This window comes from Alcanivorax sp. 1008 (assembly GCF_020667895.1).
In the GTDB taxonomy this organism is placed as follows: domain Bacteria; phylum Pseudomonadota; class Gammaproteobacteria; order Pseudomonadales; family Alcanivoracaceae; genus PGZG01.
In genome coordinates this window covers 1-114,564 of record NZ_JAFMPS010000001.1, presented here as the reverse complement: position 1 = coordinate 114,564, position 114,564 = coordinate 1, and the positions used below count along the sequence as shown (strand labels likewise).

Annotated in this window: 115 protein-coding genes, 1 rRNA gene and 1 other RNA gene (1 of these 117 only partly in view); 44 read left to right on the top strand and 73 right to left on the bottom strand. The window is 55.9% G+C overall.

What is annotated here, in order from left to right; all coding sequences use genetic code 11:
- Positions 1-1,008 carry the 5' end (the start) of a DUF1631 domain-containing protein gene (locus J1C54_RS00595; protein WP_229143884.1) on the bottom strand. It extends 1,278 nt beyond the left edge of the window, so the window shows 1,008 of its 2,286 coding nt (coding positions 1-1,008); its start codon is at positions 1,006-1,008; its stop codon lies beyond the left edge, outside the window.
- Positions 1,009-1,286: 278 nt separating this feature from the next.
- Here J1C54_RS00595 and J1C54_RS00590 point away from each other — a divergent pair, with 278 nt between their 5' ends.
- Positions 1,287-2,567 carry a sodium:alanine symporter family protein gene (locus J1C54_RS00590; protein ID WP_229143883.1) on the top strand — a complete coding sequence of 427 codons (1,281 nt, stop codon included), beginning with the start codon at positions 1,287-1,289 and terminating at the stop codon, positions 2,565-2,567.
- The gene (gene nadC / locus J1C54_RS00585) at positions 2,554-3,417 is read left to right on the top strand and encodes a carboxylating nicotinate-nucleotide diphosphorylase (protein ID WP_229143882.1); all 864 of its coding nucleotides are present in this window, start codon (positions 2,554-2,556) and stop codon (positions 3,415-3,417) included. Before J1C54_RS00590 ends, nadC begins: the two co-directional genes overlap by 14 nt.
- Here the strand turns inward: nadC and J1C54_RS00580 are convergent.
- The 6 genes from J1C54_RS00580 to rfbF are packed head-to-tail and all read right to left on the bottom strand — an operon-like array spanning position 3,401 to position 8,661.
- On the bottom strand, positions 3,401-4,171 hold the full coding sequence (locus J1C54_RS00580; protein WP_229143881.1) for a cephalosporin hydroxylase family protein: 771 nt from the start codon (positions 4,169-4,171) through the stop codon (positions 3,401-3,403). The genes nadC and J1C54_RS00580 overlap by 17 nt on opposite strands.
- Before the next feature lie 24 nt (positions 4,172-4,195).
- The gene (locus tag J1C54_RS00575; RefSeq protein ID WP_229143880.1) at positions 4,196-5,023 is read right to left on the bottom strand and encodes an NAD(P)-dependent oxidoreductase; all 828 of its coding nucleotides are present in this window, start codon (positions 5,021-5,023) and stop codon (positions 4,196-4,198) included.
- Complete coding sequence (locus tag J1C54_RS00570) at positions 5,020-6,243, bottom strand: class I SAM-dependent methyltransferase (RefSeq protein WP_229143879.1); 1,224 nt, start codon at positions 6,241-6,243, stop codon at positions 5,020-5,022. The genes J1C54_RS00575 and J1C54_RS00570 overlap by 4 nt, the downstream gene beginning before the upstream one ends.
- Complete coding sequence (locus tag J1C54_RS00565) at positions 6,240-6,800, bottom strand: dTDP-4-dehydrorhamnose 3,5-epimerase family protein (RefSeq protein WP_370635595.1); 561 nt, start codon at positions 6,798-6,800, stop codon at positions 6,240-6,242. The genes J1C54_RS00570 and J1C54_RS00565 overlap by 4 nt, the downstream gene beginning before the upstream one ends.
- A complete protein-coding gene (rfbG, locus tag J1C54_RS00560) occupies positions 6,797-7,927 on the bottom strand; it encodes a CDP-glucose 4,6-dehydratase (protein ID WP_229143877.1) in 1,131 nt (376 codons plus the stop codon). The genes J1C54_RS00565 and rfbG overlap by 4 nt, the downstream gene beginning before the upstream one ends.
- Positions 7,891-8,661, bottom strand: coding sequence for a glucose-1-phosphate cytidylyltransferase (rfbF, locus tag J1C54_RS00555; protein WP_229143876.1), 771 nt, complete (start codon positions 8,659-8,661; stop codon positions 7,891-7,893). Before rfbF ends, rfbG begins: the two co-directional genes overlap by 37 nt.
- Before the next feature lie 349 nt (positions 8,662-9,010).
- Between rfbF and J1C54_RS00550 the strand changes: the two genes are divergently transcribed.
- Together J1C54_RS00550 and J1C54_RS00545 are read left to right on the top strand one after the other, a co-directional pair.
- Positions 9,011-9,841, top strand: coding sequence for a glycosyltransferase family A protein (locus J1C54_RS00550; RefSeq protein WP_229143875.1), 831 nt, complete (start codon positions 9,011-9,013; stop codon positions 9,839-9,841).
- Positions 9,842-9,873: 32 nt separating this feature from the next.
- The gene (locus J1C54_RS00545; protein WP_229143874.1) at positions 9,874-10,773 is read left to right on the top strand and encodes a hypothetical protein; all 900 of its coding nucleotides are present in this window, start codon (positions 9,874-9,876) and stop codon (positions 10,771-10,773) included.
- A gap of 6 nt (positions 10,774-10,779) precedes the next feature.
- Here the strand turns inward: J1C54_RS00545 and J1C54_RS00540 are convergent, their stop codons facing one another.
- From J1C54_RS00540 to J1C54_RS00515, 5 genes are all read right to left on the bottom strand, one after another.
- A complete protein-coding gene (locus J1C54_RS00540; protein ID WP_229143873.1) occupies positions 10,780-11,865 on the bottom strand; it encodes a class I SAM-dependent methyltransferase in 1,086 nt (361 codons plus the stop codon).
- A 16-nt stretch (positions 11,866-11,881) separates the two neighbouring features.
- Positions 11,882-12,739 (bottom strand): glycosyltransferase family 2 protein, encoded by an 858-nt coding sequence (locus J1C54_RS00535; protein ID WP_229143872.1) that lies wholly within the window; start codon positions 12,737-12,739, stop codon positions 11,882-11,884.
- Between the two features lie 32 nt (positions 12,740-12,771).
- The gene (locus tag J1C54_RS00530; RefSeq protein WP_304504395.1) at positions 12,772-13,200 is read right to left on the bottom strand and encodes a pilin; all 429 of its coding nucleotides are present in this window, start codon (positions 13,198-13,200) and stop codon (positions 12,772-12,774) included.
- Between the two features lie 178 nt (positions 13,201-13,378).
- Positions 13,379-15,346, bottom strand: a complete 1,968-nt coding sequence (locus J1C54_RS00520) for a hypothetical protein (protein WP_229143871.1) — start codon at positions 15,344-15,346, stop codon at positions 13,379-13,381.
- Positions 15,347-15,416: 70 nt separating this feature from the next.
- A complete protein-coding gene (locus J1C54_RS00515) occupies positions 15,417-15,845 on the bottom strand; it encodes a pilin (RefSeq protein WP_304504394.1) in 429 nt (142 codons plus the stop codon).
- A gap of 427 nt (positions 15,846-16,272) precedes the next feature.
- Here J1C54_RS00515 and pilB point away from each other — a divergent pair, with 427 nt between their 5' ends.
- The 5 genes from pilB to yacG are packed head-to-tail and all read left to right on the top strand — an operon-like array spanning position 16,273 to position 20,897.
- Positions 16,273-17,991, top strand: coding sequence for a type IV-A pilus assembly ATPase PilB (gene pilB / locus J1C54_RS00505; protein WP_229143870.1), 1,719 nt, complete (start codon positions 16,273-16,275; stop codon positions 17,989-17,991).
- A 2-nt stretch (positions 17,992-17,993) separates the two neighbouring features.
- Positions 17,994-19,235, top strand: a complete 1,242-nt coding sequence (locus J1C54_RS00500; protein ID WP_229143869.1) for a type II secretion system F family protein — start codon at positions 17,994-17,996, stop codon at positions 19,233-19,235.
- A 6-nt stretch (positions 19,236-19,241) separates the two neighbouring features.
- Positions 19,242-20,114: an A24 family peptidase gene (locus J1C54_RS00495; RefSeq protein WP_229143868.1), complete on the top strand. Its 873-nt coding sequence runs from the start codon at positions 19,242-19,244 to the stop codon at positions 20,112-20,114.
- Entirely contained in the window at positions 20,114-20,716 is a 603-nt protein-coding gene (gene coaE / locus J1C54_RS00490; protein WP_370635594.1) for a dephospho-CoA kinase, read from the top strand. The genes J1C54_RS00495 and coaE overlap by 1 nt, the downstream gene beginning before the upstream one ends.
- Positions 20,709-20,897 carry a DNA gyrase inhibitor YacG gene (yacG, locus tag J1C54_RS00485; RefSeq protein WP_229143867.1) on the top strand — a complete coding sequence of 63 codons (189 nt, stop codon included), beginning with the start codon at positions 20,709-20,711 and terminating at the stop codon, positions 20,895-20,897. The genes coaE and yacG overlap by 8 nt, the downstream gene beginning before the upstream one ends.
- A 4-nt stretch (positions 20,898-20,901) precedes the next feature.
- Here yacG and J1C54_RS00480 read toward each other — a convergent pair whose 3' ends face one another.
- The 4 genes from J1C54_RS00480 to J1C54_RS00465 form a co-directional block, all read right to left on the bottom strand.
- Positions 20,902-21,825 carry a Nudix family hydrolase gene (locus J1C54_RS00480; protein WP_229143866.1) on the bottom strand — a complete coding sequence of 308 codons (924 nt, stop codon included), beginning with the start codon at positions 21,823-21,825 and terminating at the stop codon, positions 20,902-20,904.
- A gap of 5 nt (positions 21,826-21,830) precedes the next feature.
- Entirely contained in the window at positions 21,831-23,036 is a 1,206-nt protein-coding gene (gene argJ / locus J1C54_RS00475) for a bifunctional glutamate N-acetyltransferase/amino-acid acetyltransferase ArgJ (RefSeq protein ID WP_229143865.1), read from the bottom strand.
- A gap of 3 nt (positions 23,037-23,039) precedes the next feature.
- A complete protein-coding gene (secA, locus tag J1C54_RS00470) occupies positions 23,040-25,781 on the bottom strand; it encodes a preprotein translocase subunit SecA (RefSeq protein WP_229143864.1) in 2,742 nt (913 codons plus the stop codon).
- 126 nt (positions 25,782-25,907) lie between these two features.
- Entirely contained in the window at positions 25,908-26,840 is a 933-nt protein-coding gene (locus J1C54_RS00465) for a M23 family metallopeptidase (RefSeq protein WP_229143863.1), read from the bottom strand.
- A 93-nt stretch (positions 26,841-26,933) separates the two neighbouring features.
- Between J1C54_RS00465 and J1C54_RS00460 the strand changes: the two genes are divergently transcribed.
- Complete coding sequence (locus J1C54_RS00460; protein ID WP_229143862.1) at positions 26,934-27,386, top strand: hypothetical protein; 453 nt, start codon at positions 26,934-26,936, stop codon at positions 27,384-27,386.
- A gap of 95 nt (positions 27,387-27,481) precedes the next feature.
- On the opposite strand, the gene lpxC is transcribed toward J1C54_RS00460, so the two are convergent.
- The 17 genes from lpxC to rnpB all read right to left on the bottom strand — a co-directional run bounded on the left by lpxC (position 27,482) and on the right by rnpB (position 45,648).
- Positions 27,482-28,396: a UDP-3-O-acyl-N-acetylglucosamine deacetylase gene (lpxC, locus tag J1C54_RS00455; protein ID WP_229143861.1), complete on the bottom strand. Its 915-nt coding sequence runs from the start codon at positions 28,394-28,396 to the stop codon at positions 27,482-27,484.
- Between the two features lie 105 nt (positions 28,397-28,501).
- Positions 28,502-29,662, bottom strand: coding sequence for a cell division protein FtsZ (gene ftsZ / locus J1C54_RS00450; protein ID WP_229144321.1), 1,161 nt, complete (start codon positions 29,660-29,662; stop codon positions 28,502-28,504).
- 76 nt (positions 29,663-29,738) lie between these two features.
- Positions 29,739-30,974 carry a cell division protein FtsA gene (gene ftsA, locus J1C54_RS00445; RefSeq protein ID WP_229143860.1) on the bottom strand — a complete coding sequence of 412 codons (1,236 nt, stop codon included), beginning with the start codon at positions 30,972-30,974 and terminating at the stop codon, positions 29,739-29,741.
- 4 nt (positions 30,975-30,978) lie between these two features.
- Positions 30,979-31,773: a cell division protein FtsQ/DivIB gene (locus J1C54_RS00440; protein WP_229143859.1), complete on the bottom strand. Its 795-nt coding sequence runs from the start codon at positions 31,771-31,773 to the stop codon at positions 30,979-30,981.
- A complete protein-coding gene (locus tag J1C54_RS00435) occupies positions 31,770-32,696 on the bottom strand; it encodes a D-alanine--D-alanine ligase (RefSeq protein ID WP_229143858.1) in 927 nt (308 codons plus the stop codon). Before J1C54_RS00435 ends, J1C54_RS00440 begins: the two co-directional genes overlap by 4 nt.
- On the bottom strand, positions 32,689-34,110 hold the full coding sequence (gene murC, locus J1C54_RS00430; protein ID WP_229143857.1) for a UDP-N-acetylmuramate--L-alanine ligase: 1,422 nt from the start codon (positions 34,108-34,110) through the stop codon (positions 32,689-32,691). The genes J1C54_RS00435 and murC overlap by 8 nt, the downstream gene beginning before the upstream one ends.
- Positions 34,103-35,170, bottom strand: coding sequence for an undecaprenyldiphospho-muramoylpentapeptide beta-N-acetylglucosaminyltransferase (murG, locus tag J1C54_RS00425; protein WP_229143856.1), 1,068 nt, complete (start codon positions 35,168-35,170; stop codon positions 34,103-34,105). Before murG ends, murC begins: the two co-directional genes overlap by 8 nt.
- On the bottom strand, positions 35,167-36,321 hold the full coding sequence (ftsW, locus tag J1C54_RS00420; protein ID WP_229143855.1) for a putative lipid II flippase FtsW: 1,155 nt from the start codon (positions 36,319-36,321) through the stop codon (positions 35,167-35,169). The genes murG and ftsW overlap by 4 nt, the downstream gene beginning before the upstream one ends.
- The gene (murD, locus tag J1C54_RS00415; protein WP_229143854.1) at positions 36,311-37,633 is read right to left on the bottom strand and encodes a UDP-N-acetylmuramoyl-L-alanine--D-glutamate ligase; all 1,323 of its coding nucleotides are present in this window, start codon (positions 37,631-37,633) and stop codon (positions 36,311-36,313) included. Before murD ends, ftsW begins: the two co-directional genes overlap by 11 nt.
- Before the next feature lie 10 nt (positions 37,634-37,643).
- Positions 37,644-38,726 (bottom strand): phospho-N-acetylmuramoyl-pentapeptide-transferase, encoded by a 1,083-nt coding sequence (gene mraY / locus J1C54_RS00410; RefSeq protein WP_229143853.1) that lies wholly within the window; start codon positions 38,724-38,726, stop codon positions 37,644-37,646.
- Positions 38,726-40,081 carry a UDP-N-acetylmuramoyl-tripeptide--D-alanyl-D-alanine ligase gene (murF, locus tag J1C54_RS00405; protein WP_229143852.1) on the bottom strand — a complete coding sequence of 452 codons (1,356 nt, stop codon included), beginning with the start codon at positions 40,079-40,081 and terminating at the stop codon, positions 38,726-38,728. The genes mraY and murF overlap by 1 nt, the downstream gene beginning before the upstream one ends.
- Complete coding sequence (locus J1C54_RS00400; RefSeq protein ID WP_229143851.1) at positions 40,078-41,550, bottom strand: UDP-N-acetylmuramoyl-L-alanyl-D-glutamate--2,6-diaminopimelate ligase; 1,473 nt, start codon at positions 41,548-41,550, stop codon at positions 40,078-40,080. The genes murF and J1C54_RS00400 overlap by 4 nt, the downstream gene beginning before the upstream one ends.
- Positions 41,547-43,265 (bottom strand): penicillin-binding protein 2, encoded by a 1,719-nt coding sequence (locus tag J1C54_RS00395; RefSeq protein WP_229143850.1) that lies wholly within the window; start codon positions 43,263-43,265, stop codon positions 41,547-41,549. The genes J1C54_RS00400 and J1C54_RS00395 overlap by 4 nt, the downstream gene beginning before the upstream one ends.
- Positions 43,262-43,531 carry a cell division protein FtsL gene (gene ftsL, locus J1C54_RS00390; RefSeq protein ID WP_229143849.1) on the bottom strand — a complete coding sequence of 90 codons (270 nt, stop codon included), beginning with the start codon at positions 43,529-43,531 and terminating at the stop codon, positions 43,262-43,264. The genes J1C54_RS00395 and ftsL overlap by 4 nt, the downstream gene beginning before the upstream one ends.
- Positions 43,528-44,460 (bottom strand): 16S rRNA (cytosine(1402)-N(4))-methyltransferase RsmH, encoded by a 933-nt coding sequence (rsmH, locus tag J1C54_RS00385; RefSeq protein WP_229143848.1) that lies wholly within the window; start codon positions 44,458-44,460, stop codon positions 43,528-43,530. Before rsmH ends, ftsL begins: the two co-directional genes overlap by 4 nt.
- Positions 44,461-44,468: 8 nt before the next feature.
- The gene (gene mraZ / locus J1C54_RS00380) at positions 44,469-44,912 is read right to left on the bottom strand and encodes a division/cell wall cluster transcriptional repressor MraZ (protein ID WP_229143847.1); all 444 of its coding nucleotides are present in this window, start codon (positions 44,910-44,912) and stop codon (positions 44,469-44,471) included.
- A 362-nt stretch (positions 44,913-45,274) separates the two neighbouring features.
- Positions 45,275-45,648, bottom strand: an RNA gene (gene rnpB, locus J1C54_RS00375) — RNase P RNA component class A.
- A 127-nt stretch (positions 45,649-45,775) separates the two neighbouring features.
- Here rnpB and J1C54_RS00370 point away from each other — a divergent pair.
- Positions 45,776-46,720 carry a DUF808 domain-containing protein gene (locus J1C54_RS00370; RefSeq protein WP_229143846.1) on the top strand — a complete coding sequence of 315 codons (945 nt, stop codon included), beginning with the start codon at positions 45,776-45,778 and terminating at the stop codon, positions 46,718-46,720.
- A 21-nt stretch (positions 46,721-46,741) separates the two neighbouring features.
- On the opposite strand, the gene rsmI is transcribed toward J1C54_RS00370, so the two are convergent.
- Entirely contained in the window at positions 46,742-47,572 is an 831-nt protein-coding gene (gene rsmI, locus J1C54_RS00365) for a 16S rRNA (cytidine(1402)-2'-O)-methyltransferase (RefSeq protein ID WP_229143845.1), read from the bottom strand.
- A 66-nt stretch (positions 47,573-47,638) separates the two neighbouring features.
- Between rsmI and J1C54_RS00360 the strand changes: the two genes are divergently transcribed.
- Genes J1C54_RS00360 through J1C54_RS00345 form a run of 4 tightly spaced genes read left to right on the top strand, consistent with a single transcriptional unit; the run spans position 47,639 to position 51,029 of the window.
- The gene (locus tag J1C54_RS00360) at positions 47,639-49,537 is read left to right on the top strand and encodes a penicillin-binding protein activator (protein WP_229143844.1); all 1,899 of its coding nucleotides are present in this window, start codon (positions 47,639-47,641) and stop codon (positions 49,535-49,537) included.
- Entirely contained in the window at positions 49,497-49,880 is a 384-nt protein-coding gene (locus J1C54_RS00355; RefSeq protein WP_229143843.1) for a YraN family protein, read from the top strand. The genes J1C54_RS00360 and J1C54_RS00355 overlap by 41 nt, the downstream gene beginning before the upstream one ends.
- Positions 49,881-49,896: 16 nt before the next feature.
- On the top strand, positions 49,897-50,457 hold the full coding sequence (locus J1C54_RS00350; protein WP_229143842.1) for a hypothetical protein: 561 nt from the start codon (positions 49,897-49,899) through the stop codon (positions 50,455-50,457).
- Positions 50,457-51,029, top strand: a complete 573-nt coding sequence (locus J1C54_RS00345; RefSeq protein WP_229143841.1) for a BON domain-containing protein — start codon at positions 50,457-50,459, stop codon at positions 51,027-51,029. The genes J1C54_RS00350 and J1C54_RS00345 overlap by 1 nt, the downstream gene beginning before the upstream one ends.
- A 4-nt stretch (positions 51,030-51,033) precedes the next feature.
- Here J1C54_RS00345 and J1C54_RS00340 read toward each other — a convergent pair whose 3' ends face one another.
- The 8 genes from J1C54_RS00340 to J1C54_RS00305 all read right to left on the bottom strand — a co-directional run bounded on the left by J1C54_RS00340 (position 51,034) and on the right by J1C54_RS00305 (position 57,164).
- Positions 51,034-51,420 carry a ClpXP protease specificity-enhancing factor gene (locus tag J1C54_RS00340; RefSeq protein ID WP_370635593.1) on the bottom strand — a complete coding sequence of 129 codons (387 nt, stop codon included), beginning with the start codon at positions 51,418-51,420 and terminating at the stop codon, positions 51,034-51,036.
- A complete protein-coding gene (locus J1C54_RS00335) occupies positions 51,420-52,058 on the bottom strand; it encodes a glutathione S-transferase N-terminal domain-containing protein (RefSeq protein WP_229143839.1) in 639 nt (212 codons plus the stop codon). Before J1C54_RS00335 ends, J1C54_RS00340 begins: the two co-directional genes overlap by 1 nt.
- A gap of 97 nt (positions 52,059-52,155) precedes the next feature.
- Positions 52,156-52,806: a cytochrome c1 gene (locus tag J1C54_RS00330; RefSeq protein ID WP_229143838.1), complete on the bottom strand. Its 651-nt coding sequence runs from the start codon at positions 52,804-52,806 to the stop codon at positions 52,156-52,158.
- Positions 52,806-54,083 carry a cytochrome bc complex cytochrome b subunit gene (locus tag J1C54_RS00325; RefSeq protein ID WP_229144320.1) on the bottom strand — a complete coding sequence of 426 codons (1,278 nt, stop codon included), beginning with the start codon at positions 54,081-54,083 and terminating at the stop codon, positions 52,806-52,808. Before J1C54_RS00325 ends, J1C54_RS00330 begins: the two co-directional genes overlap by 1 nt.
- 5 nt (positions 54,084-54,088) lie before the next feature.
- Positions 54,089-54,679 (bottom strand): ubiquinol-cytochrome c reductase iron-sulfur subunit, encoded by a 591-nt coding sequence (gene petA, locus J1C54_RS00320; RefSeq protein ID WP_229143837.1) that lies wholly within the window; start codon positions 54,677-54,679, stop codon positions 54,089-54,091.
- Between the two features lie 258 nt (positions 54,680-54,937).
- A complete protein-coding gene (gene rpsI, locus J1C54_RS00315; RefSeq protein WP_229143836.1) occupies positions 54,938-55,333 on the bottom strand; it encodes a 30S ribosomal protein S9 in 396 nt (131 codons plus the stop codon).
- Positions 55,334-55,346: 13 nt separating this feature from the next.
- Positions 55,347-55,775, bottom strand: coding sequence for a 50S ribosomal protein L13 (gene rplM, locus J1C54_RS00310; RefSeq protein WP_229143835.1), 429 nt, complete (start codon positions 55,773-55,775; stop codon positions 55,347-55,349).
- A gap of 117 nt (positions 55,776-55,892) precedes the next feature.
- Complete coding sequence (locus J1C54_RS00305; protein WP_229144319.1) at positions 55,893-57,164, bottom strand: carotenoid oxygenase family protein; 1,272 nt, start codon at positions 57,162-57,164, stop codon at positions 55,893-55,895.
- Here J1C54_RS00305 and J1C54_RS00300 point away from each other — a divergent pair.
- Together J1C54_RS00300 and J1C54_RS00295 are read left to right on the top strand one after the other, a co-directional pair.
- Positions 57,126-57,263: a hypothetical protein gene (locus J1C54_RS00300; RefSeq protein ID WP_229143834.1), complete on the top strand. Its 138-nt coding sequence runs from the start codon at positions 57,126-57,128 to the stop codon at positions 57,261-57,263. The two genes, J1C54_RS00305 and J1C54_RS00300, sit on opposite strands and share 39 nt — an antisense overlap.
- Positions 57,264-57,519: 256 nt before the next feature.
- Positions 57,520-58,557: an aldo/keto reductase gene (locus tag J1C54_RS00295; RefSeq protein ID WP_229143833.1), complete on the top strand. Its 1,038-nt coding sequence runs from the start codon at positions 57,520-57,522 to the stop codon at positions 58,555-58,557.
- A 34-nt stretch (positions 58,558-58,591) separates the two neighbouring features.
- Here J1C54_RS00295 and J1C54_RS00290 read toward each other — a convergent pair whose 3' ends face one another.
- Genes J1C54_RS00290 through J1C54_RS00280 form a run of 3 tightly spaced genes read right to left on the bottom strand, consistent with a single transcriptional unit; the run spans position 58,592 to position 61,061 of the window.
- Positions 58,592-59,566 (bottom strand): NAD-dependent epimerase/dehydratase family protein, encoded by a 975-nt coding sequence (locus J1C54_RS00290; RefSeq protein WP_229143832.1) that lies wholly within the window; start codon positions 59,564-59,566, stop codon positions 58,592-58,594.
- Positions 59,563-60,270 (bottom strand): CPBP family intramembrane glutamic endopeptidase, encoded by a 708-nt coding sequence (locus J1C54_RS00285; RefSeq protein ID WP_229143831.1) that lies wholly within the window; start codon positions 60,268-60,270, stop codon positions 59,563-59,565. Before J1C54_RS00285 ends, J1C54_RS00290 begins: the two co-directional genes overlap by 4 nt.
- On the bottom strand, positions 60,267-61,061 hold the full coding sequence (locus J1C54_RS00280) for an SDR family oxidoreductase (RefSeq protein ID WP_229143830.1): 795 nt from the start codon (positions 61,059-61,061) through the stop codon (positions 60,267-60,269). The genes J1C54_RS00285 and J1C54_RS00280 overlap by 4 nt, the downstream gene beginning before the upstream one ends.
- 203 nt (positions 61,062-61,264) lie before the next feature.
- Here J1C54_RS00280 and J1C54_RS00275 point away from each other — a divergent pair, with 203 nt between their 5' ends.
- The gene (locus J1C54_RS00275) at positions 61,265-61,693 is read left to right on the top strand and encodes a host attachment protein (RefSeq protein ID WP_229143829.1); all 429 of its coding nucleotides are present in this window, start codon (positions 61,265-61,267) and stop codon (positions 61,691-61,693) included.
- Positions 61,694-61,763: 70 nt separating this feature from the next.
- On the opposite strand, the gene J1C54_RS00270 is transcribed toward J1C54_RS00275, so the two are convergent.
- The 3 genes from J1C54_RS00270 to J1C54_RS00260 all read right to left on the bottom strand — a co-directional run bounded on the left by J1C54_RS00270 (position 61,764) and on the right by J1C54_RS00260 (position 64,791).
- Positions 61,764-62,909: an acyl-CoA dehydrogenase family protein gene (locus J1C54_RS00270; RefSeq protein WP_229143828.1), complete on the bottom strand. Its 1,146-nt coding sequence runs from the start codon at positions 62,907-62,909 to the stop codon at positions 61,764-61,766.
- 120 nt (positions 62,910-63,029) lie between these two features.
- Positions 63,030-64,115: a cell division protein ZapE gene (zapE, locus tag J1C54_RS00265; RefSeq protein ID WP_229143827.1), complete on the bottom strand. Its 1,086-nt coding sequence runs from the start codon at positions 64,113-64,115 to the stop codon at positions 63,030-63,032.
- Between the two features lie 40 nt (positions 64,116-64,155).
- Positions 64,156-64,791, bottom strand: coding sequence for an alpha/beta hydrolase (locus J1C54_RS00260; RefSeq protein ID WP_229143826.1), 636 nt, complete (start codon positions 64,789-64,791; stop codon positions 64,156-64,158).
- Between the two features lie 121 nt (positions 64,792-64,912).
- On the opposite strand from J1C54_RS00260, the gene J1C54_RS00255 reads away from it, so the two are divergent.
- On the top strand, positions 64,913-65,461 hold the full coding sequence (locus J1C54_RS00255) for a YhcB family protein (protein WP_229143825.1): 549 nt from the start codon (positions 64,913-64,915) through the stop codon (positions 65,459-65,461).
- A 66-nt stretch (positions 65,462-65,527) separates the two neighbouring features.
- Here J1C54_RS00255 and sat read toward each other — a convergent pair whose 3' ends face one another.
- Both sat and J1C54_RS00245 read right to left on the bottom strand, forming a co-directional pair.
- Positions 65,528-66,742 (bottom strand): sulfate adenylyltransferase, encoded by a 1,215-nt coding sequence (gene sat / locus J1C54_RS00250; RefSeq protein ID WP_229143824.1) that lies wholly within the window; start codon positions 66,740-66,742, stop codon positions 65,528-65,530.
- A 134-nt stretch (positions 66,743-66,876) separates the two neighbouring features.
- Complete coding sequence (locus J1C54_RS00245) at positions 66,877-67,635, bottom strand: Nif3-like dinuclear metal center hexameric protein (RefSeq protein WP_304504393.1); 759 nt, start codon at positions 67,633-67,635, stop codon at positions 66,877-66,879.
- A gap of 127 nt (positions 67,636-67,762) precedes the next feature.
- On the opposite strand from J1C54_RS00245, the gene J1C54_RS00240 reads away from it, so the two are divergent.
- Both J1C54_RS00240 and J1C54_RS00235 read left to right on the top strand, forming a co-directional pair.
- Positions 67,763-68,860, top strand: a complete 1,098-nt coding sequence (locus J1C54_RS00240; protein WP_255612441.1) for a S1C family serine protease — start codon at positions 67,763-67,765, stop codon at positions 68,858-68,860.
- A 43-nt stretch (positions 68,861-68,903) separates the two neighbouring features.
- Complete coding sequence (locus tag J1C54_RS00235; protein WP_229143823.1) at positions 68,904-69,809, top strand: NAD(P)-dependent oxidoreductase; 906 nt, start codon at positions 68,904-68,906, stop codon at positions 69,807-69,809.
- A 163-nt stretch (positions 69,810-69,972) separates the two neighbouring features.
- Here the strand turns inward: J1C54_RS00235 and J1C54_RS00230 are convergent, their stop codons facing one another.
- Positions 69,973-70,581: a TetR/AcrR family transcriptional regulator gene (locus J1C54_RS00230; protein WP_229143822.1), complete on the bottom strand. Its 609-nt coding sequence runs from the start codon at positions 70,579-70,581 to the stop codon at positions 69,973-69,975.
- A 61-nt stretch (positions 70,582-70,642) separates the two neighbouring features.
- On the bottom strand, positions 70,643-72,163 hold the full coding sequence (locus J1C54_RS00225) for an amidohydrolase family protein (protein WP_229144316.1): 1,521 nt from the start codon (positions 72,161-72,163) through the stop codon (positions 70,643-70,645).
- A 217-nt stretch (positions 72,164-72,380) separates the two neighbouring features.
- Here J1C54_RS00225 and J1C54_RS00220 point away from each other — a divergent pair, with 217 nt between their 5' ends.
- The 3 genes from J1C54_RS00220 to J1C54_RS00210 all read left to right on the top strand — a co-directional run bounded on the left by J1C54_RS00220 (position 72,381) and on the right by J1C54_RS00210 (position 75,798).
- A complete protein-coding gene (locus tag J1C54_RS00220; protein WP_229143821.1) occupies positions 72,381-73,772 on the top strand; it encodes an FAD-binding oxidoreductase in 1,392 nt (463 codons plus the stop codon).
- A 70-nt stretch (positions 73,773-73,842) separates the two neighbouring features.
- Positions 73,843-74,670, top strand: coding sequence for a hypothetical protein (locus tag J1C54_RS00215; protein ID WP_229143820.1), 828 nt, complete (start codon positions 73,843-73,845; stop codon positions 74,668-74,670).
- Positions 74,671-74,829: 159 nt separating this feature from the next.
- Positions 74,830-75,798, top strand: a complete 969-nt coding sequence (locus J1C54_RS00210) for an MOSC domain-containing protein (RefSeq protein WP_229143819.1) — start codon at positions 74,830-74,832, stop codon at positions 75,796-75,798.
- A 71-nt stretch (positions 75,799-75,869) separates the two neighbouring features.
- On the opposite strand, the gene hisC is transcribed toward J1C54_RS00210, so the two are convergent.
- The 6 genes from hisC to J1C54_RS00180 all read right to left on the bottom strand — a co-directional run bounded on the left by hisC (position 75,870) and on the right by J1C54_RS00180 (position 81,152).
- A complete protein-coding gene (hisC, locus tag J1C54_RS00205; protein WP_229143818.1) occupies positions 75,870-76,928 on the bottom strand; it encodes a histidinol-phosphate transaminase in 1,059 nt (352 codons plus the stop codon).
- 6 nt (positions 76,929-76,934) lie between these two features.
- Complete coding sequence (hisD, locus tag J1C54_RS00200) at positions 76,935-78,239, bottom strand: histidinol dehydrogenase (protein ID WP_229143817.1); 1,305 nt, start codon at positions 78,237-78,239, stop codon at positions 76,935-76,937.
- Positions 78,236-78,886, bottom strand: a complete 651-nt coding sequence (gene hisG, locus J1C54_RS00195; RefSeq protein WP_229143816.1) for an ATP phosphoribosyltransferase — start codon at positions 78,884-78,886, stop codon at positions 78,236-78,238. Before hisG ends, hisD begins: the two co-directional genes overlap by 4 nt.
- Positions 78,887-78,889: 3 nt before the next feature.
- Entirely contained in the window at positions 78,890-80,152 is a 1,263-nt protein-coding gene (murA, locus tag J1C54_RS00190; protein ID WP_229143815.1) for a UDP-N-acetylglucosamine 1-carboxyvinyltransferase, read from the bottom strand.
- A gap of 21 nt (positions 80,153-80,173) precedes the next feature.
- Positions 80,174-80,431 carry a BolA family protein gene (locus J1C54_RS00185; protein ID WP_229143814.1) on the bottom strand — a complete coding sequence of 86 codons (258 nt, stop codon included), beginning with the start codon at positions 80,429-80,431 and terminating at the stop codon, positions 80,174-80,176.
- A 70-nt stretch (positions 80,432-80,501) separates the two neighbouring features.
- Positions 80,502-81,152 (bottom strand): phospholipid-binding protein MlaC, encoded by a 651-nt coding sequence (locus tag J1C54_RS00180; RefSeq protein WP_229143813.1) that lies wholly within the window; start codon positions 81,150-81,152, stop codon positions 80,502-80,504.
- Positions 81,153-81,282: 130 nt separating this feature from the next.
- Here J1C54_RS00180 and J1C54_RS00175 point away from each other — a divergent pair, with 130 nt between their 5' ends.
- The 10 genes from J1C54_RS00175 (at position 81,283) to J1C54_RS00130 (ending at position 88,123) form a co-directional block, all read left to right on the top strand.
- On the top strand, positions 81,283-82,251 hold the full coding sequence (locus J1C54_RS00175) for a KpsF/GutQ family sugar-phosphate isomerase (protein ID WP_229143812.1): 969 nt from the start codon (positions 81,283-81,285) through the stop codon (positions 82,249-82,251).
- Positions 82,251-82,781 (top strand): HAD family hydrolase, encoded by a 531-nt coding sequence (locus tag J1C54_RS00170; protein ID WP_229143811.1) that lies wholly within the window; start codon positions 82,251-82,253, stop codon positions 82,779-82,781. The genes J1C54_RS00175 and J1C54_RS00170 overlap by 1 nt, the downstream gene beginning before the upstream one ends.
- Positions 82,781-83,332: an LPS export ABC transporter periplasmic protein LptC gene (gene lptC, locus J1C54_RS00165; protein WP_229144315.1), complete on the top strand. Its 552-nt coding sequence runs from the start codon at positions 82,781-82,783 to the stop codon at positions 83,330-83,332. The genes J1C54_RS00170 and lptC overlap by 1 nt, the downstream gene beginning before the upstream one ends.
- Positions 83,316-83,846: a lipopolysaccharide transport periplasmic protein LptA gene (gene lptA, locus J1C54_RS00160; protein ID WP_229143810.1), complete on the top strand. Its 531-nt coding sequence runs from the start codon at positions 83,316-83,318 to the stop codon at positions 83,844-83,846. The genes lptC and lptA overlap by 17 nt, the downstream gene beginning before the upstream one ends.
- On the top strand, positions 83,843-84,568 hold the full coding sequence (gene lptB, locus J1C54_RS00155) for an LPS export ABC transporter ATP-binding protein (RefSeq protein WP_229143809.1): 726 nt from the start codon (positions 83,843-83,845) through the stop codon (positions 84,566-84,568). Before lptA ends, lptB begins: the two co-directional genes overlap by 4 nt.
- Before the next feature lie 138 nt (positions 84,569-84,706).
- Positions 84,707-86,182 carry an RNA polymerase factor sigma-54 gene (locus J1C54_RS00150; RefSeq protein WP_229143808.1) on the top strand — a complete coding sequence of 492 codons (1,476 nt, stop codon included), beginning with the start codon at positions 84,707-84,709 and terminating at the stop codon, positions 86,180-86,182.
- Positions 86,183-86,221: 39 nt separating this feature from the next.
- A complete protein-coding gene (gene hpf / locus J1C54_RS00145; RefSeq protein WP_229143807.1) occupies positions 86,222-86,521 on the top strand; it encodes a ribosome hibernation-promoting factor, HPF/YfiA family in 300 nt (99 codons plus the stop codon).
- 8 nt (positions 86,522-86,529) lie between these two features.
- On the top strand, positions 86,530-87,003 hold the full coding sequence (gene ptsN, locus J1C54_RS00140; protein WP_229143806.1) for a PTS IIA-like nitrogen regulatory protein PtsN: 474 nt from the start codon (positions 86,530-86,532) through the stop codon (positions 87,001-87,003).
- Positions 87,000-87,854: an RNase adapter RapZ gene (rapZ, locus tag J1C54_RS00135; protein ID WP_229143805.1), complete on the top strand. Its 855-nt coding sequence runs from the start codon at positions 87,000-87,002 to the stop codon at positions 87,852-87,854. Before ptsN ends, rapZ begins: the two co-directional genes overlap by 4 nt.
- Positions 87,854-88,123 carry an HPr family phosphocarrier protein gene (locus tag J1C54_RS00130; protein ID WP_229143804.1) on the top strand — a complete coding sequence of 90 codons (270 nt, stop codon included), beginning with the start codon at positions 87,854-87,856 and terminating at the stop codon, positions 88,121-88,123. Before rapZ ends, J1C54_RS00130 begins: the two co-directional genes overlap by 1 nt.
- Positions 88,124-88,140: 17 nt before the next feature.
- Here the strand turns inward: J1C54_RS00130 and pmbA are convergent, their stop codons facing one another.
- Complete coding sequence (pmbA, locus tag J1C54_RS00125; protein ID WP_229143803.1) at positions 88,141-89,502, bottom strand: metalloprotease PmbA; 1,362 nt, start codon at positions 89,500-89,502, stop codon at positions 88,141-88,143.
- A 27-nt stretch (positions 89,503-89,529) separates the two neighbouring features.
- Here pmbA and yjgA point away from each other — a divergent pair, with 27 nt between their 5' ends.
- Positions 89,530-90,060 carry a ribosome biogenesis factor YjgA gene (gene yjgA / locus J1C54_RS00120; protein WP_229143802.1) on the top strand — a complete coding sequence of 177 codons (531 nt, stop codon included), beginning with the start codon at positions 89,530-89,532 and terminating at the stop codon, positions 90,058-90,060.
- Between the two features lie 28 nt (positions 90,061-90,088).
- Here the strand turns inward: yjgA and tldD are convergent, their stop codons facing one another.
- The 7 genes from tldD to J1C54_RS00085 all read right to left on the bottom strand — a co-directional run bounded on the left by tldD (position 90,089) and on the right by J1C54_RS00085 (position 99,214).
- Positions 90,089-91,573 (bottom strand): metalloprotease TldD, encoded by a 1,485-nt coding sequence (gene tldD, locus J1C54_RS00115; RefSeq protein WP_229143801.1) that lies wholly within the window; start codon positions 91,571-91,573, stop codon positions 90,089-90,091.
- Entirely contained in the window at positions 91,521-92,366 is an 846-nt protein-coding gene (locus J1C54_RS00110; RefSeq protein WP_229143800.1) for a carbon-nitrogen hydrolase family protein, read from the bottom strand. Before J1C54_RS00110 ends, tldD begins: the two co-directional genes overlap by 53 nt.
- The gene (locus J1C54_RS00105; protein WP_229143799.1) at positions 92,363-96,181 is read right to left on the bottom strand and encodes a YhdP family protein; all 3,819 of its coding nucleotides are present in this window, start codon (positions 96,179-96,181) and stop codon (positions 92,363-92,365) included. Before J1C54_RS00105 ends, J1C54_RS00110 begins: the two co-directional genes overlap by 4 nt.
- Complete coding sequence (locus J1C54_RS00100) at positions 96,181-96,786, bottom strand: nucleoside triphosphate pyrophosphatase (RefSeq protein ID WP_229143798.1); 606 nt, start codon at positions 96,784-96,786, stop codon at positions 96,181-96,183. Before J1C54_RS00100 ends, J1C54_RS00105 begins: the two co-directional genes overlap by 1 nt.
- Entirely contained in the window at positions 96,786-97,280 is a 495-nt protein-coding gene (gene mreD, locus J1C54_RS00095) for a rod shape-determining protein MreD (protein ID WP_229143797.1), read from the bottom strand. The genes J1C54_RS00100 and mreD overlap by 1 nt, the downstream gene beginning before the upstream one ends.
- The gene (mreC, locus tag J1C54_RS00090) at positions 97,270-98,088 is read right to left on the bottom strand and encodes a rod shape-determining protein MreC (RefSeq protein WP_255612450.1); all 819 of its coding nucleotides are present in this window, start codon (positions 98,086-98,088) and stop codon (positions 97,270-97,272) included. The genes mreD and mreC overlap by 11 nt, the downstream gene beginning before the upstream one ends.
- Before the next feature lie 82 nt (positions 98,089-98,170).
- Positions 98,171-99,214 (bottom strand): rod shape-determining protein, encoded by a 1,044-nt coding sequence (locus tag J1C54_RS00085; RefSeq protein WP_229143795.1) that lies wholly within the window; start codon positions 99,212-99,214, stop codon positions 98,171-98,173.
- 168 nt (positions 99,215-99,382) lie between these two features.
- On the opposite strand from J1C54_RS00085, the gene gatC reads away from it, so the two are divergent.
- The 5 genes from gatC (at position 99,383) to J1C54_RS00060 (ending at position 104,368) form a co-directional block, all read left to right on the top strand.
- A complete protein-coding gene (gene gatC / locus J1C54_RS00080) occupies positions 99,383-99,670 on the top strand; it encodes an Asp-tRNA(Asn)/Glu-tRNA(Gln) amidotransferase subunit GatC (protein WP_229143794.1) in 288 nt (95 codons plus the stop codon).
- A gap of 2 nt (positions 99,671-99,672) precedes the next feature.
- Positions 99,673-101,133, top strand: a complete 1,461-nt coding sequence (gene gatA, locus J1C54_RS00075; protein WP_229144314.1) for an Asp-tRNA(Asn)/Glu-tRNA(Gln) amidotransferase subunit GatA — start codon at positions 99,673-99,675, stop codon at positions 101,131-101,133.
- Complete coding sequence (gene gatB, locus J1C54_RS00070) at positions 101,130-102,578, top strand: Asp-tRNA(Asn)/Glu-tRNA(Gln) amidotransferase subunit GatB (RefSeq protein WP_229143793.1); 1,449 nt, start codon at positions 101,130-101,132, stop codon at positions 102,576-102,578. Before gatA ends, gatB begins: the two co-directional genes overlap by 4 nt.
- Positions 102,579-102,622: 44 nt before the next feature.
- A complete protein-coding gene (locus J1C54_RS00065; protein ID WP_229143792.1) occupies positions 102,623-103,420 on the top strand; it encodes a crotonase/enoyl-CoA hydratase family protein in 798 nt (265 codons plus the stop codon).
- Between the two features lie 144 nt (positions 103,421-103,564).
- A complete protein-coding gene (locus J1C54_RS00060; RefSeq protein WP_229143791.1) occupies positions 103,565-104,368 on the top strand; it encodes a cyclic nucleotide-binding domain-containing protein in 804 nt (267 codons plus the stop codon).
- A gap of 14 nt (positions 104,369-104,382) precedes the next feature.
- On the opposite strand, the gene J1C54_RS00055 is transcribed toward J1C54_RS00060, so the two are convergent.
- The 4 genes from J1C54_RS00055 to lptF all read right to left on the bottom strand — a co-directional run bounded on the left by J1C54_RS00055 (position 104,383) and on the right by lptF (position 107,744).
- Positions 104,383-104,757, bottom strand: a complete 375-nt coding sequence (locus tag J1C54_RS00055) for a hypothetical protein (RefSeq protein ID WP_229143790.1) — start codon at positions 104,755-104,757, stop codon at positions 104,383-104,385.
- Positions 104,754-105,476, bottom strand: coding sequence for a protein phosphatase 2C domain-containing protein (locus J1C54_RS00050; protein WP_229143789.1), 723 nt, complete (start codon positions 105,474-105,476; stop codon positions 104,754-104,756). Before J1C54_RS00050 ends, J1C54_RS00055 begins: the two co-directional genes overlap by 4 nt.
- Before the next feature lie 91 nt (positions 105,477-105,567).
- Entirely contained in the window at positions 105,568-106,629 is a 1,062-nt protein-coding gene (gene lptG / locus J1C54_RS00045; RefSeq protein ID WP_229143788.1) for an LPS export ABC transporter permease LptG, read from the bottom strand.
- Positions 106,626-107,744, bottom strand: coding sequence for an LPS export ABC transporter permease LptF (gene lptF / locus J1C54_RS00040; RefSeq protein ID WP_229143787.1), 1,119 nt, complete (start codon positions 107,742-107,744; stop codon positions 106,626-106,628). The genes lptG and lptF overlap by 4 nt, the downstream gene beginning before the upstream one ends.
- A gap of 50 nt (positions 107,745-107,794) precedes the next feature.
- Between lptF and J1C54_RS00035 the strand changes: the two genes are divergently transcribed.
- From J1C54_RS00035 to J1C54_RS00020, 4 genes are all read left to right on the top strand, one after another.
- Positions 107,795-109,270: a leucyl aminopeptidase gene (locus J1C54_RS00035; protein ID WP_229143786.1), complete on the top strand. Its 1,476-nt coding sequence runs from the start codon at positions 107,795-107,797 to the stop codon at positions 109,268-109,270.
- Positions 109,271-109,365: 95 nt separating this feature from the next.
- The gene (locus J1C54_RS00030) at positions 109,366-109,806 is read left to right on the top strand and encodes a hypothetical protein (protein WP_229143785.1); all 441 of its coding nucleotides are present in this window, start codon (positions 109,366-109,368) and stop codon (positions 109,804-109,806) included.
- A 72-nt stretch (positions 109,807-109,878) separates the two neighbouring features.
- The gene (locus J1C54_RS00025) at positions 109,879-112,644 is read left to right on the top strand and encodes a valine--tRNA ligase (RefSeq protein ID WP_229143784.1); all 2,766 of its coding nucleotides are present in this window, start codon (positions 109,879-109,881) and stop codon (positions 112,642-112,644) included.
- A 34-nt stretch (positions 112,645-112,678) separates the two neighbouring features.
- On the top strand, positions 112,679-113,260 hold the full coding sequence (locus J1C54_RS00020; protein ID WP_229143783.1) for a TetR/AcrR family transcriptional regulator: 582 nt from the start codon (positions 112,679-112,681) through the stop codon (positions 113,258-113,260).
- A 7-nt stretch (positions 113,261-113,267) separates the two neighbouring features.
- On the opposite strand, the gene J1C54_RS00015 is transcribed toward J1C54_RS00020, so the two are convergent.
- The 3 genes from J1C54_RS00015 to rrf all read right to left on the bottom strand — a co-directional run.
- Positions 113,268-113,960, bottom strand: coding sequence for a TetR/AcrR family transcriptional regulator (locus tag J1C54_RS00015; RefSeq protein WP_229143782.1), 693 nt, complete (start codon positions 113,958-113,960; stop codon positions 113,268-113,270).
- An 88-nt stretch (positions 113,961-114,048) separates the two neighbouring features.
- On the bottom strand, positions 114,049-114,249 hold the full coding sequence (locus J1C54_RS00010; RefSeq protein WP_229143781.1) for a DUF2061 domain-containing protein: 201 nt from the start codon (positions 114,247-114,249) through the stop codon (positions 114,049-114,051).
- A gap of 226 nt (positions 114,250-114,475) precedes the next feature.
- Positions 114,476-114,564: ribosomal RNA gene (rrf, locus tag J1C54_RS00005) — 5S ribosomal RNA — on the bottom strand; the annotation flags it as partial.

The following is a 114,564-nucleotide window of genomic DNA, read 5'->3' as shown; positions in this document are numbered from 1 at the left end:
CTCCAGTGAAGTTTCCACTCTCTGCAGACGATTAAGCATGCCTACCAGATCATTCGAGGAAACCTGACGAACATGGCCCGGGTCGGTAACTGGCGCGCCATTCACATAGGCCACGCCGCCTTGCATGACTGCCATATTGGAAGGCGCCGGCCCGCCCCCCGGACGCGCCGAGATCAGCCGCACCGCATCCAGCAATTCGCCAAACATGGCGTAAAGGGCGGCCGGGTCTGCCGCCGCCCCAGCGCCACCTGCCGATCCCAGCAATGACTCAATCGGATTAACCTGCGATGCACTATCTTTAGCTTTAGGTACGCTCTGACCAGGCTGGCGGCTGGCGCGAATCGGTGGCGCCGTCATGTCTGGCAGCACACCGCTGTCGATCAGCGTCTGGTTGGCTTCGGTAATAACGAAGCCCAGCTCACTAAGCACCAGCCGCTCAAATAGCTTGTACATGATCAGCCGGGTCTTGATATCCACATCCAGCTTTTCCGTCTCGACGCGGAAAGCGGCAACAATCTGTGCCGGGTCCAGCGGGCTATTACGCTCACTGAACTCCCTCTTGCCCTCACTAAGATATTCAAGCCGGTGATTAAAGGCCCGCAACTGGGTTTCGCTGACCATGCGCACCCGGCGCGACATGGTATTAATGGCCAGATCCACTTCCATCTGGTCTTCCTGCACCAGGGACAGACTGTCCAGATCGAGTTTGCCCAGCACCGAGGAGCCATCTTCACCGAGGTAAGCGCTGCGAAACTGATTTTCCAGCGCCTGACGGAAACCGGACTCAACTCCGGCACGCTTCAGGCGCAGCTCACGCATGGCATCCAGAGCGCCACTTTGCTGACCCTCAGACAGATCGAACAGCTTGTCATCGGCGCTATCGAGCATATCGCACAGGTAGCCCACCAGAAGCTCACAGGCGCGCACGCTGGCCTTTTCTACAGGCCGCGGCAGAGGCTTGGGCGGGCGGCCCGGGCTCACAGTTTTCAGCGGCGTCACTTTGTCCACGAGGGCACCTGGGCGGTTATATTGTGATCACACTATCACCGGCCAGAAGTAAGCATTATGAGGTAGTTCTCAAATAATTATTTATTCTTACTATTTCTCGAACTCCCTCATTCCTGCGCTAACAAGCGGGCCACAGCGCCTAAGCCCTTTGCCGGCCAGCCCCCATGCTCTAAGCTAATCCGCTTCACTGCCGCCGACACGGAACGCCAATGAGCTTTGATCAGCAAGCACTCGCAAACCTTGTATCCCAGATATCATCATTAGTTTGGGGCCCCGCAATGCTGCTGCTTATCGGTGGCACCGGGCTCTGGCTAACCCTGCGACTGGGCTTTCTACCTATTCGCCGGCTCGGGTTTGGCTTCCGCCAGCTATTTGGCCGCTCCCAGGGGGATGGCACCATTGCCGGCTATGCCGCGCTGGCCACCGCCATGGCTGCCACCGTGGGCACCGGCAACATTGCCGGTGTAGCAACTGCTATCGCTCTGGGCGGACCGGGGGCTCTGGTGTGGATGTGGCTGATTGCACTGGTCGGCATCGCCACCAAATACAGTGAAGCGGTACTGGCGGTGCACTTTCGCCAGCAGGACAGCCATGGCCAGTATATAGGCGGGCCGATGTACTACATTCGCAACGGCCTGGGCCCCAAATTCGGCTGGCTGGCCTTCCTGTTCGCCCTGTTCGGCATGTTTGCAGGGTTCGGTATCGGCAACGGGGTTCAAGCGCATTCAGTAGCTGACGGCCTGCATAGCACCTTTGGCTTTGATACCACCTATACCGGTCTGGTGATGGCGGTGCTGGTGGCCATGGTGATTCTGGGTGGCATCAAGCGTATCGCCCATGTCGCCACCGCGCTGGTCCCGCTGATGGCATTGGCCTACCTACTGTGTGGCATGGCGGTATTAATTGATCACGCCGAACAACTGCCAGCCGCACTGGCCCGCTGCCTTTCCGATGCCTTTACCGGCAGCGCCGCCGGTGGTGGCTTTGCCGGCGCCACCGTTTGGGCTGCCATTCGTTTTGGCATCGCCCGGGGTATTTTCTCCAATGAAGCCGGCCTCGGCAGTACACCTATTGCCCATGCCTCGGCCACCACCGATCACCCGGCCCGGCAGGGCTCCATTGCCATGCTGGGTAGCTTTATCGACACCATCATTATCTGCTCCATCACGGGCCTGGCCATCGTCGTCACCGGCGCCTTCGAATCCGGCCAGAGCGGCGCACCACTGTCAGCGCTGGCGTTCAGTGCCACCTTCGGCCCAATGGGGGAAACCATTGTTGTAATAGGGCTGGCAGTATTTGCCTTTACCACCCTGCTCGGCTGGAGTCTTTATGGTGAACGCTGCGCCCAATACCTGTTTGGCGAGCGCGCCGTACTTCCCTTCCGCCTGTTCTGGATTGCCATGGTGCCGGTGGGTGCAGCCAGCAGTCTGACGCTGATCTGGGATGTGGCCGATGTTCTCAACGCACTAATGGCACTGCCCAACCTGATTGCTCTGTTACTGCTCAGTCCACTTGTAGTGAAATTAACCAAAGAGTTTTTTAATCGTGAAAAAGCCTGAACTGCCTGATTACGTTGTTAACGATATTCCGCCACAGGTTCGCGCCGCGCTGCTGGAAGATATTGGTAGCGGTGATATCACTGCCCAACTTATTCCGGCGGATGACCGTGCCAGCGCCACCATTATCAGCCGCGAAGACGCAGTGCTCTGTGGCCGCGCCTGGGTGGATGAAGTATTTCGACAGGTGGGCAATGACGTTACCTTGAATTGGCACTTTGCCGATGGCGACCAGGTCAAAGCTAACGACATTCTCTGCACTCTGAGTGGCAACAGCCGGCAGATCCTCAGTGGCGAACGTCCTGCTCTTAACTTTCTCCAGACCCTGTCGGGCACCGCCACCAGCGCACGACACTATGCCAGCGCCGTTTCCAGTCGGCCGATCACCATTCTGGACACCCGCAAGACTCTGCCAGGCCTGCGTACCGCACAAAAATACGCCGTGCTCTGCGGCGGCTGCCAGAACCACCGTATGGGTCTCTATGATGCTTTTCTGATTAAGGAAAACCACATTGCTGCATGCGGCTCAATCACGGCCGCCATTCAACGGGCTCGCGCTTTGGCGCCAGACAAAAAAGTCATTGTCGAAGTAGAAACCGTGGCCGAACTTGAAGAAGCGATCGCTGCTCGACCCGATCAAATCATGCTTGATGAGTTCGACATCAACGACCGCCACAAAGCATTGGCCGCTTACGAAGCAGGCATTACCGTAGAAATTTCCGGATCAGTAACGCCCTCCACCCTGGAGCACATGCCGTCGCTGGAATTCCCGATCTGCGTATCATCGGGAGCGATTACCAAGCATGTCAGGGCGGTGGATTTGTCGTTACGGCTGATCAACCAATCTTCTTGAGGAATCCATCCGGAGCAACCGTCACCATCAGCTTCTGATGTATATGGGCGTCAATTTCATACTCCGGATGCCCTTTCAAATACTCCCAGACTGCCGTCTTCGGATTGTTGCCCGGCCCCCAGGGGCGGTCCGGGTAGGCGTCCTCAGGCATATCTTCGATAAGGGTATCAAACACTACACAGTAACTTCCCTTGGTCACCAGTGGAGCATAGGCCTCCAGCTCGGCGAGAACATGCTCATGGGTGTGGTTGCTGTCCAGGCAAACAAGAACGCGGGAGTAGCCTGCTGCCAGTGCTTTAACCTGTTCCACCACATCTGTGGCCACGCTGGACCCCTGAATCATGGTGATTCTTGACGCCATGGGGTGCTGCTCCACGGCGACCCGGTTATGCGCGCGAATATCAATGTCCACGCCAATCACTTTTCTGGACGACTTGGATGGATCCAGCACTTGCCCGGACTCTATAGCGTCATACATGTCCAGCAGAGCCAGCATGGAGGCACTGAAAATAAGTGAGCCACCATGCGCAATACCTGTTTCGATAATCAGATCTGGCCGAACAGACCATATCAACTCCTGCATAGCCACGATATCCTGCGGATACTGGATGATTGGCCGCCCCTGCCAGAAAAAGTTGTAGGAGTACTTGGGGCCAACTGAATCACGAAGAAACTGAGCCGCTGAATCAACCAATGCCTTTTCCTGTGGATATGTGGCAACGCGGTCAATCGCTTCCTGACTAAAATCGGTCATACCTATTCCCCTATTCGAATTATTTTATTTCACACCGACAATGCACGGCGGATCGTATTCATTGTCCGGTCTGGCGCCAAAACGAAGCAGATCGACACGACCATATTCCTCCCCTATCTGCAGGGCAAGCTGCCTGATCGTGACAGGCACACCGGAGCAGATATTCACTGCGCCTTGCTGACCAGCAAGAACCTGCTCTGCAATCATTTGCCCGGCCACCACAACATCAAGGTAATCCCTGATCTGGTTACCCGAGGTCAAATCCGCCGGTTGCCCGGACTCCAGCCTGCCCCGCAGATAAGGAACAAAACGACGGGAATCCTCGCCCTCACCATACAGATAAAACAATCTGCACCAGAGAAACTCTACCCCCATCAGGGCAAACCAGCTGGATAGCGACAGATAACTCGCCGCCTTACAGGAGGCATAGGGCGTACGCGGCAGAAGAGGGGTGTCCACGGACAGGTAACCGGGAGCGGTATCGTACTCGAAACAAGTGCCGACCCCGACAAACCGCCTGACGCCAGCGCGAATAGCACCTTTAGCCATGCGCAATGTTCCACTCAAGCAATGGAAATTCAGCTCGGATGACAGGTACTTACCTGGCTCCGCATACCATGCCAGATGAACAACCGTATCGATATCACGAAAAACCTCCGCCCACCAATCCTCTGACTCGGCAAATAAGTCATCTGAAAACCGGACTGACTCGATCCCGCAGCCAGCGCCAAGCCCATCAGAACCATTCGGCCTGACCAGCATCCTCACCTGTGCTCCGGAATCCAACAGCGAACGGACTACCTGCGAGCCCACAAAGCCTGTTCCGCCGGTGACCAGCACTAATCCCGTCATCGAATATCCATCTCTGGAATAAAGGTGACAAAACGAGTGCCGCGCTCAGCCAGAAACTGATTCTGAGCGATAATCTCCGCAGCAATATTCCATGGGAATATGATCAGATAATCCGGCGCCAAATCGACCAAAGCCTGCGGCGAAACGATTGGAATATGACATCCTGGAATAAACTTGCCCTGCTTCGACGGCGCGGCATCAGCCACCATCGGCAAAAGATCTTTCTTTACTCCAGAAAAGTTAAGCAACGTACAGCCTTTGGCCGCTGCACCATAAGCCAGCACCGACTTACCCTGTTGCTTCGCATCTATAAGAAACGCCACGAAGCGGTCCTTGACTGTCTCCACCCGCTGCTGAAAACCTTGATAGACAGCAATGTCCAACAAACCAAACTCTTTCTCTGCCTGCAAAACGGCATGGACTGAGTCCCTGTTTTGACGGGGATCATCCTTATGGCAGCCATAGACTCGCAGACTACCTCCATGGGTAGGCATCCGCTCAACGTTCCATATACGCAAGCCCGCCGCTTCGAATATGGCACTAACAGAATGCAGCGAAAGGTAGGAGAAATGCTCGTGATAAACCGTATCGAACTGGACTTTTTCAATAAGGTTCTGCAAATGAGGAAATTCCAGAGTAATGGTGCCTGTTGATTTCAGTGCAACCGACAGGCCACGGGTAAAATCATTGATATCAGGAACATGGGCATACACATTATTGCCAATAATCAAATCCGCTTTACCATTTTTCTCAACCATTTCTACAGCGAATTTCTCTCCAAAAAACTCACGCGCAACCGGCACTCCAATACTCTCAGCATAATCCGCCGTACTGGCCGTTGGCTCCACACCAAGACAGGGAATGCCATGGCCAACAAAGTTCTTCAGCAGATAGCCGTCGTTGGATGCAACTTCCACAACAAAACTATCCTGATCCAGACAAAGAGCTGGAATGATTTCTTCAACATAATTCCGCGCATGATCCAGCCAGCTTGTTGAGGTACTGGAGAAGTACGCATAGTCAGAGTCGAATAGCTGATCCGCTGAGGCAAAGTCATCCGTCTGCACTAGCCAGCACTGCTCACATACCTTCAGCCTTAGGGGGTAATAAAGCTCGGGCCTCGACAGATCAGCGACCAACCGATAAGCATTGGATGGCGGCGCAAAGCCAAGATCCAGAAATACATGCTGCAAAACAGCGCCACAGTGCCGGCACTTCATGGCGTAATTCCCGTAAAAGATTGATCTACAAAGGCCCTGCTATGGTCCTTCTCAGAAATATCAGTCATCTCAACAGGCCAGTTAATAGCCAGAGCAGGATCAAAGGGGTTAATGCCATCTTCGGCGTCAGGCTGATAGCAGGAGGAGTGGAGATAGAGAATCTCGCAGTCGCCTTCAAGCGCCTGAAAACCATGGGCCACTCCTTGCGGAATCAACATGGCCAGTCGATTGCTGGCTGATAGCTCCTGAGCAAACCATTGCATAAAGGTGGCGGAACCAGCACGCAGGTCCACCGCAACATCCCAGATCCTTCCGCGCACGCAACTTACCAGCTTCATTTCCGCATGGGGAGCATGCTGAAAATGCATCCCCCGTATGGCACCCGAGCTTTTGGTATGGGCATGGTTTATCTGCATCACCGGCTTGTCCCAGCCAGCCGCTGCCAGTTCCTCGGCACAAAATAGCCGGCTTAATCCACCCCGGTGATCACTGATCAGGGTACGCTCAACCACTTTAACTCCAGCTATGGGAGTGTCCGATACGATAAAACGAGTCACCCTGATGATCCCGCCATGGCGTTTTCGTAATCGACAATATCCTCTGCGCACAAGGTGGCCGCCTCAATGCCCTCACCCAGCCGTCGATACCAGTTCATTGTTCTGCTGACTGACTCCTCCAGAGTCCACTGGGAGGTCACAGCCAGATCATAGCGTGCCTTTGAAACATCCAGAGTCAGTAGCCCGGCTTCATGTGGGCCGGCGTCCTCTGTTCCCCAGCTGACCTCGCCAACACCGAAGGCAGCGCGGGCAAGCTCCACCACATTACGCACTGTGGCAGCTGAATCTGTTGGAGGGCCAAAGTTATAGGCCCCGGCAAGCGAAGGCTGACTCCACATGCTTTCCGCCAGACGCAAATATCCGGCCAGTGGCTCGAGCACATGCTGCCATGGTCGAACCGAGTCAGGCCGGCGAATTAGCAGAGGTTCTGCTTTACCCCAGGCCCGCACGGCATCGGGCAACAGACGATCCGCCGCCCAGTCACCTCCGCCGATTACGTTACCCGCTCTGGCGGACGCAAGCGCCACACCTTTCGCCGACAGAAATGATTCACGGTAACAACTGATCACCAGCTCAGAAGCCGCCTTGCTGGCACTGTAGGGGTCATGTCCGCCGAGCGGGTCCGACTCGCGATAGGGATAGAAAGTCTCGATATTTCTGTAGACCTTATCCGTAGTCACCGCCACGCAGACTTTCACACTGTCCACTTTTCTCAATGCTTCGAGGACATTGGCAGTACCCTGAACATTGGTAGAGAAAGTGGTCAATGGATCTGCGTAACTGGCACGAACCAGCGGCTGGGCAGCCAGATGAAACACCACCTCCGGGTTTGCCTGACGGATCAAGGTCTCAAGCGTGGCATAATCGCGGATATCGCAAAAATGGCTGTCGTGCAGCCGCCCGGCAATGGCGGCCAGATCATATAACGCCGGCGAAGTATCAGGCGCCAGAGCAATGCCAGTTACCTGAGCCCCAAGACGGCTCAGCCAAAGTGCGAGCCAACCACCCTTGAAGCCGGTGTGCCCGGTTAGCAAAACCCTCCGGCCACGCCAGAAGTCCGACGAAGGATTTACCTCACCCGCCGGATTCATTACCACTTCTTCCACGGCGCTTTGCCGGACTTCCAAAGATCTTCCAGAACATTCTTGTCGCGCAGAGTGTCCATCGCCTGCCAAAAGCCATGGTGCTCAAAGGCCATCAACTCCCCCATGGCAGCCAGCTTGGTAAGTGGCTCCGACTCCCAACTGGTGTGGTCACCTTCGATCAAGTCGATGCAGGCTGGAGACAAAACAAAGAAACCCCCATTGATCATCCCTCCGTCACCCCGCGGCTTCTCGGTGAAGCCGGTGACCTGATCGCCCTGCATGGCCAAGGCGCCATAACGGCCTGGCGGCAGCACAGCAGTGACGGTGGCCTGCTTGCCATGCTTGCGGTGAAAATCGATGGAGCCGCGAATATCCACATCGCTTAGACCGTCCCCATAGGTAAAGCAGAAGGCATCGTCATCGCTGATATAGTCCCGCACCCGTCTCAGCCGCCCGCCGGTCATTGAGTGCTCCCCGGTACCAACCAGAGTCACTCTCCAGGGCTCAACCTCCTTGTGATGTACCTCCATCTGATTGTCGGTCATATCGAAGGTGACATCTGACATATGCAGGAAGTAATTAGCAAAGTACTCCTTGATGACATAGCCCTTGTAGCCGCAACAAATGACAAATTCTGTCACTCCATGGGCCGAATAGGATTTCATGATGTGCCAGAGAATTGGCTTTCCACCGATTTCAATCATCGGCTTGGGCTTGAGATGGGTTTCCTCTGATATTCGTGTACCCAAACCGCCTGCCAGAATCACGGCTTTCATGTGTTTGCTCCCCGCTTCGTTATTATCTTGTCTGCCGCTACCCTGCCTGCAATATTCAGGCCCACAAGGTTGACACCTCACACAGCGAGCCCTAGCTTATCCCAGAGAACATTTCGGGGCCATCCGCCGGGCAATGCTATCCACCGGGGGAAACCTCAGAGACCATTCACCAAAGCCATCTGATTAATTTTCCGCCCGGAGAATTTCCGGCTTTATAGCGATAGATACCATGACAAGCCCCTCCTCACCTGCAGATCAGCCAGCTCATGACGCTTCGTCCGGCCACTCTGCTTCCGAACACTCTGCTTCCGGACACGGTGCGAGCGCCCTACCTCTGGTGTCCATTGGCATGCCAATTTTCAACGAAGCCCGTTTTATTGCCGAAGCACTTGATGCCATAACGGCTCAAAGCTATCCAAACGTCGAGATACTTATCTCTGACAATTGCTCAACTGACGATACCCAGCGCATATGTGAGGAGTATTGCCGTAAATTCCCGCACATCACATATCATCGCTTTGCGCATAATCAGGGCGCTGCAGCAAACTTCCGATACACTCTGGAAAACTCCCACGGCAAGTATTTTATGTGGGCAGCCGGCCATGATCGCTGGTCCACTGACTATCTTGAAAAAAGCGTCGCCGCTCTGGAACTACATCCGCATGCCTCCCTGTCATTCGCCAGCACAACGTGGATTGACGGTGCCGGCAACAGCCATGCGAAAAGTACTGGCTGGAGCGATACCCGCGGGCTTGACCCTGTGGCACGATTTTTCACTGTTTTCTGGGGCAATATGAACCCTGTTCTGGGGCTTATTCGCAGAGAGTATCTACAGCCAGAAAATCTTAAGGATATTGTTGGCACAGATTTGATTCTACTTGTCGGGCTGGCCCTGAGGGGTGATTTTATTCATGCGGAGGGTCCATCCTGGAATCGCCGGGAATTCAGATCAGAAACCTCATACAAGCAGAAACTGCAGCGCTATAACAATAATGACTACAAACTGACCCACTCCTTTTTTGACAAACTAATGCCACTGGCCAGACTGCCCCTGTCCCTTATTGGAGCGGTAACCCATTCACAGCAACCCAGATCAGTTAAAACACTGATCCTGCTTGCCCTGATTCCATGTCTTGCCGTGAAGTACTTTTGCGGAAAGTACCTGACGCCGCGAACCTGACAGTGGACCACTCCAACACCACTCAGCCAACAATGGCCATCAGCCGCAAAGCCATTGGCCTGGCCAAGGCGCTGTTCACACCAGCCGCATTGCTGGCAATTTTCTACGCCGCATGGAGCAGCCGAGAGCATCTTATTGCATCATTTAGCTCAGCAAACCTGTTCTATCTTCTGCCCAGCATCTGCGTATGGATTTTGCTCCATGCTGTCGCTCCGGCTTTTTCTCAAGCAGGCCTTGCCACCTTTGGATACGCAGCATCATTCCGCGATGCCTTCTATATCCATAACCTGCGTCTGCCAGCAAAGTATCTACCGGGTGGCATCTGGCATACCGTAGCAAAGGGGGCAGATTACAAGACCCGTGGAGCCTCCGCATTTCAGGTAACCGGCTATCTGGTTATGGAAAACATCATGCTGGTGGCCGGGGCATCCTTTCTGGGGAGCATCATGCTACTGGCTGGGCAGGCCGCACCTGCACTGGAAATAGTCTTCTGGACAGCTATTGCTGCGGTCATAGCACTGCTGGCCTGCACACCATTAGTGCTTCGACTGTATCTCAAGGAAAGTGCGCAGAAATTTCATATGTGGCCATATATGCTGTCTGCACTACTGGTGGTTATTCACTGGAGCATGGCAGCCACGTCTTTCACGCTTTACCTGCAGGCTTATCCTGACATCAACGATGCATTGTCCTTTGCCCAGATGGCTGGCGCCTACCTGGTATCCTGGGCCGCTGGATACGTGGCCATATTTGCCCCCCAGGGCATTGGTGTCGCCGAAGCAGTATCCGCATCTCTACTCAAGGATGCGGGCAGCATCACTGGACTCATCGTCCTGATCGCCACATTCCGGGTGGTGGTTTTTATCGGGGATATTATCGCTTGGGCAGCTGCATACACCGCGTTCTATTTGAAAAACAAGGGAACGACGTAACAGCCATCAGGACATGGCATCGACCACAACAAGGTCATACTTGCCCCCGGTCATGGCACTGATTTCGTCAGCATAATTTCCATTCATCACAAAAATCACCGAGCCCGCAGCAAGCCGCTCAAGGGCCTGCTCTGGAGCGCTGACCTGCAAGCCCGTCGATGCCAGATAACGGCCCTGCTTCATCGGGTTAACGTCAATAACGCAATCCACAGCCACACCGCAACGCTGCATAAGAAGAGCAAATATCACCCCTTTGGACGCCCCTCCCCAAACACCACACTGCGCCCCATTAGAAGCAATAGTACGAATCATCTCGGAGCATTGGCTTACACCACCGAGAAAGTCTTCAGGAAAGGCGAAGTCGTCAGAGTCTTCCAGCATGGGCTGCTTCAGAGACCCTAAATCAGCCACCACATAAAGATACTGCCCGGAGAATAAATGGCCTGACTCATAAACCTGACCAAACATGGCCAACAGGTCTTTCAGGCGAAAATAATTCACATGCTCATAGAAGATATCGAACCATGCCCGCCGTTCGCAGATCCAGTCAAAGCATGGCACTTCAATATATATTTTTCCGGCGCCACGATTTGCCTTTTTAACGCTTTCCAGAAAGTCGACAGGCGCGGGAATATGCTCAAGCACATGGCGAAGTATGATGCCGTCCGCAGACAGCCCCGAAGCCACATCGAACTCTCGCTTTTCAATACGGGGATTGCTTCCTTCATAGGCTGGATCAAACCCTGTGATATCAAACCCACAAGACTGCAACCTCTCCAAAAAGTAGCCCTTGCCGCAGCCAAGCTCCACCAGCCTTGAGTCAGAGAAGTTTCTCTGTATTACGGAGATAACATTATCCAGATGAGCAAGAAAGGCGGCACTAAGAGACTGTTCATTCTGATAATCGGAGTCGTATTTCATCAAATCAGGATTAAAAGCCTGATTGAAAATCAGCCCCGTACTCTGATCACGGACAAGAACGATATCACCAGAAGTACAAGCCACCGCCTGCTCTGCAGTGGCAAACATTCGATTCTGAAAGACAGGGAAGTGTTCCGCGCGATATAGCTCTAGGTGCTGAGTATCAGGCATCAGGATTCTCTTCGCCCTAATCGGTTTTTCCATAGACAAGCGATGTTATCTGCTCGGAAACCAAGCCGATCAGAAAGATCTGCACGGAAGTCACCATCAGCAAAGCTGACATATTGGTGAATGTGCCATCGGTAGAGAACGTATAGGCGTACCTGATCAAGCCCAACACAAAGTGGAAAATAGCTACAGGCACAAACACCTTGAGCGGTGCATACAGGGTGGCAATCTTGAAGATGATAATCAGAAAGCGGAAGCCATCCTTAATCGGCCGGATATGGCTTTTACCCTCTCTTTTCAAAACATTAACCGGCACAAAAGAGACGTTATAACCTGATCTCAGGAACGCCATTGTGCTGGTGGTCGGATATGAAAAGCCATTCGGCAAAAGATGCAGGAACTGGACAAACTTCTCCCTGCGCACAAGGCGAAAACCGGAGGTCAAATCCTTGATGGGGTATTCCGTAACCTTGCTGGCAAACCAGTTATAGAAGCCATTTGCTCCACGACGCCAGATACTGGCCTGGCCCTGCGCATCACGAGCACCGACCACCATGTCAGACTCAGCAGCAGCCTGCACCAGAAGATTGATCTCTGCGGGCTGATGCTGACCATCCGCATCCATAAACAAAACCCAGTCTGCCAGCGCCTCTCTGGCTCCTCGTTTGATCGCTGCGCCGTTGCCCATGCTGACTTGATGGCGCACCACACGGGCTCCCGCCGAACGGGCAACTTCACCAGTCTGATCGGTGGAGCCATCATCGACGACCACCACCTCCTGAACGCAATCGAGCTGAAGAATTTCCTGCACCAGAGTGCCAATGGATGCCTGCTCATTTTTTGCAGGAATAACGACAGAAATGCTCTCGATGGCCAAGCTAACCCCTTATATTTTTAAAACCATGGTCGTTATCGACAATTACTCGGCACATAGCGCGGTTCACCACTGAAGGTGCATTGCCAGGTAATAGAACCCCCAGCCAAAGACGGCGTCAGACTGACAATTTCACCCAGCACCCCGGGATTAATGTCATTACCCAAACGCACATTGATGACACCGTCTGTCACCTCGACCTGATCGACAAAGTTACCTTGATAGCTGGCTGGAGTCATGATGCCGTAAGCGCCGGAAGAAACGCCAGTGAAACTGCCGGTTTGAGCAAACACCGTTCCGGCAATTTCCGACCGCAGTGACGACGCCATATTGAGCGCTTCTGACACCTGCGTCCTGACGGTATAGTCCTGATAGGCAGGAATAGCCACCGCCGCAAGTATGCCGATGATCGCCACCACGATCATCAGTTCGATTAGTGTAAAACCCCTCTGTACCGCCCGCATGGCCGTCTACCCCACTGGAGTGTATTTCCCTATATCACGCACTATTTGTGCCAACTCACCCTCAGCCACCTTCCTGACAAGGCAAGCGTAACGCATTGATTTTTAATACACTTTAAAAGCCAAAGTAATTGGCCCGGCATAAAGGTGCCGTTTTTTGTCAATACCCAGCCCCTGCGCGTCAACTCCCGTCGCTACTTTCAGGCCGGGCACCCCCTTCAGTATCCCCCTCAGGATTTATGGCCGCACAGACCGCCGCAGCCTCTGACTTGAAGTTGTCCACATCGCTATCTGTCCGGCGCAGTAATTTCTGCACAAGGGTTTTCTTGCTAACCCCATGCTCGTCCACGATGTACTGATATTTTCTAAAACACTCGCAACCCTGCTCTGGACCACCAATTACCGCAAACTGCGAGCAGGCCGAGTAGGTCAGAGAAAGATTCGGATGGGCATCCAGCGCCAGCGTCATGTGCTGGTGAAAGCCGGCATAGTTACCACGGTAATAATCCAGGTAAGAGCGGGCCACATACTGGGCCTGAGTGGCCTCGCCGTCCCGCGGGTAGGCGCTCATATAGCTATCCAGAAACCGGCCCAGATGATAGAGAGTTATGGCCTTGCATTTCCCCTCGCTTACCCATTTGGCAATATCCCCCACCTGGCGCACAACCGGCTCTGCCTTACCCCGATATTTTATCGTGGACGCTTCCAGCATGCTGGCATCCTGCTCACTATCAATGCCAAGGTAACAGGACATCTTTACCGCATTCAGCGCCACATCCATGCCGTAAGGTTGCTGCTCGATATACTGCTTCATTACCACCAGGCTATCGACCAGATCGCCCTGACGCTCCAGATAATTGGCGTAGGTCACCAGAGCACGTTCTGAACTGGGATTCTCCACCACCATAATTGTATTCAAGTGACGCTCGTCCCCCCAGAATGTTGCCTGAAGATACTGCAGCGCCGCACATACCAGCACCACCGGCAACAACGTCATTATGGCAACCTTTTGCCGAGGAATGTGCACTACACCAAGCAGCAACAGCATGGATGGCAGGTAATTACGATGCTCAAAGAATAACTCTAGCGGTATCGCTCCAGCCTCCATGCTATGGGCCACATAGAAAAACAGAACCCCTAAAGACAGCAGCGGCAAACGACGGGCATATACCACTGCCAGTGCAATAATCAGAATATGAACAACAATCCAGACCAGCGTTGATAGTGGCTGTAGCAGGCTCACCGATTTCTCGAATCCGTCCGCATACAAACCCACATAGCCCACCCCGGGAATCAGGTAACGCCATAGGTAGTAGCCAAGAGCACGGCCCTGGGAAAGCAACCTCTCAGATAGAGTAAAATCACGGAACCACTCATAGGCATGGGTAGAGAAAAAGTAACTCCCCAGCACCATAAGCATGGCCGTAGCCGGCAAAACCAGCGTTGCCTTGAGCAGCAGTGGGCGCCCCCGTGAAACGCTGGCGGGGAAAAGCAGCCACTCAAATAGCGGCACTAGCAAAACAAACAGTGCCGCGTTTTCCTTGGCAAGCACGCCGACTCCGGCACCCACCAGATAGGCCAGCCAGATCAAAGCATAACCTTTACCAGCATCACCGTCGGCGAGCAAACGACGCCCGGACAGATACAGCAATAATCCGGTTAGCACACAAAGAGCGGACAACTGGGCCATGCGCTGCACCACATACATCACCGAGGACAGCTGGTAAGGATTAAGCACCCAGAAGGCCGCCACCAGCAATGCCAGCACAACATGATGCTGGTCCAGCTTTCCCGCCCATTGCCGAATGATCGCCAACACCAGCCAGGCCAGCAGCAAGCCATTTAGAACGTGGATAAGCAGATTCGTGTACTTAAAGGAGGCTGGCTCTGAAGGCCAGTAAACATCGTTGAGCAGGAAACTCAGCATCGACAGCGGTCGGCCGGTTGGGCCAGCGGACTTTTCCGCCAGATAATTCCCAACGGTGTTCTGAGTCACTTCACCCTGCAACACCTGCAAGGCATTTAAATTTGGCTCGTCATCAAAAAGAAAGGGACCCGTCAGTGCCGGCCAAAGAGTCAATAGTGGTAGCAAGACCATGCCAAGCAAGATCAAACCCGGCAATGCCACACGCACAGACCCAGACCGCATAGAAATCCCCTCGAATATGGAAATAAAAAAAGGGGCGACAATGTCGCCCCTCTTCCAAACCAACTATCGCTTAGCGGCAGTTGGCCGGACGGTAACGATCAACCACGGTGCCGCCGGTGCAATCCCATGCAACCGAACCACCAGAAGCGGTGCTTGGGGTCATGATGATGGTCTGACCAGCGATGTTGGTATCAGCGGTGTTGTAGGTAATGGTAATTGCGCCGCCTGCACCTACTGCAACGCTAGCTACGTTGTTGCCGGTGATGCTAGCCGAGCCCACCAGACCAGCACCAGCGTTGTCGGTCGGCACGGTGCCGGTAGACAGAATGGTTTCACTAACGCTGGCTTTAGCGCCTGCTGCAACGTTCAGACCTTCAGAAACCTTGGTCCGTACGGTGTAGTCAGAGTAAGCCGGGATAGCTACAGCAGCCAGAATACCGATAATGGCTACAACGATCATCAGTTCGATAAGGGTAAAACCCTTCTGAACATTTTTCATAATGAATCTCCAGTCGTTTGGTTTCTTTTTTGTCTCGCCCCCCGACCGGAGAGCGCCTGAAACTGATTATGCAATCAGCGGGCCAACTTCAGGAAAAAGTATGGCAACCCCTGATTTATTGAGATCCAACGGGTGAAACAGACATTTTTTGCCCTTGCAGGCGGGGACAGGGTGTCAAAATACGTCACCCCATGACGGATACCGTCAGTGCCAATGGCACTTTACGGCACCGGGCAATAACAGAGCAGCTAATGGGCTGAGTTTAGCCCCTAGCATTTACCTCAATTGCCGACGCTAACTCCCTGAAATGCAGCACGGAAACCGGGTAGCGCCTCCTGTTAATAATGTGTAGAGTCAGAAAATCGGCGCAGGCAGTGCCCTTTCTCTGCCGTCGTACGCCAGAAACAACCATAACAAGACTGAATCCATGGCAGAAAACAGCGCGAATATTCAATTAAGCGGCTTGGCCCGCCGTCTGGTCCGTGATGGCTTGCTGGATGAGGAGCAGGCCAGGGAAGCCATTGTTGCGGCGAAGCGTGACAAGGTGCCTCTGGTAGCCCATCTGGTAGAGAAAGGGCTGGCCAAATCCGCCGATGTCGCCCATGCCACCGCTGAAGAATTCGGCGATCCGCTGATTGATCTCTCTGCCCTGATACCGGACTCAGTCCCCAAGGATCTGGTAGACAACAACTTGCTGGTGAAACACCGCGCCGTGCCGCTGTTCAAGCGCGGCGGACGCCTGTTTGTCGCCATGTCCGACCCGACCAACCTGCAGGCCCTGGAAGAAATTCGTTTCAATACAGGCCTCAGTGTCGAAACCCTGATTGCCGACGACACCAAACTCAAAGCTTTGCTTGACGCCATTATCAACGAAGCGGAGGGCAGCGCCTTTGATGATCTGGACTCAGACCTTGAAGATATCGACATCAGCAGTGGTGACGAGAAGAAAGAGGCTGATGACGGTGTCGCCGGAGCCGACGACGCGCCAATCGTCAAATTCGTCAATAAGCTGCTACTCGATGCCATCAAGATGGGCGCTTCGGATCTTCACTTCGAGCCCTACGAAAAGGCTTACCGGGTGCGTTTTCGTCAGGATGGCATTCTCATGGAGATCGCCAAGCCGCCAATAAACACGGCTGGCAAGATCGCTGCTCGCCTTAAAATTATGGCGAAACTGAATATCGCCGAGCGGCGCGTACCCCAGGACGGCCGCATCAAGATGAAACTGTCCAAGACTCGCTCAATCGATTTTCGGGTCAACACCTGCCCAACCCTCTGGGGGGAAAAGATCGTACTGCGGATCCTTGACGCAGAAAGCGCCAAGATGGGCATTGATGCGCTGGGCTATGAAGACTGGCAGAAGCAGCTGTACATGGACGCGCTGGCCAAGCCCCAGGGCATGATCCTGGTAACCGGCCCCACCGGCTCGGGTAAAACCGTATCGCTGTATACCGGTGTAAATATTCTCAACACACCGGAAAGGAATATTTCCACTGCTGAAGATCCGGTGGAAATCAATCTGGAGGGGGTCAACCAGGTCAACGTCAACCCTTCTCAGGGCATGGACTTTGCCGCCGCACTGAAGGCCTTTTTGCGGCAGGATCCTGACGTCATTCTGGTTGGTGAGATTCGTGACCTTGAGACAGCCAGCATCGGCGTGAAGGCTGCCCAGACGGGTCACTTGGTGCTATCTACGCTGCACACCAACAGCGCTCCGGAAACCCTTACCCGTCTGCGCAACATGGGCATTCCGTCGTTCAATATTGCCACGTCGGTAATCCTGATTATTGCCCAACGTCTGGCCCGCCGTTTGTGCGAACATTGCAAACAGCCAATGGAGGTGCCTGCAGCTTCGCTGCTTGAGATGGGCTTCACGGAAGAAGATATCGCAACCGGCTTTACTGTGTATGGCCCGAAGGGCTGTGAAAAGTGCAACAACGGCTACAAGGGACGAGTCGGTATCTACGAAGTAGTCAGAATCACTGACGGTATTGCCCGGATCATTATGGAAGAAGGTAACTCCATCGAGATTGCTGACCAGTGCCGCAAGGAAGGTTTTAATGACCTGCACCGCTCAGGCCTGTTAAAGGCAATGAAGGGCGTCACCAGCCTTGAAGAAGTCAACCGCGTAACCTCTGGACACTGACCATGGCAAAAAAGACCCAGGCAGCAGCGAAAAACAAGCCGGAAAAAACCTATACCTTCCTGTATGAGGGCAAGGATCGTAAGGGCGCCAAGGTCAAAGGGGAGATTTCCGGGAAAAACCCTGCGCTGGTCAAACTTGAACTGAAAAAGCAGGGAATTGAACCCAAGAAAGTTAACCGCAAGCTGGAAATCAATATTGGCGGGCCGAAAAAAGTTACCCCCCAGGATATTTCCATCTTTACCCGACAGATGGCTACCATGATGAAGGCCGGTGTGCCTTTGGTTCAGTCTTTTGAGATCGTCTCCGATGGTCTGGACAACCCAACCATGAAGAGCGTGGTAATGGGGATCAAATCAGATGTTGAAGCGGGTAATAACTTTGCCGGTGCTTTGCAGAAATACCCCCAGTATTTCGATGAGCTGTTCTGCAGTCTGGTGGACTCTGGTGAACAGTCCGGCGCCTTGGAAACCATGCTTGAGCGGGTTGCGGTATATAAGGAAAAAGCCGAAGCCCTGAAAATGAAAATCAAGAAGGCGATGAAGTACCCAGTCACAGTACTAATCGTTGCCGCCATCGTTACCACCATCCTGCTGCTCAAGGTGGTGCCAACATTCAAAGAGCTATTTGATGGCTTTGGAGCTGAGCTGCCCGCTTTTACTTTGTTCGTGATGGGCCTGTCTGACGCTTTGCAGGCCAACATCGTCTATATCGTTGTGGTGCTTGTTGGGACCTTTGTAGGCTTTTCTCAGGCGAAGAAGCGCTCCGCAGCCTTTCGCGGGGCGCTGGATCGGTTAATGCTGAAGCTGCCGATCATTGGTGATCTGACCTACAAGGCCACAGTGGCGCGTTATTCACGCACCCTGTCCACCACCTTCGCCGCTGGTGTGCCGTTGATTGAAGCGCTGGAGTCCTGTGCACAGGCAGCAGGTAATATCGTTTACAAGAATGCCATCTTGCGTATCCGCGACGATGTGGCCACTGGTCAGCAGCTCCAGTTTGCCATGCGGGCCACCGGCGTGTTCCCGAGCATGGCTCTGCAGATGGTTGCCATCGGCGAGGAGTCCGGCGCGCTGGACTCTATGCTGGATAAGGTTGCCACCTATTACGAGGCGGAGGTGGACAACGCCGTGGACGGCCTGACTTCAATGATGGAGCCCTTGATCATGTCCTTCCTGGGTGTCGTCGTGGGCGGTCTGATCGTTGCCATGTACCTGCCTATCTTCCAGCTCGGCGCGGTGGTCTGATTCGGCATGTCAGTATTCTCCTTGCTTGAAACCAGCCCGACCTTTCTGGTCGCGCTGGTATTTGTTTTCGGCTTGTTGGTGGGCAGCTTCCTCAATGTGGTGATCTACCGCCTGCCGGTGATGATGGAGCGCGCCTGGCAGCAGGAAGCTCGCTCGGTGCTGTCACTCCCTGACGCGCCGCCGGCAGAACCTTTTAATCTGGCCACCCCGGCATCCCGTTGCCCGAAATGCGGTCATGCCATCCGCTGGTATGAAAACATTCCGCTGGTTAGCTGGCTGGTGTTGCGCGGCCGCTGTTCCGCCTGTGGCACCGGCATTAGCAGCCGCTATCCGCTGGTCGAGCTCACTGCTGGCCTGATTGCCGCTATCGCTGCATGGCATGTGGGTTACTCGCCCTGGCTGTTAGCCGTCATTCTGGCCGGCTGGTGCCTGCTGGCGCTGGCCATGATTGATTACGACACCACCCTGCTGCCGGACGACCTCACCTACCCGTTGCTCTGGGCAGGTCTGCTACTGGCGGTTGCCGGTATCTCCCCTGTCAGTCTTGTCGATGCGGTCATCGGTGCCAGCGCAGGCTATCTGGCCCTGTGGTCCGTGTACTGGGCCTTCAAACTCCTAACCGGCAAGGAAGGAATGGGCTACGGCGACTTCAAACTACTCGCCGCGCTCGGCGCCTGGCTCGGTTGGCAGATGCTGCCGCTGGTGATCCTGCTGTCTTCGCTGGTTGGTGCCGTGGTTGGCATTCTTTTGTTGGCCACCGGCCTGGTGAAACGGGATCAGGGCATCCCGTTCGGCCCCTATCTGGCTGCGGCGGGCTGGATCGCGCTACTCTGGGGAAACCAGATGGTCAGCGCCTATCTTGGCCTGATGAAGTTCTGATGTTTGTTGTCGGGCTTACCGGAGGCATCGGCAGCGGCAAAACTGCTGCATCTGATTATCTTGCCAGCAAAGGCATTACCGTAGTCGATGCAGATCTGGTGTCCCGGCTAGTGGTGCAGCCAGGACAACCTGCTCTGCAAGCCATTGCTGAGCGCTTCGGCGCCGGCGTCATCCAACCAGACGGCACCCTTGATCGTCGCGCCCTGCGCGAGATTGTGTTTGCTGACCCGTCGGCACGCAAAGATCTTGAGGCCATTACTCACCCGGCCATCGGCGCGGAAATCCTGCGCCAACTGCAAACATCTTCGTCCCCTTATACCCTGTTGGTGTCGCCCCTATTACTGGAAAGCAGCCAACACAAAATGGCGCAGCGTATCTTGCTGATTGATGTCCCCGAGGCACTGCAGTTATCCCGCACCGCCTCGCGGGATCAGGTTGCTGAAACTCAGGTAAAGGCAATTATGGCCGCACAGATGTCCCGCGCCGACAAGCACCAACGGGCGGACGATATCGTTACCAATGACGCCGATCTCGCCAGCCTCCACAGGCAGCTTGATACGTTGCATGAAACCTATCTGAAAATGGCCCACGCTCATGCCTGAACCCGACGCTCGTATTGTCGCCTGCCCGCAATGTCGCAAACCAGCCCAGTGGCGGGCTGACAATCCATGGCGGCCGTTCTGCTCGGAACGCTGCAAACTGATTGATCTTGGCGACTGGGCGGCCGAGCGTCATGCCATTCCTGGCGACCCTCCGAACGAGTTTGACGACCTGCCTGAATAGATGCTCAGAAAAATGCGCGAATGGCAGCGATACCACGGGCACCATGGTGGCGAGCGCTAGTGACATCAGCAGGCGTCATACCACCCAGCGCATAGACAGCAAAAGGCTGCCCGGTGGCCAACCCGGCAAAACGGGACCAGCCAAGTGGAGCCACTTCCGGGTGACTGGCGGTGGCTAAAACCGGCGACAGCAACACCAGGTCAGCCTCCAGTCGCTGCGCCACTTGCAGTTCCTCAGCCGAGTGACAGGCCACTGATAGCCAGGCCACCTGCGGACGCTGGGCCATCTGCCCCGCCGCCGCGGCACTCAAGTGCAAACCGTCGGCTGCATAGCGCTGCATCATGGCAACATCATTACGCACCAGTGATAGCGCTCCCCGCTGCCGGCAAATATTGACTGCTTGCTGAAGCTGCTCAGTGCGCTGCTCAAGACCACGCAGATAAATCACTCGGCAGCCGCCATCGATAGCGCTATGCAACTGTGCAGACCAGTCTGGCAAAAGGCTGTCGGGCATCACCAGCAGCGTATCGGACAATTGCAGCGCCTTGACCACTGGTCGATTGGCTGCCGGAAATTCCAGCGCTCTCATTTGCTCAACGGTAAACCAGTTAACCGGCTGGCCTTCGCGGCCGTGGGCAAGCCCCTGGAACTTTTTCACTTCACGAAAGTGCAAACGAACCTGCAGTTCAGGATAGCGGTGATCCACCGTCATGAAGGGTTGAAAATCGGTAGCGGTGAGGCCGAGCTCTTCATCAAGCTCACGGGCAAGCGCATGATCCAGCGCCTCCCCCGCTTCTACCTTGCCACCGGGAAATTCCCAGCGACCACCTTGATGCTTGTGGGCAGGACGCTGAGCCAGCAGCACCCGTCCTTGAGCATCGCGGATAATCGCGGCAACCACATCAAGGCGGGGCATTAACTCTGGCATGACACTCAGGTGCGGTACTCTGCATTGATCTTGACGTAGTCGTAGCTGAAGTCGCAGGTCCACACTTTCCCATGGCCTGTACCGGCGGCAAGATCGATAGTGATACGAATATCAGGCTGCGCCATTACTGCAGCGCCACGTGCTTCAGTGTAGTCACCAGCCACCGCGCCATTGGCCACAATCTGTACATCATCCAGCCAGATACTGACCCGATCCACGTCCAGTGCCGCTATCGGGGCGCGACCCACTGCGGCAAGAATCCGTCCCCAATTAGGGTCAGATGCAAACAGCGCAGTTTTTACCAGCGGTGAATGGGCCACGGTTTCAGCAATGGCCCGTGCATCCGCATCACTACCGGCATGATCGACACACACTTCAACAAATTTGGTCGCCCCTTCCCCATCGCGGACAATGGCATGAGCAAGACCAACGAACACCTGGCGCAGCGCTTCAAAAAGGGTCTCCGCTGCAGCACTGCCTGCCTGCAGCGGTGCGGCCATGCCCGCCTTGCCGGTTGCCATCAGCATGCATGCATCGTTGGTGGAGGTATCGCCATCAATGCTGATGCAGTTAAAGGACTGATCGGCCAATTGCTTCACCCAGCTTTGCAGCAAAGTGGGCTCAATAGTGGCATCAGTGGCGATAAAGCCAAGCATGGTGGCCATATTCGGCTTGATCATGCCGGCGCCTTTGGCAATGCCGGTTATGGTGACCGGCACACCATCAAGCTCAACACGGCGCGACATGATTTTGGCACGTGTGTCGGTGGTCATGATGCCCTGCGACGCCAAACCCCAACCATGCTCATCCAACGCAGTCAGAGCCGCCGGCAGGCCACGCTCAAATGGCGGCAAGGTAAACAGCTCACCAATTACACCGGTGGAAAACGGAAGTACTTGTTCACGGGAGCAACCAGCCTCTTTGGCCAGCAAGTCGCAGCTGGACAAGCAATTCTGCATGCCTAAATCGCCGGTTCCAGCATTAGCGTAGCCGGTGTTAATCATCAAATAGCGCGGAGCAGTGCTGGCCAAATGGCGCTTGGCCACATGCACTGGCGCGGCACAGAATCGATTCAGGGTAAATACGCCTGCGGTGGCCGAACCTTCGGCCAACTCAAACACCACCAGATCATAACGATCAGGTTTCTTTACCCCGGCCTTAACCGCAGCAACCCGCAAACCCGATACCGGCAACCAATCTAGCTGATTCATCTGTCAGCCCAGTTGCCCGTGGCAATGCTTGAATTTCTTGCCGGAACCGCAGGGACAGGGGTCATTACGGCCAACCTTTGGCATATCACGGGTGACTGGCTGCTGTGGCTGCGCGGCACCCGCAGAACCTGAGTCGGACACAGGAGGCAGTCCATCCTCCGCCACTGGCGGCATCATCGCCTGCATGCGCTCGGCTTGACGGCGCGCCTCTTCTGCACGCTGACGCTCCATCTGTTCCAACTCATCGTCGCGACGCAGCTCAATGGTATGCAGCACACGGATCAACTGATGCTGAATCTGACTCATCATATGCTGGAACAGCTCAAACGCCTCTCGCTTGTACTCCTGCTTCGGATTCTTCTGCGCATACCCGCGCAAATGAATGCCCTGGCGCAATTGATCCATGCTGGCAAGATGATCTTTCCAGTGACGATCCAGCACCTGCAGCATGATGTGCTTTTCAACCTTGCGAAGCTCGCCAGCATCAAAGTTACGAGCAACAAGGTCTTGCTCCTTACCTTCGTACTGCTGAACCATTTTCTCCAGCACACGCTCGGTGACACCATCGATATGCATCTGTTTATCCGCTTTCAGCCAGATGCTGACTGGCGCATCACAGTGAAATTCCGCTTCCAGAATTTTCTCTAAACCAGCCACATCCCACTGTTCCTCGATAGAACCAGGCGGCATATGGTCGCGGACGACTTCAGCGACTACATCTTCACGAATTCCAATTACACTCTTGGAGAGGTCTGTTGCTTCAAGAATCTCATTGCGCTGGTGGTACACCACGCGACGCTGGTCGTTGGCGACGTCATCATATTCCAGCAGGTTCTTGCGAATATCAAAGTTACGCGCCTCAACCTTGCGCTGCGCATTCTCAATGGCGCGGGTGACCCATCGGTGCTCAATAGCCTCGCCCGCCTCCATCCCCAGCGAACGCATCATGTTGCGAATACGGTCAGAGGCAAAAATGCGCATCAAATCGTCTTCCATGGACAGGAAGAAGCGGGTGTAACCCGGATCACCCTGACGGCCAGCACGGCCACGCAGCTGATTATCAATCCGTCGGGACTCGTGGCGCTCTGTGCCAATAATATGCAGGCCGCCAGCGGCGAGCACTTTCTCCTGGTTAATCTTCCAGGCTTTTTCAATCGCCTCAATCTGCCCCGCATCCGGGCTTTCGAGACGTTTAATCTCTTCCTGCGGATTGCCACCAAGTACGATATCCGTACCTCGACCCGCCATATTGGTTGCAATGGTTACCGCCCCCGGCTTACCCGCCTGAGCAATAATCTCTGCTTCCTTTTTGTGGAACTTCGCGTTCAGCACCTGATGACTAATCTTCGCTTTATCTAGTCTCTCAGACAGATATTCGGAAGCAGAAATAGTTGCCGTACCAACCAGAACAGGCGCGCCTTTTTCCACTGCATTACGAATTTCTTCGGTAATCGCGTCGTATTTCTCCTCCAGCGACAGATACACAAGATCTTCCGCATCAATACGCACCATCGGGCGATTAGTGGGCATCACCACTACATCCATGCCATAAATCTGGCGGAACTCTGCCGCTTCCGTATCCGCAGTACCGGTCATACCGGACAACTTGCTGTACAGACGGAAATAGTTCTGGAAGGTAGTAGAAGCCAGAGTCTGGTTTTCTTGCTGGATGCGAACTCCTTCCTTGGCTTCTACCGCCTGATGAATACCATCCGACCAGCGGCGCCCGGGCATGGTCCGACCGGTGTGTTCATCAACAATAACCACCTGACCATTCTGGATAATGTAATCCTTGTCACGCTGAAACAGTGCGTGAGCTTTCAAGGCCGCATGTACGTGATGAAGAATACCCAGATTGTGCGGAGCATAAAGTGACTCGCCATCCTTGAGCAGCCCGCTATCAATCAGCAGGCCTTCAACTTTTTGATGACCTTCCTCAGTCATCTCCACCTGGCGATGCTTTTCATCAACAAAGAAATCTCCCTCGCGCTCTTCCGTCTGGCGCAGCAACTTGGGAATCAACTTGTTAACCTGAAGGTACATTTCCGAGGAGTCCGACGCCGGGCCGGAAATAATCAGAGGCGTACGAGCCTCATCGATAAGAATCGAGTCAACCTCATCAACAACAGCATAGTGCAGGCCCCGTTGAACCTTGTCTTCCAGACGAAACACCATGTTGTCGCGCAGAAAGTCAAAACCAAACTCATTATTGGTGCCGTAGGTAATATCCGCAGCGTAGGCCTCGCGCTTCTGCTCCTGCGGTTGCTGCGACATGATAATGCCCACTGACATGCCGAGAAATTCATACAACGGGCGCATCCAGTTAGCATCACGTTCAGCCAGATAATCATTGACTGTGACCACATGCACGCCTTTGCCAGTCAGCGCATTAAGATATACCGGCAAAGTAGCAGTAAGCGTTTTACCCTCACCGGTGCGCATCTCGGCAATTCGCCCCTCGTGCAATGCAATACCACCAAGCAGCTGCACATCGAAGTGACGCATTTTCATCACTCGGGTAGCCGCTTCACGGGCTACCGCGAATGCCTGGGGCAACAACTCATCGACGGTCTTGCCATCGCGAAAGGCCTGCTGCATCTCTGCAGTCTGGGCGCGTAGCGCATCATCAGACAGCCCCTGCAGGGATTCACCGAGAGCATTGATCTCTGCAACCAGCTTGCCCATCCGGCGCAGCTCACGATCGTTCTTCGACCCAAAAATCTTCTTGAATACGGTAGCCAGCATGAAACGTCCGCTTTCCTGTGTCATTAAGGAGGGCGTTGTCCCGGAGGGCACGCCTTGAGAAAGGCGACATTCTACCTGTTCAGCAGCAGTGATATAAGAGAAAGGCCCGCATTGCGGGCCTTTTGATTAACGTGGGCGGTGCAGGAAGGGTTCGGGGTTGATGTGCTGGCCGTTGCGCAGCACTTCATAGTGGACATGGGGCCCAGTGGAGCGCCCGGTGGAGCCTATGGTTGCCACCGACTCACCGGCACGAACAATATCTCCTGTGGCTACCAGCAGATCTTTGGCATGGGCATAGCGAGTAGCCAGACCATTGCCATGATTAATCTCGACCATGTTGCCATAGCCCCAGCGCTCCCCAGAGAAGGTCACCACGCCCGCCCCTGTAGCCACCACTTCAGAGCCTTCTTTGCCAGCAAAATCTACCCCTTTATGCTCCGCCAACCGTCCGGTAAACGGATCAGTACGACGACCAAACCGGGAAGACAGCCAGCCACGCAGCACCGGACGACCAGCCAGAGAGGCCTGTCGCTCCTGATGGCGGTTATTCATCAGCCCTTCGAGGATATTGAGCTGCTCTTCGCGGCGCTCAAGCGTGGTGGCCAGCTCGCCCAGCGCATCCACAAAAGCCGGCGGTCTATAGACCATGTCCATGCTCTCAGAATGGGACTCCGGACCACCCATTGCCGGGGCAGAAGAAAAATCAAACTCGTCGGCGCGAATGCCGGCCACATCCAGCAATCGCTCGCCTAAAGCATCCAGACGCAATAGCCGGGCCTGCATATCCGCCATCCGCAGCGTCAAAGCTCGCACTTCTTCGTCCGCCTGGCGCTGCAGCACCTGAAGCTCTTTCTGCTGAGCACGAACATCGTCATGCCAGCGCTCGGCAACGTCGGCACTGAACAGCGGCTGATCCAGATAATGACTGATATAGTAGGCACCAACACCGGTCGCCAATGGCATGATCAGCAGCATCAACATGCCCGCCCAGCCTGACCAGCGGGGCAGATGCAGCGTCCGGGAGCCACCCCGACGCGGATTAAGGATAATTATGTTCATGCTGAGTTCGCCGTTTTTCCCTTTACTGACAAGCAGTTGGGATGGTCTTTTCGGTTATTTTCGAGTCAATGCCATCAATCCTAAGAAAACATCATGAGCAATGCAACCTTGCCACCCTCGCTGGACTCCCTGCTCAAGGCCGACACGGCCCTTGGCGAGAAGCTCAGAACCGCAGCCAGCCAACCCTCGAAGGGGCTGACCCTGCCATCCTTACCCGCAGCTCTGGCGACAAAAACCCACGCTGAGGCGATCGACGGCGAGCTGCTACTGATCGCCCAGACCAGCGCCGTGGCTCAGATGCTCTGCTTCCATGGCCCGCGACTGGCCAAGGAAGCCGGTTTGAACAGTTTCACCGTCAGGGTACAAACCGTCCACGAACCAGTGCAGCAGCGATCCTCACTTAAAGCCCCGTTGCTGGACCCCGGTGCCGCCGCAGTCCTTCGTGATGCTGCCCGCCACTGCGACTATCAGCCACTTGCCGAAGTCCTCGCCAGACTGGCCAACCTTGCCAGCGACGATACTGCCTCATCTGATCAGAAAGACTGATCTGTTACTTTGCTAGCGGTCACATTGTCGTAATAGCAGTAAAAAATAAAAGGCCCCGCGAGGGGCCTTTCACTTAACTGCGCGAGCCGCCAGGGTTACTCCGCTGCCAGCACCGGTTTCATGTAGGAAATAGGAGCGGTCGCGGCGTCCGGGAATGTGACGATTTCCCACGCCTCAGGATCCGCCATCAGTTGACGCAGCAGCTGGTTATTCAAGGCATGGCCAGACTTGTGGCCAACAAACTCACCAATCAGACTGAAGCCGAGCAGATACAGATCACCGATCGCATCCAGCATCTTGTGCTTAACGAACTCATCCTCGTAGCGCAGGCCATCCTCATTGAGGATGCGGAACTCATCCACCACGATGGCATTATTGACACTGCCACCCAGGGCCAGATTTTGCGAACGCAGGTATTCAATATCACGCATAAAACCGAAGGTACGTGCGCGCGCCACTTCCTTGACGAATGAGGTGGAAGAGAAGTCGATGCTGGCCGTCTGCGTACGACCGCGGAAAACCGGGTGATCAAATTCTATTTCGAAGCTGACCTTAAAGCCCTCAAATGGCAGGAAAGTGGCGGATTTATCAGCCTCTTCTACCTTTACGGGCTTTTTAATGCGAATAAATTTTTTCAGTGCTTCCTGTTCCTGAATTCCGGCGGACTGCAGCAGGAAAACAAACGGGCCGGCACTGCCGTCCATGATCGGAACTTCCGGCGCCGACAACTCCACGTAAGCGTTGTCGATGCCGAGCCCGGCCATGGCGGACAGAAAATGTTCAACAGTGCCAACTTTGACGTCACCCTTTACCAGTGTCGAGGAGAGGGTCGTTTCTCCAACGTTCTCCGCCGCGGCAGGGATTTCCACAACCGGGTCAAGGTCAACGCGACGAAAGATAATACCGGTATCAATCGGGGCAGGACGAACGGTGAGATATACCTTCTCACCAGTATGTAATCCAATCCCGGTCGCCCGGATGACGTTTTTCAGTGTTCTCTGTCTAATCATTCTCTGGCCACTCTGGCAGGTGCCCCGGGGGCACGGAAGTCAAGGCTTGGCAGGGCCGGCATGGTAACAAAGGATTGTTCCACGCACCATTGGCCGTCCCGCCCCTTAGTCCGCCTGACGCCGCAGGAACGTCGGGATATCAATAAAGCTCAGATCCTCCGCCGTGCTTGCTGCCGGAGCGTTACGCATCGGCGCGGGCTCACGGGGGTTACGGCGATTGATGGCCGGCTGATCCAGATCTCCGTAGTTCTGCGGACTGGTAACTGGCTGGCTGGCTCGACCACCACGCACTACCTTCAAGGCCTCAGCTTGCCCCAAACCGGTCGCCACTACCGTGACCGACAACGCATCGCCGATCTCCGGATCAATCGCGGTACCAATAATGATATTGGCATCCGGATGAGCCATGTCCGCGATGATTCCATTCACCAGGCTGTACTCTTCAAGTGAGATATCGGTATTGCCACTGATATTGATCAGCAAGCCTCGGGCCCCCTGCAGATCCACGTCCTCCAGCAGCGGACTGCAGATGGCCTTACGAGCAGCTTCTTCTGCGCGATTTTCACCACTGGCAGTGCCAGTACCCATCATCGCCATACCCATCTCGCCCATAACGGTACGCACATCGGCAAAGTCGACGTTGATGATGCCGCCCTTGGTGATCAGATCAGAAATACCCTTGACCGCACCAAGAAGAACATCGTTGGCCGCTTTGAAGGCATCCAGCAACGTGGTGCCGCCACCCAGAACCGCCATCAACTTTTCATTGGGAATAGTGATCAACGAATCAACATGCTCGCGCAGCGCCGCAATACCGGCCTCTGCCACCTGCATGCGCTTGCGACCTTCGAATGGAAACGGCTTGGTCACTACCGCCACCGTCAAGATGCCAAGATCCTTGGCCACTTCCGCAACAATCGGTGCCGCACCGGTACCGGTACCGCCGCCCATGCCAGCAGTAACGAATACCATGTCTGCGCCCTGCAGCAGCTCAGCAATGCGCTCGCGATCTTCAATTGCCGACTGGCGACCCACCTCCGGATTTGCGCCTGCTCCCAACCCTTTGGTGACCTGGCCACCAAGCTGTAGCACCGTTCGAGTAGAGGCGTTACGCAGCGCCTGCGCATCGGTATTGGCGCAGATAAACTCGACGCCATCCACGTTAGAACGAACCATGTGCTCGACAGCGTTACCGCCGCCGCCGCCGACTCCGACCACTTTGATAACTGCACCATGCGGTACGCCATCTTCCAGTTTGAAATGCATTGTCATGACTATCTCCCGGTTGTTTCCCTGTTTTCGACCCTTGCTCTTGCCTGATCAGAATGCGCTTGCACCCTGTTCAGAAGTTGCTCCGGAAAAAGCGCTTCAGGCGCTCAATCCAGTCCACCGACCCGCCGCTACTGCCTCGCGAGTTGCGGTTATCTTGCTCATTTTTCTGGGCATGCAGCAGCAAGCCCACCGCAGTTGCATAAATCGGATTACGCACAACATCCGTAAGGCCGCTAACGCCCTGCGGCATACCAAGTCGTACTGGCATGTGGAAAATCTCTTCCGCCAGATCCACTGCACCCTCAATTTTGGAAGCACCACCGGTTAGCACAACGCCACCGGGGATCATATCTTCCAGACCAGAGCGGCGAATCTCAGCTTGTACTAAAGTGAAAAGCTCGTCGTATCGGGGCTCAACAACTTCAGCCAGGTTTTGACGGGATAGTGTGCGCGGCGGACGATCACCAACACTTGGCACCTTGATGGTTTCATCAACACCAGCAAGCTGGGTTAGCGCACATGCATAGCGAATCTTCAGCTCATCGGCGTGCTGTTTGGGGGTGCGCAGAGCCATGGCAATGTCGTTAGTTACCTGATCTCCGGCAATGGGAATATTGGCGGTGTGCCGGATTGCGCCGTCAATAAAGATGGCGATATCAGTGGTGCCGCCACCAATATCTACCATGCATACGCCAAGCTCACGCTCATCGTCCGTTAGCACAGAGTAACTGGACGCAACCTGCTCAAGAATAATGTCTTCCACTTCAAGGCCGCAGCGACGCACACACTTTTCAATGTTCTGCGCAGCATTTACTGCACAGGAAACCAAATGCACCCGCGCCTCAAGGCGCACACCGCTCATGCCGATTGGCTCTCGCACGCCCTCCTGGGTATCAACGATGTATTCCTGTGGCAACACATGCAGAACTTTCTGATCCGCCGGCATGACCACCGCCTGAGCCGCATCGAGAACCCGGTCAATGTCCGCCTGTGCCACTTCTCTCTCGCGGATGGCGACCATGCCATGGGAGTTCAAACTACGCACATGGGATCCGGCAATGCCTGCATATACAGAATGCACCTGACAGCCGGCCATTAGCTCTGCTTCTTCTACGGCACGCTGTATGGAGCGCACCGTTGCTTCAATATCTACTACCACCCCTTTACGCATGCCTCGGGAAGGATTGGAGCCAATACCGACGATCTCCATGGATCCGTCCAGGCCAACACGACCGACAATCGCCACCACTTTCGAGGTTCCGACATCGAGGCCCACATACATTTTTTCGCCGCTCGAGGTAGCCATGAAATCACACTCTCTTGTCAGTCGATGGTGACGTCTGCCGCCACTGCACTGCCATACCATCTGCATAGCGCAGATCCACGCGGGCCAGCCCGCGAGAATCAGCGGACAATACCCCTTCATACATGCGCACAAATCGGCGCAGCTTGCGTGCGTACTGATTGCGATCAACCACTAGCGCGACGCCATTATCTAACTCCAGCCTTGCGGTCAGCCTGGCATCCACGTCCAGACGACGGATCTGCAGTCCCACTGGCGCCAGCACCTTGCTCATGCTGTGGTAATAATCCATAACCGAACCAAGTCGCTCGACCGGGCCATGCAGACGCGGCAAACCATCTACGCTGTACTGCTTCAGTGCGCGAAATGGCTCGCCTGATGTGGACACCAGAAAATCTTCATTCCACACCGCCACCGGCACCCGCTCCTCAATAAGAAGTACCAGCCGATCCGGCCAGCTACGACTCACTTGCACATCCGCGACCCATTCCAGTGACCGCGCTGTACGAAAAACCTCTGCCAGTGGCACGCTGAAGAAATTTTCATCAGCCACCAAGCCCGATAGCGCCATTCTCACCTCGGCCTGACGCCGCTCATCCTTCACACCTTCAACACCGACGCTGCGGATCGGATAGCTATCCAAAGTGCCGGGCAGATAGATCACAGTGCCAATCACAACAAGCAAAGCGAATCCGCCAAGCAACAGTGGCATGGCGGCGGCCACTCTTTCCGCCAACGGCTTACGCTGCGGCTTCACCGGCAGCACTCGGGCACCGCGTAGCTTCACCGTTTTGCGGATCATGACCGGCGCTCCCAGGCCTGCAGTAGAATCTCGCCTACTAACTGGGCAAAGCTGCGACCGCTGGCCCGTGCTGCCATCGGCACCAGCGAATGGTCCGTCATGCCGGGCACAGTATTTACCTCCAGCAAGAAGAAATTTCCCTGCTGATCCTGCATTACATCAACCCGGCCCCAGCCGCTACAACCAACCACCTGAAATGCCTTTTTCGCTAACTGCTTAAGCTCCTCTTCCTTGTCGCCATCAAGGCCACAAGGGCAGATATACTGAGTGCTATCAGCCTGATACTTGGCGTTATAGTCGTAGAAGCTATTCGGGGTCTCCAGACGAATCGGTGGCAAGGCCTCATCGCCAAGAACGGCAACAGTAAACTCGGCGCCTTGAACCCAGCGCTCGACCAGAACTTCATTGTCATAAGCGGCAGCTTCGTTAATTGCCTCAGCCAATTGGGCTGCATCATCAACTTTACGCATGCCAATTGAAGAGCCCTCATGGGCGGGCTTTACCATCAGCGGAAAGCCCAGATCCACCTCAGCCACACCTGCAAGGTAAAACGCTGGAGTTGGCAAGCCGGCGCCACTCCAGATCAGCTTTGTATGTATCTTGCTCATACCAATAGCAGAGGCCATCACACCGCTGCCTGTATAAGGGATGCCCATATGCTCCAGCGCACCCTGAATAACACCGTCCTCGCCACCACGGCCATGTAGAGCGATGAAGCAGATTGCAAAATCATCCAGCGCATCGAAATTCGCTTGCGCCGTATCAACGCATACGGCATTGACGCCGAGCGACAACAGAGCGGAATGGACCTCGGCACCGCTACGCAGGGAAACCTCCCGCTCCGCGGACCGACCACCGCATAGCACTGCCACAGGACCGATAGCGGCCAACTTATTCTTCAGTGTGATCAAGGCATCAGTCACGACCACCCTCCTCAATCAACTGCCGAGCAATCGCTGACACATTGCCGGCACCCTGAGTTATCAGAAGGTCGCCATCACGTAGTACCTTGGCAAGCAGAGCGGATAGCTTGGCTGAGTCATCAACGTAGATCGGCTCGACCTGACCTCGCTGCCGCAGACTGTGACAGAGAGATCTGGAGTCAGCGGCCGGGATGGGATCTTCCCCGGCGCTATAAACTTCCAGCATCAGTAATGCGTCGACGTTGGACAGCACATCGACAAAGTCTTCGTAGAGGTCGCGAGTACGGGTATAACGATGCGGCTGAAACAGCATTACCAAACGCCGCTCTGGCCAGCCATCACGTACTGCCTTGATGGTTGCCTCAACCTCACGGGGATGATGGCCGTAGTCATCTACTAATGTGGCGCTACCATCCGCAGTGCGGTACTCGCCAAGTACATCGAAACGACGACCAACTCCAGTAAAGCCATTCAGACCAGCAATTATGGCCTGATCCGGCACATTCTCATCTGTGGCCACCGCAATCGCTGCCAGTGCATTAAGGACGTTATGCCGACCCGGCATGGGCAGTGCTATCTGCAACCCTGGCTTGCCTTCGCGAATCACCTGAAACGAGGTCACCATGCCTTTTTGGCTGACGGCCTCTGCGCGAACATCAGCATCTTCACTAAAGCCATAACTGATCAGCTGACGATTGACACGTGGCAACAACTTGCGCACCACCGGATCATCGATACACATCACGGCCAAGCCATAGAACGGCAGGTTCTGCAGAAACTCGATAAACGTGTTTTCGAGCTTGGCAAAATCACCCCCGTAGGTATGCATGTGATCTGCATCAATATTAGTAACCACTGCAACCATGGGCTGTAGATGCAAGAACGAGGCATCGGACTCATCCGCTTCAGCCACCAGATAGTGGCTCTGCCCCAGCCGGGCATTAGTTCCCGAGCTGGTGAGCTTGCCTCCAATGACAAAGGTCGGGTCGAACTTGGCCTCACCCAGAATTGAGGCAATCATTGATGTGGTTGTGGTTTTGCCATGAGTGCCGGCAACCGCTATGCCGTGACGGAAGCGCATCAGCTCCGCCAGCATCTGTGCTCGTGGCACCAATGGGATACGGCGACGCTTGGCTTCCTGCACCTCAAGGTTGTCCTCATCAACCGCGGTTGATGTCACCACCACATCAGCATCACCTACATTTTCCCCACGGTGCCCGATCTCAACACGGACACCAAGGCTGCGCAGTCGCAACACAACTGGAGATTCACGCAAATCAGAACCACTAATCTCATAGCCCTGATTGCATAACACCTCGGCGATGCCGCACATGCCGACACCACCAATACCAACAAAGTGAATGCGACGGATGCGGCGCATTTCCGGTACAACATGCGCAACCGGATCAGCCATGGGCCACCTCCTGACAAATATCTGCAACGGTCGCAGCGCTGTCCGGCAAGGCCATTGCTCGAGCACGTTCTGCCATCTGCATCAGCGCCTTGCGATCGCCGAGAACTTCAATACGGGCACGCAAGCCATCTGCACTCAAACCACTCTGCGGTAACAATAGGGCAGCATCCCGATCTGACAACCAGCGGGCATTATGGGTCTGATGATCATCCACAGCCGTGGGCAGCGGAATAAACAAGGCAGCCACCCCCGCCGCGGCAATTTCGCTAACCGTCGATGCACCGCTGCGGCAGATCACCAGATCTGCCCATGAAAATGCATCCGCCATGTCATCAATAAACTCACTAAGCTGCACTTTGGCTGCCAGCCCGTTCCACGCATGAGCAGCTTCATCAGTACGGCCACGTCCAGTTTGGTGACGCACTTCAAAGTCCACTTCTGACAGAGCCTGAGACAACGCCTCAGGCAGCTGCTTGTTCAGCGCCAGGGCCCCTTGACTGCCGCCAGTGATCAGAATGCGCAGAGCACCATCACGCTCGCTGTATCGCTGCGCGGGAGCCGGCAGTGTGGCAATCGCCTTGCGCACTGGGTTGCCGGTGGTCATTGCCTGATTAAACGCACCGGGAAAGCCCTGTAATACCTGACCAGCAAAGCGCGCCAGCACTCTGTTTGTCATTCCAGGCCGGGCATTCTGCTCATGAATAATCAACGGTACACCTGCCAACCGCGCGGCAATCGCGCCCGGCCCACTGGCATAGCCACCAAAGCCGATGGCGACCACGGGGCGCAACTGGCGGACAATGCGCCATGCTGCCAACACAGTGCCAAGCAACATAAAAGGCGCCAGTAAACGGCGACCGAGTCCACCACCTCGAATGCCGCGCACAGCCAAACGATGCAAAGGATAGTCTGCAGCAGGGACCAGTCGATTCTCGATACCTTGCTCTGAGCCAAGCCAGGCGATCGACACGCCGCGCTGGCGCAACACATCAGCCACTGCGAGGGCCGGCATAACGTGACCGCCGGTTCCACCGGCCATTACCAGCATCAAGGGCTTCATCGACGCTCCCTCCGCCGGGCCGGAACATGCGCGGCTGCCTCGGTACCGATCTTTAGCACCAGCGCAATCATCACCGACATAACCAGAAGAGAGCTGCCGCCATAGCTGACTAGCGGCAAAGTCAGCCCTTTGGTTGGCAACAAACCCATATTAACGCCCATATTCACAAAGGCCTGCGAAGCAAAAACCAGTGCGATACCCAGCACCAACTGGCCGCTGAATAGCTGCTGCTTGTCCAGCAAACGAAAAGCCAACTGAAAAATACGTGCACATACCAGAATAAAAAGGGAGATCAATAACACCGTGCCGATCAAGCCAAATTCCTCGGCAGTCACAGCAAAAACGAAATCAGTATGAGCTTCAGGCAGATAGAAAAGCTTCTGCACACTATTGCCCAAACCGACGCCATCAATATGCCCACGACCAAAGGCAATCAGGCTCTGGGTTAACTGATAGCCGCCGCCGAACTGATCTGCCCACGGGTCAAGAAAGCTCATCAGCCGCGCCACCCGATAGGGCTGTAAAAGCGCCACAGCCGCTGCTGCCAACACCACCGTTAATGCAACCGACAAAAAGCGCAGCATCGGCACGCCAGCCATAAACAGCATTCCCATGGTGGCAATACCCAGCACAACAGCAGCGCCAAAATCCGGCTCCGCCAGAAGCAGCAACGCCAGAAAACCAAGTACACCAAGCGGTATCAGGAATGTCTGCCAACGTTGCTGCAGCGCATCACGCTGATTATTGATATAGCCAGCCAGCCAGATCAGGTAGCCCAGCTTGGCAGGCTCCGAAGCCTGAATATTAAACCCGGGCAAAGAAATCCAACGCTGCGAGCCATTAACTTCTCGGCCAATCCCGGGAACCAGCACCGCCATCAGGATCAAGACAGCGCCAATCAATGCCAGCATGCGCAGCCTTTCCAGCATCACCACCGGAACAAGAAGATAGGTCAACACACCAGCAGTGGCCGCCAGCAACAGGTAAACCAGATGGCGGCTAAAGAAATAGAACGGCGAACCAAGTTTGGTCTCGGCGATCTGTAACGAGGCAGACATCACCATCACCAGGCCAGTGATCGCCAGCAGCAAGACGCCACCAAGCAACCACATATCCTCTGGACGACGATGTAGCACCCGCTCATGCGCCATGCAGCACCTCCGTCACGCATTTAACAAAGGTGTCACCACGATCCGCATAGCCACTGAACATATCGAAACTGGCACAGGCGGGCGATAGCAGCACTGCATCACCTGCCTCAGCCAGCAAGGAAGCGCGGCGAACCGCATCAGCCATATCTTCAGCATAATGACAGGACACATCAGCCAGTGCCCCACCTAACATGCGCGCATCTTCACCGATCAGTACTGCCGCGCGAATATTATCCCTGGCAGCAGCCAGCGGAGAGAAGTCCTGACCCTTGCCCTGACCTCCGGCGATCAAAACGATCTTTCCCGGAATGGCCGGCCCAATACCGGCCAAGGCGGCAAGCGTGGCACCCACGTTGGTGCCCTTGGAATCATTAAACCACTGCACACCACGGTGCTCGGTCACGAGTACACAGCGATGCGGCAAACCGGCGAACTCCTGCACGGCACGAAGACATACCTGACGCTCCAGGCCCAATGCTTCCGCCATAGCGAGTACCGCGAGAACGTTTAATGCATTGTGATGACCGCGCAGCTTTAAAGCAGACGCAGCCAGCAGATCTTCCCCGCGACGCATCAATACCCCTCGCTGAACATCGAGGCGGTAGTCAGCATCCGCGTGAATACCAAATGTTATCTGTGCAGGAACAGGGCCCTGCGGGCGAGTAGCTTCATCATCAATATTCCACACCGCCACTTCGCAACCGTCATAAACCCGTTGCTTGGCGGCGACGTAATCACCAAAGCCGGCATAACGATCCATGTGATCCTGGGACATATTCAGAATGCAGGCTACTTGGGCGCTCAAACTAAAAGTTGTTTCCAGCTGGAAGCTGGAAAGCTCCATTACATAGAGCTCCGCTTCCTGTCCAAGCAGATCAAGTGCTGGTGTGCCCAGATTGCCGCCGGCCAGAGCACGTAGTCCTGTAGAGCGAGCCACTTCACCTAGCAACGCCGTGACCGTACTTTTTGCATTCGATCCAGTAATAGCCGCAACCGGCTCGCTGGCAGCTCGGGCAAACAGTTCAATGTCCCCAATTACCTCTTTCCCAGCCGCTGCTTGACGGGCAATTTCCACATTGGACACCGCCACACCCGGACTAACGATTAGCCGTCTCGCTTCGTTCAGCCAGTCCTCGCGGAGCCCGCCAGTATGAATTGGAACACCTGCAAATTGCTCTCGAATGGCCGCGATACCTGGCGGCTCGGCACGGGTATCCATTGCCCGCACCGGCTCTTCCTGAGCCAGCAGATAACGCAGGCAAGACTGCCCCGTTACGCCAAGCCCAATAACCAGATCAAACGCTGCGCTCACGCTACGCTCCTCAACGAATCTTCAGTGTAGCTAAACCGATCAACACCAGGATCACGGTGATAATCCAGAAACGAACAATAATTTTTGGCTCTGGCCATCCCTTCAGCTCGAAGTGGTGATGAATAGGAGCCATGCGGAAAATACGTCGGCCGGTGAGCTTGAAAGAGGCCACCTGCATCATCACAGAGACAGTCTCCATGACGAATACTCCCCCCATAATGAACAGGACTATTTCCTGCCGAACGATCACCGCCATAACACCTAACATGGCCCCTAGTGCCAGCGCGCCAACGTCACCCATGAATACCTGCGCCGGGTATGTGTTGAACCATAGAAAGCCAAGACCAGCACCGCATAACGCCGCCACCATGACAACTAGTTCACCGGAACCTGCGATGTAGGGAATATGAAGATAGCTTGCGAACTGGGTGTGACCCGATGCATAGGCAAATACACCCAGCGCTGCAGCCACCAGCACGGTAGGCATAATTGCCAATCCATCGAGGCCGTCGGTAAGGTTCACCGCGTTACTGGTGCCATTGATAACGAAATAGGTCAGGACGATATAGAACACCCCCATGTTAATCGCGACGTCCTTGAAGAACGGCACAATCAACTGCGTTTCCGCCGGGCTCTGTGCGGTGAAATAAAGTGCGCAAGCCGCGCCCAGAGCACCAACTGACTGCCACAGGTACTTCCATTTTGCCGGCAGGCCGCGGGAATTCTTCTGGATCACTTTGCGCCAGTCGTCCACCCAGCCTACTGCGCCAAACACCACCACTACGCCCAATGTGATCCAGACATAGCGATTGTCCAGATCCGCCCACAACAGAGTCGACAGAATGATCGCCAACAGGATCAGGGCTCCGCCCATAGTCGGCGTACCTGCCTTCGAGAAATGACTTTTCGGACCATCATCACGAATCGCCTGGCCAACCTGATACTGCTTTAGCTTGCGAATCATCAGCGGCCCCACAAAGAAGGCAATGAACAGCGCCGTCAAAACACTGAAAATCGCCCTCAAGGTGATGTACTGCAGCACCAGAAAGCCAGAATTAAACTGGGCAAGATATTCCGCCAGCCAGAGCAACATCAGTGCGTCTCCTCAATAAGCTGCAGAGCAGTGATGACCGCTTCCATTCCAGCGCTGCGTGAACCTTTGACTAACACCGTGCCGCCCTGCGACAGCACTGACCTGGCAAGTTCTGCCGCAGAGTGATAACCATCAGCCTGCTCCGCACCCTGACCAAAGGCCTGTGCCGCCTGAGCAGCCAGAGCACCCACTGTTATCAAGCGATCAAGCCCAGCTGAACGTGCGTATTCACCCAGCTGCTTATGAATTTCCATTTCATCCGGGCCAAGCTCAGCCAGATTGCCCAAGACCAGAGCTCTAGGTGCTGGCTGTGCTGATAGCCAGTCAATAACCACCCGTACTGAGCCAGGATTAGCGTTATAACTGTCATCCACCAGCGTGCCGCCCATGCAGGCCTGCATATTCATCCGGCCTTTAACCGGCTTAAGCTGGGTTAAACGGGGCAACGCCTCATCGATGGCAACTCCGGCCTCAACCACCGCAGCAATTGCCACCAATGCATTACTGACCTGATGGGCTCCAGGCAAAGGAAGGTGCACGTTGTAACGACGGGCCTCGTGCAGCAATACAAAGTCCACTGCGGAACCATTCAGGCTAACCTGTTCAGCACTCCAGTCCGCACCACTGTATTGACCCACAGTTACTACGCGCAGTCCGGCCTGCAACGCCTGAGTGGTAAAGAAACCAGCAAACTGGTCATCCGCATTGACGATCGCCACCGCATCCGCAGCAGTAGCGGAATAGATTTCCGCCTTGGCATCAGCAATACCCTGCATGGAACCGAAGCCTTCAAGATGAGCTCCGGTAACATTGGTAATCATCACTATCTGTGGGCGCACCAGTGAACATGTCCAGGCGATCTCTCCCGGCGCATTGGCACCGAGCTCAAACACTCCATAACGGTGACCACCGTTAACACCAAGCAGGGTCAGCGGCACTCCGATGTCATTATTGAGGTTGCCTTTAGTGGCGTGCACAGCGGTGTCGCCAGGCCGCGACGACAACATACAGGCAATCATTTCCTTAACTGTGGTTTTACCCGCGTTGCCGGTCACCGCTATGCGGGCAAGGGAATACTGTGCAGCCCAACCCGCAGCCAGTAGGCCGAGAGCTCGACGACTGTCACCAACGACAACGGCAGGCAGTTGCGCCACCGGTTGCTCGCACAACGCCGCTACGGCACCGGATTTGGCTGCATCCCCAATAAAGTTCTGCCCGTCGAAACGCTCGCCACGCAGGGCGACAAACAAATCCCCCGGACGAATATCGCGGGTATCCGTACAGACGCGGGAGAACTCCACATCTGCACCGGACAGGCGACCATCACAGAAACCCGCCACCTGAGATAGCCTCATTGACCACCTCCATGCCGTGCATGCAGTGCTTCCCGCGCCAATGAAACATCATCCATCGGCAACTTTTTCGCGCCGATTTCCTGCCAATGTTCATGGCCTTTTCCTGCCACCAGCACCACATCACCGGGTGCCGCCTGTAATACCGCAGTACGAACCGCCTCGCGACGATCATCGATAACCTGAACCGCCATTGCATGCTGTACACCGGCAAGCATGTCACCAATAATTTCCTGTACGGATTCGTCCCGCGGATTGTCCGCAGTAAAAATCAACTGGTCGGCTAGCTGCTCAGCCACAGCAGCCATCTGCGGGCGCTTTCCGGTGTCGCGATTGCCGCCACAACCAACCACACACCAGATCTTGCCGGTAAAGTGCTCACGAACCGCATGCAAGGACTTCTCTAGAGCGTCCGGGGTATGCGCATAATCCACTAGAACAACCGGCGCGTCGTCAGCCAGCACTGGCTGCATACGGCCTGGCACAGGCGTTACTGCCGACAGTGCGGCGCCAATTGCATTTGGCGCCAAGCCTTGCACCGCAAGCATGCCGGCCACAATCATCAGGTTGTCGATATTGAACCGTCCGTAAAGCGGCAGCTGTAATGACAGACTCTCGCCGGCCACACTGATGCGTGCACTCATGCCATCAGCATTGAGCTGCACATCAGTACAGAAAATATCCGCATCTTTGCCGCCTACCCGGACACAGCGAATATTGTCAGCCAGCTGCGCGGCCAGACGAGCACCATAACGATCACCGGTATTGATCACTGCACCGGCAATGGCATGACCATGAAACAGCCGGCTCTTGGCGGCAAAGTAGCCATCCATATCACCATGGTAATCAAGATGATCCCGGCTCAGATTAGTAAACGCGGCGATGTTCACTGAGACACCAGCCAAGCGATCCTGGGCCAGCGCATGGGAAGAAACTTCCATGGCCACATAGCGGGCGCCGCGATCACGAAATGCGGCAAGGGATTCATGCAGTGTCAACGTATCCGGCGTGGTGTGGCCGATATCATCATGATAATCGCCATAATGTGCGCCTAATGTCCCTATCAAGCCGCAAGGCATATCCACCGCATTCATAGCATCGCGCAAAAACCAGGCAACACTACTTTTTCCATTTGTACCGGTAACTCCCAGTACGCTAAGCGAGGCCATCGGGTTTCGGTGAAAGCGCATAGCCAAATCAACCAGACCAGCCGATAGCGATGGCATACCAATTACAGGCACGCCGCCCTGCTCAGCTTCCGAGTACTTGTCTGACTCAGTAAGCACCGCAACAGCACCGGCATGAATAGCAGCCTCAATGAAACGACGACCATCTTGACGAGCGCCACCCAGAGCGACAAACAAGTCCCCATCACGCACTCGACGGCTGTCCAGACGCATACCCTGAACACAGCACTGGGCATGCCGCGCAGATAGCGCCATATCCGGCAGTAATTGCTGAAGGGTCATCATGAGCGCCCCTCACTGGCTGTAACGCCCGCCCAGATACCCTGACTCGCGTCGGGGGTAACATTCAGGGTACGCAATACGCCTTCCATAACGCGGGAAAATACCGGCGCGGCCACTTCGCCGCCGTAGTATGCCTCGCCCGCAGGATCATCAATTACCACCACAGTCACATAGCGCGGGTTGTCTAGCGGCGCCACACCAACAAACAAACTTAAATAGTTGTCATCCGCATAGGCACCATTAACTATCTTGTGCACCGTGCCGGTTTTGCCACCCACCTGATAGCCGTTAACCCGAGCCTGGCGCGCCGTACCATGGTCGCTCACCACAACACCCAGCATGTCTACCAACATGCCAGCGGTAGCGGCCGAGATCACACGCTCTCCTTTTGGCGGCTCATTTACTCGTGTCAGTGAAACCGGCAAATGTACGCCATCATTGGCTACCACCGCATAGGCCTGAGCAAGCTGCAGGGCCGTCACTGAAATGCCGTAGCCATAAGACAGCGTGGCCTGCTCGATGTCGCGCCAACGCGCCCGCAGCGGGAGCACACCATCGCTTTCACCGGGAAAAGGAATACCGGTGGCACGGCCAAAACCAAATCGATCGAGCATGTTCTGCAGTTGCTGCGGCTGCATGTCTAACGCCAGCTTGGTGGTCATAACGTTAGATGACTTACCAAAGGCTGCCGTTATATCCATCACCCCATAATTGCGATGATCGCGAATGGTTTTGCCGGACACTCTTATGGTTCCAGGGCGAGTGTCGATCATGCTATGCGGTGTCACCATTCCCGCTTCCAACGCGGTAGCCAGAGTAATGGTCTTCAGTGTCGAGCCTGGTTCAAATAGATCCGTCACCGCACGATTTCGCATGGCCGATGGGCTCAGGCTGGCACGACCGTTGGGGTTATAACCGGGCTGATTAACCATGGCGAGAATCTCGCCGGTATCCGCATCCAGCACCACCACCGAGCCACCGCTGGCATTATGTCGGCTTACGGCACTCATCAATTCGCGATAGGCCAAATACTGCAAGCGCAAATCAATGCTTAACTGCACATCCTGACCAGGCCGCGCCTCTTCAATAATCTCAATGTCTTGAATTACCCGGCCAATCAGATCGCGCACCACTCTCTTGCGACCGGCCGCACCACGCAGGACTTCTTCAAATGACAGCTCGATACCTTCCTGGCCAATATCATCAATGTTGGTAAAGCCAACTACATGACTGGTCACTTCCGCTGCAGGATAGTAACGGCGGTACTCGGTCAGCGCGTAGATACCGGGCACTCTCTGATCGAGCACCTGCTGCGCCTGCTCGGGAGCAAGATGTCTGGACAAATAAATGAATTCTCGCTGCGAGTTAGGCAGCACGCGCTGGGCTAGCGCCTTGCTGTCCAGCACCTTGTTACCATTCAACCGGCTCCAGCTGTCACGGGATTCCAACGCCTCACGGGGGTTGGCCCACAGCGTAATTACCGGAGTACTAACCGCCAGTGGCCGGCCATGGCGATCCGAAATAACGCCTCGATGCGCTGCCAGCGGCTCAACCCGCAAGTTGCGCATATCACCCTGACGGGACAGAAACTCGTGCTGCACGATATGCAGATCCACTGCCCGTGCCAGTAAGCCAATGCCCAGCAGCGCCCAGAAAGCAACCATAAAGAGGTAGCGCTTGCGCAAAGAGCCGGTGCTGTTACGCTGCGCCGACTTCATGGCTTCACCACTACGCGTTGATCAGCATTGGGCAGCGCCATGGAAAGCTTTTCTCTGGCTATGCGCTCCACCCGGGCATAGGCCCCCCAGGTGCTCTGCTCCAACAGCAATTGACCCCACTCGGTCTGCAAACGATTGTGTTCCGCCTGCAATCGCTGCACTTCGTTGGTCAGTCGACGAGCCTCATGTACCGACCAGCTAACTGCCAGCGCAGATAGCACCAGCAGTAGCAGAGTCAGCACTTCAGCTCGCCAGATCAGGTTCATGCGCCCACCCGCTCAGCCACACGCAACACGGCGCTGCGCGCTCGTGGATTGCGCTTCACTTCTGCATCGGAAGCATGACGAGCCTTGCCCAAAGGCTGCAGGCGCGGTGCCGGCATTTCAATCGGCAGGCCTCGCGGCATGGGTGCACGGCCAGACTCATCACGAATAAATTGCTTAACGATACGGTCTTCCAGGGAGTGGAAGCTGATCACCGCCAGACGTCCGCCAGCTGCAAGGCAGTCAATGGTCTGGGCCAGCAGATTCTCAAGCGCTCCAAGCTCCTGATTGATATAGATACGAATGGCCTGAAATGTCCGCGTCGCCGGGTGCTTTCCAGGCTCACCACGGCCGATCGCGCGACCACAAAGGGCAGCCAGCTCGGTAGTACGGGTTAAAGGACTTTCCTTGCGTGTCTCGCAAATCATTCGCGCAATACGGCGGGACTTCTTCTCTTCGCCAAAGCGATAAAGCACATCCGCAATATCTTTTTCATCGGCACGTGCCAGCCACTGCGCGGCACTCTCTCCGACATTCGGATTCATGCGCATATCCAGCGGGCCGTCACGTAGGAAACTGAACCCTCGAGCGGCATCGTCCAACTGCGGCGATGACACACCAAGATCCATCAGCAAACCATCAATTAGTCGACCTTCCTCAGCAACTACCTGGTCAAGGCAATCAAAACGCCCCGCAACAATGCGAAAGCGGGCATCTGCCCGCTCCAGTTGCTGTCCGATGATGACCGCCTCCGGGTCCTGATCAATGCCTATCAAGCGCGCCCCTGCCCCAAGCCTATCGAGCAGAGCGCGACTGTGCCCGCCCCTCCCGAAGGTGGCGTCGACATAAAAGCCGTCGGCGCGGGTTGGCAGCATTTCCAGTACCTCATCCAACATGACTGACTGATGGGCAAATTGTTCTGCGGTGGCCATAGGCATCCTCAGAACGCCAGAGCGTTGATGCTGTCCGGCAGCTCGCCAGCCAGATCCAGAGTTTCGTTACTGGCGATCCAGGCGCTTTCTTCCCAGATCTCAAAGCGACGCATTACACCGACCAGCATCGCCTTGCGGTCCAAATTGATCAGACCGCGTAATTCCGGTGGAACGAGAATGCGACCGCTGCTATCCAGCTCCATCTCCACCGCCTGCCCAAGAAACAGGCGCTTTAGTTTGCGCACCGCCGGCTCGGCATCACTCAAACCAGCAACCTGATTGGCGATGACTTCCCATTGCGGCTCGGAGTACAGGGCCAGACAGGGGTCGAAAGGGTATTGGGTGAGCACTACGCGTCCGCCACAAGAAACAATCAGTTTCTCGCGGTGCCTGGCGGGTATGGCCATGCGGCCCTTTGCGTCGAGGCTGAGGGCGGTGCGCCCGGTAAACATGCTCTTCCCCTGGTAACCAAATCCTTCGGAAACTGACGCTGCGACGCCATTTCCTCCCACTTCTTCCCACTTTTCTCCACCAAGCGACACTCTATGGCCTGCGTGAACAGCAAGTCAAGCTGAAGGAAGCAATACCCACTGAAGAAAAGTATTTATAAAACAGTATATTAGGGAGATTAGGTCTATCTGGAAGGCAGTTCGGGGAGGGTCTGAAGCAGAGTGTAGTCCAGCGAATCAGTAGGGTGCGAAGCGCTCCTGATAAAGCACTTTAAGTATTAGATGATTTTCACATATAGGAATAAGAAAATTAAACTTATGGATATAAAGGACAGATAGACTCATCCGTCCTTTATACGAGAAAGAAATGGGGTCGGCCGATAAGCCGGGTTCTGTCGTGGACAGTCATTCATCTGGGACCTGCGTCGCCACAGGCCTCTAGCGACCTACCCGGTTCCAGCGCGGGCCACGCCATTGGAACCCTATTTGGTCTTGCTCCGAGTGGGGTTTACCCTGCCACCCCTGTTGCCAGAGGCGCGGTGCGCTCTTACCGCACCTTTTCACCCTTACCTGTGCGACCCTTCCGAAGAAAGGAGCCATCGGCGGTATATTCTCTGCGGCACTTTCCGTAGCCACACCGTCACCAGTGTGGCCCCCAGGCGTTACCTGGCACCCTGCCCTATGGAGCCCGGACTTTCCTCCAGCAGCTTGCGCCACCAGCGACTGTCTGGCCGACCCCGGGCGCAGTGTAGCGGTAGCGCGGTTCAGGGCACAGTGTTTTTACCCATCCGGGGCATTCGCCAGTGGTGATGCACGGGCTTCAGGCATAATGTCGCGCCTTGCCCCCTCGCTTACGGAGCTACTCCATGGCCGGAACCAGCCTGCTGGCACTGATCGACGACATAGCCACCCTGCTCGACGATATTTCGGTGATGACCAAGGTGGCAGCAAAGAAAACCGCAGGCGTGCTCGGCGATGATCTGGCTCTCAATGCCGAACAGGTATCTGGCGTGCGCGCCGAACGCGAGCTGCCGGTGGTTTGGGCGGTGGCCAAGGGGTCTTTTATAAACAAGGCTATTCTGGTGCCAGCAGCGTTGCTGATCAGTGCCCTGCTACCCTGGGCAATCACCCCACTGCTAATGCTTGGCGGCTTATTTTTATGCTACGAGGGGATCGAAAAAGTCGCTCACAAGTTTTTTCACCGCGAAGCTGTTGCACAGCAACACGCGGAAAAACTAAAAGCCATCGCCGATCCGGCGGTTGATCTGGTGCAGCTCGAAAAGCAACGCATCCGTGGCGCTGTTCGCACCGACTTCATTCTGTCTGCAGAAATTATCGTGATTACCCTGGGTACGGTGCAGCAGGCACCATTCATGAAACAGCTAACGGTGCTGGTGGCAATTGCCGTGCTCATGACCGTTGGCGTTTATGGTTTGGTGGCCGGCATCGTCAAACTTGATGACGCTGGCCTGCATCTGCTTGAACGGGGGCGCAAAGCCGGCAGCAAGCTCTACAGTGCCACTGGGCGGGCGCTATTGATATTTGCACCAAAGCTGATGAAGTTTCTTGCTGTGGCCGGCACTATCGCCATGTTTACCGTGGGGGGCGGCATTCTCATGCATGGCATCCCTGCGCTGGAGCAGCTGCACCACCAGCTGCTGCCGTCACTTGCTGGCGATGGCGCAGTGCCAGCTATTGCCCGGCTGGCAACACCGGTTCTGCTAAGCATTACTATTGGCATGGTCAGCGGCGCGCTGGTGCTGGGCAGCATCAATCTGATCAGAAACCTGCGCGGCCTCTTTACCAGCTAATCACCGGGTTACGTGAGAGAGCTAGTCCGCCAACGTTTCCAGCCAACCATAGAGCTCACTTTTTTTCTTGCCTGACCAGGCCGCCAGCACCTTGGCGGCCCGCGATGCAGGCAGCTCCGCTAGCAGCAATCGCGCCAGCCTCGCCAACTCGGCATCATCCACAGTGCGCTCCGGCGCCGGAGCCACCAGTAAGACAATTTCACCACGCTGCTGATTACTATCCGCCGCTACCTTGTCACGAATATCGCCGACACTGCCGACCAACACCGTTTCAAAATGCTTGGTTAATTCGCGACATAGCACCACCTCCCGGTCGGCCTCCACCGATTCCTTCAGCTCGTCAAGCAACGTCAGGATTCGGTGCGGCGCCTCATAAACCACCGAGGTAACCGCGCTTTCGCTGATCCTGCGCAATGCTGCATTACGGCCAGAACCCTTGCTCGGCAGGAACCCTTCGAAGATGAAGCGGTCTGTGGGCAGACCAGCAACCACCAAGGCAGCCAGCAAGGCACTGGCTCCGGGCACCGGCACGACGCGGATACCAGCCTGATGGCAAGCACGCACCAGCCGGTATCCGGGATCGCTTACCAGGGGCGTGCCGGCGTCAGACACCAGCGCCAGATTGTCACCGCGCAGCAACCGCTCGATCAGCTGGGGCGTGCGCTCCTGCTCATTGTGGTCGTGGTAACTGATCAGGCTTTGGCGAATACCAAGTTCGTCAAGCAGACGGCCGGTATGCCGGGTATCCTCGGCAGCCACAGCATCGACCTCAGCCAGCACGGCTAGCGCGCGCCGGGTGATGTCGTCCAGATTTCCCACAGGGGTACTAACAATATGAAGCATGCCCGACATTTCCTGACCCCCGCTGTGAAGTGCGGCTGCTACAATAGCGCCACCTCTGCAACAAGACGACCCCGAATGACCATGAGATTGTTATTGCGCGGCCTGCTGCTGGCAGTTTTTATCTGGATGGCTGGCTGTGCCCAGCGCCCCGTTGACTCCACCGACGTCGCCACCGTCGGCGTAAGCCGCCCGGCACCGACCATGAGCGAGGACGCGCTGCGTGAACTAGCCAGCCTGCCAGCCAGCAGCGCCGATGACACCGCGCTTGCCTGGGCAGCGGAATATCTGGGGCTGGGTAAAACAGAAGCCACTGCCGTGCTGCTCCACTATCTTGACGGCCAGGTACTGAACGCACCCCGGCAGGCGCGTCGCGCATTACTGCGCGCCCAATGGCATCTGGTACAACAGCAACCGGAGCAGGCCGAGGCGGTGCTGTCTGACACCAATCTACTGGCGATTCTGCCGCAGCTGGATAACAACCTGCGTAGCCGCATCGGCCTGCTGCGAGCCGATGCCCTGACCCTGCGTGGCGAACTGGTCGCCAGCCTCGAACAACGCGTTGCAGTGGATCATCTGCTTGACAGCAGTAGCCAGGAATACAACCACAGCATGATCTGGACCCAGCTGATGCTGCTACCAATCAACGTGCTGGCGGATGCTGAACGGCGCACGGATGATGCCACCCTGAGCGGCTGGCTGGAGCTGGCGCAACTGTATCGCGATCCACTCAGTGACATTGATGGTCAGCTCAAAAACCTGAACGACTGGCAACAACGCCGCGCCAATCATCCTGCTGCCAGCAATATGCCCGACATCATTCAGGCTCTGCGCCAGGCGGTACGTGAGCGACCACAAACTGTCGCCGTCCTGTTGCCCCAGAACGGTCCGCTGTCTGCGCCCGCCGGTGCCATCCGTCACGGCTTACTGGCTGCGTACTACAGCGCCCTCGGTCAGGGTCATCCAGTACCGGCAATGCACTTCCTCGATAGCAGCCAAGGCGACATAGTCGACCTGTATAATCAGGCTCTGGCCTTGGGTGCTGATCTGGTCATCGGTCCACTGGACAAAGAGCAAGCTGCCGCACTGGCAGCGATCTCCGACCTGCCGGTAACAACGCTGGCACTTAACTACATCGACGGAATGGCGGCTGCCAAGCGTCTGTTCCAGTTTGGTCTGGCGCCCGAAGACGAAGCCCGACAGGTTGCTGAGCAGGCCATTGCTGAGGGCATGACGCTGGCCGCAGTGCTCTACCCGCAAGACACCAGCGGCTGGGGACTACGCGTCGCCAGCGCATTTACACAACACTTCCAGTCACTGGGCGGTATTATCAGCACGCAAGCAAGCTACGCCGACAACCCCACCGCGATTACCCGCAACCTGCTCGGTATCGGCCAGAGCGAAGCTCGCGCTCGCGCCCTGCGTCGCTATACCAGCATGCAAATTGAATTCGAACCGCGTCGCCGTCAGGATATTGATCTGGTTTTTCTGGTCGCCAACCCCATGCAGGCACGACAGATGAAGCCGGCCCTGAACTTTCATTACGCCAGTGACCTACCGGTATTTGCCACCTCGCATATTTATGCAGGTAGTCCAGCGCCAGATCGCGATACCGATTTAAACGGTGTCCGCTTTGTGGAAATGCCGTGGCTTCTGGACGATGGCTCCGAACTGCATCAACAGAGCACCCAGGCCTGGCCGGATGGCCACGGCCGCTTTGAAAAACTGTTTGCCATGGGCGTTGACGCCTACCGACTGCACGCCCGCCTGATGATGCTCGACAGTGTGCCTGACAGCTTTTTGCCAGGGGTCACCGGGCAGTTGAGCATGGACGAACAACGGGTGCTGGTACGGCGCCTCAACTGGGCCTGGTTCCGCAAGGGACGCCCGCAACGGATGCCGGTGGTTGCCGGCTCCAGCAGTGGAGATGCATCACATGGACGTGCTGCCAACATCATCGCGCCAGCAACGCGGTGAGCAGACAGAGAAACTGGCGGAAAGCTGGCTCAACCAGCAAGGTCTTTACACGGTAACGCGTAACTGGCGCTGTCGCATGGGTGAGATTGATCTGATCATGCTTGAGGAGGACGTGCTGGTGTTTGTTGAGGTTCGATTTCGTAGCAGCACACATCACGGCGGCGCTGCCGGATCAGTAGACCCGCGCAAACAACGCAGACTGGTGGCCGCCGCTCGCCACTATCTGCGCATGCGCCCGGAGGCGGCCATGCGCCGTTGCCGCTTTGACGTTATTGCCATGCAGCCGGGCAGCCGTAACGAGATGAGCTTTGACTGGATTGCTGGTGCATTCTACGCCGAATAAATGAGAGCTAACCGACATGACCGTGAGCCTGATCCGTCAGCAATTTGCCGAGAATATCGAACACAGCATGAAAGCTGCAGAGATGCTGCCGGAAACCCTGTTAGCGGCTGGCAATAGACTGCTCGCCAGCCTGCTCGACGGCGGCAGGGTTTTTTCCGCAAGCCATGCTGACGGGATTCAGTTTAGTAGTCTGTTTGCCACTTTACTGCTAGGCGGTCAGGGCCAACGGCCACCGCTGCCGGCATGGGATTTAACTGCCAACCACAGCGCCGACCGACAAGGCGCTAACGAAGTTGCTGCGCTGCATGCATTCGCCCAGCGGGGGGATATCCTGCTACTAATCCAGCCGGATCCCGCCATAGCCGAGCAACTAATCAGCGCAGCCCACGAACGTGACATGGTGGTTATTCTGATTAGCTCAATGAATGACAACCGCAGTCCTGCCAAATGTCGCAATCAGGATATCCCTATTATTGTTCCAGCGGACAACCCGCTGCGCGCCCGTGAAATCACACTACTGGCTATTCACGCCTTGTGCGACCATATTGAACAGCAACTTTTTGGAGACCTGTCCTGATGACTAGCCTGCGTATTTTTGTCTGCGCGTTGTTTCTTGCCATGCTCAGCGGCTGCGCTACCTTCGTTGCCCCGATGTCCAGCGAGCCGACAGACACAAACTACGGTGAACGTACCTTTGGTTCTGTTATTGAAGATCAGGCCATTGAAACGAAAACCCGGGTCAACATTAAACGTGCTGGCGCGCCACTGTCCTTACAGCGAATTATTGTGGTGAGCTTTAACGGTCAAGTACTGCTGGCTGGCCAGGTCGAGTCCGATGCCCTGAAGAAACAGGCGGGAGATATTGCTGGCAAAATTCGCCATGTGGCTGATGTGCATAACGAGCTGCAGATCTCCGGCAAAGTGTCCGGGCTAGCCCGCTTCAACGATGCCTGGCTGACCACCAAAGTGAAAACCAGGCTGGCCTTCGCCAGCGACGCCCGGGCATCCCGCACCAAAGTGGTTACCGAAAATGGGGTTGTCTATCTGCTTGGGCTGATGACCCGCAAGGAAGCAGATGCCGTGGTAACCCAGGTACAGAAAACCTATGGTGTGCAGAAGATCGTCAAGATCATTGAGTACATCGACTGAGACGTTACTTAACCACGCGTAGCGTTGGTCTGCTGTCATCCGTTGGAGTATTGTCGGGCTCCGGCGGAGGCATTTCATCGGCGGAGAAAACCATCCCCTGGCCATTCTCGCGCGCGTAAACCGCCAGCACCGCACCTACCGGCACAACCAGATTGCGCGGAATGCCACCAAAACGGGCAGAAAATATAATTTCATCATTGCCCGCCACCAACCCCTGCACCGCACCGGGAGCGATGTTCAGAACGATCTGACCGTTCTGGACAAACTCTTGAGGTACAAGGGTACGTGGGTAGTGAGCGTCCACCGCCAAATGCGGTGTCAGACCGTTGTCACAGATCCAGTCATATATCGCCCGTATTAGATACGGGCGATTAGGGGTCATGGTGGTCATCAGGCCAGGAGGCGGATTTCCCGCTCCTTGTCAGACAAGCTAGCCTGAAAGCCATCACGGTCAAACATGCGCTCGGCATAGTCAAAGATCGGCTTGCACTGCTTGGCCGGCAGATCCAGGCCAAGTACTGGCAAACGCCACAAAATCGGTGCCAGCGCGCAGTCCACCAAAGTGAACTCCTCGTTCATAAAGAACGGCTTATCACCGAATACCGGGGCCGTGGTAATCAGACTCTCGCGCAGCTCCTTGCGGTGCTTGGCCAACGTTGCTTCCTTGGCGTCACCTTTAAGAATGGCGTCCACATTACCGCACCAGTCACGCTCAATACGGTGAATCAGCTGACGGCTGGTTGCACGAGCCACCGGATAAACCGGCAATAGGGGGGGATGGGGGAAACGCTCATCCAGATATTCCATAATGACACTGGACTGATACAGGCTCAGGTCCCGATCTACCAGAGTCGGCACTTCGTTGTACGGGTTGAAGTGGGCAAGATCTTCCGGCTTTTCGTGGTCTTCGACATCGACGATATCCACAGTCACGCCTTTTTCTGCCAGCACGATACGCACACGGTGGCTGTAATGATCCCGCGGATTGGAAAAAAAGGTCATCGACGATCTTCTGGTCACGACACCCATCTTTAACGACACTCCTGCAATTACTGTAAAGAGAGAAGCAGGATAGCCGCCCGGCGGCTACCCTGCTTCCTGTGTTGCGGCCCTGTCAGGGCACCGTTCAGTGGACGTCTTTCCAGTATTCTCTCTTCAGGAAATACGCCGGCCAGAACAGGATGAACAGGAAAATCAGCACCTTCACGCCAAGACTTTCCCGCTCAAGACGGGCAGGCTCGGCGGCATAGGTCAGGAAGTTGGTCAGGTCAGCCATTTCCGACTTGAACTTCTCCTCACCCAGCTCCTGCTCCATGGCAGCCATCACATGCGGCATGCCCACGCTCGGGAACACGTGGTTGTTATAACCGTACGGCCGCTGTTCATCGGCATAGAAGCTTACCAGATAGGAGTACAGCCAGTCCGGGGTACGCAGACGAGCGGTAAGAGTCAGATCCGGAGGAGCCGCACCAAACCACTGCTCGGCCACCTTCCGATCCATGGCGTTAGTCATCTGGTCACCGATTCGGTCGCTGGTGAAATTCAGGTTTTCCATCACCAGATCGGCGGGAATACCCAGATCTTCAGCCATCCGCTCATAACGCAGGTATTTCAGTGAATGGCAGCCCATGCAGTAGTTGGTGAACAGCTTGGCACCATTCTGCAGCGACACTCGATCCTTCAGATTGATAGGCGCATCAACCACATACTCATTGGTGCCCCCGGCAGCAAAGGCCAGAGCCGGCAGGCAGAACAGAATAACGGCGAGCCTTTTCATCAGTGACCTCCCATGGTGACGCGCTCAGGCACTGGCTTCGACTTTTCGAAACGGTGCACGAACGGCAACACCACCAAGAAATAAGCGAAGTAGTACAGAGTGCCAATCTGGGCGATCGCAGTCTTCACTGGTGAGCCCGGCTGAGTACCGAGATATCCCAGCACCAGGAAGTCGATTGCAAACAGCGCCATAAACAGCTTGCTCAGCCAGCCTTTATAGCGAATCGACTTGACCGGATGACGATCCAGCCACGGCACCACGAAGAGGATGGCAATAGCACCGCCCATGGCAAACAGACCCCAGGTTTTCGCCGGGAAGATGAAATCAATAGTGGTGGCACGAAGCATCGCGTAGTAAGGGCCGTAATACCACACCGGAGCAATGTGGGCCGGTGTCTTTAGCGGGTTAGCCGGCTCGAAGTTGGGACGCTCAATGAAGTAACCGCCGCCATCCGGGAAGAAGAACACCACCACCGCGAATACCGCCAGAAACACCACAATACCGGCCAGATCTTTTACCGTGTAGTACGGGTGGAACGGGATGCCATCCTTCGGAATACCGTTCTCATCCTTGGTCTTCTTGATTTCAACGCCATCCGGATTGTTGGAGCCCACTTCATGCAGCGCAAGAATATGCAGAACTACCAGCGCCAACAGAACGATCGGAATCAACACCACGTGCAGAGCAAAGAACTTGTTTACTGTGGCATCAGAAAGCAGATAGTCACCGCGCACCCAGGTAGCAATGGCCTCACCCATCTCCTTGCCCTGAGCTGCATCAACAAATGGCAGCACGTCATAGGGAACGGCGCCAACCAGCGAGACAATAACCTGGGCACCCCAATAGGACATGTTGCCCCAGGGCAGCACGTAACCGAGGAAGCCTTCGGCCATTAACGCCAGATAGATCAGCATGCCGAACACCCACACCAGCTCACGCGGCGGCTTGTATGAGCCATACATCAAACCACGGAACATGTGCAGATAAACCACAGCGAAGAACATCGACGCACCGACCGCATGCATATAGCGGATCAGCCAGCCATACTGGACATCGCGCATGATGTACTCCACCGAGTCGAAAGCTTCGGTAGGAGAGAAGAACATGGTCAGCCAGATGCCGGTAAGCAGCTGGTTAACCAGTACCACCATCGAGAAAACCCCGAAGTAGTACATGAAGTTGAAGTTTTTCGGAGCGTAGTACTCCGACATATGTTTCTTGAATGCGTCGACAACCGGCAGGCGGGCGTCAACCCAGTCAACGGCACGAGTCAGCAGGCCCATTATGCGGTCTCCCCTTCTTCAGAACCGATGATCACCACCGACTCACTCAGGTACGAGTGGGGCGGTACCACCATGTTGGTCGGCGCCGGCACGCCAGAATATACACGACCGGAGAAGTCAAAGCGTGAACCATGGCACGGGCAGTAGAAGCCACCATACTCCAAGCCAACTTCTACCTCCGGATTGGGATTGTAGTTCGGCGAACAACCCAGATGCGTACAGGTACCGATCAGGATCAGCAGCTCCGGCTTGATCGAACGGTACTGGTTGCGGGCATAGTCTGGCTGCTGATCAGCGAGGGACTCCGGATCACTCAGATCGTCTTCTACTTTTGCCAAGCCTGCCAGCATGGTCTCGGTGCGACGCACCACCCATACCGGCTGACCACGCCACTCACGCACGACGCGCTGGCCCGGCTCAAGCTTGCCAATATCAACGGTAACCGGAGCTCCGGCATTTTTTGCCCGGGCACTGGGTTGCCAGGATTTAACGAAGGGCACTGCAAGACCCACGACACCGACGGCACCGACAGCACTGGTGGCACCAATCAGGAACGTGCGGCGGCTGGTATTTACGCCGTCTTTACTCATTGAGATTATCTCCCCTTGGATCCCACGCCCGGGGGTGATCCAGGCGGCTCGAGGACATCCTCGTGACAGGGTGGTCGGCGGCGCATCAAGCTCCTTGGGAGAGATATCAGCACCGGCCTTTTGAGGCGTCGCGAATGGTAAAGAAAAAGACCACACGTGACAACCGGGATTAGCCCCCTTAAGCAGATTAGGCCGCGTCAAAGGGCCACAAAAAAGCCCGGATAAACCGGGCTTCTTCGAGTCGCAACAAAGATCGTATCAGCGCTTGGAGAACTGCGGACGACGACGGGCTTTGTGCAGACCAATTTTCTTACGCTCAACCTCACGGGCATCGCGGGTAACGAAACCGGCCTTACGCAGGGAGGCACGCAGGGTTTCGTCATACTCCATCAGGGCACGGGTAATGCCGTGACGAATTGCACCGGCCTGACCGGTGGTGCCACCGCCCTTTACGGTGACGTTAATATCGAAGCGTTCACTCATCTCAACCAGCTGGAGCGGCTGACGAACTACCATGCGGGCAGTTTCACGGCCAAAATACTGATCCAACGGACGACCGTTAATGGTGATTGCACCACTACCCGGACGAATGAAAACGCGGGCCGCAGAGGTTTTGCGACGACCGGTACCATAATTAGCTGCTGCAGTTGCCATGTGATCTCAGTCCTCAGATATTCAGCGGCTGCGGCTGTTGAGCCGTATGCGGATGTTCGGTGCCAGCGTAAACCTTCAGCTTGCGCAGCATGGCGCGGCCCAGCGGATTACGCGGCATCATGCCTTTCACAGCCAGCTCGATTGCCATTTCTGGCTTACGATCTATCAGCTTTTCGAAGGTGATCGATTTCATGCCGCCAATATAACCGGTGTGGTGGTAATACACCTTGTCACCAGCTTTCTTGCCGGTCACTGCGACCTTCTCGGCATTAACGATAACGATGTAATCACCGGTATCAACGTGCGGGGTATATTCCGGCTTGTGCTTGCCGCGCAAGCGGGTAGCCACTTCGCTGGCCAGACGACCAAGGGTCTTACCGGCTGCGTCTACCACAAACCAGTCGCGCTTGACGGTCTCTGAGGTCGCGTTGAAGGTCTTCATGGAATTCTTCCAAATCAAACAGTTACGGGGCAATCTGGCCACTCGGCGAGATTCCCGCCAGAGAAAGAGCGCGAAGTCTACCGAAACGCAAAGGCCAAAACAAGCAGTTTCCCGGCTTCAGGCCGGGAGAAATGCTCTTCGGGTATAGCCGCAGTGGAAGCCAAAAGGCACATGATTACGCAACGGAATCCGTGCCACCTGAGGCAGGCCTTCCTGACGAGCATCCAGTAGCACAATCTCACTACTGCGGGAGGAGGCATCGTACACCACACAGCACAGATAACCATCCCCTTCAGCCTCACCTTCGGGGACAAACACCGCCTCGGAGGTGAATCGACCGGGACCGAAGTCATGCATGGTCAACTCGCCGGTGTCGCCATCCAGCCTCTGAATAGCGTTGAAGAAGCCATTAGTACCGTTGTCCGCAATCGCTGCGCTATATAGCCAGCGCGTCTTTTTGCCACTGAAGCGCAGGTCCCACTGGGGAAACTCCCCGGCACAGGCAAACGGCAGGGCCTCTGCCTGAGCGGACCCCGAATCAAGATCCAGCGTGTAACGCCATGGAACCCCGCCCTGATCGTTTTCCGCATGAAAGATATCGCTGAGCAGCTCGTTGACACTGAAGTCCTCGAAACGCATCAGGTCAATCACCAGCTTGCGCCCTTCCTGCCAGGCATTACCGAAGTGAAACACTACAAAAGGATCCAGCCGGATACGCCGCACCAGCTTCAGGGTCCTGGCATCCACCACCAGCGCTTCCATGCCCCAGGCCGGGTCATATCGCACGCAGTCATTAAAGGCTTTCCAGCCAGAAAGGAACGGCAGGGGGTTACGAAAACCCACCGGGTGAACAAAATACACCAGATAATCGCCGGCAAAAGCAAAGTCATGGACAAAGGCCGCAACCTTCACCGGAATGCCGGTACGGGCAACCAGGTCCCCATCGCGATTGATCCGATAGATATTGATCTGCGGCCCCCTGCCTCCAACGCTCAGGCCGTGGTTGTAGTAGTCGCCGCTGGCCGGATCGATCTTGCCATGGGCGCTGAAAGGGTCGCGAAAGCTGAGCTTGCCGTCAAAATTGAACTCGCCAATGGTCTCCAGCGTCACCGGGTCCACCTGCCAGGGCCGACCACCCTCCCATAGCGCCAGCAAACGCCCACCGTGCCAAATCAGGCTGGTATTGGCAGCATTCGCTGGTAACCGGCCAATATTCTTCAACACGCCGCCCGGCGCATTGTGACCGAAGCTGCGATAGACGATTTTGCCCGCTGCGGTCTCGGCCAGGTACTTGGGCGTGCGCACATAGCGGTTGCGATACCAGATGCCGTTATCGGTGAAAGTGACACCATGCAGCATGCCATCGCCATCAAACCAGTGGCCGAATATCTGATTACCCAGCCGGTTGCGGCCGGGGCCAATGCGGAAAAAGTACCACGCACACTGTCCGGAATGGCGCCTTCAATTTCCGCCGCCGGCACACGGTAATCAAACTCCTGCTCCAGCGCATCAAAACCACTGACATGGGCCAGCTTGGGGTTACCCACACCAATACCCGCGATAGTCGCCGCCTGATTCATGTCTTGCTCCATCATCTTCACGCACTTTCTTTGGATACGCTCCTTACAAGCGCCGCGCAAGGGGCGCATACAAAGGATTGCGGCGTGTTTCTCGAGGCTGACGTCATGCACAAGTCGGCACTGGCCCGGTATGATGCCTGCTTGGCCAATCACTGGAGCCCATTATGGAAACCCGCCGCCTAGGCAATACCGACCTCAACGTCAGCGCTTTGTGCCTCGGAACCATGACCTGGGGAAAGCAGAACAATCAGGCAGACGGCTTCGCCCAGATGGATCTGGCACTGGATCATGGCATCAATTTTTTCGATACCGCAGAAATGTATGCCGTGCCCGCCACCCCGGATACCTACGGAAAAACTGAAGAAATCATCGGCCACTGGTTCAAACAAACCGGTCAGCGGGACAAGGTCATCCTGGCCAGCAAGGCCGCCGGCCCGGGCGAATGGATCAAACATATTCGTGGCGGCCCGCGACTTAACCAGGAACATATTTTTCAAGCAGTGGAAGATAGCCTGAAGCGATTACAGACCGATGTGATCGACCTGTATCAGATGCACTGGCCGGACCGGAACACCAATTACTTCGGTAAGCTCGGATACCGCCACAAGGCCGACGAGGATCAGACGCCGATTGAAGAAACCGTGGCAGCACTGCACCAACTCATCAAGCAGGGCAAGATCCGTCACTACGGTCTATCCAACGAAACCCCCTGGGGCGTGATGAAATACTGCATGGAAGCAGACCGCCAGAACGCACCGCGACCGGTATCGATCCAGAACCCCTACTCACTCCTTAACCGCACCTATGAAGTTGGCCTGGCAGAAGTGAGCCACCGGGAAAATATCGGCTTGCTGGCTTACTCACCGCTGGCATTCGGCATGCTGACCGGCAAATATCGCCACCACCAATGGCCAGAAAATGCCCGTCTGACTCTGTTCAAGTATTTCTCCCGCTACAACAACGCTCAATCCATCGACGCCACGGAAAAATACTGCCAGCTAGCCGCCCGCCACGGCCTGTCACCGACACAGATGGCCTTGCAATATGTCACCAGCCGCTCGTTCGTCACCAGCAATATTATTGGCGCCACCAGCATCACCCAGCTGGAGGAAAACCTGCGCAGCATCAAGCTGCCAATGACTGATGAGCTGGTCAAGGAAATAGAGGCGATTCATGTAGAGCACCCGAACCCGGCGCCATAAATAAAGGCTTTACGCATTGAGAGAGTTACACAATCTACAATGTACACTCGCGCACTCTGCGCAGCCCTTCCTGCAACGTCACCGCCGGCTGCCAGCCCAGTTCGCTGCGCGCCTTGGCAGAGGAAAACACCAGGTCACCATTAAACAGGCTGGCCCTATATCGAGTCAGTAACGGCGCGCCTTTCAATGGCAGCGCCCGATACAATGACTCCAGCACCACCGCCAGCGAGGACACCAGCCACAACGGCACACTACGTTTTGCCCGCGGCAAGGAAAACGCATCTGCCACAGCATCGGCAAACTCGCGCCAGCTGACCACCTCATCCGCCAGCACATATACTGCACCGCTAACCCCATCTCGTTGTGCGGCCAGCAACATGCCATCGGCAAGATTATCCACCTGCACCAGAGAGACCCGCCGCCGACCGCCATCAACATGGGCGTAGATGCCACGCCGCAATGCGTCCACCATCCCCGGAATGGTCAGACGGTCACCGGGACCATAGGGCACCATGCCCGGACGAATGATGGTGACATGAATGCTATTTGCTGCTTTCTGCGCGGCTTCTTCTGCCAGCCGCTTACTCACAGCGTAATGATTGATCACGCTGTCCGCCGGTGTCGACTCATCACTATCCACATGTCCGGTATAAGCATGCACCGCTAGCGAACTCATATGAATAAAACGGGGCACGCCAGCACTCGCAGCAGCTTGCAAAAGCCGCTCTGTACCCACCGCATTCACTTTCCAGAACAGCGACCAATCACCCCAGTCAAAGGCGATCGCTGCCAGATGGAACACATGACTAATGCCATCAAAAAGATGGACCGGAAGCTCCCCGGTAATATCGCCCCAGACAATCTCGACACCCTGCTGCTGCAGCGCTATGACATCCTCGCCGGGCAATACCAATGCCCGCACGGGGACCTGCGCCGAAATAAGGTGGCGGCAAAGATTGCTGCCAATAAAACCGTTAGCACCAGTAACAAGCGCCCGAGAAATTTTCATGCCCCTTGCATCCAGCAAAACATGGTGTTGATAAAGCCAACATAAATATGGAACAGCAAGGGCCAAAGCAACGAACGGGAACGATAGGCCAGTACACCCATCAGAACACCTCCGGGAATAGCACCAATCAGTTCCATCTGCGGCTTGCCAATATGAATAATGGTCGACAGTGCCACCTGCACCATCAAGGCGAGAAACGGCGCATAGCCCAGACCAACAAGACCGTAGCCAATAAAGCCACGGAAGAATGCTTCCCAGCCAACGTAATAAAGGACATAGCTGAACAGAAACAGTGCCAGTAGTGACGGACTGCTGAATGCGTGTGGAGCCAGCGGATACTCCGCCTGAAACTGGGGATCTGCCGCAGAAATCCAGGTAGGCAATGTCACCACCAGGCACGCCAGCAAGGTCCAACGGGCACCCCAGCGCCAGTCCCCGGGTGCAAACAAACCGCCGCCCTGATTGGCAATGCCGAGACGTGGCATTAGCAGCAGTGGTATCAAAAACACCAACAGCACCATCGCGTGATGCCAGAGATAGCTCTGATACTGGGCAAGCTGCGCAGAACTGTCCGCTACGCTCAGATGAGCAATAAAAAATGACTCATCCGCCGGGTACAGGAACAGCACCATGGCCGCCAACACCACGCCCCAAAACCACCACTCCGCCCGACGTACCGGGCCAAACAGCTCAGTCAGCGTCATTTGTCCCTAACCGTCACCAGCATACTTTTCTCCACCAAGCGGATTTTCAACGAGTGCGGCAGGAAGCGTACCAAGGTCGACAGCTTGTTAAGCGCCCCCGGAACATGGATCAACTGACCAGCAAACATGGCCTGTACCGCCAGCCGGGCAACATCCTCGGAACTCATCATGCCGGTGTCACCTTTCAGCTCCTGCCCCGCATGCTCCATGAACTCAGTGAGCACGCCCCCGGGGCAAGAACAGGTCACACTGATATTGGTCTGCCGCAGCTCATAGTCAAGAATTTCTGAAAAACGCTGCACATAGGCCTTGGTAGCGGAGTACACCACAAAGCGCGGGGTCGGCAGCATGGCCGCCAAAGAAGCAACATTGAGAATATGGGAGGGTTCACCATGGGCCTTGGCCTGGCCAATAAAGTCGTGGCACAGGGTTGTCAGCGCCGTCACATTCAGGTCGATATCACGCTGACTAACCTCCCGGGTCTGGTTTTCAAACCAGTCCCAGACACCTGTGCCAGCATTGTTGACCAGAACGGTCAAAACCAGCTGCTCAGCCTGCAGCCACTGCTCCGCCCGCGCCATCAGCCCATTAAGCTGTTGCCGGTCGGCCAGATCACAATCCAGCACCAGCGCCTGCACGCCATGCTGCTGTAGTTCCGCAGCCAAGGCCTCGAGCCGCTCGCGACGGCGCGCCACCAGAATCAGATTCAGGCCCCGCTTGGCCAGCTGCCGGGCGATATCCACCCCAATACCACTGGACGCTCCGGTAACCATTGCCGTTTGTGTGCCCATCCGGGTTCTCCCCAAAACCTGTTAAAAACATCACTGGGAATATGGCACCATGGTGCAATAAACGCCAGATCATGGCCGGTTTATGGCTCGGAACGACAGGCGCTGACCGTGGTCGCAATTACCATGATTCGGATCATGACCAAGTGCTCTCCACTGGCGCATGATCAGTCCACAGATCCTGTACTTTTTTTAAGGAGCCAGCCATGGAACACACTTGGATAATCGTCGCCGACAGCAGCCGTGCGCGCATCCTTTCTGCGCATAGTCGGGTTCAGACCCCAATCGATGTTGAGGCCCTTACTCATCCCGAGGGACGGATGAAACCTCAGGAGCTAACCTCTGATCGCCCGGGCCGAACCTTTGACAGCAGCGGCGACGGACGCCATGGCATGGAGCCGCCGGATCTACACCACCATCATCAAGAGGTGTTTGCCAAGGAAATAGTCGACTATCTGGAGAAAGGACGAAACAGCGGCAAGTTTGCCCAACTGGCACTGGTGGCTCCGCCCGCATTTCTCGGTGTCTTGCGACAGAAAATGAATGGCCATCTCGGCAAACTGGTCACGCATACGGTGCAAAAGAACCTGCTCGAACAGGACAATGAGACCATCCGCGCCAATTTGTTTGACTGACGTGATCAGCAAGCGGACCAGAAAAAAGGCGCCTTCCGGCGCCTTTTTTATCGATGAACCAAACCACCAATCAATCCGCCAGAATAGCCCGGCCGATAATCTGTTTCATAATCTCATTGGTGCCACCATAAATGCGCTGCACCCTTGCATCAGCAAACATGCGCGCAATCGGGTACTCCCACATGTAACCATAGCCACCATGCAACTGCAGGCACTCATCAATCACCCGGCACTGCAAATCGGTAATGTAATACTTCGAGGCAGCTGCCGTGGGCACATCCAGCTTGCCCTGCAAATGCAGCTCAAGACAGCGATCCACATAGGCTCGACCAACTTCCACCTCAGTATGCAGTTCGGCAAGTTTGAACTGGGTATTCTGAAACTCAGCAATAGCCTTGCCGAAGGCACGACGTTCTTTGACATAGCGGATGGTATGCTCCAGCGCGCTTTCCGCCATGGCCAAACCGTTGATTGCAATGCCGAGACGCTCCTGCGGTAGTTCCTGCATCAAGTAGACAAAGCCCATGCCTTCCTGACCAAGTAACGCTTCCTTTGGCAAACGCACATCCTGGAAAAACAGCTCCGAGGTATCCTGCGCTTTCATGCCAACTTTCTTCAGGTTCTTGCCCTTCTCGAAACCGGCAGTGCCCTCTTCCAGCAAAAACAGGCTTATGCCCTTGGCGCCCTTGCTTGGGTCCGTCTTCGCCACCACGATAACCAGATCAGCATTCTGGCCATTAGTGATAAAAGTTTTCGAACCGTTAAGTACATAGTGATCGCCATCCTTGATGGCAACCGTCTTGATGCCCTGCAGGTCTGAGCCGGCAGCGGGCTCGGACATGGCGATGGCGCCAATCACTTCACCCGTTACCATCTTCGGCAAATACTTCTGCTTCTGTTCCTCACTGCCGTAATGCTCGATATAGGGCGCGACGATTTCAGTGTGCAAGCCCCAACCAATACCTGTCAGGCCAGCGCGGGAAACTTCTTCACTTACCACTACACTGTAGAGAAAGTCGGTGCCAAGGCCACCATACTGCTCCGACACCATCGGGCAAAGAAAACCCTGCTCACCAGCCTTGCGCCACAGCTCCTTTGGCACCTGACCGGTTTGCTCCCACTCCTCGTGGAACGGCACTGCCTCATTTTCGAGAAACTTGCGCACGGTGTCGCGGAAGGTATCGTGGTCGCTGTTAAACAGGGTGCGGGGAATCATCGCCATCTCCGGGTTCAGGTTGTCTGCTGATTGTGATGACGGCGCATGATTACAAGGTGAACGCCGTCCGAGGCAGACGTTTTACGCAACATTGTCTACCGGCCGCAATGACCGGAACGCTCACGCAAGGTGCGGTTTAGCCAGATACTCTCGGGACTGCATCTCCAGCAAGCGACTTCGGGTACGAGCAAACTCGAAATCCAACCGACCGCCCGCATAGATATCCTCGATCGGCACATCAGCGGTAACGATCAATTTGACGCTGCGGTCGTAGAACTCATCCACCAGATTGATAAACCGTCTGGCGATATCATCCGTGGCAACACCCATACGCTCAACATTAGCCAACAGCACGGTGTGATACTCGCGAGCCAGCTCAATGTAATCGTTCTGACTACGCGGGCCGTCACAAAGCGCTCGGAACTCAAACCAGGCAACGTCATCACTTACCCTGCGAGCACGGATCGGCCGCCCCTCAATCTGGATATCAATATCTTCTTTAACCACCGCATGCTCAGTACCAAGGGTGGCAAAGCGCTCTGCTATAAATTTATCGGCCCCCGCTCCCAACGGGCAGTGGTACAGCTCAGCCTGCTCCAACAAACGCAGCCGATAATCAGTGCCGCCATCCACGTTCAGCACCTTGGTGTGCTGGTTGAGCAAAGCGATGGCTGGCAAGAATCGGGCGCGCTGCAGGCCGTCCCGGTAAAGCTGATCAGGAACAATGTTCGAAGTGGCCACCAACGTCACGCCCTCGTCAAACAGGGTGCCTAGCAGGGTGGCAAGAATCATGGCATCGGTGATGTCTGTGACAAAAAACTCGTCAAAACACAGCACCCGGGCACGCCTGGCAAAATCCCGTGCGATACCATCAAGCGGGTTCTTTTCACCCTGCCGAGCACGCATCTCCCGATGCACGTATTGCATAAAGCGGTGAAAGTGCACTCGCTCCTTGTCAGCGAAGGGCAGCGACTCAAAGAACACATCCATCAAATAGGTTTTGCCGCGACCAACCCCTCCCCACATATACAGACCAATCTGGGACTGCGGCTTGCGCAGCTTGCCAAACAGACCTTTGCGGCGCTCGCCATCCTCCAGCAGTCGCCGATGAAGGTCCTGCAGGGCATCAACGGCCCTCGCCTGGGCAGCGTCGCTATGGAAATCCGGGCGTGTCAGATCACGCTGATACTGGGCTAATGGTGTCATGCTTTCTCCGCGAGGCCGGCAATGTAGCGCCGCTGGCGGCTCAGGGGAAGGTCTGGCGAGCGACTTCTGCCAGTTCGATCAGTTGGCCGTGAAAGAAATGGCCGCTAACAGGAAAGCGCACCAGATCCGGGTTAAGCGTGGAATTGTTAGCCCAGGCCAGCATCTCCGGCACCGGCACCACCTCATCCTGCTCGCCAACCACCACCGTCACCGGACAGCCGGTGTGCTCAATGGTATCGAAATCATTGTGATGGACAGGGGGCGCCACCAACAGCAGGTGAGCAACAGGCCCATCCACCGAGGCCAGCGATGCAGCACCACGCACGGCCACCCAGGAGCCGAAGGAAAAGCCCGCCAGCCAAACCGGACGGTCAGGCCAGCGCTGCTTCAGCCAACCAATCACCGCCAGCAGGTCTTCACTTTCGGTAAAACCAGCGCCATGCACGCCCTGACTCTTGCCTACACCGCGAAAATTGAAGCGCAAGGCAACACCGCCAGCATCGCGCACAGCGCGGCATAGCGAGGTGACCACCTTGTTCTCCATAGTGCCGCCAAACAGAGGATGAGGATGGCATACCACCCCGATAAACCCGGGCTCATCGCTGACATATTCCATCACCGCATCTATCACACCGGCCGGACCGGACAAACTGAGGTGCTCGCGCTGCGCTACCATATTGTCACCCTGGGGCGTGGTCCCCGCTGATTTGTCGGGAATTCTAACAATTGCGTCACCATCATGCTTGGCGCTTGGCTTCGCGCTGTGCTGCAATAGGGTAACGCTAGGAGGAATACTGATGGGCAGTTTGTCTACCACGTTGTTGATTCTGATGGCAGGAGCCGTTGTCGGAGCTGCTTTGGCTTGGTTGTTCCTACCTTACCGCCGCAACTGGGTGGCTCTGGAAAAGGAACGTGATCAGGCTCGCAGCGCCCTAAATCGTTACCGCGAAGAGGTCGATGCCCACTTTCTTCGCACCGCGGACTTGGTCAGCAACCTGAATCAGGCCTACCGGGCTGTTCACGAGCAGTTGGCTGATGGCGCCCGTCAGTTATGCTCTGATCAAGCCCGACGCATCGCCATGGCGAAAACCTTTGATCTTCTACCCGATAGTGATGAGCAAATTGGCGAGGAGGTCAGCCCGCCGCTGGATTACGCGCCGAGCCATAAGGGTACTCTGGCGGAAAACTATGGGCTACGCCGGGATGAGCAAGATTCAGATGCCATGGAAACCACCGTGGCCGACGACATGCTTAACCCGCCGCGAGACTATGCCGATGGCTGCGGTGAGCAGGGCTGTCCACCGGACGATAGCAATGAACGCCCTGCGGACCCTTCTCAGCGATAGCAGCAGGACATAAATTCTCGCGCAAAAAAAGCCCGCTTAGCGGGCTTTTTTATCTCTGCTCGGCGATCAACGGGCAGAGTGGCCTGTCAGCTCGACCTTCACTTTCTCGTGGTCCTGCAGCGAGGCGTAGTAACGACGCAGCACTTCCAGCACCTCTGGGCGGCTAAAGCCATCTTGCACTTCCTCACCTTCGCTTAACGCCTTGCGCAGCTTGGTGCCAGACACCAGCACCCGGTCTGCAGCCTCGTGCGGGCAGGTACGCATGGACGCCATGGTGCCGCACTTGTTGCACCAGAAGGTCCAGTCGATTTTCAACGGCTGCGTAATCAACGCATCCGATTTGATCTCATCAAAGATATGGTGAGCATCAAATGGACCGTAGTAATCACCAACACCGGCATGATCACGGCCGACAATCAGGTGCGAGCAGCCATAGTTCTGACGGAACAGAGCGTGCAGCAACGCTTCGCGCGGACCCGCATAACGCATATCCAGCGGGTATCCGGACTGCACCACAGTGTTTTTAACGAAGTACTTGTCGATAAGTACAGAAATCGCTTCCTGCCGCACCTCGGCTGGAATATCGCCCGGCTTCAGCTGGCCCAGCAGGGAGTGCACCATCACGCCATCGCAGATCTCGATGGCGATCTTGGCGAGATGCTCATGAGAGCGATGCATCGGGTTGCGGGTCTGGAACGCCGCTACGGTTTTCCAGCCTTTTTCCTCGAACATGGCGCGCGTCTGAGCCGGGGTCATGTAGGTGTCAGCGTACTTGGTCGGAAACTCCCCCTGACTGAATACTTTCACCGGGCCAGCCAGATTGATGTCGCCCTGATCCATAACCATCTTGACGCCAGGGTGAGCTGCATCGGTGGTCTTGAACACAGTCTGGCACTCGTGCGCCTTGTCGATTCCGTATTTCTCGCTGACGGTCATGGAGCCCATAATCTCGCCATCTTCATCCACCAACGCCACCTCCTCACCTTCCTTGATGGAGTCAGCAGTAGCCTTGTCGGTGGACAGCGTAATCGGGATCGGCCAGAAAAGACCGTCAGCCATGGTCATGGTGTCGCACACGCCCTGCCAGTCGGCCTTGCCCATAAAGCCTTCCAGCGGAGTGAAACCACCGATACCGAACATGATCAGATCACCACGCTCGCGCGAGGACATCTTCACCTTCGGCAGGTTGGCGGCGGCGGCCAGCGCCTGATTTAGCGCCTCCCCTTCGAGCAGCAGCGGCTTAAGCTGATCACTGCCATGCGGTTTCACCAATTGCGACATGCTAACTCCCGATTCAGTAGCGGTTAAAAACAAGGCGCGCATTATAGCGGCCCGAAGGGGCAGACCACCACCGGCGTGGCATCGCTGGTTATAACCATTGGTTAGATAGATATGCGAAGGCCTGCCCCGGCCAGCTAAACCGGGTTATCGATATCGATAAAAATGTGCTCAATACCAAAACGCTGTGCCAGCCAGTCGCCCAGAGCCTGCACACCGTAGCGTTCGGTAGCATGGTGCCCGCAAGCGAAATAATGGATGCCGGTTTCCCGGGCAAAGTGCACCGTCGGCTCGGAAATCTCCCCACTAATATAGGCATCCAGACCAAGCCCCTGAGCCCGCTCTATATACCCCTGCGCAGCGCCGGTGCACCAGCCAACGGTTTCGATTTCGTCACCGGGGTCACCAATATGCAATATCTCCCGGCCTAGCCTGTCTTCCAGATGGCCGGCCAGCTCTGCCGCCGTCATCACCTCCGGCAAAGCGCCATGCAAGCCCACCGATAGCGGATTGTCCGGCTCCAGACCGCCGGCCACGGAAAAATCCAGGATTTCTGCCAGGCGGGCGTTATTCCCAAGCTGTGGATGCACATCCAGCGGCAAATGATAGGCAAACAGGTTCAGATCATTGCCCAGCAGCGTCTGCAGACGCTGGCGCTTGATACCTCGAATACGCTCTTCTTCACCGCGCCAGAAATAGCCATGGTGCACCAGCACCGCGTCCGCCTCTTCCACCAGAGCCGCATCCAGCAGAGCCTGACAAGCAGTCACGCCGCTAACCACCCGACGAATCTGCTCACGTCCCTCGACCTGCAGGCCATTCGGGCAGTAATCCTTAAAGCGACCGCTTTGCAGCTCGGCATCCAGCGCCGCCAGCATGGCATCTCGTTTGATCATTTTTCCTCCTGGCTCGGCCAACCATGGCGATCTCTTCAGATAGGTGGCTGATTCAGGGAATGCGTCCCCATCTGCTAGACTGCCCCCAGTTTACATGACCCCACCCCGAATCAGCAGGATCGACATAATGAAACTGGTGCGCTTCTTCGCTGGCCCCGTGCTGGCCGGCATAGTTGTCGGCCTTGCCGTACTGTGGTGGTACGAAATGGGCCCAGGCGCCCACGGCTACAACCCGCTCAGCCGCCCGGCACAAACCTACTCTACCGCAGTCAACCGTGCCGCCCCGGCGGTGGTCAACATCTACACCACACAAATGGTGAGTCGCGACACCAGCACTGAAGACGATGAACTGCTCAACCGCTTTATGGAAGAACCCCGCCGCGAACGGCTGCTATCCAGCCTGGGATCCGGAGTGATTGTTTCCGATAAGGGCTACCTGCTGACCAGTAACCACGTGGTGCAAGACGCCGACGAAATTCTGGTGGCGCTGCGCGATGGCCGCGAAACCGTGGCGCAGCTGGTGGGCTCGGACCCGGAAACTGACCTGGCCTTGCTGAAAATACCACTGGATGAATTGCCGGTAATTCGCCTTGGTAACGGCAGCCCGGTAGATGTGGGCGACGTAGTACTGGCCATTGGCAACCCACTCGGCGTGGGCCAGACCGTGTCCATGGGCATTGTCAGCGCCACCGGCCGTAGTCACCTGGGTATTGCCACCTTTGAAAACTTTATCCAGACCGATGCCGCAATTAACCGCGGCAATTCCGGCGGTGCGTTAATCGACACCCGCGGCAACCTGATCGGTATCAACACTGCCATTCTGTCCAGCGACGGCAGCTGGCAGGGCATTGGCTTTGCCACGCCAACCTCTGTTGCCAACGCTGTAATGAATGACCTGATTGAGCATGGCCGAGTGATTCGCGGCTGGCTCGGCGTAACCGTGCAAGACATTACCCCGAATCTGGCCGCCACCTTTGGCCTGGATGAAGTGCGCGGCGGCCTGGTATCGGAAGTTGTGCGCACTAGCCCGGCCTATCAGGGCGGCCTGCGCCCCGGTGATGTTCTGGTAGGCGTCAACGACAACCCGGTCCGCGATGGCTATGAATCCATGAACATCATCGCCGGAACAAAACCAGGCACCGAAGTCATTCTGAACGTTATACGTAATCGCGAAGCGCTGGATCTGACAGTAGTAATCGGCACGCGCCCGCCAATGGTGAAATAGCTCAAGCAGACCCAAACCCAAGAAACCAGATCAGGAGAGCAGCATGGCTAACTTGCAGGGCAAAACCGTCGCCGTTACCGGTGCCAGTGGCATGATCGGCGCCTATCTGTGTCGCAGCCTGCTGGCCGCCGGCGCCCATGTAGTTGGCGTGGTGCGCACCCCCTCCAAGGCTGCCTTCCTCGCCGACGAAGGCGTCGAGTTCCGCAAGGCCGATCTGACCGACCCGGCATCTCTGCAGGCCGCTTTCAAAGGCTGTGACGCAATCATCTCTAACGCCGCCATGTACGTGGCCACCAAGGGGTTCAGCGCTTGGCACGCTCACGAGAAGGCTAATGTGGAAGGCACTCGAAATGTCTTTGAAGCCGCCCATAAAGCCGGCGTTAAGCGCATCGTTCATGTCAGTACCTTTGGCATTTATAAATGGTCTGTGCTCTCGCCCATGGATGAGGGCTGGCCGCAGCTAGACGGTAAGAACCGCAAAGGTGGCACCTATCGCGCCACCAAACAGATCAGCGAAGATCTTGCTTGGCAGCTGGCGCGGCAACTCGATCTGCAACTGACCACCGTACGCCCCAGCGCTGTCTACGGCGCCCGCGACCCCAACACCATGGACATGGTCTACAAGGCCCTGAAGCTGCCGGTCATTGTCATGCCCAGCATCAGCTTCCCACTGGTCTACGCCGGCGACGTCGCCGATGCCACGGTCAATGCGGTGGCCAACGAAAAAGCCATCAATCAGGCCTACAACGTGGGCGGCGACAGCCAGCAAATCGGCAGCTTCCTGCGCGCAGTAGTCCGCGCCCGAGGCAAAGGGCCGATGATTCTTGCCCTGCCAATGCCGGTAAGAATCCGCACGGATAACAGCAAAGCAGAGAGAGATCTGGGATTCAGAAATCGACCGTTTGATGAGGCGTTGGCAGAGGTGGTTGCAGAGGATGGGCGTGGGTAATTTGACCTGCCCGCTTTGATCGCAGCAGGAACTGCCCGAAGGCAGTTCCACGCCATTCAAAACGCCGGCTCCTGCTTCTATCCGAGTTTTTCCGGCTTGCTTGATACTCGCGCAACATGGGTGCCGGGAATAGCCTCAAGCCCATTCCCCACATACAAGGCGGCTACAGTGTCGCATCCAAAAATATGTCGATGTACTTTTCATAGTTATTCCATGGATACTCACCAATAGTTATAACATTCAGTGCAATCCCATGAACAAAACACATCAAACTTTCCAGAAACACCATAACCGAAGAATCACCAACATGGCCGACTAGATCCTGCATTATAGGGGCGATCACAACCAGCATCTCACCTACGACATTAGTGTGATTGATAAAAAATTCGTCCGACGACGAAGCCCTGTCTTCGTTTAAAAAAACAATGTGAAATCTATCCTTATGCTCTACCCAATAATTTAGATAGGTAATACACATTTTTCTTAGCTGGCCTTTTGCATCTTTTTCATTGCCGACATCAGCCCTGATCAAACTGAACAACTCATCAAAAAACTGAGCCCATATATGGTGCAAAATCGCATTTTTATTGGGAAAGTACTTATAAAGCGTCATAGTGCCCATATCAGCTTTTGCAGCGATTTTTCTCATAGACACAGATGTGTACCCTTCCGCCACAAACAGAGACTGGGCGGCCTGGATTATCTTATCAACCTTTACCTGCCGCTCATCATCAGTTTGCTTCGGCCTGCCCATTTTTACTTGTTGACTCATAACGACTCAGCTCAATCTATGAATATTTAGTAAGGGCCAAACCTGCTGCGCCGGGCAACACTCAGACCTTTCCATCAGCAGGCACGGCATTTTGATAAACCTTATGACCGCCAATCCAGGTACTTTCGACGACCGTGGAATGGACAAATGGATCACCACTTAAAACAATAAAATCTGCGGCCCCGTCGACTTCTATACCTGACTTCGCAATACCTGTAATACCTTTAGAACCAGCAATGGTGTAGGCATATACCGCCTCTTCATGGCTAACAGCTTCATGTTCCAGATAAACCCGATCACCGTTGATTCTACGATCAACGGCACAGCGCATATTGTGTAAAGGATCCAATGGGCCACAGGGGTAATCAGAGCTCATAATCAAGTCTACATCCGCGTCTAACATAGATCTCAAAGGGAGCCCTCTGTATCGGCTATTCAGTCTCATGTTGGAAAACTGAACGCCATAGTGAGGTAGAAAACCGGGCTGAGCGGACACCTGAAAGCCATGCTTGGCAAGCTTCTCGATATTCTTATCATCCAGAATGGTAGCGTGCTCGATACACACCCTGGTGGTAATTCCAGACTCAATGACACACTCACATGCCATATCAACTGCTTGATTACCCAGCGCATGAATCTTTATTCGCTCATGACTGCCGGAGAGCTGCGCCAGTTTCTCCGTTAGCTGATCAGGCTCAAACAGGGCCCCTGTTCGATAAAACTTTCCCCGTTTAAATGCAAACTCCTCCTCAAGCAACTGGCGAACAGGATAGGGGTTGAAACCCTTGATAGCATCCCCGATGGCGCCCAATGTCATTGTGATCGCCTGAGATGCATCGACACATATGGCACAGCGATGTGCACCATCAGTAAACACCTTGGCACTACTCGGTCCACTACCGAAATTATCCAACGGTTGACCATCGCCTGCTGTGCTGACTGGGCCCTTGGCACCAATTTCAGACCAGCTAAGGCGTAAAGGACTTTCGTCGTTAAGTGCAATCATGTGTTTACACATATCATAGGTCACACCCGGGTCATGGACGTCGGTGATCCCGCAGGATAGATGCCGGTTTGCCTCAGCCTTTAAGATGTCCTTTAACTCTGCTTCGCTCAAGGTGACGATCAGTGCATCAAGAACCTGTTTCATACAGGTAGAAAACACTTCCTCCCAGACAACGCCGGTGATGACCCCTCGCTTTTTTTCGACGAAGCTGCTGTCACGGTATTTACTGACATTTAGTGCCCGAAGCGCACTCTCCGACATGATGCCGCGATGCAATGACTCACACACCAGGAATAACTTGCGGCCATTTGAAGCCTCTTCCAGCTCTTGGGCCGTGGGCGGAACAGGAACATCCCACCCATTCCAGTCCATGTAGAAGAAAACCAGCCAATCAGAGTCATCCTCTCTGGCAGCCACCTCAACAGCACTCAAGGCGTCCTGCTTTGACCTAAACCCCGAGCCATTGCGGCAAATACCGGCCAGGGCCCCGGCGGATACATGTGAGTGGCAATCCACAAAACTGGGCAACAGGGTCTTCCCCTTGCCATCTATCACCTCCCGCGCTACCGGGGGCATTTGATCTTCAGTGCCCAACTGACTGAATTTACCGTTATCTATAGCTATCCAGCCCTTGCGAGGCTTGGGTCGGCGCCCCGCCCAAACCGTGACATTGGTGATAACTAGGTCGTTCATGGAAATCTCGCACTCATGAAAATAATCGGCTCGCTGTTGACTTAAGAGTACGCGTACGAATATATTAAATCAATCACTACGACCTAAAAGGGCCAAAACGATGCTGGATGCCAAACAAGCCATGATGAAGAACCACTCGTTCTGGCAATACAAATATGGCGATTATCCGGCTAATGCCCCCCTTCCAGAGGGGGCATACGAAGTTGATGTACTGGTTATCGGCGCCGGATTCACTGGCCTTACCTGTGCGCGAGAGATTCGCAAAGACGATAAAGCGAAGCGTGTCATGGTTCTGGACGCCAATGAAATAGGCTTTGGCGCCTCCGGCCGCAACGGCGGCTTCAACATGACCCTATTTGGCATTGAGCCAGAAGTCACCATGCTGCGCTGGGGCAAGGAAAAGACTCGGGAAGCTCAGGACTACATGCAAAAGGCCGTCGAGTATGTGAGGAACTTGGTCGAATCTGAAAATCTGGATTCCGACTATGAGCATACTGGCATGCTCAGAATCGCCTACTCCGATAAACAAGCGCGCCGATTGAAAAAAACCTACAACCTGCTTTGTGAAACCACCAAGCCTGGTAGCTTTGAATATTTGGATGGCGCAGAAACGCAGAAACTCCTCAATTGCCCTCACATCAAGGGAGCCATCTATGAGCCGGGAACCGGCATTCTGGACCCGAGCAAACATGTGCGCCAATTAAAGATCCTCGCTGAGCGAGAAGGCGCTGAAATTTACGAAAACACCAAGGTAACGGGCATTACCAAAAAGGACGGCTGTACCGTTGTCCTGACTGATAACGCCACCATCACCGCGAAAAAACTCGTCATCGCGACGAACGCATGGACCCACAATCTGAAAAGCACTCCCAAGGTTTCCAACATTCAGGCCCCCATATGGACCTATCAAGTGGTGACGGAACCCCTGACCGAGGAACAATGGAAGGGTGTTAATTGGGCGGGTCGCATGTCCATCGAAGATAACCGCCAACTTGTCCACTATATGCGAATTACGAAATGCGGTCGGATTACTATGGGCGGGGGCGCCATAGGGATTGAATACAACGACAGCAAAATGGACTTGTGGAAAGATGAAAAGGTCTGGGCGGATCTGGAGAGACACCTGAAATGGATGTTTCCGTCTCTTCAGGATATCAAGATCGATTATAAGTGGGGAGGATGTGTTTCATGCAATACAGACATGACCCCGGAGATCGGATTTATCGGTGACAACAATATCATCTACTCCTCGGGATGCATCGGGCACGGCGTATCTCTGACCCAGCTGAATGGCAGACTGATCGCCGACCTGGTTCTGGAGAAGGATACTAGCCTCTCGAAGTTCTGGATCGTGAACCGCACTGCACTACCCATGCCCCCAGGGAACCTGCTCCGCTATGTGGGCGCCAAGTTTATTGAAGGTGTATTGAAAGCCGTGGACTTTTACGAGGAAGGACACTTGAAGGCAAAAACATCTGGTGAGACAGCGTAAATCGACCGGCAAATCGTCCTGCCTTTGGCTTGCAGGGAATAACTACATAAGATCTATATGAAAGGAGCCCATGGTAACTATTCAGGAAATTCCGGCTGAGTTTCAATTCGACTACGATCTGGACGAGCTAAAAGCCATCTGGCCGAGGCTTCACGCTATAGATGGGGAGCCGTCTCCCTCAGTCCCGACGGTTCGCGCCTTGATGGCTGGCCAGCAGGTAGAGCATGATCAGATCACAGAAGACCTTTGGATGGCCTGGCTGGATTTTCACAATGGGCATTTCAACCGTGCATTTGAAACGGGGCAGGCCCTGGGGGCTGCCGGATTCTATGTAGCGCATCTCGCGGCAAACACCTATGGCTCATACTTCCTGCCAAAAGCGCAACAGGCTGACTATTTCGAGACGCTCATCACGCGTGGAAAATCTGTTGTTGAAGGCCATGCAGATCAGATCAACATTATCTATGTACACGCACTGCATCTTGGGCGCTATGCGCAAAGTGTTTCGCCCGTAAAAGCTCTGTCCAGCGGAATTGTGCCTGATTTCAGAAAAGCACTGGAAAATTGTCTGGCATTAAGCCCCGGACATATTCCTTCACTGTTAGCCCACGCTGCTCTGATGATCGAAGCAATTGTTACCATGGGTGAGCTACCAGCCAGAATGGGGTTCGGTGCAACTCGAAAGAAAATTCTGCGACAGTACGAACAAGCCCTGGAGTTGGCGGATCCACCGCCCTTGGTCTTCCTCGAAGTAGCCAAGGGCTTGGCCAGACTGGAAAAGCGCAAAGCCAAAGACAAAGTGAAGTCTCTTCTCACTCAGGCTGTCTCTGCTGCCAGAATGGATCCGATGGATGCCCTGGATATACGCGACGCAATGGATCTTTTGAAGGGGTACTGATTTGTCCAATGCGCAGCAGCACAGCCACATCAGAACCGCAGACATCTAGATATGTGCAATTAAATATAAGTCAGCGGCAAATTCACCGAAATCGTACTAAAAAGCGCTAGTATTTCGTAAACAGGCCGATTGACGAGCAATGGCAAGGGAGAGAATACGATGATAGAAGTCGGAACAGTAAAGGAGTTATGGCGCTATCCCGTTAAGTCAATGGAGGGAACTCAGCTAGAAGAAGGCATCATAGGCAAAGAAGGCATGCTAGGCGATCGCAACTGGGCTCTAAGGGATGAGTCTGTTGGAGAGCTCACCACTGTCAGGAAAATGCCCAAGCTTCTTAAGTTCCGAGTGGCCTACGACGAAGAGCCCAGCATAGGGAAGGTGCCACATATCACAATCGGGCTACCAGACGGCCTCTCTGTTAGTAGCTCTGATGAGAATATTAATGAAAAACTAAGCGATGCAATTGGCAAGCCTGTCAGCCTTTGGCCACTGCAACCAAAAACCAATTTAAAGCACTACCGCCTGAAAGTTCCAGCAGGCGCTGCAGCGATGAAAAAGCAGTTTGCAACAAAAGAGCTGCCTGACATGTCTTCTGTCACTTGGCGACTGATGATGGAGCTCGCCATTTTCGCGACGCCACTGGGCCGCTATCACGACGTGTATCCTCTTCATTTGCTAACCACCAGCTCCCTTGAAAAGTTAAAGCAACTAGAACCCGATGGGGATTTTTGCACCGAACGATTTCGGCCGAATCTGGTAATAGACACCGGCGCAGATAATAATGATTTTGAAGAATTTCAATGGGTAGAGGGCAAGCTTTATATAGGTGACACCATATTAAAAGTCGTATCCAGAACAGTTCGCTGCTCTATGCCGGCACAACCACAAGTAACCATAAAGAAAGATGCCAAAGTACTGCGCACTCTGGAGGCCCATACACAACGTCACCTTGGGGTTAACATTTCGGTGATTAAGCCAGGCATTATCCGAGTGGGTGATGCAGTACGCTTGGAACCGTCTAATCGCTCGGACCTATTTCGGCGCTTTGATGCCCTTTCATCCAGATTAAGAAACAGGGCGATACAAAGCTCATTCAAGTTAATAGATAGACTTAACAAACAGAGCTGATTCTATCTGTCGGAGCTACTCAACATAGGGGTGGCGGCCGTTGAAAAGCGACGCCACCTCACAGTCAAATCTCAAAGCTCAGCATCTAAGGCCTCGAACAGCGCCTGATTCTGCTCCGGCGTGCCAATAGTAATGCGCAGAAAATCACTGATTCGTTCCGGCTTGCCGAAGTGACGCACAATGACCCCATGCTTGCGCAGTGCGGTGGCCAGATCGGCGCCGCTGCGGGAGTCATGGCGGGCGAAAACAAAGTTGGCGGCGGAAGGCAGTACGTCAAAGCCACGCCGTGTAAGACACTCGCGCACTAGCTCTCGGCTGTCGATGACTTTTTGGCAGGTCCCGCGAAACCAAGCCTCATCTTCGAAGGCGGCAGCGCCGGCAATAATTGCCAGCTTGTCCAGAGGGTAAGAGTTGAAGCTGTTCTTAATCCGCTCCAGCGCTTCAATCAACGGCGCCTGCCCGACCGCCAGACCAATGCGCATGCCGGCCAGCGAGCGCGATTTAGACAGTGTCTGAGTTACCAGCAGGTTCGGGTAGCGACTCACCAGAGCGATGGCAGTGTCCGCGCCAAAATCGACGTACGCTTCATCTACCACCACCAGTGATTCAGTGTTGCGCCGCAGCAAACCTTCGATGTCGGCCAGGGGCAAGGGAATGCCAGTGGGTGCATTCGGGTTGGGAAAGATAATGCCGCCGTTATCTGTGGGGAAATCTTTCAGGCAAATGGCGAAGTCTTCTGCCAGCGGAATAGTCTGGTAGTCAATCTGATACAGGCCGCAATACACCTTATAGAAGCTGTAGGTGATGTCGGGAAACAGCAGCGGCTTGTCCTGCTTGAAGAAGCCAAGAAACAGGTGCGCCAGCACCTCATCGGAACCGTTACCGACAAATACCTCACTGGCGTCCACGGAGTAGTAATTTGCAATGGCATGCTTAAGCAAAGACGCATCCGGGTCCGGATACAACTTCAGGCTATCGTCGGCAGCACTGCGAATCGCTTCCAGCGCACGCGGTGAAGGACCATACGGGTTCTCATTTGTGTTCAATTTCACCAAACGCGAAAGCTTTGGCTGCTCACCCGGCACGTAGGGCACCAGATCATGAACAAATGGACTCCAGAAACGGCTCACAGGCCATCACTCCTGATCGAAAAGACGATATTCCGCCGAGCGGGCGTGGGCATCCAGGCCTTCACTACGCGCCAGCACGGAAGCAATTTTTGCCAGCGAGGACGCCCCGGCGGGCGAGCAGCCGATCAGCGAACTGCGCTTCTGGAAGTCATACACGCCCAACGGTGACGAGAAGCGTGCCGTAGCCGACGTCGGCAACACGTGATTAGGGCCAGCGCAGTAGTCACCGAGCGCTTCCGGAGTGTGCCGACCAAGAAAGATAGCTCCGGCATGACGCACCTTTTTTGCCCAATCTTCGGCGTCGTCCAGCGACAGCTCCAGGTGTTCTGGGCTGATCTGGTTGACCACAACAAAGCAGTCATCCAGATCGCGAGCGAGAATCATGGCACCGCGGTTGGTCATGGAAGTACGGATAATGTCGCCGCGGTCGAGAGTCCGCACCAGACGCTGCATACTCGCTTCCACCGCATCAAGAAAAGCGGCGTCCTGCGACACCAGAATAGCCTGAGCCTCTTCATCATGTTCGGCTTGCGAAAACAGATCCATGGCGATCCAGTCCGGATCGGTTTTGCCATCGCAAACCACCAGAATTTCTGACGGCCCGGCAATCATATCTATGCCGACCTTGCCAAATACCTGGCGCTTGGCTTCGGCCACCCAGATATTGCCCGGGCCAACAATCTTGTCGACGCCGGGGATACTTTGCGTGCCATAGGCCAGCGCCGCTACCGCCTGAGCACCACCGACGGTAAAGAAGCGATCAACGCCAGCAATGGCGGCTGCCGCCAGCACGGTGTCATTCAGCTCGCTAGCGGGGGCCGGCGACACCATGACGATTTCAGCCACCCCTGCCACTTTAGCCGGCAGCGCGTTCATCAATACGGAGCTTGGATAAGCGGCTTTACCGCCGGGAACATATATACCGGCGCGGTCCAATGGTGTGACCTGCTGACCAAGTAAAGTGCCATCCTCTTCTCGGTAGCTCCAGGAGTCCTGCTTTTGCTTTTCGTGGTAGCGGGTCACGCGCTCGGCGGCGGCTTGCAGTGCGTCGCGCTGCGCCGCAGGAATGGCATTAAGGGACTGCTGCATACGCTCATGACTGACTTCCAGCGCGGCCACTGAAGGCGCATCACGACGATCAAATTGATTGGTGTAGGCAAGCACGGCGGCGTCGCCATCACCGCGTACGGCGCGAATAATATCTGCTACTTTTACCGACACTTCCGCATCACGCTCTTCGCTCCACGCGGTGAGCGCAGCCAACTCGGCGACGAAGTTTTCAGAGCGGGTATCGAGACGACGAATTTTCATGCGCTTTCCCGTCGCGCCTCCACGGCTTGGCCAATCAAATCTATAATCGGCTGGATCTCGGCATGGCGGGTTTTCATGCTGGCGCGGTTAACCACCAAGCGGCTTGATATCTGCGCGATCAGCTCAGTCGGCTCCAGGCCATTAGCACGCAGAGTGTTACCGGTATCGACCACATCAACAATGCGATCAGCCAGCCCGACCAGCGGCGCCAGCTCCATAGCTCCGTATAGCTTGATCACTTCTGCCTGCACACCTTGGCTAGCGAAATAGCGACGCGCCACATTGACGAATTTGGTTGCCACCCGCAGTCGTCCAGTGGCCGGCGGCGCATCCTTTTTCGCGGCAACCATCAGCTTGCAACGGGCGATTTCCAGATCAAGGGGCTCGTAGATACCTTCAGCGCCGTGCTCCATCAACACATCCTTGCCGGCCACGCCAATATCTGCTCCGCCATATTGCAAATAGGGCGGCACATCGGTGGCACGAATGATGATGATCTTGACGTCGTCACGGCTGGTATCAAAGATCAGCTTGCGCGAGGACTCCGGATCTTCCAGCAAACGAATCCCTGCCGCCTCCAGCAGCGGCAGGGTTTCCTTGAGGATGCGCCCTTTCGACAGGGCAATGGTCAACGGTTTATTCGGCATGTTTTAACCTGGCACCCGGCGGATTACCGCTCCCAGTGACTGCAGTTTTTCCTCGATACATTCATAACCACGGTCGATGTGGTAAATACGATCAACCACGGTATCTCCCTTGGCCACCAGTGCGGCAATAACCAGCGAAGCAGAAGCACGCAGATCGGTCGCCATCACCGGCGCGCCGGTCAGAGTGTCCACGCCACGGCAGATAGCGGTATTGCCCTGCACTTCAATATTGGCACCCATGCGATTCATTTCCTGAACATGCATAAAGCGGTTTTCAAATACCGTTTCAACAATGGTGCCGGTACCTTCCGCAATAGTATTCATTGCGGTGAACTGAGCCTGCATATCGGTCGGCATGGCCGGGTACGGAGCGGTGCGCAACGACACAGCTTTCGGGCGGCGCCCCTCCATGTCCAGTTCGATCCAGTCTTCACCGCAGGTAATTTTAGCGCCGGCTTCTTCCAGCTTCTGCAAAGTGGCGTCAAGCAAGTGTGGAGCTGTGTCCTTGACCTTGATGCGGCCACCGGTGGCGGCCGCAGCGATAAGGTAGGTGCCGGTTTCGATACGATCCGGGATCACGTTGTGCTCGGCGCCGTAAAGTTTTTCCACCCCTTCGATGGTGATAGTGTCGGTGCCGGCGCCAGTAATTTTGGCGCCCATCTTGTTCAGATAGTCGGCCAGGTCCACCACCTCCGGCTCACGGGCGGCGTTTTCGATCAGGGTAATACCATCGGCCAATGCTGCAGCCATCATCAGATTTTCAGTGCCCGTTACGGTGACCGTATCCATCACCAGACGGGCACCATGCAGTCGGTTTTCTACCGAAGCATTGATATAGCCGTTAGCCACTTCGATTTTTGCACCCATGGCTTCAAGGCCACGCAAATGCAGGTCCACCGGACGACTGCCGATGGCGCAGCCACCAGGCAGAGACACCAGCGCCTTACCGAAGTGGGCCAGCATGGGCCCCAGCACCAGAATCGAGGCGCGCATGGTGCGCACCAGTTCGTATGGCGCGTGCAAATCCTTAATGGTGGTAGCGTCAACCTCAACACGCATCTGATCGTCGATAACCACCTGCACGCCCATCCGGCCAAGCAGCTCAATCAGCGTGGTCACATCCTGCAGGTGTGGCAGGTTACCGACGGTGGTCGGCGTGCTTGACAACAAGGTGGCCGCCAGAATCGGCAGGGAAGAGTTCTTCGAACCGGAAATACGAATCTCGCCATCAAGGCGATTGCCACCGGTAATAATCAGCTTGTCCATGCGGATCTGTCCTCGCGGGAATCAGGCAATGCCGAGACGGTTGGCACGCTGCCACTCGTCCGGAGTATAGGTTTGCAGGGGGTCAACCGCGTGGATGCTGCCGTCAGCAAGGCATTCCTTCAGGCAGCCATAAACCAGCTGCTGCCGCTTCACAGGCATCAGGCCAGCGAACGCTTCCGACACCACCCGGATGCCATACTTGTTACCACTGCCTTGCACGGCGACATCGGCACCATCAATACCGGCCTCTACCAGCGCCTTCACTTGTTCCGGGGTCATGAGGACTCCTGCTCGGGAAAGGCGCCGATTGTACGGGGTTCAGCGGCAAAAATCAGGCCGCACGAGGGTGTTAATCGAGGGAAGCACTGGTTTCTACTGGCTCGCCCTCGCTCTCCACTTCGATTTCCACTGACCAATTGGCAATCACCAGATCAAGATCGCCATCGTACTGCTCAGCGGACTGCTCAAACTGACTGCGGAAGGTGCGACCGAGATTGAGGCCATTGACGATCACGTTCTCCACCAGCCAGTTGCCCTCGCCGTTCTGGTAGAGGCTGAAAAATACCGGCACGATACGGCCGCTATCGGTGCGCAACTCGGTACGTACCCGGGCACGCCCCTGATTGACATCTCCCTCCTCTGCCGGCAGCACGCGCACCTGCTGGCCTTTATATAGGGTCAGACCAGAGGCATAGGTATTGATCAGGCTGGTGCGGAACACCTCCAGAAAGCGCAGCTTCTGGTCGCGGGTGGAGGGGCCAAAGTGACTACCCATAACCAGCTGGGTAATGCGCCGGAAATCGATCAGACCATCGAGCTCCTCATGCACCACCTGACGGGCATACTGGCCATCCGCTTCCAGCTTACTGCGCTCCTGATCAATCCGACTGGTCATGCGGTTGATAGCCGACTCCAGCATGCTGTGAGGGTCCTGGCTGGAGGCATAGGCGGGAAACGCCATCAGTGCGCTGGTCAGCACAACGGTGATAAGTCTCAGCATGGCGTGATCTCCTGGGTGCCGTCTGTATGTGGAAGCAAGTATCCGTTTGAAAGCCACCAACAGACAAGGTTCCCTGCAGCAGCGCAGGCAACAGCATGTATAATCGCCGCCTAATGGTCGAGGAGACATCATGAGCAAGGATTTTGTTGCCACTGCCCGGCGCGTGCTGGAACTGGAAGCACGCACCCTTACCGAGCTAGTTGCTGCGGTTGACGGCACCTTCAGCGAAGCCTGCGAGCGCCTGCTGAACTGCCACGGGCGAGTCATTGTTACCGGCATGGGCAAGTCAGGTCACATTGGCAACAAGATTGCTGCAACGCTGGCCAGCACGGGCACGCCATCATTCTTTGTCCACCCGGCGGAAGCCTCCCATGGCGATTTGGGCATGATTACCAGCGATGACGCCGTCATTGCCCTGTCTAACTCGGGCGAAACCGCAGAAGTGCTGACCATCCTGCCGGTAATCAAACGCAAGGGCGCCACTCTGATTGGCATCACTGGTCGACCTGACTCAACGCTGGCCCGACTAGCCGACGTCCATCTGCTGGTAGCCGCACGGGAAGAAGCCTGCCCCCTTAATCTGGCGCCGACCTCAAGCACCACAGCGGCACTAGCAATGGGCGACGCCCTGGCAATTGCCCTGCTAGAGGCCCGTGGCTTCACCGCCGAAGACTTTGCCCTGTCCCACCCTGGTGGTGCTCTCGGCCGACGCCTGCTACTGACGGTGGACGATGTCATGCACAGCGGCGACAAACTTCCAACCGTGCCCGCTTCTGCAACACTGGCCGAAGCGCTACTGGAAATGACCCGTAAGGGCCTCGGCATGACCACGGTGCTAGACGGGCAAGGCCTGCTGGCGGGAATCTTTACCGATGGCGATCTGCGTCGCATGCTGGATCGTAATATCGATGTGCGTCAGGCCGCTATTGCCGATGTTATGAGCCGTAATCCGGTTACCATTGCCAGCGGCCACCTTGCCGCCGAGGCACTTAAAATCATGGAAAGCCGGAAAATTAACGGTCTGGTGGTGTGTAACGCACAGCATCAGCCGCTGGGAGCACTGAACATGCATGACCTACTACGCGCCGGGGTAGTCTGATGAGGCCGGTCGACGATTCTGTTTCTGCTCTGGCGGTACGCGCCAAGGCTCGCCGGCTGAAATTGATGGCGTTCGATGTGGACGGCATCCTCACCGATGGCCGCCTGTATTACGGCGCCGACGGCGAAGCTCTGAAGGCATTCCACACCCTCGATGGCCATGGCCTGAAAATGCTCGCAGGTGCCGGCATCGCAGTGGCCCTGATTACCGGCCGGCGCTCCGAGATGGTGCTGCGCCGGGCCGGCGAACTAAATATCCAGCATGTGATACAGGGTCGCGAAGATAAGGGCGCTGCACTTGGCGCCTTGGCCGCAGAGCTTGGGCTTCAGGCCGACGTCTGTGGCTATGCCGGTGATGACCTGCCGGACGTGGACGCCCTGCAGTGGGCCGCGCTGGGATTTTCAGTACCCAACGCCCATCGCTGCGCTCGCGAGGCCGCCGACCTGATTACCGAGAGCCGCGGCGGCGAAGGTGCGGTGCGGGAAATATGTGACTTTATTCTTGATACACGCGGAGCCCGGCCACTGTGATGCGCCAGAGCTTTATCAGCATCGCCGCCATTTTGCTGGTCGGCGTGCTGGCTCTGATGGTCCTCAATGAACTGGACCATGTTGGTGTGCGTCCAGGCGTGGATGCGGCCTCTGCTCCGGACATCGTGCTTAAAGGCGCCAACCTGAGCACCTTTGATGAGCAAGGCAAAATCCAGTACAGGGTGCTTGCGGAACGTATCGAACACAGTGAATTCACCAGCCGCACCTTACTTGATGCCCCTCAGCTGGAGTTACATGGCGGAGGCCAATACTGGCAGGTCAACGCTGGGCACGGTGAGGTCGACCAGAAAAATCGGACGCTGCTGCTGTATGATGCCGTGGAGGCGCGACTGGACGGCCCGTCTGCCGTGCTGCTGAATACTGACCGCCTGCTATACCACGTTCGTGAGCAACGCCTGGAACTGCCCGGCGCCGTTGAAATACGGCACCCGGGCGGACAAACTCGGGCGGGCAAACTGGACGCCGACGTTGCCGCAGGCCGGCTGAATATGGGGCAGGGAGTGGAAACCCGTTATGTTACTGATCTCTGACTGCTCAATGCGCCCACCGCGCTCGGTGATCAGCCGCATAACTTGCGTGCTGGTCAGTGCACTGGTTTATCTGGTCGCTTCTGCTGCCCATGCCGCAGAGAACGAAATTATTCTGCGTGCAGAGCGTGCCACCCTCAGTCAGGAGGAAGGCACAGGGCTGTATGAAGGTAATGCCGAGCTGATTCAAGGCCAGCGCAGCCTGAATGCGGATCGCATTGAGATCACCTTGAAAGATGGCAAGCCTAGCCGGGTGGAAGCCACCGGCACGCCAGTGCGGCTAGTGGATGGTGTCGACCTCACCGCCCATGCCGAAAAGCTGGTATACGATATCGAAGGCGGCCGAATTCTATTGTTCCGAAAGGCCCGCATTACTCATCAGGGCCGGGTTTTTGAAGGCGCCGAATTGATCTATGAGCTGCAGAATCGGCGCATCAGCGCCCGTGGCGATGAACAGGAAGGCGATGGCAGGATCCGCTTGGTGATTCCCGCCGAAGATGGAGCCACCACACCATGAGTCTGTTACAGGCCACGCATCTGGCAAAAAGCTATAAGGGTCGCCGAGTTATTGAGGATGTATCCGTTGAGGTTACCGCTGGCAGCGTAGTCGGCTTACTGGGGCCAAATGGTGCCGGTAAAACCACCTGCTTTTACATGATCGTTGGGTTGGTGGCGGCCGACTCCGGCAACATCACCATCAATGGTCAGGACATCACCCGGCTACCCATGCATGGTCGAGCCAAGCGTGGCATCGGCTATCTACCGCAGGAAGCCAGCATTTTCCGCCGCCTGACGGTGGCGGACAACATCATGGCCATTCTGGAAACGAGAGAAGAATTGAGCCGTGCGGAGCGCGTCAAACGCATGGACGAGCTACTCGATGAATTTCATATTTCGCACCTGCGCAACAGCCTCGGCATGAGCCTGTCCGGTGGTGAGCGACGGCGCGCAGAAATCGCCCGCGGGCTGGCCAGTGAGCCTGCCTTTATGTTGCTTGATGAGCCCTTTGCCGGGGTAGACCCTATTTCCGTGAATGATATCAAGGGAATTATCCGCCACCTGAAAGATCGCGGTATTGGCGTGCTGATTACCGACCACAATGTGCGCGAAACGCTGGATATCTGTGATACGGCTTATATCGTTTCCGCAGGCCACATTATTGCCGCTGGCGACGCCAATACGGTACTGGGCAACCAGCAGGTGCGTGACGTCTATCTCGGTGCAGATTTCCGTCTTTAATCTCTCCTCTCAGCCCTGCCCGCAATCCCATAGCACCGCTGCGGGTACTACAATCGACGCAGACATTCAAGAATAGGCATGAAAATTGCGTTACTGCTATGCTGGCGCCATGAGTTCACTTAGGGCGGCAACGCAGCCATGAAGCAGGGCCTCCATCTCCAGCTCGGCCAGCAGCTTAAAATGACCCCCCAGTTGCAGCAGGCCATCCGCCTGCTGCAACTCTCTGCGCTGGATTTACGTCAGGAAATTCAGGATACGGTGGAGTCCAATCCACTGCTGGAGCTGGAAGATGACGCAGAGTTTCCCTCCGATGGCCCCATCGAAAGTAACAGTAGTGATGCAGAGCGCGAGGAGCTGGACCTCGACAACAGCGATCACTTTGCCGACGACATGCAGGTAGATACGGACTGGAATGATATCTATCCAGAGAGCACCGCCAGCTCAGGCAGCAGCGGCAGCGGCATGGATGAAGATGGCGATGGCTGGGAAGCACGAAACTCGGCCCCGGAATCCCTGCACGAGCACCTGCTCTGGCAGCTTAATCTGGCGCCGATGAGCGAAGCCGACAAAGCCGTCGGCGAGGCCATTATCGATGCGCTGGACGAACGCGGCTACCTCACCGATAGCTTGGCCGATATTTGCGCCGCCGTGCAGCCACTAAACCTGAAGCCGGAAGATCCGCTATTCCCTGAAGATGATGAAATCATTGCCGTTCTGCACCTGCTACAGAACTTTGACCCGCCCGGCATTGGTGCACGAAATCTGGCCGAATGCCTGACTATCCAGCTAAACATGCTGGCTGAAGACACGCCCTGGCGGCACCAGGCCCTGCAGCTGGTTGGCCAACACCTGAACCTGCTCGAAAGCCGGGATTTCGACACCCTGCGACGGCGCATTAACCTGAACGATGAACAGCTTGGCGAGGTCATGCGCCTGATCCGCGGCCTTAACCCGGCGCCGGGAGAGTTGGTCAGTGACAATGCGCCGGAATATGTGGTGCCTGACGTGGTGGTGTCACGGCGCGGCAAACGCTGGCTAGTTGAGCTAAACCCGGAATCCATGCCCAAGGTACGGATCAACGATCACTACGCCGGCATGATCCGCCACACCCGCCGTGAAGAAGACGGCAGCTATCTGAAAGGCCAGCTGCAGGAGGCCAAGTGGTTCCTGAAGAGCCTGCAAAGTCGCAATGAAACCCTGCTCAAGGTGGCCACCCGTATCGTCGAGGTGCAACAGGGCTTTTTCGAGTACGGTGAAGAGGCCATGAAACCTCTGGTTCTGGCGGAAATAGCCGAAGCAGTGGGGATGCATGAGTCCACCATCTCACGGGTTACCAACCAGAAGTACATGCATACCCCGAAGGGTGTTTTCGAATTGAAATACTTTTTCTCCAGCCATGTTGGCACAGACGGTGGCGGTGAATGTTCAAGCACCGCTATTCGTGCCATCATCAAGAAGCTGGTTGCTGCCGAAGATGCCCGAAAGCCGCTCAGTGACAACAAGCTGGCGGATCTGCTCAATGAACAGGGTATTCAGGTTGCCCGCCGCACCGTCGCCAAGTACCGGGAGGCGATGCGTATCCCGGCTTCCAGTGAGCGTAAACGACTGGTCTGACTGAAAGCCGAACTACCCCGGCAGGAATAGGAGTCTGTTATGCAAATCAATATTACCGGCCATCATCTGGATATTACTGACCCACTACGCCAGTATGTCGGCGACAAATTCACCAGACTTGAACGACACTTCGACCAGATCACCAGTATCCACGTTATTCTTTCTCCGGTGCCGAACGCCCATAAAGCTGAATCCACCATTCGTGTTACCGGTGGCGAAGTGTTCGCCACGGCCGAGGCAAACGATATGTATGCCGCAATTGACCTTCTCACCGACAAACTCGACCGGCAGATCCTTAAGCACAAGGAAAAGTCGGTAAAACACCAACACGGACACTGACTCATACCATGAGAGTACGCGAGCTGCTTGCCCCGGAACGCACCCATTTTAACGTTCAGGGTGTCAGCAAAAAACGACTGCTAGATCAGGCTGCTCAGCTGGTTGCCAACAGCTGCAGTGGCCTGACCGAGCAACAGGTGTTTGATGCGCTGGTTGCTCGCGAACGGCTTGGTAGCACCGGTATCGGGGAGGGCATCGCCATTCCCCATTGCCGGTTAGCTACCTGTCAGGGACCCGTTGCTCTGCTACTACAACTTGAGCAACCGATTGATTTTGAGAGCATTGACAACAAGCCAGTCGATCTGGTGTTTGTCCTGCTGGTGCCGGAAAACAATCCTGAGCAGCATCTGAAAACTCTCAGCCATCTGGCTGCTCTATTCAACGAAGCAGGCTATCGCGAGCAATTACGCAGCGCCCGCTCCGCCGAAGAACTTTTCAAACGGGCCACCAGCTCCGAAGAGGAATTACAACTCGCCTCATGAAACTGGTCATCCTTAGTGGTCGCTCCGGTTCTGGTAAAACCACCGCGCTACAAGCGCTGGAGGATCTCGGCCATTACTGCGTCGACAACCTGCCGCTTGGCTTGCTACCCATTCTTACCGAGCAGCTGCAGCGAGAGGAGCATCATGTAGACCGTATTGCTGTGGGCATTGATGCCCGCAACCTGCCCCATCAGTTAAGCGACTTTCCAGCCATTCTGGATCAGCTTAAAGCGCTGAATATGGCCTGTGAGGTGGTATTTCTGGATGCCGCAGATGACACCTTACTGAAACGATTTTCTTCGACCCGACGCAAACACCCACTAAGTAATGACAATCTGTCGTTGGTTGAAGCCATTGATCGCGAAGCGGAAATGCTTTCCAGCATTCGCTCCTTGGCCGATCTGGTAATCGACACGAGCAATCTGGATGTGCACACCCTGCGTGACATGATTCGTGAGCGAGTGGTAAAGCGACGCGAAAAGCTGTCCCTGCTGATTGAGTCGTTCGCATACAAGCGTGGTGTGCCCCATGACGCCGATCTGGTCTTTGATGTCCGAGTGCTACCCAACCCGTACTGGCATATGGAGCTGCGTCCATTGACCGGACAGGACGAGCCCGTACGCAACTACCTGGACCAGCAGACTGAAAGCGCACAGATGCTCGACGACATCACCCGCTTTCTGTGCGAATGGCTACCGCGTTATGAAAAAAATGATCGCACCTATATGACCGTGGCAATTGGATGCACCGGGGGCCAGCATCGCTCCGTGTATATGGTGGAAGCTTTGGTACAGCGCCTGAGCAATCTGGGCGTTGATGTTCAGCAACGTCATCTGGAACTGAGCCGCTAATGGAGCGCGCCGAACTTACTGTGATCAATCGTCTTGGCCTGCATGCCCGTGCCGCAGCCAAGGTTGTTGCCGTCGCCAGCCGTCACGATGCCAGTGTGCGAGTGCGCAAGGATGGCCGTGAAGTAGATGCCCGCAATATCATGGCCCTGTTAATGCTGGCGGCGGCCAAAGGTAGCTCCGTGGAAGTGGAAGCAGATGGACCTGAGGCAAAGCAGGCATTAGCAGAAATTAGCGCACTGTTTGCCCGCCGCTTTGACGAAGAAGAGTAAGGCGCACCGAATAACGTTCAGCCGGACCCTGCAACCCGCATCTGCCCAACCAGCAACGAACCCACCTGAATATTGCCGCGATCATCAATATCACTGCCCGCCGCTTCGATAGCAGTAAACATATCGCGCAAATGTCCGGCTATGGTGAACTCCTCCAGCGGCGCGGTAATCACTCCATCCTCGACCATAAAGCCGGCGGCACCACGGCTGTAATCACCGCTGACAATATTGACCCCCGGCCCCATTACTTCCGTGACTAGAATGCCGCGCCCCATTTTCTTCAACAGGGCTGGCAGGTCTTCACCACTGCTATCGATGGTCAGATTACGTGGGCCACCGCCATTGCCGGTGGCTTGCAAACCCAAACGCCGCGCCGCATACATCCCCAGCGAGTAGCCCTGCAAAACGCCATCACGGACAAAGTCCTGATTACGCGTTGGCAAGCCATCCTGATCCCAGGCCGCAGAACCGGCCATACCGGGCAGGCGTGGCTGCTCATGGATACGCACCCAGGAGGGGAACAGGGCTTCACCAATGGCGCCCTTGAGAAACGATGCATTGCGATACAGGGAGCCTCCATTGATGGCCGCTGCAAAGTGGCCGAGCAGACTCGACGCGGTACGTGGCGAAAATAGTACCGGCATATCCCCGGTGGCGGGACGCACCGCACCAAGCCGTGCCAACGTGCGCTTGCGCGCCTCCTCCCCTATCTCCTCAGCAGACAGCAGGCGGGCAGGATCGCGTCGACTATCGAACCAGTAGTCACGCTGCATGGCACCATCCTGCTGCGCTGCCACCAGTACGCAGGAACGGCTGTGATGGCTGGACGGGTAGCCGGCCATAAAACCGTTACTGTTGGCATAGACGCGCAAACTGCTGCCGGTGCTTAACGAGGCGCCATCAGAGTTGACGATACGCGGATCCGACCGTCCCACCCGCTCACAGACCTGAGCCTGCTCGATAGCCTGCTCAGAGGTCAGCGCCCAGGGGTGAAACAGATCAAGATCAGGGAATTCGGTGGCCAGCTGGGAAGGCTCCGCTAGCCCGGCGCAGGGATCCGCCCCGGTATGCCGGGCAATGGCGCAAGCCGCCTCCACCGTACGGCGAATGCTATCATCGGAATCATCGGAACTGCTTGCCGTGCCCTTCTGCTGGCCCATAAAGACGGTGACCGAGATACCACGATCACGATGAAACTCCAGCGTCTCCACCTGATCCATGCGTACTGATACCGACAGCCCCTGGCTGGCACTGATGCCGACCTCTGCATCTGTGGCACCAGCCCGTTTTGCCTCTTCCAGCACCCGGCCAGCGCGTTCTTGCAAGCCATGGAGCGCGCCGGGATCGAACGGGCGCTGTACACTATTACGGTCAGTCATCAATTAGCCTCAGGCCATGGAGAGAAAGTGGAGCAGTATAACGACGACGAATTGGTCAGCAAAAGCGAGCTCAAGCGCGAAATGGAGCAGCTGCAGGAGTACGGCCTGCAGTTGATGTCGCTAAAGCCGGCGGAGCTTGCCCGCCTGCCGCTGAATAACGCCTTGCTGCTCGCCATCGAAGAATCCCGCCGCATCACTGCTCACGAAGCTCGCCGGCGTCATGCCCAGTTTGTCGGCAAACTGATGCGCGAGGAGGTCAGCCAGAGCGTAGTGCCGGCACTGCTTGAACTAAAAAACCCTCAGCGCTTACGCTGGCTAATGGATTGGCAGGACCGTCTGGTAGACCTTCCCAATGCGCGCGCTGCGGAAACCCTGATCGATGAAATGATGTCCCGTTACGACGCCACCGACCGCCAGCAGTTACGCAATCTGTGCCGCAATATCATCAGCGCCCGGGTGGATCGCGAGGCTCCTGCCGCCAAACAGGACAAGTACCGGCGCGAACGCAAAAAATTGTCTGACTACCTGAACAGTCTGGAAAAAAACCAGCCACTGTGACACCTTGCTGGAAGCTCTGACGCTGCTATCAGGCGGTTCCTCCCACCGTCAGTGCTTCCACCCGCAGGGTTGGCTGACCCACTCCCACCGGAACTGACTGGCCGTCCTTGCCACACACACCGATGCCGCTATCCAGCGCCAGATCGTTGCCCACCATGCTGATTTTCTGCATCACTTCTGCACCACTACCGATCAGGGTGGCGCCACGCACCGGCGCCACAACTTTGCCCTTCTCCACCAGATAGGCCTCGCTGGTCGAAAATACAAAACGGCCGGAGGTGATATCCACGGACCCACCGCCCATATTGACTGCGTAGATACCACGATCCAGCGAGGCGATGATTTCTGCCGGGTCGGACTCACCCGGCAGCATGTAGGTGTTAGTCATACGTGGCATTGGCAAGTGGGCATAGGACTCCCGGCGACCGTTACCGGTCACACCGACTCCCATCAGACGAGCATTCATCTTGTCCTGCATGTAGCCAACCAGTTTGCCCTTTTCGATCAGCGTGGTGCAGCTGGTCGGTGTGCCCTCATCATCGATATTCAACGAACCACGACGCTCCGCCAAGGTGCCATCATCGACCACAGTGCACAGTGGCGATGCCACTTGCTCACCCATGCGCTTGGCAAACATGGAGGTTCCCTTGCGGTTGAAATCCCCCTCCAGACCATGGCCAACCGCCTCATGCAACAACACGCCAGGCCAGCCCGGGCCTAACACCACGGGCATGCTACCGGCCGGTGCTGCAATGGCATCCAGATTGATCAATGCCTGACGCACCGCATCACGCACCCAGTCTTCCGCACGGCCAGACTCGGCCAGCCAGGCAAAGCCAAGCCGGCCACCACCACCCGAACTGCCCCGCTCACGGCGACCATTGCGCTCCGCGATCACGGACACACTAAGCCTGACCAGCGGGCGAACATCCGCGGCCAGTGTGCCGTCGGTGGCCGCCACCAGCATGGTGTCGTGCACTGCACTGAGGCTCACCGTCACCTCGGAAACTGCGGGGTCCAGTGATCTGGCCAACCGGTCAAGTTGCTGCAGAAACGTCACCTTACGGGCTGACTCCCATGCCGGAATGGGGTTGTGCCCGTGGTACAGGGCGCCATGCTGACTGGCGTTCAGGGATGGCCGCTTGCCGGAGCCGCCATGACGAACAATGGCGCGGGCGGCACCTAGCGCTTCACGCAGGCTGGCGATAGATAGGTCATCGCTGTAGGCAAAACCGGATTTATCGCCACTGACCACCCTGGCACCGACGCCGTGCTCAAGGTTGTAGGACGCCTCGCGAACAATGCCGTTTTCCAGCGCCCACCCCTCGTGCTCGCTGTGCTGGAAATACAAGTCTGCGTAATCCACAGCGGAACCACCGACCTCGCCGAGCAGATTAGCAAGCTGGTCCACATCCAGATTGGCAGGGTTTAGTAGTGTCTGGTTGGCAATTTGCAGTCGATCAAGATTCACGTAAACCGTCCGGTAAGCTGACAGCGAGTCGCTGATGATCATGGACCGGCAGACGCCGGCGGATGTCGTGCATTTCGTCCAGATTGATCTCCGCCACCAGCAGTCCGGGGGCGTCTTGTAAAGCGCTGACCGGCTGTCCCCACGGGTCAACCAGCATGCTGTGTCCGTAGCTTTGCCGGGTTGGGCTGTGCCAGCCGCACTGGTTAACCCCCAGCACATAGCACCCTGTTTCCACTGCCCGGGCACGCAGCAACAACTCCCAGTGGGCACGGCCGGTGACTTCAGTAAAGGCACTCGGATAGATCAGCAGCTCAGCGCCCCGCTGGCGCAGCCTTTGCGCCAGTAGCGGAAAACGCAGATCGTAACAGATCATCAGGCCGGTCTTCAGGCCGCCAATATCTGCCAGCACCACCTGATCTCCCGACTCGAACTGATCAGACTCCTGATAGCGGCCATGACTGTCACCCACCTCCACATCGAATAGATGCAGCTTGTCGTAGCGCGCCACCTGCAGGCCTTGCGGAGAAATCACCAGCAAGGCGGCACGCACCCGGGGCGCCGTCACTGGCGCTCCGTCCGGTCGTGTTGCCAATGGCACACTGCCGGCCACCAGCCAAACCCCCAGACGCTGCGCCGTGGCACTAAGCCAGTCAAGCAAGGCCTGGCCATGCTGTTCGGCCAACGTCCGGTAATCACCACCCTGGCAAAAAACATTCTCCGGCAGAACCAGAATATCAGGAGCAAAAAACGGCACTTGATCAAGCAGCTCTTCAAGCTGCCTTAAATTGGCCTGCCAGTCCGCCCCGGCGGTGTACTGCACGCCAGCCACTTTCATTGTTTTCCCCTGCGCTCTGACATGCTCTGTTCTTCAACTTTTGGCGCATCCCAGTTACCTGTTACCCGATAGGTCAGCGATGTCATTTTTTCCAGTCGCTCGCCCCACAGACGCTCGACTACAAAAATACCGGCACACGCAGCCGGCCCGGCAAGGCAACCAACATAAAGGTTCGACGACACTGGCAATGTCACCTGCATGTAGTGATCCAGAGTTTCCGCCTCAATATCCATTTCACCGCGCAAGCGTAGCTCCGCAGACGGTGACTTGATCTGTAGGTTACTGGTACCAACCAGACTGCCATCGATACTGAAATCACCACTAATTTCCTCGAACGCCAAGCCCTTCTTGTACAGGTCGGTAAAATCGAGTCGCAGACGCCGGCTAACTGTGGCCATGTTAAATACGCCCAGCACTCGCAGCGCGGAGGTTTTAGAATCTGTCTTGGGAATACGTCCCGGACCTATGGCCACCGAGGCCTGTCCCTGGAGGTTGAGATAATCAAACTCCGTCGGGTCTCCGGTCCAGCTGAGGTCAACCACCGCGCGAGCCTCATCACTTTCTATAAATGGATCCAGCTCCCAACGACGCAGGCTTCGGGCAAGATTCCTGCTTTCCAGACTACCGACAAAATGGCTCTGCTCAGTACTGTCCAGAAGAGTCCAGTCGACCTGCCCGCGAATCGCCGTGTTGCGCCAGAAGGCATCAATCTCGGCAATCGACACCCCGTCATCCAAGGGGCGCAGAGCAAATTGCCAACGTCCCATGTCCTCACCCTCAAGGCTCAGTGCATCGAACTGCACGTCCATCACAGGCATGTTAGCCGGATCAACCCTGCCTTCTGCCTGAGCCGCAAAAGACACTTCACCACGCTGCACCGACAACACCATCGGCTTTTCACCGCGTGCTCGATAGCCATCCGGAATCATCAAGGTGCCCGCCAATGTGGGTGCCTCCAAGGCAACTTGCCAGCCGGTGTCCAGCGGCTCTCCCCGCACTGCCGCCTCAGACACTGGAAATCCATACACATCCAAACTGCCGATCTGCATGTCGACAACGGGCCAGTCCATGCCGCTGTCATTGCCTGATTGCTGCAGATAGTCAGTCCAGTCAGCTATTTTCAGCTCCGCCAGCGTACCTTCGATGGTCAAGCCATTGCCCACCGGACGCTGCGCCGCACCGTCGCCGAAGCGAATCCGGCCGGCATGCATATCCGCACCGTCAAGCAGCAAACGGGCCGACAAAAAATCCTGATAACGCAGCAACATATCAGAGCCACTGTCCGTGCCAGTTAGTTCAAGCCGAAAATCCGCCGGGCTGCCTGCCTGTTTGGTAAAGGGCTCTGGCAGATCAACAATCACCTTCTCAAGAGCTGACTCCACCAACAATTTAACTGGCGCACTACGCCGCCACGGCAGTGTCATCAAGCCGGAATAGCCAAACTCCCCGGAGACGGCGCTTAGCCAGCCCAAATCGAGCCAGTTACGCAGCTCCGGGATGTCCACACTACTGCGCCATTTAAGATGGGTACTGCCACCACTAGTCTGCACCACTCCGCTCAAAGGTCGTCCGAAGAGCTGACCGGTAATATCCGGCAATTGCATACCTTCAGCCAGATCAAAACTGAATGGACTAGCTAACTCGCTGACTTGCAACCGACGCTCTTCGGAGTGCAGGCTGACGCCTGCCAGCTTACCCTGTGCACGCACTACCGGGTCCTGAGTATCCGCAGCCAATGGCCAGCTAAGCAGAACTTGCCCCTGATACTGCCCATCAATAACCTGCCAGTCGGCGACCTCGTCCGGCATCTGTTTTGCCAGTGGCGTATCGTGCAGGAGGACGCCGATGCTGTTGGCCGGCCCGTCCAACTGCCCTGACACAATAAGTCTGGGCACTTCATGATCCTGTCGACTTGGAATATCTACCGAGGCGTTGCTAAGCGCAGAGCCAAGCAGCTGACCGCTGACCTGGCGGCCACTGATATGCCGACCATCAATGAGCACCCGCGCCTTCAGCTCAGTAATCAAGGGCCAGTCCGGCAAAAAGCGCAATGTCATATCATCGCTGATGTACTGCATCTGCAGAGTGCGATCCTGCTGTCGGGCCGGGTCGATGACCACCGGCCCCTCATGCAGAAACTGAGCAAGATCGACCGTGCCAGCAACAAACGCTTGATCCAGCCATTCGGCTACTGCCGGGCTTAATTTACCGCGAGGAATATAACGAGCAGCGCCTTCAGCCCGGCCATCTGTCAGCGCCGCCAGCAGGGTTAACTGCGGAATAGTCTCTCGCTGCCAGCGAACTCCAGCCAGCAACTGAGCTCGAGCGTCGTCATTGATAACCTCCAGCCAACCGGTATCCACGGTGAGCTGCTCACCATCATGGCGCCAACGAAATGCACCTTTGGTGGCCGCGCTCAGAGGCTCATCGAACTGAGCGGGCAGACGCAAAGTCAGGCCTGGACTGTCAAGCTGCCCATAGCCAGCATTGGCATCGCCGCTAACCCAGCCAGACAGACCGCTAATGCCGGGTCGTCGCTGATCGGACTGCAAGGAAACACCTTCAAAACGCGCTGACACGGTGTCGATCTCTCGGCCACTGCCGCGCAACGAAAAACGCCGCAGCGTGCCAGCCGGCCGCAAGGCTTCCAGTTGGCCACTAATAGTCAGCCAGAGGTTGTCCTGTCGCCAGGGAAGACGCTGCAACAGGCTACTGAACGGCTCCAGGTCAACATCATGCAGGGCCATCTGCCAGTCCTGCTTGCCAGCCACATTCCAGCCAAGGGTCATGGCGCCAGGCTGCCAGCGGTCCTGCTGATCCGCCAGCACCAGACGGGCCAGCTCCAAGCGATATCCCTCACCGGCACTATCAAGCAAGGCATCGGCACTGAGTCGAGTCAGCTGCCACGGCTCTTGCAGTGGCTCACCACTGAGAGTCAAACCATCAAGCCGAACGCGTAAAGCACTCTGCTCCAGCTCGCCCCCCTGAATGGTCAGCCACCCCTGCATACCCCCGCTGAACTGCTCAGGACGAATCGGCAATGGCCAGCGATGCAGCAGCCAGGGCTCAGCGTTGCGCAGCGACACATCCAGATAGCCCCGACCATTAATCTGCTCGCGCCGATAGGCATCGCCGTTCATGTCGAGGCGCAGGTCAACAAGGATTTCCTCTGCAGCGGAGTGAGCTGTCATAGCCAGACGATGACGTTGCCCGGAGCTCACCATGGCAAGATTCAGCTCGGCGATTTCCAGTGGCTTGGCGCCAGCCATTTCCAACGTGCCGCGCACCTTCTCAATCTGAATACGCTTTTGTCGATAGAGCACTTGCAGAAGTTTTTCGTGTGCTGGCACGGTGGAGTCGGCCGCAGAGCCGAAGGCGTCAATGCCATAAAGCTGCACCCTGCCATCTTCGTCCACCAGAACTCTCACATCGAGACCGCGAATCAGCAACGAACGAGCCCGCAGTGTGCGCCCCAGAAGACTGGGCAGCACATCCACCGTCAGCTCCACCCGCTCAAGCGTTAGCCCGGGATGCTCCGGGTCTGCGCCGGGAAGGTGCACATCATCAAGCACGAATACCGGACTGAGGCCAGACAGATAGCCTGAGAAGCTGCCAATTTCCAGCGGTGTCTGGATGCGAGATTCAATAAGAGTTTCAAGATCAACTCGCCAGGTCGGCACCATGGTGAGCAATTGCTTTGCCACCACCACCCATACGGCAAGCAGCAGAAAACCGCTGGCGGCAAACCACCACAGTCGCTGTCTCAGCCAGTTGGCCGAACGACGCCGCCAACTTATGAGCATTTCAGGTTTCACTAGTTACGCTCACCTTGCTGCCAAATTGGCACCTGTGCCTGCCGCAACAAATGGCCGGTCTCCGCCAGCGGCAAACCAACCACACCGCTATAACTTCCGGACAGATGCTCAACAAATAATGCGCCGAAACCTTGCAGCGCGTAGCTTCCGGCCTTATCCATGGGCTCACCGCTGGACACATAGGCACTGATATCGGCATCAGACAATGTGGCGAAGCGAACCCGTGACTCACTCAGCACATGATCTATACCTGTGTCAGTAATAACTGTGACCGCTGATAGCACCTGATGTTCACGAGCGGAAAGCAACCCCAGCATCTGCCGGGCATGCTCGTCGTTATCTGGCTTGCCAAGAATCTGGCCATCGAATACCACTGAGGTATCTGCGGCCAACAACGCGGCCACACGGCGCTCCTGCTCGGCTAGCCGCTGCCAACCGACGGCGGCCTTTTCGCTGGCCATGCGCCGTACATAGTCTTCCGGGGACTCGCCAGTGTGCGGAGTTTCATCGATTTCCGGGCGCAGTACCTGATGCACCTTTACACCAATGGAGGCCAGCAACTGGGCGCGGCGCGGAGAAGCTGAGGCGAGCCAAAGGCGTCGCATCAGCGCACCAGAAAGCGCTGCCGAACCGTACGCAGCAAGGCATAGACAGGACGCCACAACAGGGCACTGGCAATCGCACCAAGCTGCATCAGCAGCGGGCTATGGTGGGCACGCCCGGCGGCATCCTGGACCAAATAGGAAGCCATGATGGATACGCCCACCAACAGGAATATGACCAGGCTCTGCTGCATCGGTGGAAAAACGCGTAACCGCTTGTAGGTCGCTTGAGCCAGCCATGCGACCACCGCCAAAGCCAGTGCATGTTGACCAAGTACCGCGCCAACCAGCACATCCTGAAACAGGCCTGTGAAAAATCCCCAAAACACACCGACCCGGTATGGCAAGGCAATAACCCAATAGACCAAGACCAGAGTCAGCCATTCCGGGCGGAAGAAACGAACAGGCTCAGGCCAGGGCAGCAATGACACCCATGCGGCAATCAGGATGGTCAGGACGATGACGCCGCTGCCGGCGGGCTTCGTATCACGGCCCATCGATACCGCCCTGCGGCGCTGGCGCCACTGACTGAGGCGCACCCGCCACCAGCAAGACATGGCTGGCACGATCAATCCATGCTGCCGGTCGGGCCTCAACCGTCATAAACGGCTGGCCAGGCTCATGATTAATCGAAACCACCGTGGCAACTGGATAGCCCGCCGGATAACGTCGCCCCAATCCGGTACTAACCAGCAGGTCTCCCTCGGCAATATCTGCACTGTCCGGTACATACAGTAAACTCAAGCGATCCGGGTGGCCGGTGCCTGCCAGAATTGAGCGCACACCACTGCGATTCACCTTGACCGACAAGGCATGCATAGCATCCGTGATCAACAGCACCCGGGAGCTGACGGCACCCACTTCAACAACCTGACCAATCAGGCCGTGTGCATCCAGTACCGCCTGCCCTTTGAACAGGCCTGCATCAGTACCCTTATTGAGAATCAACTCGTGGCGGTTAGGATCCGCCTCAATGCCAATGATCTCCGCCACAAGAACCCGGGCATCCAGATTCGCTGAAGAGTTCAACAGCTCGCGCAGCCGGACATTCTCTGCCTCAAGCACAGCCAATCGTTGAGAGCGCTGCTCCAGTACTAACAACTGCCGATCCAAGCGTTCATTCTCTTCTAGCAACTCGGAGCGTGAGCGTGCCTGACTACGAATCCCGGCCAGCAAATTGCCCGGCAGGTTGGCCAGATAATGAATGGGTCCGGTGACAAAGCTGACCGGATAACGCACGGTGTCGCCCCAGGGGCTACGCTGGTCAACAAGAATCAGGATAGTGGATAGCACGATAGCCGCCAGCAGGCGGTAACCGGAACGACCACTGTTGTCGGAGAACAGACCGGCGATGACGGGCCTCCGCGGCAGCCGGGCGGGCGCCCGGTCAGATGCTGGTGATCAGGTCGAGACCACGGGTATCCATGATCTCCAGTGCTTTACCACCGCCACGGGCGACACAGGTCAGCGGGTCATCGGCAACGATCACCGACAGGCCAGTTTCTTCAGCCAGCAGCTTGTCGATGTCACGCAGCAGCGCACCACCACCCGTCAGCACCATGCCGCTATCAGCGATATCCGAGGCCAGTTCCGGCGGCGATGCTTCAAGGGCATTTTTCACACCATTGACGATGGCCGACAGCGGCTCGCGCAGGGCTTCCAGAATTTCTTCACTATTCAGGGTGAACTGACGAGGCACACCTTCCGCAAGGTTGCGACCGCGCACATCGATCTCCAGCAGCTCTCCGCCAGGGAACGCGCAACCAATTTCCTGCTTGATACGCTCGGCAGTAGACTCACCAATCAGGCTGCCGTATTCCTTGCGGACAAAGGCAACGATGGCTTCATCAAACTTGTCGCCACCAATACGCAAGGACTGCGAGTAGACAATACCGTTGAGGGAAATAATGGCGATCTCGGTGGTACCACCCCCAATATCCACCACCATAGAGCCCTTCGCCTCATGCACCGGCAGCTCTGCACCGATGGCCGCAGCCATCGGCTCCTCAATCAGAAACACCTCCCGGGCACCCGCACCGTAGGCAGAATCCAGAATCGCCTTGCGCTCTACCTGAGTCGACTGGCACGGCACACACACCAGAACCCGAGGCGCCGGCGGGAAAAAGCCGGTTTCATGCACTTTCTTGATGAAGTACTGCAGCATCTTTTCAGTAACTTCAAAGTCCGCAATAACGCCATCCTTCATGGGCCGGATGGCGGTGATGTTACCCGGGGTACGCCCGAGCATCCGTTTTGCCTCAGTACCCACGGCGGCGACGCTCTTCTGCGCCCCCTGATGCCGGATCGCCACCACCGACGGCTCATCCAGCACAATACCCCGGCCACGCACATAGATAAGGGTGTTGGCAGTACCAAGGTCGATAGACAGATCAGTGGAGAACATCCCGCGGATGCGTTTGAAGAAAGACATGGCTGGGCAGATTCCTGATTTTCAAGCGAAAGACGGGTAGTCCCGCCATAATCGCGCAACTCTAGCAATGGCATGGGGATTCGGCAAGCAAACAGGGCCCCAAGGGGTGCCGGGCAGATCGCAGATATGGTAGTTTTGCCGCCTTTCCCGCCCCTGCCGGAGACCCTCATGGCAATTGATCAGGACACTGTGCTGAAAGTGGCCCATCTGGCCCGCCTGCATGTCAGCGCCGAACAGAGTCAGGCCCTTGCTGGCCGATTGAGCGATATTCTCAATATGGTGGACGAACTGCAGCAAGCCGAGGTCGACAATATCACCCCGCTGGCCCACCCCCTGGATGTCAGCCAACCGCTGCGTGAGGACCTTGTCCAGCCCGCAGATCTACGCGACCGCGTGCTACCACTTGCGCCGGCCAGTGAAGGCAACTGTTTCCTCGTACCACGGGTGATCGAATGACCCTGCATAAACATACTCTGACCGAACTGAAGGCACTGCTAGATGGCGGCAAGGTTTCAGCCCGCGAGCTAACTGATACTTTTCTGGCCCGCATAGAGTCACTGGACGGCGAACTGAACAGCTTTGTTACGGTCACCACCGAGCAGGCACGCCTTGAAGCCGATGCCGCTGATGCGGCGCGCAGCAAAGGCGAAGCCGGCTTACTCAATGGCCTGCCAATTGCTCATAAAGATATCTTTTGCACTGACGGGGTACGCACCTCCTGCGGCTCGCGCATGCTGGACAATTTCATTTCACCCTATGACGCAACAGTGGTGAAAAAAATGCGCGCCGCCGGTGCCATCATGCTGGGCAAAACCAACATGGACGAGTTCGCAATGGGCTCCTCCAATGAAACAAGTTTTTATGGCCCGGTAAAAAATCCGTGGGACTTATCCCGCGTTCCGGGCGGCTCCTCCGGTGGCTCCGCTGCCGCGGTAGCCGCACGCCTGGCACCAGCAGCCACCGGCACCGATACCGGCGGATCCATTCGCCAACCGGCGGCGCTGACCGGCATTACTGGCCTTAAACCCACCTATGGCACCGTATCCCGGTGGGGCATGATCGCTTTTGCCTCAAGCCTTGATCAGGCTGGGCCAATGGCACAGAGCGCTGCGGATTGCGCCTTGATGTTGCAAACCATGGTTGGCCATGACGTCAAGGACTCCACTAGTCTGGATCGCACTGCGGATGATTATCTCGCCGATCTCGACAAACCACTGGCCGGCCTCACCGTCGGTTTGCCGGAAGAATTCTTCCCCGCATCGCTGGACGGCCGCATTGCCGAGTTGACCAGAGAAACAGCGCGGGAACTAGAGCGCCAAGGCGCCAAGGTGGTCAGCGTATCGCTGCCGAGCGTGAAACTTTCCGTACCAGCTTATTATGTAATTGCACCAGCTGAAGCATCATCAAACCTGTCCCGTTTTGATGGCGTTCGCTACGGCTATCGTTGTCAGGATCCGGTCGACTTGATGGATCTTTACAAGCGCTCGCGCAGCGAAGGATTTGGCGACGAAGTGCAACGCCGCATTCTCGTCGGCACCTATGCGCTGTCCCATGGTTACTACGATGCCTACTACTTGCGTGCGCAAAAGGTACGACGCTTGATCAGCGATGATTTCGCCCGGGCATTTGAAAAGGCGGATGTCATTCTCGGCCCAACTTCCCCGGAAGTCGCCTTCCAGCTAGGGGCCAAGAAAGATGATCCAGTGACCATGTATATGGCCGACGTATTCACTATTGCGGTTAACCTTGCTGGCCTGCCCGCACTTTCGATGCCCGGCGGCGCGATTGACGGCCTACCGGTCGGCGTGCAGCTGATTGGTAACTACTTTCGTGAAGGACAGATTCTTAACGTGGCCCACCGCTACCAACAGGCCACTGACTGGCACCGTCAGGCTCCGGCCTTCGGAGGTGACAAATGAGCGCCTGGGAAACCGTAATTGGCCTTGAAATTCACGTTCAGCTAGCCACTAAAACCAAGATCTTCTCCTCCGCCAGCACCGCAGTTGGTGCCGAGCCGAACAGTCATGCCTCGCTGGTCGATCTGGCCATGCCCGGCACCCTGCCGGTACTAAACCGTGAAGCGGTAAATATGGCCGTAAAGTTTGGCTTGGCGGTGGGCGCGGAGATTAATCGCCACTCTGCTTTTGAGCGTAAGAATTACTTCTATCCAGACCTCCCCAAGGGCTACCAGACCACACAGCTGGCAGAACCAATCGTTGGCGCTGGCAGCGTAGAACTGATACTGGATGACGGCAGCCGCAAGACCGTGCGCATCCATCACGCTCATCTGGAGGAGGATGCCGGCAAATCACTGCATGAAGACTTCCATGGAATGACCGGCATTGACCTGAACCGTGCCGGGACACCGCTGATTGAGGTGGTCACCGAGCCAGATATGCGCAGCGCCGAAGAAGCCGTGGCTTTTGCCCGCGCACTTCACAGCCTGGTTACTGCAATTGGCATCTGTGATGGCGAAATGTCTCAGGGCTCGCTGCGCTTCGACGTCAACGTCTCGGTGCGGCGCAAAGGCGAGGAAAAGCTTGGCACCCGCACCGAAACAAAAAACCTGAATTCGTTCCGCTTTATGGAAATGGCGATCAAGAAAGAAGTGGAACGGCAGATCGATATTCTTGAAGACGGTGGCAGCATCACTCAGGAAACGCGTCTTTTTAACGGCGACACCGGCGTATCGCGGTCCATGCGAAGCAAAGAAGACGCCAACGATTATCGCTACTTTCCGTGCCCCGATTTATTGCCGGTAATGCTTAGCGAGGAACAAATTATCGAGTTGAAAAACTCCCTGCCGGAGTTGCCCGCTCAACGTCTCGGACGCTTTGCCCAACAGTACAGCTTGTCCGATTACGATGCTCGCATACTGTCATCTGATCTTGCCACCAGTGACTATTTTGAGGCTGTGGCAGAACTCAGCGGCGACGCCAAGCTAGCGGCCAACTGGATTATGGGCGAGCTCACCGCCAGATTGAATGCTGAAGAAAAATCCATTAGCGAATGCCCCATGTCCGCGCCAGACTTGGCCGAACTAATTGCTCGCCTTAAGGACAACACAATCAGCTCCAAGATCGCCAAGCAGGTTTTCGAGGCATGTTGGAATGGTGAGGGCAGCCCTGATCAGGTTATCGAAGCTCGTGGCCTGAAGCAGGTCTCCGATAGTGGCGAGCTGCAAAAGATGGTTAACAAGATCATTGCCGAAAACGCCACACAGGCTGAAGCCTATCGTGCTGCCGACGAGGCCAAGCGGAAGAAAATGTTTGGCTTTTTCGTCGGCCAGGCAATGAAGGCCTCGCAGGGAAAGGCCAACCCTCAGCAGATTAATGAGCTGCTTATGAAGGCGCTCAACAGCTAGAATTTAGCTGCGCCATGAGCCGTTCCTACATCGGGAGAATCATTATGGAAACGCTGCGCAACCGGGTAACGGTAGAGTTTCGGGAGCATTTGGCTATTGTCAGCCTGAACCGAGCGGAGAAGTATAACGGACTTGATCTGGACATGATGTATGCCCTGATTGACGCCGCCAAATTAATCCGCAGAAAACGTGAAGTGCGTGCCGTGATTCTGCGTGGCGATGGCAAGGCATTTTGCGCCGGCCTGGACTTTGCCACGGTAATGCGCAAACCGATTGCCATTGCCCGCGCTTTTCTGCCATGGCTGCGCAAGGATAATGTATTTCAGCGCATGTGCCTGATTTGGCGAGACTTGCCAGTACCGGTTATTGCCGTAACCCATGGCTACTGTTTTGGCGGCGGCATGCAGCTCGTTCTGGCTTGCGACTTCCGCTTCAGCACCCCGGACTGCCAGTTCTCGATCATGGAAATCAAGTGGGGCCTGATCCCTGACATGAGCGCCTCCGTAACCCTGCGAGATCTGCTACCCGCCGATGTCGCCATGGAGCTAACCATGACCGGACGCATTGTCGAAGCAAAAGAAGCACTTGAGCTTCACCTTATCAGCCGTATTGACGAGCAGCCGATGCTTGCCGCCGAACAACTTGCAGCTGCCATTGCGGAACGCTCTCCAGACGCCATCAGCGCCGCCAAGGCCCTGTTTCGCAGCACGCGGCATAGCAGCGAACGACGCGCCCTGGCTCGGGAAAGAAGACTACAGCTGGGCCTGCTTTTGGGTAGCAACCAGCGTGAAGCCATGAAGGCTAACTTCGAAAAACGCCCTCCCGCATTCCGCCAGCGCTAGGCCCACGGGAATTGTGAAAATGTGACCTGCCCCACAGGTGAGCATGTCGCAACGCGATCTGGTCGTCTGTCTTGGGCAGCGCATTTAAGTCATAATCGGGGCACTCTCCAGTCACGGAGTTTCCGCCACGGAGCCAGTATCACAATGATTTCGCTCGCCGAACCCACTCCAGGCTTTTCCGCATTGATGCGGCAGTACAAACGCCTTGTTAATGACTTGCTGGAGAGCCTGACATTGACACCGGAAAGCATCTCTCTGAGCCCCAGCAATGATTTGCTGAAATCGGGCATATCGGCGGGTAAGACCTATCTGGTCAAGACCGGCATGGTCGGAGTGCGATCCATGGGCCGCCGCCTTTTCACTTGGGATGAGGGCGATCTGATTCTTCCTGACGCCGCGCCAGATGCCCCTGACAGTATGCAGTATGTGTCGGAAGGACCGGTTATTTTGCACAGTTTCGACACGCTGGAATTGGTGCGGGGCGCTCTGGCTTCAGCGGAAACTGCTCGCCTGTGGACTCGTCTGCTGATGACTCAGCAATCCATTTTGCTGCGCTTGCTTGCGTCCCAGTCGGATGCCGACACCCAGACCACACCGGGGTTCGCCTACTATCAACCGGGCGATGTGATTATTGGCCAGGGTGACAAGCCTGACTATGTCTTTAGCCTGTTTGAAGGGACTGCCGATGTAATTGTCGACGATGTGGTGGTTGGCGACGTGAGCGAAGGCGAGGTCCTTGGCGCTCTGGCGGTGTTGACCCACTCCCCGCGCTCGGCAACCGTTCGCGCCCGAACACGCTGCTCGGTGGTTAAGGTGCCAAAGGATCAGTTTAAAACCCTGATTCGCAGCAATCCGACCATGATCCACGGCCTGATGACAGACATGGCAAAACAGATCAAGAAGCTTAATGAGAAGGTGGTGCAGCTGTCAGGTGCAGGAGCTCACTGAGCCACTGAAGAGCATCACACTGACCGGCGCAATATGAACCAAAGCAGGGCCACCGCACCACCGGCGGCAACCACCAGCAACAGCCCGGTCACCCACCAGCCCCAATGACCACGATGAGCAGCAGCCGTGGCAAGCGCCGGCTGGTTAGATTCGGTCTGCGCGGCAGACTGGGCAGCCTCAATATCCTTGTCGGTAACAGGTTTCATGGCCGGCTGAGTATCATCCTCAGCAGGCAACGCCTGATCTATTTCCGGCACCGCCTCACCGGTCCAGGCGCAGACTAGCTCGCGGCGACAGCGGCGAAACTCTGCGGGGCCGATGGCACCTTCGGCGAAGGACTCCGTCAACGCCAACAGGTCGCGGTTGATGCCCTCCGAGGCCGATTTCATGATGCCTCCGGTTCAATCACAATCACGGAAACATTATCCCGGGCGCCATGATGAATCGCTTGATCAATCAACGACTGGGCGCACTGCTCAACTCCGCCCTGACCAAGAGTCTGGGTAATCTCTTCGCGGGAGAGTTCGTTGTAAAGCCCATCACTGCATAGTAAAAAGCGATCACCGGGCAGAATATCAAACATCACCACGTCAACCACCAAGGCAGCGGCTCCGCCGACGGCACGGGTAATCACATTGGCATTGGGGTGGGAGTCCGCCTCCTCCTCTGACAGAACGCCGGCATCAACCAGCCGCTGAACCTGACTATGGTCACGGGATAGCGGTTCCAAACTACCCTCACGCAGACGGTATAACCGCGAATCTCCCGCCCACACGCAGGCCCCGTAGCCCTTACCGGCAAGCATCGCCACCACCGTGGAGCCCATTGTCCGACCCGAGAACTCCTTGCCCGCATGGTCACGCATAGCAGCGTTGACCGCAACGAGGGCTGCCTCGACGGCATCAACAAAAAGGCTGAAATTATCAGGCCGCTTAACCGACGCAAGGGCATCAATCACCATACGGCTGGCTACATCACCTGCTTCATGGCCGCCCATTCCATCAGCCACTGCCCAAAGAGCGATGCCCGGTACGGCAACCACTGCATCTTCGTTATGTTTGCGCCGAACACCCTGATCAGTCAGAGCGCAAAAATGCCAGTCCGCCACAATTCCCCCGCGGGTTATTTGTTTTCTTCCGTGGCATGAACCTCACTGCGCCTCTGCTTAGCGGGCGCCACAAGGCGTCAACGGGACAACCTTAGCGCACCCGCCGCAACAGCACCACTCCCGCCACCAGACAAATTATCGCCGGCGCCAGTGCCGCCCACATCGGCGACGCGTCGAACACCAGGCTCATATGGCCAAAGAACTGTTGCCCATAATGAAACACCAGGCCAGCTAGAATGCCAGCGGTCATGCGCAAGCCCATGCTGACCTGACGCAATGGCCCGAAGATAAACGATACGGCAATCATCACCATGCCCAAAACACCCAGCGGCTGAGCCAGCTTTTGCCAGAATACCAACATATATTCACCCGCATGGATGCCTTGCTGCTGCAGATAACGGGCATATTCGTAAATCTTGCTAACCGCCAAGTGCTCCGGTTGAAGCACGATCACCGAAAGCACATCAGGGGTCAGCTGAATATCCCACTGGCCACTATCTTCCGCCCAGGCTTCAATATGGTCATCAAACAGCCTGCTGCCGCGCACACCCTCCAGCGACCATTTATTGCCCTGATAGATAGCCCGACTAATAAATCGGGTTTCCACCAACTGGTGAGTCTCATCCAGACGATAGCGGGTTACGCCATGTAACACCCCGTTTGGCTCTACCGCACTGATATGGATAAACTCGTTTCCCTCCCGATGCCAAAGACCGGACTGACCTCCCAGCGCCACTCCACCGGTTTCAGCCAAGGATCGATTACTTCGAGCGATCTGTTCAGTATGTGGCGAAATATACTCCGCCACGAATAAACCGATCAGCAACAACAGAATCGTTGGCCGCAGCACCATCCAGGTAATCCTCCCGGTGGATACTCCCGCTGCACGCATAACCGTCAGCTCGCCGCTATTCGCCAACAACCCCAAGCCCGCCAACGCGCCGAGCAAAATCGCCATCGGTAAAAACTCGGCCAAACGTCTGGGCAAAGTGGTCACCACAAACTGCAGCGCCTGCAGAATCTGGTATTCGTTACGCAGGGACTCCAACTCGAATACAAAACTAAAAAGACCATCAAGCAGCATCAGGATTGCGATGATCAGCAGCACAGGAATCATGACCGCGCGCCATATGTAGCGGCGAAGCAACCTCATGCAGACCTCCGCCGCAGATCAGCCAGCCACAGGCGCAAACAGTGCTCGTTAAGCAACAGAACCACCGCCGCAAACGCAACAACATGGACCAGATACATATTGTCCTGCCAGCCAATTTCATCAATTTGCATCTTTGCCAGCCGGCTGCGCATTACCAGCAGCAAACCTACATAACCCAAGTAAAACAGCAGTGCCGGCGCCAACCGATTAAATTGCCCCTGACGAGGACTGACCTGACTCAGGGGCACCGCGGCAATCAGCATCATCGGCACCAACAGCACTAGCGAAATGCGCCACTGCAACTCTGCCCGGGCGTCCGCACCGGGTAACACCATTAACTCCATGGTGGGCAGACTGCGCACCTTCGGTGGCTTGGCGACGGTGCGCTCTTCCCCGATCTTGACCATCGCCTCGCTGAACTCCACTCGCCGATAATCGGGGTCTCCCGGCGCACCCTGATATTGAAAACCCTCTTCCAGATAGAGATAGGCCAAGCCATCTCTCTCAACCACCCGGCCACGACCAGCCATAACCGTAAGCAATGACCCTGGACTGTCATCACTGGCATAACGAAAGTCTGATATAAAAATATTCTCAAGGGCTTCTTCTTCACGATTGAGAGACTCAGCGTATGCAGTACGCATCCCGAGCTTGTCTCCGCGGGAGTGGAATCGCCCGGGAGTCAGTAGCTCCAGCACCGACCTGCCGCGCTGCTCCTCCAGCACCCTGGCCACTTCCGTCTCGCCATAGGGAGTGACATACAGGCCAAACAGGCCAACCACAAAAGTGGTCACCAACATGGGCGCGATCAAGCCACGAACAATCCCTGACTGACCTATACCACCAGAGCGCAGTACCGCCATCTCGCTGTCCGAGTACATCCGCCCAAGCACCAGCAAAATCGAAATAAAGACACTAAGCGGCAAAATAAGCTGGAGAAATTCGGGCATCCGGTAGAGGATCACGGCAAACAACACATCGGCGGATATTTCACCAGTGGCAGCACTAGCCAGATACTTGATAAAGCGGCCGCTGACCAGCACCATCATCAGCACGACGGTTACCACTATGGTGGTCGTAAGTAGCTGCCGATTAATGTACCGGTGAAGAATCAAAACCTGTCCCGCCCTGTCGAAGTGACGGGCATTGTAACCCAGGAGTTCCCATGGAGTACGCCATCAGCGGCAAGAAGGTCTCTGCCCTGAAAACCGACTGCCTGATTCTGGCAGTCGATGAAAAAGCCACCCTGCTGCCGGCTGACCTGCCCGCTGGCACGTCCAGCCAGATCAGGCAGTTAATCAAGGACCGTGACTTCAGCGGAAAAAAGAACCAGACGCTGCTCGTCTCCCAGCCCACTGACCTGCCAGCCAAACGCTTGCTGCTGGTTGGCACAGGCGACTTGCCGCTAGCGCCAGGGGCCTTTATCAAGATGCTCAGCAGCGCCGTGCAGGCGCTAAAAGCCAGCGGTAGCCGCAATGCCGCCTGGTTGCTCAACGACACACTGGTGCGGGATCAGGATGTGCTTTGGCAGGTTCGCGAAGGCACGCGCGCAGTGGATGAAGCGCTATACCGATTTGACCAATACCGGAGTAAACCGGCCACTGGCTCCCCGCTCACCAACTTTACCTTTATCGGCGAAGGCTCCAAGGCAGCGCTTCAGGAAGCGCTGCGTCAGGGACAGGCGGTCGCCGCCGGCGTCACCCTTTGCCGAGATCTTGGCAACCAGCCACCAAACCAGTGCTACCCGGCCTACCTGACTGAGCAGGCACGAACGCTGGCCAAACAGTACCCGGCACTCAAAGTGTCGGTAATCTCCGAAGCTCAGGCGGAGAAAATGGGCATGGGAGCGTTCTGCGCTGTAGCTCGAGGCAGTGAGCGCGAAGGCCAAATCATTATCATGGAATACAAAGGCGCTAAAGGCGCACCAGTGGCATTAGTCGGCAAGGCCGTAACTTTCGACACCGGCGGCATCTCGCTAAAACCGGGGGCCGGCATGGACGAGATGAAATACGACATGGGCGGCGGAGCCAGCGTATTCGGCGCAGTAAAAGCTGTCTGCGAGCTGAGCCTGCCAATTCACTTGGTCGCCGTAGTCGCCGCAGCAGAAAACATGCCCGATGGCCGCGCCTCCCGTCCGGGCGACATCGTTACCAGTCTGTCTGGCCAAACCGTTGAGATTCTCAATACCGACGCAGAGGGCCGACTAGTGCTGTGCGACGCTCTGACTTGGGTACAGCAGAAGCACAAACCTCATACGGTCATTGATATCGCCACCCTGACCGGCGCCTGCGTGGTTGCCCTGGGCAGCCACGCTCAGGCGGTCTACGCCAATGACCATGAGTTGGCCAAGGCCCTGCTCGATGCTGGCGACGATTCCATGGACAGAGGATGGCCCATGCCGCTGTGGGATGACTATCAGGAGCAACTGGATAGCCCATTTGCGGATATGGCCAATATCGGCGGCCCAAAGGCCGGCTCGATTACCGCCGCGTGCTTTCTATCCCGATTTACCAAAGAGGTGAAGTGGGCCCATCTGGATATCGCTGGAACCGCATGGATAAGCGCCGGCAAACAAAAGGGGGCTACCGGCCGCCCGGTGCCCATGCTCACCCGCTACCTGATGGATCTGGCCAGCAGCTAAGCTGCCATACCCAGCGGAAATGCCCCTCTGGCATTCCCGCTGGGATCGCGGCACCCTGTACAAAGCAATGTACTCCAGCAAAACGAGAATCCGGCATGACTGATCAACGCAAGCCTCCCGGCAAGCCCTCTCCCAAGGCCCTGCTTGATGAGCTGACTTCTATTCAGTCACTTCTCGGTGATGCGGACAAAGATGTCGAGCCGTCTTCGCTTCTTGATGATGATGTGCCACTACTTGACCCAGCCGAAGCGGATATCGATGAGGGTGGCGACCACCACCAACAGATTTCCCTGCTTGACGGGCCAGAAAGACCGGAACCACTCAACAAGGCCCTGCTGGAAAGAGAAAATCCATTCCTGCCACGCAAAGTTATGGCCGTGCAACCTCCGCCAACAGCAAAGCCTGCACCAGCACCTGACAGCATTGATGAAGCCCGACTGCACGCACTGGCGGATGAAGTATTGGCCGACTGGATGCCGAAAATCGAACAGGACTTGCGCAATCGCCTGTTAGCACTGCTGCGAAAACCATCCTGAGTCAGCCAGCAATTTCCCCGCTGCTTCGGTATAATCTCTGGCCTTGTGACAATCGACACGCCGGGAATTTTCATGGACAAGACCTACCAACCTGACGCCATTGAGCGGCGCTGGTATGAGCATTGGGAAAAAGCTGGTTACTTCGCTCCACAAGGCGAGGGCAAGCCCTACTGCATCATGATTCCTCCGCCGAACGTCACTGGCTCTCTTCATATGGGCCACGGCTTCAACAACGCGATCATGGATACACTGATCCGCTATCACCGCATGAAGGGGCAACGGGCCCTGTGGCAAATGGGCACCGACCATGCCGGCATTGCCACCCAGATGGTGGTAGAGCGCAAGCTGGCCGCTGAGGGCGAGTCACGCCACAGCCTTGGCCGGGAAAAATTTCTGGAGAAAGTCTGGCAATGGAAAGCTGAGTCCGGCGGCACCATCGGGCGCCAGCTGCGTCGCATTGGCTCATCACTGGACTGGTCGAGAGAACGCTTCACCATGGACGAGGGACTGTCCCGAGCAGTTCAAACAGCATTTATTCGCCTGTTTGATGAAGGGCTGATCTACCGTGGCAAGCGACTGGTCAACTGGGATCCCCAGTTCCACACTGCAATTTCCGACCTGGAAGTGGAAAACAAGGAAGAGGCCGGTCATATGTGGCACTTCCGCTATCCGTTAAGCGACGGCTCAGGCCATCTGGTGGTCGCCACCACACGCCCTGAAACCATGCTTGGTGATACAGCCGTTGCCGTGCACCCGGAAGATCCACGCTACCGCGATTTAATTGGCAAAACGATCCGCCTGCCACTGACCGATCGTGAAATCCCGATCATCGGTGATGACTATGTCGACCCAGACTTCGGCTCCGGCTGCGTCAAAATCACCCCGGCACATGATTTCAATGATTACGAAGTTGGTAAGCGTCATAACCTGCCAATGATCAACATCATGACCCGCGACGCCAGCCTGAATGATCAGGTCCCCGAGGCATACCGTGGACTTGACCGGTTTATTGCTCGCAAAAAAGTGGTTGATGATCTCGACGGGCTCGGCCTGCTGGAGAAGATTGATGACCACAAGTTAATGGTGCCACGAGGCGACCGTTCTGGAGCGGTAATCGAACCGTTCCTGACAGACCAATGGTTTGTCGCCATTGCCTCGTTAGCTGACCCCGCCATCAAGGCAGTCGAAAGTGGACAGATTCAGTTTGTTCCAAAGCAGTACGAGAACATGTACTTCTCGTGGATGAGGGACATTCAGGACTGGTGTATTTCACGGCAGCTGTGGTGGGGGCATCGAATCCCGGCTTGGTACGATGACGCCGGGAATATCTATGTTGGTGAGAATGAGGCTGCGGTTCGGCAGAAGTACTCTCTGGATGAGCGCACTCTGCATCAGGACGACGATGTTCTTGATACGTGGTTCAGCTCTGCCCTGTGGACATTCTCAACGCTAGGCTGGCCGGACAATACCGAAGAGCTGAAGTTATTTCACCCTACGGATGTATTGGTGACTGGCTTCGACATCATTTTCTTCTGGGTTGCGCGGATGATCATGATGACACTGAAGTTTACAGGTCAGGTTCCTTTCAAAACGGTGTATGTACATGGACTTGTGCGCGATGCCGAAGGCCAGAAGATGTCGAAGTCGAAAGGCAATGTCCTTGACCCGCTCGACCTGATCGATGGCATCTCTCTACAGTCGCTAGTGGAAAAGCGCACCAATGGTCTGATGCAGCCACAGATGGCCCAAAAGATTGATAAGCGTACCCGCAAGGAATTCCCTGACGGCATCCAAAGTTATGGCACTGATGCGCTGCGCTTTACTTTCCTGTCACTGGCTTCTACTGGACGCGACATCAAGTGGGACATGGGCCGCATTGAAGGCTACCGTAACTTCTGCAACAAGATCTGGAACGCAGCACGATATGTGATGATGAATACGGAGGATCAGGATTGCGGTTTGGATCCTGCCGACGAGGTTAGTTTATCACTGGCGGACCGCTGGATCATTTCCGCCCTCCAGCGTGCCGAACAGGAAATCATGGACGCGCTAGAACAGTTCCGCTTCGACCAGGCATCCCACGCAGCTTACGAATTCATCTGGAACGAGTACTGCGACTGGTACCTTGAGCTGTCCAAACCGGTGCTTTATGGCGACGAATACAGCGATGCGGAGAAGCGCGGCACCCGACGCACTCTGGTTCGAGTGCTAGAAAGCATTCTCCGCCTCGCGCATCCATTTATGCCGTTTATCACCGAGGAAATCTGGCAACGAATCGCACCGCTTGCTGGCGTTCAAGGTGAGACTATCATGCTCGCCCCCTTCCCGGCGCCGGAGCAGGATAAACTGGACAGCATCGCCGAAGCAGACACTGAGTGGCTCAAAGATGTGATCACCGCAATCCGGAATATCCGCGGGGAGATGCGCATTCCTCCGGGAAAGGCATTGCCGCTCTATCTGCATAATGGTGATGAACAAGATCTTCGCCGTCTTAACGAAAACCGTAATTTTCTTTCAAAACTGGCCAAACTGGAAAACATTGTCTGGTTGTCCCCAGAGCAGTCCGCTCCACCCTCCGTCACCCAGCTTGTTGGACGCATGGAGATTTTGGTGCCGATGGCCGGTCTTATAGATAAGGCCGCAGAACTTGATCGCCTCGGCAAAGAAATACAGAAGCTGAAGCAGGAAGTAAGCCGCGCCGATGAACGACTGAAGAATCCTGGCTTTACGGACCGGGCCCCGGCGGATGTGGTCGCCAAAGAGCGCGACAAGCTCAATGAGTATCGCTCCCAACTGGCCAAGCTGGAAGAGCAAGCGGAAAAAATAAAGTACTTGTAAGGGGGCGGACCCCAGCACCTCACGGAGCACTGCCATGACAAAGGTCGACCATAGACGCAGCCGGATTCTAACTGCTGCTCAAGAGGTCTTTGCTGAGCATGGCTTTCGCTCCGCCGATGTAAAAACCATCGCTGAACGCGCAGGCGTCGGCAAAGCTACTATCTATAAGTTCTTTGACTCAAAAGAGTCGCTACTGCTGACCATTGTTGAGGAAAATCTTAACCACATCCGTGATATTGCGCTTAAACAGCTAATCAGCAACAAACCGCCGCTGGAGCGATTGCGGGGAGTATGCATAGACATCGCCCGATTTCTTTCAGGCAACAGGGAATTCAGCCGGGTTCTTATTCAGGAGGCCGGCGAGTTTGCTGGAGACATCCAGCGCCAGCACTTTGCCCTTATGGAGCAGTATCTACCTTTGGCAGAGGTCTTTTTTAATGAGATGAGAAAGGACGGCTATTTCACCGCTTTGGAAACCCGCGCCACAATGCAGCTAATGGTGAATGTTCTGATCGGCACCACCTATACCTGGGCTCTAACCGGCAATGGTGATATGGAAGAACAGGCACTACTGTATATGGATGTGTTGATTCAGGGACTTAAGAAAACGACCTGATGTTCATTTATGCCGATGGCTGGACAGCAAGCTTCGACCAGTCCGCTTGGCCGGACAACACCGCCTCTGCAATACCCGTCATAATCTGTTTATAGCGGGCAATCGTCTCAGCAGAGCAATCGGTGTCGTTGAGAAGATAGAGAGAATAACTTTCCAGCGTCCAGATCAGGGTCAGATAAACCAGCTCATCCAACTCACGTCCAGTTACCCGTAGCATCTCCGACTTCATTACCCCTGCCACAGCCTTATAGGCTGTCGCCCGATGAGGAGCCAATACGGAATCCGCACGACGCGCCTCCTCCATCATCAGCCGAATGATCGGCCCAAGACTCAGGTGATAGTCAAAGTAGATATTACAACTATTCCGGATGACCTCCTGAACCGACCGAGATCGCTCCGCCTCCCGGCGAAACCTGAGAATCATGTTCTCTATCGATATCTGGTAGATACTTTCCAATACATCGAACTTATTGCGGAAATATTTGTAAAAAGTTCGTCTGGAAATAGACGCCGCATCGAGAAGATCCTGAACCGTGGTTCGCTCCAGTCCGCGGCGGGAAAATACCGCAATGGAGTGAATCAGAATCTCCGTCCTGGCATGGGCCCGCCCTGCGGGGCCATCATCTCGCTGGGCGCTGAGTACCCGGTTAATAATCTCCCGGATAGCATCCAACTCGTAGGGACTGGTTGCGGAAGTCATGGATGAACACCGTGTTTACCTTTCCAAGAAGGTTACCCTGAGTCAGCAGATGAGTAAACACGGCGTAACCCTTTTGTGGGCTTAGCCTTCAGGCCGGCATAACGGAACAGCGTATGCCCACCGCCTTACGGCGCGCCCAGACCTTCTCATGAAAGTGGTAGGCAATGGTGTTAACCATCGGCTCTACCATCGCCACGGCACCACCGATAATCATATCTCCCGTCATCATCCAAACCACAAGGAATGCGACGCCCACGTGCATGATACCGAACGAAATAGTCTTGCTCATGACCTGCTCCTGCTGACCTCTCTATGACGCCCTAACCGGCAAGCCAAGAATAAAGAACGCATGAGGATAGAAAAAGGCAATTATATGAATACATCTAAGTGCAAAAAACTATTACTTGATGCCGCTAATCAACAGCGACGGCAGGGAGGCTTTTAGCGCAAGCCAGAGTAAAGCCCTAAATAAAAAACCCCCGTCGCTTTCGCGACGGGGGTTTCTTTATTTAAGTGCCTGACGATGACCTACTCTCACATGGCGAATGCCACACTACCATCGGCGATGCTTCGTTTCACTTCTGAGTTCGGGATGGGATCAGGT

Coding starts and splice junctions, on each gene's coding strand:
- murF (WP_229143852.1), bottom strand. CDS start 40,081: ATGAGGCTATCTCAGGTGGCGGGTTTCTGTGATGGTCGCCTGTCCGGT.
- J1C54_RS00290 (WP_229143832.1), bottom strand. CDS start 59,566: ATGAAAATTTCTCGGGCGCTTGTTACTGGTGCTAACGGTTTTATTGGC.
- J1C54_RS00065 (WP_229143792.1), top strand. CDS start 102,623: ATGGAAACGCTGCGCAACCGGGTAACGGTAGAGTTTCGGGAGCATTTG.
- J1C54_RS00530 (WP_304504395.1), bottom strand. CDS start 13,200: ATGCGGGCGGTACAGAGGGGTTTTACACTAATCGAACTGATGATCGTG.
- gatB (WP_229143793.1), top strand. CDS start 101,130: ATGAGCGCCTGGGAAACCGTAATTGGCCTTGAAATTCACGTTCAGCTA.
- gatC (WP_229143794.1), top strand. CDS start 99,383: ATGGCAATTGATCAGGACACTGTGCTGAAAGTGGCCCATCTGGCCCGC.
- J1C54_RS00340 (WP_370635593.1), bottom strand. CDS start 51,420: ATGACCACCATGACCCCTAATCGCCCGTATCTAATACGGGCGATATAT.
- J1C54_RS00360 (WP_229143844.1), top strand. CDS start 47,639: ATGACCATGAGATTGTTATTGCGCGGCCTGCTGCTGGCAGTTTTTATC.
- J1C54_RS00590 (WP_229143883.1), top strand. CDS start 1,287: ATGCTGCTGCTTATCGGTGGCACCGGGCTCTGGCTAACCCTGCGACTG.
- ftsW (WP_229143855.1), bottom strand. CDS start 36,321: ATGGCGCATGAGCGGGTGCTACATCGTCGTCCAGAGGATATGTGGTTG.
- J1C54_RS00235 (WP_229143823.1), top strand. CDS start 68,904: ATGGCTAACTTGCAGGGCAAAACCGTCGCCGTTACCGGTGCCAGTGGC.
- J1C54_RS00240 (WP_255612441.1), top strand. CDS start 67,763: ATGAAACTGGTGCGCTTCTTCGCTGGCCCCGTGCTGGCCGGCATAGTT.
- J1C54_RS00220 (WP_229143821.1), top strand. CDS start 72,381: ATGCTGGATGCCAAACAAGCCATGATGAAGAACCACTCGTTCTGGCAA.
- J1C54_RS00295 (WP_229143833.1), top strand. CDS start 57,520: ATGGAAACCCGCCGCCTAGGCAATACCGACCTCAACGTCAGCGCTTTG.
- J1C54_RS00580 (WP_229143881.1), bottom strand. CDS start 4,171: ATGACCGATTTTAGTCAGGAAGCGATTGACCGCGTTGCCACATATCCA.
- J1C54_RS00395 (WP_229143850.1), bottom strand. CDS start 43,265: ATGAAGTCGGCGCAGCGTAACAGCACCGGCTCTTTGCGCAAGCGCTAC.
- J1C54_RS00030 (WP_229143785.1), top strand. CDS start 109,366: ATGACTGATCAACGCAAGCCTCCCGGCAAGCCCTCTCCCAAGGCCCTG.
- J1C54_RS00500 (WP_229143869.1), top strand. CDS start 17,994: ATGGCAAAAAAGACCCAGGCAGCAGCGAAAAACAAGCCGGAAAAAACC.
- rsmI (WP_229143845.1), bottom strand. CDS start 47,572: ATGTCGGGCATGCTTCATATTGTTAGTACCCCTGTGGGAAATCTGGAC.
- mraY (WP_229143853.1), bottom strand. CDS start 38,726: ATGTTGCTCTGGCTGGCGGAATATCTTGCCCAGTTTAATTCTGGCTTT.
- rfbF (WP_229143876.1), bottom strand. CDS start 8,661: ATGAAAGCCGTGATTCTGGCAGGCGGTTTGGGTACACGAATATCAGAG.
- pmbA (WP_229143803.1), bottom strand. CDS start 89,502: ATGACTGACCGTAATAGTGTACAGCGCCCGTTCGATCCCGGCGCGCTC.
- J1C54_RS00260 (WP_229143826.1), bottom strand. CDS start 64,791: ATGGTAGCGCAGCGCGAGCACCTCAGTTTGTCCGGTCCGGCCGGTGTG.
- J1C54_RS00060 (WP_229143791.1), top strand. CDS start 103,565: ATGATTTCGCTCGCCGAACCCACTCCAGGCTTTTCCGCATTGATGCGG.
- J1C54_RS00225 (WP_229144316.1), bottom strand. CDS start 72,163: ATGCCCCCGGTAGCGCGGGAGGTGATAGATGGCAAGGGGAAGACCCTG.
- secA (WP_229143864.1), bottom strand. CDS start 25,781: ATGCTGGCTACCGTATTCAAGAAGATTTTTGGGTCGAAGAACGATCGT.
- mreD (WP_229143797.1), bottom strand. CDS start 97,280: ATGGGCCGTGATACGAAGCCCGCCGGCAGCGGCGTCATCGTCCTGACC.
- J1C54_RS00255 (WP_229143825.1), top strand. CDS start 64,913: ATGGGCAGTTTGTCTACCACGTTGTTGATTCTGATGGCAGGAGCCGTT.
- J1C54_RS00550 (WP_229143875.1), top strand. CDS start 9,011: ATGCCAATTTTCAACGAAGCCCGTTTTATTGCCGAAGCACTTGATGCC.
- J1C54_RS00215 (WP_229143820.1), top strand. CDS start 73,843: ATGGTAACTATTCAGGAAATTCCGGCTGAGTTTCAATTCGACTACGAT.
- J1C54_RS00575 (WP_229143880.1), bottom strand. CDS start 5,023: ATGACGGGATTAGTGCTGGTCACCGGCGGAACAGGCTTTGTGGGCTCG.
- lptG (WP_229143788.1), bottom strand. CDS start 106,629: ATGAGGTTGCTTCGCCGCTACATATGGCGCGCGGTCATGATTCCTGTG.
- murA (WP_229143815.1), bottom strand. CDS start 80,152: ATGGACAAGCTGATTATTACCGGTGGCAATCGCCTTGATGGCGAGATT.
- J1C54_RS00010 (WP_229143781.1), bottom strand. CDS start 114,249: ATGAGCAAGACTATTTCGTTCGGTATCATGCACGTGGGCGTCGCATTC.
- lptC (WP_229144315.1), top strand. CDS start 82,781: ATGCGCCAGAGCTTTATCAGCATCGCCGCCATTTTGCTGGTCGGCGTG.
- J1C54_RS00210 (WP_229143819.1), top strand. CDS start 74,830: ATGATAGAAGTCGGAACAGTAAAGGAGTTATGGCGCTATCCCGTTAAG.
- J1C54_RS00170 (WP_229143811.1), top strand. CDS start 82,251: ATGAGGCCGGTCGACGATTCTGTTTCTGCTCTGGCGGTACGCGCCAAG.
- murG (WP_229143856.1), bottom strand. CDS start 35,170: ATGAAGCCCTTGATGCTGGTAATGGCCGGTGGAACCGGCGGTCACGTT.
- J1C54_RS00085 (WP_229143795.1), bottom strand. CDS start 99,214: ATGTCTTTCTTCAAACGCATCCGCGGGATGTTCTCCACTGATCTGTCT.
- J1C54_RS00540 (WP_229143873.1), bottom strand. CDS start 11,865: ATGCCTGATACTCAGCACCTAGAGCTATATCGCGCGGAACACTTCCCT.
- J1C54_RS00350 (WP_229143842.1), top strand. CDS start 49,897: ATGACCGTGAGCCTGATCCGTCAGCAATTTGCCGAGAATATCGAACAC.
- zapE (WP_229143827.1), bottom strand. CDS start 64,115: ATGACACCATTAGCCCAGTATCAGCGTGATCTGACACGCCCGGATTTC.
- hisG (WP_229143816.1), bottom strand. CDS start 78,886: ATGCCGAATAAACCGTTGACCATTGCCCTGTCGAAAGGGCGCATCCTC.
- lptA (WP_229143810.1), top strand. CDS start 83,316: ATGTTACTGATCTCTGACTGCTCAATGCGCCCACCGCGCTCGGTGATC.
- J1C54_RS00495 (WP_229143868.1), top strand. CDS start 19,242: ATGTCAGTATTCTCCTTGCTTGAAACCAGCCCGACCTTTCTGGTCGCG.
- rapZ (WP_229143805.1), top strand. CDS start 87,000: ATGAAACTGGTCATCCTTAGTGGTCGCTCCGGTTCTGGTAAAACCACC.
- J1C54_RS00355 (WP_229143843.1), top strand. CDS start 49,497: ATGGACGTGCTGCCAACATCATCGCGCCAGCAACGCGGTGAGCAGACA.
- coaE (WP_370635594.1), top strand. CDS start 20,114: ATGTTTGTTGTCGGGCTTACCGGAGGCATCGGCAGCGGCAAAACTGCT.
- J1C54_RS00245 (WP_304504393.1), bottom strand. CDS start 67,635: ATGATCAAACGAGATGCCATGCTGGCGGCGCTGGATGCCGAGCTGCAA.
- J1C54_RS00185 (WP_229143814.1), bottom strand. CDS start 80,431: ATGACCCCGGAACAAGTGAAGGCGCTGGTAGAGGCCGGTATTGATGGT.
- lpxC (WP_229143861.1), bottom strand. CDS start 28,396: ATGATTAGACAGAGAACACTGAAAAACGTCATCCGGGCGACCGGGATT.
- J1C54_RS00440 (WP_229143859.1), bottom strand. CDS start 31,773: ATGATCCGCAAAACGGTGAAGCTACGCGGTGCCCGAGTGCTGCCGGTG.
- ftsZ (WP_229144321.1), bottom strand. CDS start 29,662: ATGCATTTCAAACTGGAAGATGGCGTACCGCATGGTGCAGTTATCAAA.
- J1C54_RS00520 (WP_229143871.1), bottom strand. CDS start 15,346: ATGCGGTCTGGGTCTGTGCGTGTGGCATTGCCGGGTTTGATCTTGCTT.
- J1C54_RS00180 (WP_229143813.1), bottom strand. CDS start 81,152: ATGCTGAGACTTATCACCGTTGTGCTGACCAGCGCACTGATGGCGTTT.
- J1C54_RS00400 (WP_229143851.1), bottom strand. CDS start 41,550: ATGATGACCCTTCAGCAATTACTGCCGGATATGGCGCTATCTGCGCGG.
- J1C54_RS00110 (WP_229143800.1), bottom strand. CDS start 92,366: ATGAAAGTGGCTGGCGTGCAGTACACCGCCGGGGCGGACTGGCAGGCC.
- J1C54_RS00035 (WP_229143786.1), top strand. CDS start 107,795: ATGGAGTACGCCATCAGCGGCAAGAAGGTCTCTGCCCTGAAAACCGAC.
- J1C54_RS00270 (WP_229143828.1), bottom strand. CDS start 62,909: ATGATTCCCCGCACCCTGTTTAACAGCGACCACGATACCTTCCGCGAC.
- J1C54_RS00130 (WP_229143804.1), top strand. CDS start 87,854: ATGGAGCGCGCCGAACTTACTGTGATCAATCGTCTTGGCCTGCATGCC.
- J1C54_RS00465 (WP_229143863.1), bottom strand. CDS start 26,840: ATGAACATAATTATCCTTAATCCGCGTCGGGGTGGCTCCCGGACGCTG.
- J1C54_RS00275 (WP_229143829.1), top strand. CDS start 61,265: ATGGAACACACTTGGATAATCGTCGCCGACAGCAGCCGTGCGCGCATC.
- pilB (WP_229143870.1), top strand. CDS start 16,273: ATGGCAGAAAACAGCGCGAATATTCAATTAAGCGGCTTGGCCCGCCGT.
- petA (WP_229143837.1), bottom strand. CDS start 54,679: ATGAGTAAAGACGGCGTAAATACCAGCCGCCGCACGTTCCTGATTGGT.
- J1C54_RS00100 (WP_229143798.1), bottom strand. CDS start 96,786: ATGCGACGCCTTTGGCTCGCCTCAGCTTCTCCGCGCCGCGCCCAGTTG.
- J1C54_RS00330 (WP_229143838.1), bottom strand. CDS start 52,806: ATGAAAAGGCTCGCCGTTATTCTGTTCTGCCTGCCGGCTCTGGCCTTT.
- J1C54_RS00280 (WP_229143830.1), bottom strand. CDS start 61,061: ATGGGCACACAAACGGCAATGGTTACCGGAGCGTCCAGTGGTATTGGG.
- ptsN (WP_229143806.1), top strand. CDS start 86,530: ATGAGAGTACGCGAGCTGCTTGCCCCGGAACGCACCCATTTTAACGTT.
- sat (WP_229143824.1), bottom strand. CDS start 66,742: ATGTCGCAATTGGTGAAACCGCATGGCAGTGATCAGCTTAAGCCGCTG.
- J1C54_RS00515 (WP_304504394.1), bottom strand. CDS start 15,845: ATGAAAAATGTTCAGAAGGGTTTTACCCTTATCGAACTGATGATCGTT.
- J1C54_RS00150 (WP_229143808.1), top strand. CDS start 84,707: ATGAAGCAGGGCCTCCATCTCCAGCTCGGCCAGCAGCTTAAAATGACC.
- J1C54_RS00345 (WP_229143841.1), top strand. CDS start 50,457: ATGACTAGCCTGCGTATTTTTGTCTGCGCGTTGTTTCTTGCCATGCTC.
- J1C54_RS00460 (WP_229143862.1), top strand. CDS start 26,934: ATGAGCAATGCAACCTTGCCACCCTCGCTGGACTCCCTGCTCAAGGCC.
- rplM (WP_229143835.1), bottom strand. CDS start 55,775: ATGAAGACCTTCAACGCGACCTCAGAGACCGTCAAGCGCGACTGGTTT.
- J1C54_RS00335 (WP_229143839.1), bottom strand. CDS start 52,058: ATGGGTGTCGTGACCAGAAGATCGTCGATGACCTTTTTTTCCAATCCG.
- tldD (WP_229143801.1), bottom strand. CDS start 91,573: ATGATCATCAGCGACTCGCTGTCAGCTTACCGGACGGTTTACGTGAAT.
- rsmH (WP_229143848.1), bottom strand. CDS start 44,460: ATGGCCACCGCAGAACAATTTGCCCATCAGTCAGTCATGTTGGATGAG.
- J1C54_RS00480 (WP_229143866.1), bottom strand. CDS start 21,825: ATGCCAGAGTTAATGCCCCGCCTTGATGTGGTTGCCGCGATTATCCGC.
- J1C54_RS00230 (WP_229143822.1), bottom strand. CDS start 70,581: ATGAGTCAACAAGTAAAAATGGGCAGGCCGAAGCAAACTGATGATGAG.
- J1C54_RS00015 (WP_229143782.1), bottom strand. CDS start 113,960: ATGACTTCCGCAACCAGTCCCTACGAGTTGGATGCTATCCGGGAGATT.
- lptB (WP_229143809.1), top strand. CDS start 83,843: ATGAGTCTGTTACAGGCCACGCATCTGGCAAAAAGCTATAAGGGTCGC.
- J1C54_RS00370 (WP_229143846.1), top strand. CDS start 45,776: ATGGCCGGAACCAGCCTGCTGGCACTGATCGACGACATAGCCACCCTG.
- J1C54_RS00285 (WP_229143831.1), bottom strand. CDS start 60,270: ATGACGCTGACTGAGCTGTTTGGCCCGGTACGTCGGGCGGAGTGGTGG.
- argJ (WP_229143865.1), bottom strand. CDS start 23,036: ATGAATCAGCTAGATTGGTTGCCGGTATCGGGTTTGCGGGTTGCTGCG.
- J1C54_RS00300 (WP_229143834.1), top strand. CDS start 57,126: ATGCAGCATGCCATCGCCATCAAACCAGTGGCCGAATATCTGATTACC.
- ftsA (WP_229143860.1), bottom strand. CDS start 30,974: ATGGCTACCTCGAGCGGCGAAAAAATGTATGTGGGCCTCGATGTCGGA.
- hisD (WP_229143817.1), bottom strand. CDS start 78,239: ATGAAAATTCGTCGTCTCGATACCCGCTCTGAAAACTTCGTCGCCGAG.
- J1C54_RS00025 (WP_229143784.1), top strand. CDS start 109,879: ATGGACAAGACCTACCAACCTGACGCCATTGAGCGGCGCTGGTATGAG.
- J1C54_RS00020 (WP_229143783.1), top strand. CDS start 112,679: ATGACAAAGGTCGACCATAGACGCAGCCGGATTCTAACTGCTGCTCAA.
- ftsL (WP_229143849.1), bottom strand. CDS start 43,531: ATGAACCTGATCTGGCGAGCTGAAGTGCTGACTCTGCTACTGCTGGTG.
- J1C54_RS00055 (WP_229143790.1), bottom strand. CDS start 104,757: ATGAAATCGGCCTCGGAGGGCATCAACCGCGACCTGTTGGCGTTGACG.
- J1C54_RS00570 (WP_229143879.1), bottom strand. CDS start 6,243: ATGAAGTGCCGGCACTGTGGCGCTGTTTTGCAGCATGTATTTCTGGAT.
- yacG (WP_229143867.1), top strand. CDS start 20,709: ATGCCTGAACCCGACGCTCGTATTGTCGCCTGCCCGCAATGTCGCAAA.
- J1C54_RS00545 (WP_229143874.1), top strand. CDS start 9,874: ATGGCCATCAGCCGCAAAGCCATTGGCCTGGCCAAGGCGCTGTTCACA.
- hpf (WP_229143807.1), top strand. CDS start 86,222: ATGCAAATCAATATTACCGGCCATCATCTGGATATTACTGACCCACTA.
- mraZ (WP_229143847.1), bottom strand. CDS start 44,912: ATGTTTACCGGGCGCACCGCCCTCAGCCTCGACGCAAAGGGCCGCATG.
- J1C54_RS00175 (WP_229143812.1), top strand. CDS start 81,283: ATGAGCAAGGATTTTGTTGCCACTGCCCGGCGCGTGCTGGAACTGGAA.
- rpsI (WP_229143836.1), bottom strand. CDS start 55,333: ATGGCAACTGCAGCAGCTAATTATGGTACCGGTCGTCGCAAAACCTCT.
- murC (WP_229143857.1), bottom strand. CDS start 34,110: ATGGCTGATCCGGTTGCGCATGTTGTACCGGAAATGCGCCGCATCCGT.